General features: G+C 63.4%; 90 protein-coding genes (2 of these 90 only partly in view). 53 read left to right on the top strand and 37 right to left on the bottom strand.

Annotated features, from left to right (window positions below; translation table 11 throughout):
• Both J8I26_RS12945 and J8I26_RS12940 read right to left on the bottom strand, forming a co-directional pair.
• Positions 1-631, bottom strand: the start of a protein-coding gene (locus J8I26_RS12945) for an FUSC family protein (RefSeq protein ID WP_245200305.1). Its footprint begins 1,430 nt before the window's first position; 631 of the gene's 2,061 nt are visible here — the first part of the coding sequence; the start codon lies at positions 629-631; its stop codon lies beyond the left edge, outside the window.
• 1,474 nt (positions 632-2,105) lie between these two features.
• On the bottom strand, positions 2,106-2,996 hold the full coding sequence (locus tag J8I26_RS12940; protein ID WP_209607522.1) for a LysR substrate-binding domain-containing protein: 891 nt from the start codon (positions 2,994-2,996) through the stop codon (positions 2,106-2,108).
• Positions 2,997-3,203: 207 nt separating this feature from the next.
• Here J8I26_RS12940 and J8I26_RS12935 point away from each other — a divergent pair, with 207 nt between their 5' ends.
• On the top strand, positions 3,204-4,694 hold the full coding sequence (locus J8I26_RS12935) for an acetyl-CoA hydrolase/transferase family protein (RefSeq protein ID WP_209607521.1): 1,491 nt from the start codon (positions 3,204-3,206) through the stop codon (positions 4,692-4,694).
• Positions 4,695-4,928: 234 nt separating this feature from the next.
• On the opposite strand, the gene J8I26_RS12930 is transcribed toward J8I26_RS12935, so the two are convergent.
• On the bottom strand, positions 4,929-5,933 hold the full coding sequence (locus J8I26_RS12930) for a LysR family transcriptional regulator (RefSeq protein WP_209607520.1): 1,005 nt from the start codon (positions 5,931-5,933) through the stop codon (positions 4,929-4,931).
• A 134-nt stretch (positions 5,934-6,067) separates the two neighbouring features.
• Between J8I26_RS12930 and J8I26_RS12925 the strand changes: the two genes are divergently transcribed.
• From J8I26_RS12925 to J8I26_RS12880, 10 genes are all read left to right on the top strand, one after another.
• Positions 6,068-7,336 carry an MFS transporter gene (locus tag J8I26_RS12925; protein ID WP_209607519.1) on the top strand — a complete coding sequence of 423 codons (1,269 nt, stop codon included), beginning with the start codon at positions 6,068-6,070 and terminating at the stop codon, positions 7,334-7,336.
• 157 nt (positions 7,337-7,493) lie between these two features.
• The gene (locus J8I26_RS12920) at positions 7,494-8,660 is read left to right on the top strand and encodes a PepSY-associated TM helix domain-containing protein (RefSeq protein WP_209607518.1); all 1,167 of its coding nucleotides are present in this window, start codon (positions 7,494-7,496) and stop codon (positions 8,658-8,660) included.
• Positions 8,657-8,839, top strand: a complete 183-nt coding sequence (locus J8I26_RS12915) for a hypothetical protein (protein WP_209607517.1) — start codon at positions 8,657-8,659, stop codon at positions 8,837-8,839. Before J8I26_RS12920 ends, J8I26_RS12915 begins: the two co-directional genes overlap by 4 nt.
• Positions 8,840-8,962: 123 nt before the next feature.
• Positions 8,963-9,505 (top strand): sigma-70 family RNA polymerase sigma factor, encoded by a 543-nt coding sequence (locus J8I26_RS12910; protein ID WP_209607516.1) that lies wholly within the window; start codon positions 8,963-8,965, stop codon positions 9,503-9,505.
• Positions 9,502-10,521 carry a FecR family protein gene (locus J8I26_RS12905; protein WP_209607515.1) on the top strand — a complete coding sequence of 340 codons (1,020 nt, stop codon included), beginning with the start codon at positions 9,502-9,504 and terminating at the stop codon, positions 10,519-10,521. Before J8I26_RS12910 ends, J8I26_RS12905 begins: the two co-directional genes overlap by 4 nt.
• Positions 10,522-10,622: 101 nt before the next feature.
• Positions 10,623-13,184, top strand: a complete 2,562-nt coding sequence (locus tag J8I26_RS12900; RefSeq protein WP_209607514.1) for a TonB-dependent receptor — start codon at positions 10,623-10,625, stop codon at positions 13,182-13,184.
• 178 nt (positions 13,185-13,362) lie between these two features.
• Positions 13,363-14,019, top strand: a complete 657-nt coding sequence (locus J8I26_RS12895) for a DUF2325 domain-containing protein (RefSeq protein WP_245200304.1) — start codon at positions 13,363-13,365, stop codon at positions 14,017-14,019.
• A gap of 252 nt (positions 14,020-14,271) precedes the next feature.
• Positions 14,272-14,766, top strand: coding sequence for a sigma-70 family RNA polymerase sigma factor (locus J8I26_RS12890; protein WP_209607513.1), 495 nt, complete (start codon positions 14,272-14,274; stop codon positions 14,764-14,766).
• Between the two features lie 20 nt (positions 14,767-14,786).
• On the top strand, positions 14,787-15,818 hold the full coding sequence (locus tag J8I26_RS12885; RefSeq protein ID WP_209607512.1) for a FecR domain-containing protein: 1,032 nt from the start codon (positions 14,787-14,789) through the stop codon (positions 15,816-15,818).
• 132 nt (positions 15,819-15,950) lie between these two features.
• Positions 15,951-18,407: a TonB-dependent receptor gene (locus tag J8I26_RS12880; protein ID WP_209607511.1), complete on the top strand. Its 2,457-nt coding sequence runs from the start codon at positions 15,951-15,953 to the stop codon at positions 18,405-18,407.
• Between the two features lie 206 nt (positions 18,408-18,613).
• Here the strand turns inward: J8I26_RS12880 and gstA are convergent, their stop codons facing one another.
• On the bottom strand, positions 18,614-19,219 hold the full coding sequence (gstA, locus tag J8I26_RS12875) for a glutathione transferase GstA (protein ID WP_209607641.1): 606 nt from the start codon (positions 19,217-19,219) through the stop codon (positions 18,614-18,616).
• 128 nt (positions 19,220-19,347) lie between these two features.
• Here gstA and J8I26_RS12870 point away from each other — a divergent pair, with 128 nt between their 5' ends.
• Positions 19,348-19,686, top strand: a complete 339-nt coding sequence (locus J8I26_RS12870) for a helix-turn-helix domain-containing protein (protein ID WP_209607510.1) — start codon at positions 19,348-19,350, stop codon at positions 19,684-19,686.
• 6 nt (positions 19,687-19,692) lie between these two features.
• Here J8I26_RS12870 and J8I26_RS12865 read toward each other — a convergent pair whose 3' ends face one another.
• The 5 genes from J8I26_RS12865 to wecB all read right to left on the bottom strand — a co-directional run bounded on the left by J8I26_RS12865 (position 19,693) and on the right by wecB (position 29,466).
• Positions 19,693-20,571: a hypothetical protein gene (locus J8I26_RS12865; protein ID WP_209607509.1), complete on the bottom strand. Its 879-nt coding sequence runs from the start codon at positions 20,569-20,571 to the stop codon at positions 19,693-19,695.
• Between the two features lie 23 nt (positions 20,572-20,594).
• Positions 20,595-23,198 carry a bacteriophage N4 adsorption protein A gene (locus J8I26_RS12860; protein ID WP_209607508.1) on the bottom strand — a complete coding sequence of 868 codons (2,604 nt, stop codon included), beginning with the start codon at positions 23,196-23,198 and terminating at the stop codon, positions 20,595-20,597.
• Between the two features lie 34 nt (positions 23,199-23,232).
• Positions 23,233-25,401, bottom strand: coding sequence for a glycosyl transferase family protein (locus J8I26_RS12855; protein ID WP_209607507.1), 2,169 nt, complete (start codon positions 25,399-25,401; stop codon positions 23,233-23,235).
• A 17-nt stretch (positions 25,402-25,418) separates the two neighbouring features.
• A complete protein-coding gene (locus J8I26_RS12850) occupies positions 25,419-27,713 on the bottom strand; it encodes a cellulose biosynthesis cyclic di-GMP-binding regulatory protein BcsB (RefSeq protein WP_209607506.1) in 2,295 nt (764 codons plus the stop codon).
• A gap of 601 nt (positions 27,714-28,314) precedes the next feature.
• The gene (gene wecB / locus J8I26_RS12845; protein ID WP_209607505.1) at positions 28,315-29,466 is read right to left on the bottom strand and encodes a UDP-N-acetylglucosamine 2-epimerase (non-hydrolyzing); all 1,152 of its coding nucleotides are present in this window, start codon (positions 29,464-29,466) and stop codon (positions 28,315-28,317) included.
• A gap of 125 nt (positions 29,467-29,591) precedes the next feature.
• On the opposite strand from wecB, the gene J8I26_RS22680 reads away from it, so the two are divergent.
• The 4 genes from J8I26_RS22680 to J8I26_RS12825 all read left to right on the top strand — a co-directional run bounded on the left by J8I26_RS22680 (position 29,592) and on the right by J8I26_RS12825 (position 33,601).
• A complete protein-coding gene (locus J8I26_RS22680) occupies positions 29,592-30,044 on the top strand; it encodes a hypothetical protein (RefSeq protein WP_245200303.1) in 453 nt (150 codons plus the stop codon).
• On the top strand, positions 30,041-30,688 hold the full coding sequence (locus J8I26_RS12835; protein ID WP_209607504.1) for an ATP-binding cassette domain-containing protein: 648 nt from the start codon (positions 30,041-30,043) through the stop codon (positions 30,686-30,688). The genes J8I26_RS22680 and J8I26_RS12835 overlap by 4 nt, the downstream gene beginning before the upstream one ends.
• Positions 30,689-30,929: 241 nt before the next feature.
• The gene (locus tag J8I26_RS12830) at positions 30,930-32,531 is read left to right on the top strand and encodes a methyl-accepting chemotaxis protein (protein ID WP_209607503.1); all 1,602 of its coding nucleotides are present in this window, start codon (positions 30,930-30,932) and stop codon (positions 32,529-32,531) included.
• 143 nt (positions 32,532-32,674) lie between these two features.
• Complete coding sequence (locus tag J8I26_RS12825) at positions 32,675-33,601, top strand: glutaminase (protein WP_209607502.1); 927 nt, start codon at positions 32,675-32,677, stop codon at positions 33,599-33,601.
• Between the two features lie 490 nt (positions 33,602-34,091).
• Here the strand turns inward: J8I26_RS12825 and J8I26_RS12820 are convergent, their stop codons facing one another.
• Both J8I26_RS12820 and J8I26_RS12815 read right to left on the bottom strand, forming a co-directional pair.
• Complete coding sequence (locus J8I26_RS12820) at positions 34,092-35,363, bottom strand: DUF445 family protein (RefSeq protein ID WP_209607501.1); 1,272 nt, start codon at positions 35,361-35,363, stop codon at positions 34,092-34,094.
• 57 nt (positions 35,364-35,420) lie between these two features.
• Positions 35,421-36,149, bottom strand: a complete 729-nt coding sequence (locus J8I26_RS12815; protein ID WP_245200302.1) for a Sir2 family NAD-dependent protein deacetylase — start codon at positions 36,147-36,149, stop codon at positions 35,421-35,423.
• A gap of 279 nt (positions 36,150-36,428) precedes the next feature.
• Here J8I26_RS12815 and J8I26_RS12810 point away from each other — a divergent pair, with 279 nt between their 5' ends.
• Together J8I26_RS12810 and J8I26_RS12805 are read left to right on the top strand one after the other, a co-directional pair.
• Positions 36,429-36,692, top strand: coding sequence for a helix-turn-helix transcriptional regulator (locus tag J8I26_RS12810; RefSeq protein WP_209607499.1), 264 nt, complete (start codon positions 36,429-36,431; stop codon positions 36,690-36,692).
• Between the two features lie 97 nt (positions 36,693-36,789).
• Positions 36,790-37,869, top strand: a complete 1,080-nt coding sequence (locus tag J8I26_RS12805) for a hypothetical protein (protein WP_209607498.1) — start codon at positions 36,790-36,792, stop codon at positions 37,867-37,869.
• A 77-nt stretch (positions 37,870-37,946) separates the two neighbouring features.
• Here J8I26_RS12805 and vsr read toward each other — a convergent pair whose 3' ends face one another.
• Entirely contained in the window at positions 37,947-38,429 is a 483-nt protein-coding gene (vsr, locus tag J8I26_RS12800; protein WP_209607497.1) for a DNA mismatch endonuclease Vsr, read from the bottom strand.
• Between the two features lie 3 nt (positions 38,430-38,432).
• Entirely contained in the window at positions 38,433-39,785 is a 1,353-nt protein-coding gene (gene dcm / locus J8I26_RS12795) for a DNA (cytosine-5-)-methyltransferase (protein WP_348635319.1), read from the bottom strand.
• A gap of 189 nt (positions 39,786-39,974) precedes the next feature.
• On the opposite strand from dcm, the gene J8I26_RS12790 reads away from it, so the two are divergent.
• From J8I26_RS12790 to J8I26_RS12780, 3 genes are read left to right on the top strand one after another with little or no spacing between them, the layout of a single operon-like run.
• Entirely contained in the window at positions 39,975-41,219 is a 1,245-nt protein-coding gene (locus J8I26_RS12790) for a type II restriction endonuclease (RefSeq protein ID WP_209607495.1), read from the top strand.
• A 43-nt stretch (positions 41,220-41,262) separates the two neighbouring features.
• Entirely contained in the window at positions 41,263-43,428 is a 2,166-nt protein-coding gene (locus J8I26_RS12785) for an ATP-binding protein (protein ID WP_348635318.1), read from the top strand.
• 5 nt (positions 43,429-43,433) lie between these two features.
• Positions 43,434-44,558: a hypothetical protein gene (locus J8I26_RS12780; protein ID WP_209607493.1), complete on the top strand. Its 1,125-nt coding sequence runs from the start codon at positions 43,434-43,436 to the stop codon at positions 44,556-44,558.
• A gap of 73 nt (positions 44,559-44,631) precedes the next feature.
• On the opposite strand, the gene gyrB is transcribed toward J8I26_RS12780, so the two are convergent.
• From gyrB to J8I26_RS12750, 6 genes are all read right to left on the bottom strand, one after another.
• Entirely contained in the window at positions 44,632-47,130 is a 2,499-nt protein-coding gene (gyrB, locus tag J8I26_RS12775; protein WP_209607492.1) for a DNA topoisomerase (ATP-hydrolyzing) subunit B, read from the bottom strand.
• Between the two features lie 114 nt (positions 47,131-47,244).
• Positions 47,245-48,351 (bottom strand): DNA polymerase III subunit beta, encoded by a 1,107-nt coding sequence (dnaN, locus tag J8I26_RS12770; protein ID WP_209607491.1) that lies wholly within the window; start codon positions 48,349-48,351, stop codon positions 47,245-47,247.
• 1,589 nt (positions 48,352-49,940) lie between these two features.
• Positions 49,941-51,350, bottom strand: coding sequence for a chromosomal replication initiator protein DnaA (gene dnaA, locus J8I26_RS12765; RefSeq protein WP_209607490.1), 1,410 nt, complete (start codon positions 51,348-51,350; stop codon positions 49,941-49,943).
• Between the two features lie 465 nt (positions 51,351-51,815).
• Positions 51,816-52,583 (bottom strand): class II glutamine amidotransferase, encoded by a 768-nt coding sequence (locus J8I26_RS12760; RefSeq protein WP_209607489.1) that lies wholly within the window; start codon positions 52,581-52,583, stop codon positions 51,816-51,818.
• Between the two features lie 236 nt (positions 52,584-52,819).
• Positions 52,820-53,137: a hypothetical protein gene (locus J8I26_RS12755; RefSeq protein WP_209607488.1), complete on the bottom strand. Its 318-nt coding sequence runs from the start codon at positions 53,135-53,137 to the stop codon at positions 52,820-52,822.
• 703 nt (positions 53,138-53,840) lie between these two features.
• Positions 53,841-54,074 (bottom strand): hypothetical protein, encoded by a 234-nt coding sequence (locus tag J8I26_RS12750; RefSeq protein WP_209607487.1) that lies wholly within the window; start codon positions 54,072-54,074, stop codon positions 53,841-53,843.
• Between the two features lie 156 nt (positions 54,075-54,230).
• Between J8I26_RS12750 and J8I26_RS12745 the strand changes: the two genes are divergently transcribed.
• From J8I26_RS12745 to J8I26_RS12735, 3 genes are all read left to right on the top strand, one after another.
• Positions 54,231-55,190, top strand: coding sequence for a LysR family transcriptional regulator (locus J8I26_RS12745; protein ID WP_079217408.1), 960 nt, complete (start codon positions 54,231-54,233; stop codon positions 55,188-55,190).
• Between the two features lie 142 nt (positions 55,191-55,332).
• On the top strand, positions 55,333-57,381 hold the full coding sequence (locus J8I26_RS12740; protein WP_209607486.1) for an AsmA family protein: 2,049 nt from the start codon (positions 55,333-55,335) through the stop codon (positions 57,379-57,381).
• Between the two features lie 135 nt (positions 57,382-57,516).
• Positions 57,517-57,771 carry a hypothetical protein gene (locus J8I26_RS12735; RefSeq protein ID WP_209607485.1) on the top strand — a complete coding sequence of 85 codons (255 nt, stop codon included), beginning with the start codon at positions 57,517-57,519 and terminating at the stop codon, positions 57,769-57,771.
• Positions 57,772-58,012: 241 nt separating this feature from the next.
• On the opposite strand, the gene J8I26_RS12730 is transcribed toward J8I26_RS12735, so the two are convergent.
• A complete protein-coding gene (locus tag J8I26_RS12730) occupies positions 58,013-58,315 on the bottom strand; it encodes a 2Fe-2S iron-sulfur cluster-binding protein (protein WP_209607484.1) in 303 nt (100 codons plus the stop codon).
• A gap of 483 nt (positions 58,316-58,798) precedes the next feature.
• Positions 58,799-59,683 carry a LysR family transcriptional regulator gene (locus J8I26_RS12725; RefSeq protein ID WP_209607483.1) on the bottom strand — a complete coding sequence of 295 codons (885 nt, stop codon included), beginning with the start codon at positions 59,681-59,683 and terminating at the stop codon, positions 58,799-58,801.
• Between the two features lie 322 nt (positions 59,684-60,005).
• On the opposite strand from J8I26_RS12725, the gene J8I26_RS12720 reads away from it, so the two are divergent.
• The 14 genes from J8I26_RS12720 (at position 60,006) to J8I26_RS12655 (ending at position 75,613) form a co-directional block, all read left to right on the top strand.
• Positions 60,006-61,517, top strand: coding sequence for a CoA-acylating methylmalonate-semialdehyde dehydrogenase (locus J8I26_RS12720; RefSeq protein ID WP_209607482.1), 1,512 nt, complete (start codon positions 60,006-60,008; stop codon positions 61,515-61,517).
• Positions 61,518-61,679: 162 nt separating this feature from the next.
• On the top strand, positions 61,680-63,302 hold the full coding sequence (locus tag J8I26_RS12715; protein ID WP_209607481.1) for a GMC family oxidoreductase N-terminal domain-containing protein: 1,623 nt from the start codon (positions 61,680-61,682) through the stop codon (positions 63,300-63,302).
• 212 nt (positions 63,303-63,514) lie between these two features.
• A complete protein-coding gene (locus J8I26_RS12710; RefSeq protein ID WP_209607480.1) occupies positions 63,515-64,285 on the top strand; it encodes an ABC transporter ATP-binding protein in 771 nt (256 codons plus the stop codon).
• Between the two features lies 1 nt (position 64,286).
• The gene (locus J8I26_RS12705; RefSeq protein WP_209607479.1) at positions 64,287-65,042 is read left to right on the top strand and encodes an ABC transporter ATP-binding protein; all 756 of its coding nucleotides are present in this window, start codon (positions 64,287-64,289) and stop codon (positions 65,040-65,042) included.
• A gap of 232 nt (positions 65,043-65,274) precedes the next feature.
• A complete protein-coding gene (locus tag J8I26_RS12700) occupies positions 65,275-66,483 on the top strand; it encodes an ABC transporter substrate-binding protein (RefSeq protein ID WP_209607478.1) in 1,209 nt (402 codons plus the stop codon).
• Between the two features lie 149 nt (positions 66,484-66,632).
• On the top strand, positions 66,633-67,517 hold the full coding sequence (locus tag J8I26_RS12695) for a branched-chain amino acid ABC transporter permease (protein ID WP_209607477.1): 885 nt from the start codon (positions 66,633-66,635) through the stop codon (positions 67,515-67,517).
• A gap of 13 nt (positions 67,518-67,530) precedes the next feature.
• Positions 67,531-68,514, top strand: coding sequence for a branched-chain amino acid ABC transporter permease (locus J8I26_RS12690; RefSeq protein WP_209607476.1), 984 nt, complete (start codon positions 67,531-67,533; stop codon positions 68,512-68,514).
• A gap of 316 nt (positions 68,515-68,830) precedes the next feature.
• On the top strand, positions 68,831-69,592 hold the full coding sequence (locus J8I26_RS12685) for a TSUP family transporter (RefSeq protein ID WP_209607475.1): 762 nt from the start codon (positions 68,831-68,833) through the stop codon (positions 69,590-69,592).
• A 376-nt stretch (positions 69,593-69,968) separates the two neighbouring features.
• Positions 69,969-71,900 carry a tRNA uridine-5-carboxymethylaminomethyl(34) synthesis enzyme MnmG gene (mnmG, locus tag J8I26_RS12680; protein ID WP_209607474.1) on the top strand — a complete coding sequence of 644 codons (1,932 nt, stop codon included), beginning with the start codon at positions 69,969-69,971 and terminating at the stop codon, positions 71,898-71,900.
• A gap of 35 nt (positions 71,901-71,935) precedes the next feature.
• Positions 71,936-72,598 (top strand): 16S rRNA (guanine(527)-N(7))-methyltransferase RsmG, encoded by a 663-nt coding sequence (rsmG, locus tag J8I26_RS12675; RefSeq protein WP_209607473.1) that lies wholly within the window; start codon positions 71,936-71,938, stop codon positions 72,596-72,598.
• Positions 72,598-73,143: a lipocalin family protein gene (locus tag J8I26_RS12670; protein WP_209607472.1), complete on the top strand. Its 546-nt coding sequence runs from the start codon at positions 72,598-72,600 to the stop codon at positions 73,141-73,143. Before rsmG ends, J8I26_RS12670 begins: the two co-directional genes overlap by 1 nt.
• 98 nt (positions 73,144-73,241) lie before the next feature.
• On the top strand, positions 73,242-73,874 hold the full coding sequence (leuE, locus tag J8I26_RS12665; RefSeq protein ID WP_209607471.1) for a leucine efflux protein LeuE: 633 nt from the start codon (positions 73,242-73,244) through the stop codon (positions 73,872-73,874).
• Positions 73,875-73,892: 18 nt separating this feature from the next.
• Positions 73,893-74,663, top strand: a complete 771-nt coding sequence (locus J8I26_RS12660; protein WP_209607470.1) for a ParA family protein — start codon at positions 73,893-73,895, stop codon at positions 74,661-74,663.
• A 35-nt stretch (positions 74,664-74,698) separates the two neighbouring features.
• Complete coding sequence (locus J8I26_RS12655; protein ID WP_209607469.1) at positions 74,699-75,613, top strand: ParB/RepB/Spo0J family partition protein; 915 nt, start codon at positions 74,699-74,701, stop codon at positions 75,611-75,613.
• Positions 75,614-75,984: 371 nt separating this feature from the next.
• On the opposite strand, the gene J8I26_RS12650 is transcribed toward J8I26_RS12655, so the two are convergent.
• The gene (locus J8I26_RS12650) at positions 75,985-77,520 is read right to left on the bottom strand and encodes a glucan biosynthesis protein G (protein WP_209607639.1); all 1,536 of its coding nucleotides are present in this window, start codon (positions 77,518-77,520) and stop codon (positions 75,985-75,987) included.
• A gap of 270 nt (positions 77,521-77,790) precedes the next feature.
• Here J8I26_RS12650 and bglX point away from each other — a divergent pair, with 270 nt between their 5' ends.
• Complete coding sequence (gene bglX, locus J8I26_RS12645) at positions 77,791-80,148, top strand: beta-glucosidase BglX (protein WP_209607468.1); 2,358 nt, start codon at positions 77,791-77,793, stop codon at positions 80,146-80,148.
• 272 nt (positions 80,149-80,420) lie between these two features.
• Here bglX and J8I26_RS12640 read toward each other — a convergent pair whose 3' ends face one another.
• The 5 genes from J8I26_RS12640 to J8I26_RS12620 all read right to left on the bottom strand — a co-directional run bounded on the left by J8I26_RS12640 (position 80,421) and on the right by J8I26_RS12620 (position 86,112).
• A complete protein-coding gene (locus tag J8I26_RS12640) occupies positions 80,421-81,758 on the bottom strand; it encodes an MFS transporter (protein ID WP_245200300.1) in 1,338 nt (445 codons plus the stop codon).
• A 105-nt stretch (positions 81,759-81,863) separates the two neighbouring features.
• Positions 81,864-82,817, bottom strand: a complete 954-nt coding sequence (locus tag J8I26_RS12635) for a hydroxymethylglutaryl-CoA lyase (RefSeq protein WP_209607467.1) — start codon at positions 82,815-82,817, stop codon at positions 81,864-81,866.
• Positions 82,814-84,007 (bottom strand): CaiB/BaiF CoA-transferase family protein, encoded by a 1,194-nt coding sequence (locus tag J8I26_RS12630; RefSeq protein ID WP_209607466.1) that lies wholly within the window; start codon positions 84,005-84,007, stop codon positions 82,814-82,816. The genes J8I26_RS12635 and J8I26_RS12630 overlap by 4 nt, the downstream gene beginning before the upstream one ends.
• A 111-nt stretch (positions 84,008-84,118) precedes the next feature.
• A complete protein-coding gene (locus J8I26_RS12625) occupies positions 84,119-85,087 on the bottom strand; it encodes a LysR substrate-binding domain-containing protein (RefSeq protein ID WP_209607465.1) in 969 nt (322 codons plus the stop codon).
• A gap of 44 nt (positions 85,088-85,131) precedes the next feature.
• On the bottom strand, positions 85,132-86,112 hold the full coding sequence (locus tag J8I26_RS12620) for a GlxA family transcriptional regulator (RefSeq protein WP_209607464.1): 981 nt from the start codon (positions 86,110-86,112) through the stop codon (positions 85,132-85,134).
• Between the two features lie 176 nt (positions 86,113-86,288).
• On the opposite strand from J8I26_RS12620, the gene J8I26_RS12615 reads away from it, so the two are divergent.
• The gene (locus J8I26_RS12615) at positions 86,289-86,993 is read left to right on the top strand and encodes a M24 family metallopeptidase (RefSeq protein WP_209607463.1); all 705 of its coding nucleotides are present in this window, start codon (positions 86,289-86,291) and stop codon (positions 86,991-86,993) included.
• Positions 86,994-87,214: 221 nt separating this feature from the next.
• Here J8I26_RS12615 and J8I26_RS12610 read toward each other — a convergent pair whose 3' ends face one another.
• Positions 87,215-89,074 (bottom strand): ABC transporter ATP-binding protein, encoded by a 1,860-nt coding sequence (locus J8I26_RS12610; protein ID WP_209607462.1) that lies wholly within the window; start codon positions 89,072-89,074, stop codon positions 87,215-87,217.
• 516 nt (positions 89,075-89,590) lie between these two features.
• Between J8I26_RS12610 and J8I26_RS12605 the strand changes: the two genes are divergently transcribed.
• Both J8I26_RS12605 and J8I26_RS12600 read left to right on the top strand, forming a co-directional pair.
• A complete protein-coding gene (locus J8I26_RS12605; RefSeq protein ID WP_209607461.1) occupies positions 89,591-90,289 on the top strand; it encodes an HD domain-containing protein in 699 nt (232 codons plus the stop codon).
• Positions 90,290-90,499: 210 nt separating this feature from the next.
• Positions 90,500-91,204: an outer membrane beta-barrel protein gene (locus J8I26_RS12600; RefSeq protein WP_209607460.1), complete on the top strand. Its 705-nt coding sequence runs from the start codon at positions 90,500-90,502 to the stop codon at positions 91,202-91,204.
• A gap of 6 nt (positions 91,205-91,210) precedes the next feature.
• Here J8I26_RS12600 and J8I26_RS12595 read toward each other — a convergent pair whose 3' ends face one another.
• On the bottom strand, positions 91,211-93,031 hold the full coding sequence (locus J8I26_RS12595) for a sensor domain-containing phosphodiesterase (RefSeq protein ID WP_209607459.1): 1,821 nt from the start codon (positions 93,029-93,031) through the stop codon (positions 91,211-91,213).
• Positions 93,024-94,727 carry a methyl-accepting chemotaxis protein gene (locus J8I26_RS12590; protein WP_209607458.1) on the bottom strand — a complete coding sequence of 568 codons (1,704 nt, stop codon included), beginning with the start codon at positions 94,725-94,727 and terminating at the stop codon, positions 93,024-93,026. Before J8I26_RS12590 ends, J8I26_RS12595 begins: the two co-directional genes overlap by 8 nt.
• A gap of 378 nt (positions 94,728-95,105) precedes the next feature.
• On the opposite strand from J8I26_RS12590, the gene J8I26_RS12585 reads away from it, so the two are divergent.
• The 3 genes from J8I26_RS12585 (at position 95,106) to J8I26_RS12575 (ending at position 98,322) form a co-directional block, all read left to right on the top strand.
• Entirely contained in the window at positions 95,106-96,854 is a 1,749-nt protein-coding gene (locus J8I26_RS12585) for an ABC transporter ATP-binding protein/permease (RefSeq protein ID WP_209607457.1), read from the top strand.
• A 146-nt stretch (positions 96,855-97,000) separates the two neighbouring features.
• Positions 97,001-97,849: a D-amino acid aminotransferase gene (locus J8I26_RS12580; protein ID WP_209607456.1), complete on the top strand. Its 849-nt coding sequence runs from the start codon at positions 97,001-97,003 to the stop codon at positions 97,847-97,849.
• 191 nt (positions 97,850-98,040) lie between these two features.
• The gene (locus J8I26_RS12575; RefSeq protein WP_209607455.1) at positions 98,041-98,322 is read left to right on the top strand and encodes a DUF493 family protein; all 282 of its coding nucleotides are present in this window, start codon (positions 98,041-98,043) and stop codon (positions 98,320-98,322) included.
• A gap of 87 nt (positions 98,323-98,409) precedes the next feature.
• Here J8I26_RS12575 and gcvA read toward each other — a convergent pair whose 3' ends face one another.
• Positions 98,410-99,330 carry a transcriptional regulator GcvA gene (gene gcvA, locus J8I26_RS12570; RefSeq protein WP_209607454.1) on the bottom strand — a complete coding sequence of 307 codons (921 nt, stop codon included), beginning with the start codon at positions 99,328-99,330 and terminating at the stop codon, positions 98,410-98,412.
• 181 nt (positions 99,331-99,511) lie between these two features.
• Here gcvA and J8I26_RS12565 point away from each other — a divergent pair, with 181 nt between their 5' ends.
• The 6 genes from J8I26_RS12565 to J8I26_RS12540 all read left to right on the top strand — a co-directional run bounded on the left by J8I26_RS12565 (position 99,512) and on the right by J8I26_RS12540 (position 106,977).
• Entirely contained in the window at positions 99,512-99,901 is a 390-nt protein-coding gene (locus J8I26_RS12565; protein ID WP_209607453.1) for a DUF2917 domain-containing protein, read from the top strand.
• 132 nt (positions 99,902-100,033) lie between these two features.
• Entirely contained in the window at positions 100,034-100,750 is a 717-nt protein-coding gene (gene lipB, locus J8I26_RS12560; protein WP_209607452.1) for a lipoyl(octanoyl) transferase LipB, read from the top strand.
• 36 nt (positions 100,751-100,786) lie between these two features.
• Entirely contained in the window at positions 100,787-101,782 is a 996-nt protein-coding gene (lipA, locus tag J8I26_RS12555; RefSeq protein WP_209607451.1) for a lipoyl synthase, read from the top strand.
• Positions 101,783-101,969: 187 nt separating this feature from the next.
• Positions 101,970-102,653: a GTP cyclohydrolase II gene (ribA, locus tag J8I26_RS12550; RefSeq protein ID WP_209607450.1), complete on the top strand. Its 684-nt coding sequence runs from the start codon at positions 101,970-101,972 to the stop codon at positions 102,651-102,653.
• Positions 102,654-102,787: 134 nt separating this feature from the next.
• On the top strand, positions 102,788-103,969 hold the full coding sequence (locus J8I26_RS12545; protein ID WP_209607449.1) for a GTP-binding protein: 1,182 nt from the start codon (positions 102,788-102,790) through the stop codon (positions 103,967-103,969).
• Between the two features lie 167 nt (positions 103,970-104,136).
• Positions 104,137-106,977, top strand: a complete 2,841-nt coding sequence (locus J8I26_RS12540) for an EAL domain-containing protein (RefSeq protein ID WP_209607448.1) — start codon at positions 104,137-104,139, stop codon at positions 106,975-106,977.
• A 76-nt stretch (positions 106,978-107,053) separates the two neighbouring features.
• Here J8I26_RS12540 and J8I26_RS12535 read toward each other — a convergent pair whose 3' ends face one another.
• Both J8I26_RS12535 and J8I26_RS12530 read right to left on the bottom strand, forming a co-directional pair.
• Positions 107,054-107,992: an AEC family transporter gene (locus tag J8I26_RS12535; RefSeq protein ID WP_209607447.1), complete on the bottom strand. Its 939-nt coding sequence runs from the start codon at positions 107,990-107,992 to the stop codon at positions 107,054-107,056.
• 84 nt (positions 107,993-108,076) lie between these two features.
• Positions 108,077-108,781, bottom strand: a complete 705-nt coding sequence (locus tag J8I26_RS12530) for a GntR family transcriptional regulator (protein ID WP_209607446.1) — start codon at positions 108,779-108,781, stop codon at positions 108,077-108,079.
• A 235-nt stretch (positions 108,782-109,016) separates the two neighbouring features.
• Here J8I26_RS12530 and mnmC point away from each other — a divergent pair, with 235 nt between their 5' ends.
• Positions 109,017-111,002, top strand: coding sequence for an FAD-dependent 5-carboxymethylaminomethyl-2-thiouridine(34) oxidoreductase MnmC (mnmC, locus tag J8I26_RS12525; RefSeq protein WP_209607445.1), 1,986 nt, complete (start codon positions 109,017-109,019; stop codon positions 111,000-111,002).
• A 220-nt stretch (positions 111,003-111,222) separates the two neighbouring features.
• Here the strand turns inward: mnmC and J8I26_RS12520 are convergent, their stop codons facing one another.
• A complete protein-coding gene (locus J8I26_RS12520; protein WP_209607444.1) occupies positions 111,223-111,564 on the bottom strand; it encodes a YXWGXW repeat-containing protein in 342 nt (113 codons plus the stop codon).
• 346 nt (positions 111,565-111,910) lie between these two features.
• Between J8I26_RS12520 and J8I26_RS12515 the strand changes: the two genes are divergently transcribed.
• Positions 111,911-113,140 carry a low temperature requirement protein A gene (locus J8I26_RS12515; protein WP_209607443.1) on the top strand — a complete coding sequence of 410 codons (1,230 nt, stop codon included), beginning with the start codon at positions 111,911-111,913 and terminating at the stop codon, positions 113,138-113,140.
• Between the two features lie 62 nt (positions 113,141-113,202).
• Here the strand turns inward: J8I26_RS12515 and J8I26_RS12510 are convergent, their stop codons facing one another.
• The 3 genes from J8I26_RS12510 to J8I26_RS12500 all read right to left on the bottom strand — a co-directional run.
• A complete protein-coding gene (locus J8I26_RS12510; RefSeq protein WP_209607442.1) occupies positions 113,203-113,862 on the bottom strand; it encodes a DUF1120 domain-containing protein in 660 nt (219 codons plus the stop codon).
• Positions 113,863-113,971: 109 nt separating this feature from the next.
• The gene (locus tag J8I26_RS12505; protein WP_209607441.1) at positions 113,972-114,628 is read right to left on the bottom strand and encodes a DUF1120 domain-containing protein; all 657 of its coding nucleotides are present in this window, start codon (positions 114,626-114,628) and stop codon (positions 113,972-113,974) included.
• A gap of 152 nt (positions 114,629-114,780) precedes the next feature.
• A protein-coding gene (locus tag J8I26_RS12500; protein ID WP_209607440.1) for a helix-turn-helix domain-containing GNAT family N-acetyltransferase crosses the window boundary here: on the bottom strand, positions 114,781-115,343 show its 3' portion. 424 nt of this gene lie beyond the right edge of the window; only the last 563 of its 987 coding nucleotides appear in the window; its start codon lies beyond the right edge, outside the window; the stop codon is at positions 114,781-114,783.

Genomic DNA, 115,343 nt, shown 5'->3' with positions numbered 1-115,343 from the left:
CAGCCAGTTCGGCCACGTGCGCCAGCTGCGCCTGGGGCCTGGGCTCGCCGTCTTCGCTGGAAGCCGCCACCGCCGCCAATTCGGCCAAGGTGCCATACACCCGCGCCACCGCTTTTCGCGCCGGCGCGAAGGGATGGATGCGCCATACCGTCAACCCCAGCAGCATGGCCCACAGGCAACCGGCGAAATAGATCAGCACATGGCTATGACCGAACGGCCACAACACCACCGGCGCATCGGCCATGATGGCCGACACCCCGGCTGCCAGCATCAGCACCAACCCGGCGGCGGCGCCGTACACCCGCGAGAACCCGGCCACGCCGGCGCAGGCGGTGATCGCCAGCAACCCCGTCTCGACACTCACGCCCGCGGCGCTTGCGGCCAGCATACCACCCAGCGTCGACGCCAACGCAAAGCCGCCCATCGACACCAGGCGCGCGCGGTTGGACCCGGCGCTGTCGGCCAGGCACGTCAGGAAGGCGCCGATCGCCGCCCAAGAAAACAAGGGATTGCCCAACCACTCGCCCAGCAACAACATCGCGCTGGCCCCGCACGCCGCACGCAGCCCTTCGGAGAGGTTGGCGTTGCGCAGCGGGAAATGCGCGCGCCAGCGCTCCAGCTGCAGGCGCAAGCGTCGCCAGGGAGCATGGAGGAAATGGAAAGGAAAACGGTCGACGGAGCGACCGGATGTCGATAGCGGCGACGGCATGCTATGGAGGGAGAGGGGCGTGTTGGGGAATTCGATGGAGCGCCGACGCCCGCGCGGCTTTATTCCCGCAGCAGCGTCATTCCGGTTCCGCCGCCGCGACCGGCGGACGCGACGGGTGTCGGCAAGGGGGAGTATAGGAAGAGGGGGGCATTCGCTGTATGACTTAAGTTCTTATGTTGCAGTCGGTTTGCGAATGATCTGCTTCGATCGTATGCATTGAGTAGTCTGGTCTTGCTGCATGCGGATGTACTGGCTTCATTCTTTCTCCGGTCGGAACGGAGCGCCGGGGGCATTGCGGGGCTTGCAATGGCCAAATGTCTTATCCACTGCACCTTGCCGCCTCGAAGGCGGAGCCGAGAGCCCGTGCGAAGCCGAAGGCGAGGATGAGCAGAAGCGATGCCGCAGGCGAGCCGGACGGTTTTCCCCTTGTGGGCCAGCCGTCGGAGTGCGGTGAAAAATGGATCAGCAAGGCAACCGGAGCGCAGCGACTTTGCCTTGTCCATTTTTCAGCGCGCTCCGACGGGAACCCCGCAGGGGCTGGCACTTAGGGGCCGCCTTCTTTTGCTTACTTTTCTTGCCGGAGCAAGAAAAGTGAGCGGCTGCCGGGCCGCCCCCGGCGCTCCGTTCTGACCGGAGAAAGAAAGAATGAAGCCAGTACATCCGCATGCAGCAAGACCAGACTACCCGCCCAGAACAACAATCGAGGAAGCACGACGAACGACACTGGGTCCCTGCTTTCGCAGGGACGACGGATTGCATGAGATAGCGAGCCAATACATCGATGTCGCAGGCGAGCAGCAAGCATGCGATGCCGCAGGCGAGCCGGCCGGGTTTCCCCTTGTGGGCCAGCCGGCGGAGTGCGGTGAAAAATGGATCAGCAAGGCAACCGGAGCGCAGCGACTTTGCCTTGCCCATTTTTCAGCGCGCTGCGACGGGTACCCCGAAGGGGCTGGCACTTAGGGGCCGCCTTCTTTTGCTTACTTTTCTTGGCGAAGCAAGAAAAGTGAGCGGCTGCCGGGCCGCCCCCGGCGCTCCGTTCCGACCGGAGAAAGAAAAGCACAGAGTCAGTACATCTGCACGCAGCAAGACCAGACTACCCAATGCGCCTCAACAAGCACCGGTGAAGCGCAACAAACGACGCTGGGTCCCTGCTTTTGCTGGGACGACGGGTTAAATTGAATGGGAGTCTGCGTGTTCTGCTACTGATGAAACTTGACGCAGCTTGAGTGATAGATGTTGGTGCCGCAAAAGCGCAACGAACGACACTGGATCCCGGCCTTCGCCAGGATGACGGGTTAAATCAGAAAGCTAGGCGGCATTAGCAAACATGAAGCATCAGACTGCAAACCAAACATAGTCAACAAGTCACCAAACCCACACACCCACAAACGCAAGCTCACCCCTTGCCCCCCGCAAACAAGCCCTCACTCACCGCCATCCAAGCCCGCGCAGCATGCGAAAGGTAGCCCCCACGCGTGACATACGCCACCTGCCACTGCACCTCCGGCTCCACCAGGCGCACCGCCTGCAGCTGGTCGGTTGCGATCCGGTGGATGAACGGTTCGGGCAAGAGGGCCGTCCCCATGCCGGCCAGCGCCATCGCCACCAGCCAATCCCATTGGCCGCTTTGCGCAACGATCTGCGGCGCGATGCCCAGCTCGCGGAAACTGCCGCGCAGGCTGCGGGTGAGCCCGAATTCGTTGTTCAGCATCACCAGCGGCATACCGTCCAGCTGCGCGCAACGCAGGGTACTGCGGTTCTTCTGGAAACTGCCTGCCTGCGCCACCGCCCAAATCGGGTAACGCGCCACCGGCATCACCTGCAGTGACAGCTCCGGATCGACCGGCAGCACCGTCATGCCGATCTCCAGCTCGCCGCTGGCCACTCGCTGCTCGATCTGCGGGCCGGTGTCTTCCTTGAGCACGATGGCGATGTCCGGATGACGTTCGCGAAATGCCTTCAGCACCGGCGTGCAGAGGATGTTGATCATCGGCGGGATGCCGATTTCCAGTCGGCCCTGGCGCAGGGCCTTGGTGTCGCGCACCTCGGCGTCGAGCCGCAGCATCGATGCCAGAATTTGCTGGCCCTGCTCGAACACCACGCGGCCGGTGTCGGTCAACTGCAGCTTGCGACCGTCGCGGATCAGCAGCGGCGCATCGACCTCATCCTCCAGCTGGCGCACCATCTTGCTGACGGTGGATTGCGTCACATGCAAGGCGTCGGCAGCGCGGCTGAAGCTGTTCAGACGCACCGTTTCGGTGAAATAGCGCAACGCGCGGATGTCCATGGCGACCGGGCTTTCTGGGTGAATTTGCGGGAGATCAAAGTATGCGCATTGCGACTGCAATGGCGGAATTTAAATCATACAGCGCATACGACACGACTCCTATACTGGATCAAAACAAGAATGCAAGAAGTCCGCTCCGGCCCCCACACCACGGCCCGCCCGGATGCACTTCGCCCTTTCCAAAAGAAACCGAGCAGGAGCAACAACATGGACAGCCAGCGTATCCGCCAGCCTGAATTGGCAGGCAAAGTCATGTCGGCCGAACAGGCCGCCTCTTTCTTCCACAACGGCATGACCATCGGCATGAGCGGCTTCACCCGCGCCGGCGATGCCAAGGCCATGCCGCGCGCGCTGGCCGAACGCGCCAAGCGCGAGGAACTGCGCTTCACCGTCATCACCGGCGCCTCGCTGGGCAACGGCAGCGATGGCCTGATGGCCGAGGCTGGTCTGCTGGCGCGACGCTTGCCATTCCAGGTGGACGCCACGCTACGCGGCAAGATCAACGCCGGCGAGGTGATGTTCATCGACCAGCATCTTTCCGAGACCGCCGAACAGCTGCGCAGCGGCACGCCGTCGCGCATCGACATCGCCGTGATCGAAGCGGCCGCCATCACCGAGGAAGGCATCGTGCCGACCATGTCGGTGGGCAACTCGGCCAGTTTCGTGGAGCAGGCCAAACACATTGTCATCGAGCTCAACACCAGCGTGCCGCTGGCGGTGGAAGGCCTGCACGATATCTACCTGCCGGCCGAACGTCCGGCGCGCGGAGCGATTCCGCTGACCGCATCGGATGAGCGCATCGGCCGCAGCACGATCGCCTTCGATCCGGCCAAGGTGGTCGCCATCGTCATGACCGAGACGCCGGACAGCCCGTCCTCGGTGCTGCCGCCGGATGAAGAAACCAACGCCATCGCGCGCCACGTGATCCGCTTCCTCGAATGCGAAGTGGAGGCGGGACGCCTGCCGCACACCTTGGCGCCGCTGCAGGCCGGCATCGGCACCATCGCCAACGCCGTGCTGCATGGCCTGGTGGAGTCTCCCTTCCGCGGCCTGGCGATGTATTCGGAGGTGTTGCAGGACAGCGCCATCGAGCTGCTGGACTCGGGCCAGCTGGCCTTTGCCTCGGCCTCGTCGATCACGCTGTCGCAGGCCAAGTACGAGCACTTCATCGCCAACATCGATCGCTATCGCGACAAGCTGGTGCTGCGCCCGCAGGAGATCAGCAACCACCCTGAGCTGGTGCGCCGGCTCGGTATCATCGGCCTGAACACGGCGTTGGAGTTCGACCTCTACGGCAACGTCAATTCCACCCACGTGGGCGGCACGCACATGATGAACGGCATCGGCGGCTCGGGCGATTTCGCGCGTAACGGACAGATCTCGATCTTCGTGTCGAAGTCGGTCGCCAAGGAAGGCAGGATCTCCAGCGTGGTGCCGATGGTCTCGCACGTGGATCACAGCGAGCACGACGTTGACGTGCTGGTCACCGAATGGGGCCTGGCCGACCTGCGCGGCCTGGCGCCGCGCGAGCGCGCGGTGCAGGTGATCGAGCATTGCTGCCATCCGGATTACCGCGCGCAGCTGCGGGACTACTTCGAGCGTGCCTGCCAGGCCGGCGGCCATACGCCGCATCTGCTGGGTGAGGCGTTTGCGTGGCATCAGCACTATGCGCAGCATCGGACGATGCGCTTGGGGTGAGGGTAACTACGCGCCGTGCTGCGCACCACTAATAAGCACGGCGCGTAGCTGCAGCTCGTCGCCGCATTTGATCGCGGCTTTCACGACACTGGGTTCCTGCCTTCGCAGGAACGACAGACTGGTTGCAGATTCGGGCGAAGCAAGGTTCGAGTAACCTCTTCTCGCCGTTCCTGCGAAGGCAGGAATCCAATGGCGTTCATCGTGTAGCAGTCACGTCGACAAGACCAAGCGACCTCAATCCTCCTTCTTCATGCGCATCAACGCCTCCCATCCCACCGCGCCGCTCACGGCAGCGGGCATCGCCTCCTTCATGGTGTCGATGAAATGCCGCAACCGCGCCGGATAGATGCGCGCGTACGGGTAGAGCAACGACACCGGCAGCGGCGCCGGCATCCATTCCGGCAACAGCTGCACCAGCCGCCCGGCGGCGACGTCCTCGGCCAGGATCCATGACGACCCCACCGCCACGCCCATGCCTTCGATGGCGGCGTTACGCAGCGCGTACAGGCTGTCGGTGACCAGCTGCGGGCGGAAACCGACGTGTTTCTGCTCGCCGCTGCCTGCATGGGTGAGCGTGATCTCGCGCCGGTAGAACGCCGGGATGGCGATCCACGGGAACGTCGCCAGGTCGGCCGGATGCCGCGGCAGCGCGCGGCCCTCCAGCAGGGCAGGGGAGGCCACCGTCATGCGCGGCACCTCGGCCAGGTGAATTGCCACCAGCGAGGTGTCGTGCACGTCGCCGACCTCGATGGCGCAATCGATGCCGTGCATGATGAAATCGGCGGCGCGGTCGTGCAGCAGCCATTCCACGGTGATGCGCGGGTGGCGCCGCATGAACTCGGCCAGCGGGCCGATCAGTTGCTTCTGGCCGAACGCGTGCGGCACCACCACCCGCAGCGAGCCCTCGGCATGCAGGCGCGCGCCGCGCAGCTCGTTCTCGAACTCGTCCCATCCGGCCAGCAGGTCCTTGGCGCGCTCGTAACAGCGCTCGCCGTCCTCGGTCAGCTTCATCGCATGGGTCGAGCGTTGCAACAAGCGTACGCCCAACGAGCGCTCCAGCGCCTGCAGGCGGCGGCTGACGGTGGGCTGGGTGGTGCCCAGCTGCGTCGCCGCGGCCGACAGGCTGCCGGCTTCGACGATGCGCACGAAGGTTTGCATCAGCTCGATGCGGTCGCTCAGGCCTGCGGCGGAAAGCGGCCCGGCAGCATTGGAGCCCGGGGGAGGGGAGGACTTGGTCATACGCTCAACGTATATCAATTCTGCCCTTTGCGCTACTACCGTATGCGAGCCGGGAAGCGGAAAATTCGCCTCAACGCTGGCATTCACAGGGCTTAAAGACCAGCAGCGACGCAAATTCACCGGAGTATCCAAGCATGAGCAGCATTCCCAGAACGCATACAGCCGCGGCGACAACAGCGGCAGCGACCGCCAAGGCGCCTTCGCACACCCATGTCCACCACGCCCCAGGCCTGTCGCCCGCGCTGATCGGCCTGCTGGCCACCGGCGCCGGCCTGTCGGTGGCCTCGCTGTATTACTCGCAACCCATGCTGGGCGTGCTGGCCGACGACATTGGCGCCTCCGAGCGCCTGGTGGGCATGGTGCCGATGTCGACCCAGCTCGGCTATGCGCTGGGCATTTTGCTGCTGGCGCCGCTGGGCGATCGCTACGACCGTCGCCGCATCATCCTGATCAAGGCGGCCATCCTGACCGTGGCCCTGCTGTTGGCCGGCGCTTCTTCCGGCGTGGGCATGCTGCTGGCGGCCAGCCTGGCGGTGGGCCTGACCGCCACCATGGCGCAGGACATCGTCCCCGCCGCCGCCACGCTGGCGCCGGAGCACAGCCGCGGACGCATCGTCGGCACCGTGATGACCGGCCTGCTGCTGGGCATCCTGCTCTCACGCGTGGTGAGCGGCTTCGTGGCCGAGCACTTCGGCTGGCGCGCCATGTTCGTCGGCGCCGCCGCCAGCATCGCGCTGATCGGCGTGGCCGCCTGGCGCGGTCTGCCGCGCTTCCATCCGACCACCCACCTGTCGTATGGCGCGCTGTTGGGTTCGCTGGCGACGTTGTTCAAGAAGCATGGCGCACTGCGCCGGGCCGCACTGGCGCAGGGCTTGTTGTCGATCGGCTTCTCGGCCTTCTGGTCGACGCTGGCGGTGATGCTGCACGGCGCGCCGTTCCACCTGGGCAGTGCCGCCGCCGGCGCCTTCGGCCTGGCCGGCGCGGCCGGCGCCCTGGCTGCGCCCCTGGCGGGCCGCATCTCGGACAAGAAGGGCCCTGAACTGGTGACCCGCCTGGGCGTCGGCCTGGCCACGGTGTCGTTCGCGGCGATGGCGCTGTCGCCCTGGTTCTCGACCGATGGCCAGCTGGCGCTGATCGCCCTGGCCGCGATCGGCTTCGACCTCGGCGTGCAGGCTACGCTGGTAGCGCACCAGACCATCGTCTACAGCATCGAGCCCGGCGCTCGCAGCCGCCTGAACGCGGTGCTGTTCGTGGGCATGTTCATCGGCATGGCCGGCGGCGCGGCGCTGGGCAGCCTGGCGCTGGCGCAGTGGGGCTGGATTGCGGTGATCGCGCTAGCCACCACGACCTCGATCCTGGCGCTGGTAGTGCGCCTGTGGCCGGGCGCTGCCAAGGCTCGCTGAGTTAGCTTCCGCTCCCACCCAACGGCCCCGGTGTTACCGGGGCCGTTTTTTTTGCGCGCCGAAAACAGAAATCGCAAGAATAATTCTCATTTATAATCGGCCCGTCTGAAAAACAGGGAACGGCCGTGCGCACACCCGGGCGGCCGGGGAGCCAATAATGAAGAGCAAGACCTTGCGCGGCTGGTACACGGTACACCGCTGGACCAGCCTGATCTGCACCATCAACCTGCTGCTGCTGTGCGTGACCGGGCTGCTGCTGATCTTCCACCACGAGATCGACGACCTGCTGGAGCAGGGGCATCATGTCGCCGCGGTCGCCGACGGCACGCCGCGACCGGCGCTGCAGCAACTGGTGAACCAAACCCTCGCCGCCAATCCCGGCACGGCGATGCAGTCGTTGTCCTTCTTCGAGGATGACGGCGCGCAGTTCGTCGGCGTGCGCGTCGGCCCGCCCGATGCGGCCAGCCTGCGCGAGGGCAAGTCCTTCTTCTACAACGCCGCCAGCGGTGAACCGCACAGCATTGGCACCGACGACAGCTTTACCGGCTTCCTCCTCAAGTTGCATGTGAACCTGTTCCTGGGCTTCCCGGGGCAGTTGTTCATCGGCGTGGTGGGCATCGTGTTCGTGCTCAGCATGGTCAGCGGCATCGTGCTGTACGGGCCGTTCATGCGCAAGCTGGCCTTCGGCCTGGTGCGCTTCGGACGCCAGGCGCGCATGGTGCAGGCCGACCTGCACAACCTGAGCGCCATCGCGGTGATGGTGTGGGCGCTGGTGGTGGGGCTGACCGGTACCTTCCTGTCGCTGTCGCCGCTGATCATCGGCATCTGGCAAAAGACCGAGCTGGCAGACCTGGTGCGCACGCTGCCGGCGACGACGCCCAAGTCATTGGTCGCGCCCGACCGCGCGGTGCAGGTCGCCAACGAGGCGGTGCCGGGCAAGGACCTGGCCTTCGTGTTCTACCCCGGCACGGAGTACGCCACCAAGCGACACTATATGGTGGTGTTGCGCGGCCATACCGAGCTGGAGAAGCGCGTCTACAACATCGCCGTGGTCGATGCCGAAACCGGTGCCCTGGCCGACCGGCGCGGCATGCCCTGGTACATGCAGGTGCTGTTGCTGTCCGGGCCGTTCCATTTCGGCGACTACGCCGGCATGCCGCTGAAGATCCTGTGGGCGCTGTTCACCGTGCTCACCACCGCGGCCACCGTGACCGGCTTCATCATCTGGATGAAACGCAGCAGGAACGCGGTGCGCCAGATCGACGCCCAGAATGACAAACAACACCCCGCCACGACCATCGCCGGCATGAAGGAGCAGGCATGAACGGAACCTGGAGCTGGCCGCTGCTGCTGGCCTCGCTGACCCTGGGCGGCCTGGCCGCCGGCATCTTCGGCGACGGCCTGTGGGACTGGCTGTGCTGGGCCGGGTTGGTGGCGCCGGTGTGGGTGGTGGCGCGCAAGCTGCGCCTGCACTGGAAGCTGCGCGCGCGGCCCGACGCTTGAGAACCACGCTCCCTCGCTCCCCGGACTCGGCCTGCGTGGGCCGATGCGCCTTGTCCTTAGCGTCGTTTTATTTAATAATAATTCTTATTTACATTTGACGCGCTTTGCATCCAGGGAGGGAGCATGACCGTCGGCGGCCTCGGCAAGAACGAATTCCTCAGCCTGCTGTTCCGCGAGCACCATGGGTGGCTCGCGGCATGGCTGCGCAAGAAGACCGGCTGCCCGCACCACGCCGCCGATCTCGCCCAGGAAGCCTTCGCCCGCATCCTCAGCCTGGCCGATCCGGCCTCGCTGCAGCAACCGCGCGCCTTCATGGTCACCACCGCCACGCGCCTGATCATCGACGAAGAGCGCCGCCGCAGGCTGGAGCGCGCTTATCTCGACGCGCTCGCGCTGATGCGCGACGCGCAGCAGGAATGCGCCGACAGCCCGGAGCAAATCCTGCTGGCGGTGGAGGCGCTCAACGCCATCGCCGCCATGCTGGAAGGACTGCCCGAGAAACCGCGCCGCGCCTTCCTGCTGAACCGGCTGGACGGCCTCTCGCACGCCGAAATCGCCGCCGAGCTCAAAGTCTCGACCAGCATGGTCAAGCAATACCTGGCCGCCGCCACCCTGCATTGCTATCGCGCGCTTTATCCGGGCGTCGCGTCTTCACGAGCCGCATGAACACCGCCTGCCCGCCCGATCGCCAGCCAACTCAGCATCCCATCATGGAACCCGACCAGCCGATGGTCGAGCAGGCCATCGACTGGCTCACGCGCCTGGGCGCCGGCGAGCTCGATGCGGAAGGGCTCCGGGCCTATCGCCGTTGGTGCGAACAGGATCCGCGTCACGCCCTGGCGGCGCAACGTCTGGAACAACTATTCGCGCGCTTCGACGGCCTGGTCGCCGGTCCCGCCGCCAAGGCGCTGGATGCGCTCACGCCGCCGCCGCGCAAGCGCGCGCCGTCCGCGCTGCGGCGTACGGTGGCGGCCGGCGTCGCGCTGGTCTTCGGCGCCGGACTGTGGGCAATGTTGCCGCAGGCGCGCTATTGGAGCGCCGACTATCGCACCGCCGCCGGCGAACGCCGCACGGTGGAGCTGCCGGACCACAGCCAACTGACGCTCAACAGCCGCAGCGCCGTCAACGTGCGCTACGAGGCCGGCCAGCGTCGCATCGAACTGCTGCAAGGCGAGATCCTGGTGGACGTGGCCCACATCGAACGGCCGCAGCAGCGACCGTTTGCGGTGCGCACTGAGGACGGCGAAGCGCGCGCGCTGGGCACGCGCTATCTGGTGCGCGACGACGGCCATGGCACCGTGGTGACGGTGCTGCAATCGCAGGTGCGCGCCACCAGCGCCGACGGCGCATCAAGCCGGGTGCTGGCGCCGGGCGAGCGCGTCACCGTCACCCCGCATGCAGTCGGCGCGCCCGAGCGCACCGATGCCGAACTGGCCGCCAGCTGGACCCGCGGCCGCCTGGTGGCGGACAACATGCCGCTGGCGGACGTGCTGGACGAACTGGCGCGCTATCGCGGCGGGATGCTGCGCTACGACCGCGCGCAACTGGCACAGCTGCGGGTGTCCGGCGTGTTCGCGCTGGACGATCCGGACCGCGTATTGCAGACGCTGCAGGCGGCGCTGCCGATCCGGGTGACGCACTATTCGCCGCTGCTGGCGGTAGTGAGCCCGGCGGTGAAATAGCGATCGAAAAATTTTTACCGCGGCACTGTCCCTTTGCATTTCTGCTTCGTCATGGTCTGTGAACGCCGCGAAATCGCGCGGCCACACAACCAGAGACCACCATGACCCACACCTTCCGACGTCGCCCCCTGCAACTGGCGCTGCAGCTGGCCTTGTGCAGCGCCGCGCTGGCCGCGGCGCTGCCCGCGCAGGCGCAAACCCCGGCCAATGCAGCCGCAGCAACGCAGCAGGACTACAGCATCCCGGCCGGCCCGCTGGCCGGCGTGCTCAACCGCTTCGCCGCGCAGGCCGGCGTGACGCTGGCCTTTGATCCCAGGCTGGCCGAAGGCCTGAGCTCGCCGGGCCTGAGCGGCCGCCATGGCGTGCAGTCCGGCTTTGACGCCATCCTGCGCGGCAGCGGCCTGAACGCGCAGGCGCAGGCCAACGGCGACTATCTGGTGCAACGCGCAGCCGCCGCCGGCAAGCCGCGCACCGCGGCGCAAGAGGGCGGGACGCCGATCCTGTCGGAGATCGTGGTGGTGGGCGCGCGCACGCCCACGCAGGTGACCGAACTGCCGGCCACCACCTGGGTGATCGAACAGGAGCAGATCGCCGCCCAGGCCAAAGCCGGCGTGCCGCTGAAGGAATTGCTGGGCAACCTGGTGCCGGGCCTGGACGTGGGGCCGCAAGGGCGCACCAACTACGGCCAGAACCTGCGCGGGCGCAGCGCGCTGGTGATGATCGACGGCATCTCGCTGAACGGCTCGCGCGCGCTGTCGCGCCAGTTCGACTCGATCGACCCGTTCAACATCGAGCGCATCGAAGTGTTGTCCGGCGCCAGCGCGCTGTATGGCGGCAATGCCACCGGCGGCATCATCAACATCGTCACCAAACGCGCCCAGTCGGGCGAGCTGCGCTTCACCAGCGAGGCAGGGTTCCGCACCGGCCTGCATGCCGGCGACGATCTCGACTGGCGCCTGGCGCAATCGGTCTCGGGCGGCAACGACCGCATCTACGGCCGCTTGGGCGTGGTGTACGGCAAGAACGGCGGCGCCTATGACGGCAACGGCAAGGCTGTCATTCCCGACATCACCCAGACCGACCTGCAATTCAACGAATCGATCGACCTGCTGGGCAACCTCGACATCGACTTCGGCGGCGGCCAAAGCCTGAAGCTGCTGGGCCAGCTGTACGACTCCGGCTACCAGCCCGGCAAGACGCTGTACATGGGCCCCAACCTGATCGGCGCCATGCGCCTGGGCGCAGCGCCCGTGGATTCGTCGCAGCTGGATGTGCGCGGCGGCTTCAGCTCGGACGTGAAGCCGCGCACGCGGCGCGAGATGGTCTCCTCCGACTATCACGCGCGCGACGTGCTGGGCGGCCAGGACTTCTACCTGCAGGCCTTCGCCCGCTCCGAGAAGCTGGACTTCTATCCCTTCCCCGGCACCGACACCTACACCGTGGGCGGCGTGCGCACCACCGTGCCTTACTACAGCACCTCGCGCCAGAATACCGACACCTATGGCGTCAAGGCGGTGCTGGCCAAACAGTTCGACGCGGTCAAGCTGACCTATGGCGTGGACTACGACCATGAGAAATTCACCGGCACCCAGGTGATGTTCAACACCGCGCAGGCCTTGTCCTCCGGCGGCCTGGTGTTCAACCGCGCGGCCGAGCTGGGCCGCTACCCGACCTTCAAGACCGATATCACCTCCTTCTACGGCCAGGCCGACTGGAAGCTGTCCGAGCGCCTCTCGCTATCGGGCGGGGTGCGCCACCAGCACGCCGACATCGAGGTCGGCGACTTCGTGCAGGTGGCCCAGCAGCGACTGGTGGCTTCCGGCGTGGGCCGCAGCGCGCAGGCCATCCCCGGCGGCAAGAACAGCTACGACGTCACGCTCTTCAATGGCGGGCTTCTGTACAAGCTGACGCCGCAGCAGCAGGTGTGGACCAATTATTCGGAGGGCTTCGAGCTGGCCGACCCGGCCAAGTATTACGGCCAGGGCAGCTACTCGCTGGTGGGCGGCACCGGCGGCACCTGGAACCTGATCAGCGGCACCAGCGTGGCCAATTCGCCGATGAGCGGCATCAAGACGCGTCAGGTCGAGCTGGGCTGGCGCCATCGCGGCGGCGGCTTGTCGACCCAGCTGGCGGCGTTCTACTCATGGTCGGACAAGGCGATCCAGATCAACCGCAGCACGCTCAACATCGACGTGGTCGACCAGAAGGTGCGCAACGTCGGCGTGGAAGGGCAGCTCAACTACACCTTCAGCGAACGCTGGGACGCCGGCCTGAACTGGCTGGCCATCATCACCCAGCAGCGCGGCACCAACGGCGACTGGGCCAAGCGCGACGTGACCACCTCCAGCCCGTCCAAGATGACGGCCTACACCGGCTGGAAGGACGGCAACCTGGCGCTGCGCCTGCAGGGCACGCAGGTGTTTGCAGTGGCCGACGGCGGCGGCAACCGCTTGTCCGGTTATGCGCTGTTCGACCTGCTGGGCGCCTACCAGCTGCCCAAAGGCACGCTCAGCTTCGGCATCCAGAACCTGCTGGACCGCGACTACACCACCACCTGGGGCCAGCGCGCCAAGATCCTGTACGGCAGCCTGGTGGCGCAACAGGCGCTGGACTACAAGGGCCGTGGACGCACCTTCGGCGTGAGCTATTCGATCGACTATTGATCGGCGCGACGCGTGTTGGCAAGCGAGGCAGGCCGTCCGAAGGACGGCCTTTTTTCATGTTTTCCACAGCAAATAACCCTGCCGCCGTCCTAGTTAAATAACAATTATTCTCATTTATAATCGAGTCCCTCCTGGCCGGTATGCGACACGCCCGCCAGGGCTGCCAGGGAGACTCAATATGAACAACACCATGCTTCGCCCGCCGTCCCCGACACCGGGCCAGTTGCAAGACGCGCCCGGCGCCGAACAGGCCATGCTGGTGCGCCACCTGGCGGCCGCCCAGCGCCGCTGCAGCGAGATCATCGCGCGCCAGGCTGAAGAGATTGCCGTCTTGCGCGCGCAGACGATGCGCATGCGAGCCATCATCGTTGCGCGCGAGAGCGAGCTGGCCTGGGCACGTGAAGACCGCGCCTCGCTGGAAGCCGCCATCCCCGACCTAGCGCCGCGCGCCACGCTGGCGCGCAAGGTCAGGGAACTCAGCCGCAAGCTGCAGGACCTGATGCGCGAAAAACTGCGTCCACCGATGGGCATGCCGTTCACCTCCGCCCCAGCAGTCGCCCCCGCCATGCCGGACGCCTCCGCTGCGCGCGCCGAAACTGAGCAACTGTGCGACCTCGACGCCAGCATGGCCGAGGCCGACCTGGTGATCTGCCAGACCGGTTGCCTCTCGCACGGCGACTATTGGCGCGTGCAGGATCACTGCAAGCGCACCGGCAAGACCTGCGTGATGGTCGAGCAGCCGGCCACCTTCCGCATCATGCGCATTCACCAGAACCTGCGCGCGCGCCTGGTGGCCGATGCCGACCTGGCTGAAACCTCCGACAGCACAGGCTGACCTGAGCGATTTCCGGCCTGTCTCTTCTTCAATTTTTGCGTCCTTTGCGTTCTTTCATGCCGGCCTCGCGCCGGCATTTTTTTCCGCACGCCAGTTTGGAGTGAAAACAACGCCGCGTTGATGCCGTCGACGCCATTCTGTTAATAGTAATCACTATCATTTATACTTGGAGCTTCCCCTCCGCGCGGACTTGCCTGAAAACAAGGTTTTCGCCCGCGCGGCCGGCCCATCTTTCAGGGATACGCTGCGCCCATGTCCATCGAAGCCCTCTACTGCGACCACCATTCCTGGCTCAAGGGATGGCTTGCGCGTCGCCTCGGCAACAGCGAGCAGGCGGCCGATCTGGCGCACGACACCTTCATGCGGCTGCTGGGCAGCGAGCGCGTCCCCTCGGTGCTCAACGAGCCGCGCGCCTACCTGACCACGGTGGCGCAGAACCTGCTGTCGAACCTGTGGCGCCGCGAAAAGCTGGAGAAGGCCTACCTGGAAGCCCTGGCCATGACGCCCGAAGCGCTGGCGCCGTCGCCCGAGGAACAAGCCATCCTGCTGGAAACCCTGCTGGAGCTGGACCAGCTGCTGGACGGCCTGCCCGCCGTGGTGCGCCGCGCCTTCCTGCTCTCGCAGCTGGAGGGCATGACCCACGCGCAGGTGGCCGAGGCGCTGGGCATCTCGATTCCCTCCGTCAAGCGCTACCTGGTGAAGGGGCTGCAGCGCTGCTACTTCGCCGACGTCTCCTTCCTGCGCTGATCTTCCGAAATAGGCAAGCCTTGTCCGCATCGACCTGGTACAAACACACGCCCGACGCCGCCGCCGTGCCGCCGCAGGTCGCCGAGCGCGCGCTGGAATGGCTGGTCGAGCTGCAGGCGCAGCCGGACGCCGAGACCGTGGCCGCCTGGCAGCGCTGGCGCGCTGCACATGCCGACCATGAGCGCGCCTGGCAACGCATCGAGTCGGTGCGCGGACGGCTGCAGCCACTGGCCTCGCCGGTCAGCTCGGCCATCGCCCAGGCCGCATTGGCGCCGCGCGGTTCGGCACGCCGCCGCCAGATCGTCAAGACGCTGGCGGTCACCCTCTTCGCCGGCGGCGCCGTCTGGGGCGCCGCCGAACTCACACCCTGGCGCGAGTGGAACGCCGACTACCGCACTGCCATCGGCGAGCGCCGCACGCTGGTGCTGGCCGACGGCACCCAGCTGATGCTCAACACCGCCAGCGCCGCCAACATCGCCTATGGCGCGGCCGAGCGCCGCATCCGCCTGCTCGGCGGCGAGCTCCTAGCCACCACCGCCAAAGACGCCGCAGCGCGCCCGTTCCTGATCGAAACCGCGCATGGCGCCGCCCATGCGCTGGGTACGCGCTACGCCGTCCGGCTGGCAGGGGACGCCACCGAGGTCCGCGTGTTTGAAGGCGCGGTGCGCCTGGAGCCACGCCACGGCGCCGCCGCAGTGGTACTGCCGGCGGGCCAGCAAGCGCGCTTCTCGGCCACCGACATCGGCACGGTCAGCGCCGCTGATCTCGCCGCCATCGGCTGGACCGACGGCTTCATCATCGCGCACGGCATGCGGCTGGACGACTTCCTGGCCGAGCTGGGCCGCTACAGCCGCGACCATCTCTCGTGCGATCCGGCCGTGGCCGCGCTACGGGTATCGGGTTCGTTTCCGGTGGCCGACGTCGGTCGTGTGCTCGACACCGTGGCCGGCACGCTGGCGCTGCGCGCCGAGGTCCGCGAGCGTTTCTGGGGAGCACGCCACGTCCGCCTGAGCCTGGCGGCAAACGCCACGGCGTCGGTACGCAGCAGCTGATTTCCCCTCAAAAAAAACTTTAAAAAACGGCCGCAGGCTGATCCGTTTTCACTTTTCGCGGGTCAAGCCATTTAGGGATCGTGTTTCTCGCATTTTCATATTGCTTATCTGGCAAGGAGAGGTCGTCACGACATGGGGCAAGGCAGGGCTTCCAAGCGCCGCGCACGGGCAGCATCCGGCTTTGCGGCCGGCCTGGCCGCGTCGGGCGCGCTGCGCTGGTACGCGCGCCTGGCACCGTGCCTCGCGCTGGGCGCCGCGCTGGGCGCCCCCGCCGCGGCATACGCCCAGGAGGCCGCACGCGCCTACGACATCCCCGCCGGCACGCTGGAAGAAGTGCTGGCCCGCTTCGGCCATGAGGCCGGCATCCTGCTCTCGTTCCGCCCCGAACTGACCACCGGCCTGCGCAGCGAAGGCCTGCACGGCAGCTACGGCGTCGACGACGGCCTGGCCGCGCTGCTGGGCGGCAGCGGCCTGCGCGCCACCCGCCAAGCCAACGGCAGCTACACGCTGGCGCGACCGGCACCGGCCACCGTCGGCCTTGCGGCCCCGCTGCCGCAGGTGACCGTCACCTCGCGCGCCGAGCAGGACAGCGCCCCCTACGCCGGCGGCCAGCTGGCGCGCGGCGGCAGCCTGGGCATTCTCGGCACCGACGGCGTGCTGGACGTGCCGTTCTCCACCACCAACTACACCAGCAAGTTGCTGCAGGACCAGCAGGCGCGCTCGCTGGCCGACGTGGTCATCAACGATGCCTCGGTGCGCATGCTGACCTCCACCGGCGGCTTCGGCGAGACCTACCAGATCCGCGGCTACAACCTCACCAGCGGCGACGTCGGCGTCAACGGCCTGTTCGGCCTGGCCTCGGGCAGTCGCATGCCGGCCGTCATCGTGGAGCGGGTTGAGGTGCTCAAGGGGCCGGGCACGCTGATGAACGGCATCAGCCCGGAAGGCAGCATCGGCGGCAGCATCAACATCGTCACCAAGCGCGCCGGCGACGAACCGCTCACGCGACTGACCACCACCTGGCAAAGCGACAACCAGCCCGGCATGCAGGCCGACCTCGGGCGCCGCTTCGGCGACGACCGCGCCTGGGGCATCCGCGTGAACACCGCCTACCGCGACGGCGAGGGCAGCATCGCCGGCGGGCATCAAAAGGTCGGCGCCGGCACGCTGGCGCTGGACTACCGCGGCGCGCAGCTGCGCTGGTCGCTGGATGCCTACGCCCAGCACGAGGACAGCCGCAACTTCCGCCCGCAGGTGGGCTTCCTGTCGACCGTCACGGCGATCCCGGCGGCGCCGGCGGCCGACTTCAACTTCTTCCCCGACAACCGCCTGCACCTGGACGACAAGGCCGCCGTCACGCGGCTGGAATACGATCTCGGCCAACGCATCACCGCATACGGCGCGATCGGCTACCGCGACAGCACAACCCGCCAGAACCTGCCGGTCGGCTCGGTCGACAACGCCGGCGCGGGCACCACCTACAACGGCTATTACGATACCTACAGCAAGACCGTCACCGCCGACACCGGCCTGCGCATGCAGCTCGACGGCGCCGGCGTGCAGCACACCATTTCGGTGGGCCTGACGCGCCTGCAGCAGGAGGCCGGCAACGGCTACACCGAGGCCGCGACCAGCAACGGCTACAGCATCTACACGCAAACCCCGCTCACCCCCATCACCGCCCAACGCGCCACGCCGCGCAAGGCCTCCGACATGACGCTCGACAGCGTCACGCTGACCGACGCCATGTCGATGCTGGACGGCCATCTGCGCCTGTTCCTCGGCGCGCGGCGCCAGGGCGTGCGCTACGACAGCTACGACACCGTCACCGGCGCGCTGCAATCCTCGTACGACGCCAGCGCCATCTCGCCGCTGTGGGGCGTGGTGATCAAGCCGGACGACAATTTCTCGCTGTACGCCAACTACACCGCCGGCCTGACGCGCGGCACCGTGGTGCCGACCGGCATGGTCAACGCCGGCCAGATCCTGGCGCCGTACCGCTCGCGCCAGATCGAGAGCGGGCTCAAGGTCGACTGGGGCAAGCTCAGCACCAATGTGTCGGTGTTCGAGATCCGCAATCCCAGCGCCGCCATCACGGTGTTGACCGACTCGCCGCAGACCACGTCCTACGGCTACGACGGCGAGCAACGCAACCGCGGGCTGGAGCTGTCGGCCTATGGCGAGCTGACCTCGCGCCTGCGCCTCATGGCCAGCGCCACCTTCTACGACGGCCGCCTCACGCGCACCGAAAACCACGCCAACGACGGCCGCAACGCCCCCGGCGTGCCCAAGCACACCTTCAACCTGGCCGCCGACTGGGACGCGCCGTGGCTGCCCGGTCTGGCTTTCAACGCGCGCATGGTGCACACCTCGGCGGTCTACTTCAACGCCGCCAACACGCTCAGCCTGCCGGGCTGGACGCGCTGGGACATCGGCGCGCGCTACACCAGCCGCATCTCGGGCAAGCCGCTGGTGCTGCGCCTGAACGTGGAGAACCTGTTCAACCGCAATTACTGGCTGCTGGACAATCCCTACGCCACGGTGGCGGCGCCGCGCACGGTGCTGCTGTCGGCGCAAGTGGATTTCTGAGCGGGCGAACGCGGGACGGGCGGGTGAAAGAAGTGCCCGCGCCTGATCCGTTTTTGACGTTGGCGGGTCAAGGTAGATGAGAAGCTGTTTTTCTTCGCACTGTTGCGGCGCCCCAAGCAAAGCAGCGGTGCGGCGGCCATGGTCTGGCCGCGGAACGAGAAGGGTTTTGCATGCCGTCCGGGGACCGGACGGCATTTTTTTATTTTTCAGGCCACGCCCTCGGCCGCCGACGCCGCCTGCACCGACGGCCGCTGCGCCACCGTCTGCATGAAGCGCGCCAGCGCCGGCCAGCGTTCCAGGCCGATATCGAAGAAGCGCAACCAGCCCAGCACCGTGAACAGGTAAGCATCGGCCACGCCGAAGCGCTCGCCCAGCAGCCAGGGCGAACCCTGCAGAACCTGCTCCACATGCGCCATCCGCTTGAACAGGCGTTCACGAAACACTTGCTTGACCTCCTCGCCGAAGGCGGCATTGAACAGCGGGCTCATGCCGGCATGCAGCTCGCTGGTGATGAAACTCAGCATCTCCTGCAACCGCGCGCGCTCCCAGCTGCCGGCCGGCGGCGCCATGCCCGCCTCGGGCTTGAGGTCGGCCAGGTATTGCAGGATCGCCGGCCCTTCGGTCAGCACGCGGCCGTCGGCCAGCTGCAGGGCCGCCACATAGCCCTTGGGATTGATGGCCAGGAAGTCCTCGCCATGCTCGGTGCGCTTGCTCCGGTTGTCGACCTTCACCAGCGTGAACGGCAGGTCCAGTTCGCGCAGCACGATGTGCGGCGACAGCGAACAGGTATGCGGGGCGTAATACAGCGTCAACAGCGTCGGGGCGGATGTCATGCCTTGCTCTCCTCGGTGGAAAAGCCGGTATTCTGTCGGCCGCCGCGCGCGCGCACAAGAACGCAAAAGTTTGTGCGCAAGGCACAAATTTGTTACCGGAGGACGAAGTGAAAGACAACGTGTCAGGCTGTCCCGTGGAAGAGGCGATGCGCGTACTGGGCGGGCGCTGGCGTCTGCTGCTGGTGTGGTTCCTGCTCGACGGCCCCAAACGCTTCAACGAACTGCGCCGCCACCTGCCGACCATCTCGCAGCGCATGCTGACGCTGGACCTGCGCGCGCTGGAGCAAAGCGGCCTCATCAGCCGCACCGTGCATCCCGAGGTGCCGCCGCGCGTCGAATATGCGCTCACCGAAGAAGGCGAACGGCTGCGCCCGGTGGTCGGCGCGTTTCAGGATTTTGGGGTGTGGCTCAAGCAGCGCGATGCCGATGTATCCAGCACTGACTGACGCCGTTCAATCGCGGCGCCGGCTCAGCGTCTCCACCAGTGCGTCCGGCAGGTAATGCGGGCCGTCGAAGATGGAAACGCGGTAGCCCTTGTAGAGGTTCACCTGCGGTCGGATCTCGTCGGCCGTGGCGCTGCGGAAACCGCCGCCCGGCATCGGCCGGAAGGCCTCGGCGATGATGCGCACGCGCTCGCGCCCCAGGCGTTTGGTCAGCACGTCGGCGTAGTGCAGGGCGATGCGCGGCTCGCGCGCGTAGACGCCCACGCCGTCCTGGAAGAACACGCCCACATCCGGCGGCAGCCATTTCATCAGGCCGTCGGCCAGCGCATCGGGGCCGACGTTGGCGCTGTCATACACCGTGATCCACAGCGGCCGCGGCAGCTTGGCCAGCAACGCGCCCAGACGCGGCGCCTCGGCCCAGGTGGGGTCGATCTCCACCGGGAAATACCAGCCCGTCACATGCAGCGGCGTGGGCAGCTTGGCCAGTTCGATGGAGTCAGCCACCAGCTGTTCGATGTCGGCGCGCGCGGCCTTTTCGTCGAAGCGGCCGGCCAGGCCGAGGATCACGTCCTGCGCCCAGGGTTCGCCGGCGATGCGGTGCCAGTCGGGCATCTGCGGCGCTTGCGGCATCTGGCTGCCGGGCACGAAGGCCATGCCGTCCACCGCGCTCCATTGCACCAGCAGCTCATGCGCGCCCAGCCGTTGCCAATTGCCGCGCGGCATGACGGTGGCATTGTCGGGCTGCCACACCACGCCCGCCACGCGCACCGGCGCATGATCCTCCGCATCGAAGGGATTGCAGCCGGCGCAGGCGGCCAGCAGCGACGCCGCCGCTGTGGCCAGCGCGGCGCCCCGCAAAGACCTGCCGAGTTGTCGGATCGACGCCAAGGCGCTCTCCAGAGTCTGTGGAATCAATAGGACAACGTGGTGGTCAGGAAGAATCCCTTGGCGCGATCGTCGCCGCCGATCTTGATGCGATATTGCAGCGACAGATCAAGGTAGGAGCGCGGCGCGTGGTAGCGGTCGGCGCGGAACCAGTAGCGCAAATTGACCCCGGGGCCGAAACCGAACGCGGTCTTGTTGCCGTTCAACGAGTTGTAGTCGCCGTTCAGGGTCAGGTGCGGGAACACCACCAGGTTCGGGCTCACGTTGTCCAACCGGAAACTGCGGCCGGCCTGCACCGACGCCAGGCCGTAGGTCTGCGGGTTACGCAAGTAGCGGCCGACTTCGCCATACCACTGGGTGGTCCACCACGACGCCCGATCCACGCGCAGGTCGGTGCCGATGCCGTCGGAATAGGCCAGCTGCGCCAGCCAGTCGGCGCTGGATTGCGCGCCGAGCGGAATCAGCCGTCCCAGCGAGAGCACGATGTTCTGGCTGGCGAAGGGCTTCCAGCGCGCGCCCACAGTGGCCTGCGCGGTCTGGGTGCCGGTCGCGCCGCCGGATTTGTCGTCCAGCGTCTGGAACACGCGGCCGAAGACTTCGACCGTGCGCCCATCCATGTAACCGAACGGACGCCAATAAGCCTCGGCGCCGGTCTGCCAGGTGCTGTCGCGGCTGGAGGCGCCGGGACGGCCGCCGTTGCCGGCGCTGGGCCCGCCGCCGCTGCGCGAAAGCGACGCGATGAAGCCGAACTCGCGGTCGATGGTGGAGATGCTGCGGCGGGTGTCGAAGCGCTGCTGCGCGGTCTTGTCGAGACGGCCCTCGTCGGCGGCATCGACGCTGCGCGCCAACCAGTCCAGCGCGCTGCGATCGTCGCGATTGTGGACGGCGGTGTAGGCGGCGTCTTCCAGTGCGGTATCGGGCAACTTTCCGGCAGCGTCGGCCTTGCTGAAGGATTGTTGAGCCACGCCGTTCTCGCCGGCGCGTGCGGCCAGGTAGCCCAGTTGCACATCATCCAGGTCGTCCAATGCGCCGGCGTCGCGCCCGGCCAGGAATTTCTCGCGCGCTTCGGCCTGGTGACCGGTGCGCGCCAGCAAGTCGATCTCGGTCTCCAATGGCAGGCCGCCTTGCGCCAAGGCATCGGCATAGTCCTGACGCGCGCCGGCGGCATTGCCGAGGCGCTCGCGGATGCCGCCGCGCTGGGCCAGCAAGCTGCCGTCTTGCGGCGTGCCTTGCCTGAGCGCGTCGGTGGCGGCCTGCTCAGCCTCGGACAGACGCTGTGCGGACTCCAGCGCATTGACCAGCAACAAGCAGTAGTCCATGTTCTGCGGCGACAGCGCGATCGCTTCACGCGATTCATCCGCAGCGGCGTCGTAATCCTTGCGCTCCATCGCCTGGTAGGCCAGTAACGCCTTGTCGTAACCGGCGTCGCGCGGCAATGCGCCGGGCGCCACGCGGCAACCGTTGGCGGCGTCGACGCCAGCCGGGTTGCAATCCAGCGCCGGCACCGGGAAGTCGCGCGCCGTCAGCGGCGTGGCCTCGTCGGCCGCCAGCGAGAGCGCGGCGCGGCGATAGCGCGCCAGATCCTGTTTGGCTTGCTGGCGCGTCTGTCGCAATTGCGCGGCACGCGCCGGGTCGGTGGCGGCGGCCTCATCAATGTCGGCCAACGCATCGAGCGCGCGTTGGGGACGATGCAGCGCGAGCTCGGCATCCGCCTGCAGCAGGCGCACGTTCAGCTGTTCATCAGGACGCGCCAGCGCGCGCGCACGGTCGAAGTCATTCTGCGCGTCGGCGCCGCGACCCAGGCGCAGGCGCGCATAGGCGCGCAGCAGCAGCGGGCCGGCCTGCCATTCGTCGCGCGCGCGCGCCTCATCGGCGGCGGCTTCGGCGTCCTGCAGGCGCTCGTTGCGCAGCAGGGCGATCACCAGCATCAGGCGATACGACATCTCCTGCGGCGCGTAGTCGACCGCGCGCTGCGCGGCGTCCAGCTCGGCGCCCGGATCGCTGTCGCGCTGCGCGCGGAACACGGCGGCAGCCTGCATCGCCGCCATTTCGCGACGCAACTCGACCTGCCGGCGACGCAGCGGCCCGGCGTCGCGCGCGCTGTCGACGCCTTGCGCCAGTGCCGCCTCGGCGTCGCCATAGGCATGGGTTTCGATCAGTGCATTGCCCAGCAACAGCCAGTAGGCGTTGTTGCGCGGCGACTTTTCCACGGCGCGGCGCGCCAGCGCGATGGCCTGCTCGTAGCGCCTGGCGTTGTAGGCGCGATAGGCGGCGGTGGCGTCGTTGTAGCCGGCATCACCCGCACCACGCACCGCGCTGCGCATGGCCGCGCCGTTGCGCTCAAGCTCGCGCGTCTCGCGCAGCTGGCGGCGCAACTCCATCGCATCCGGACGCAGGCGTATCGCCTCATGCAACTGCGCCTGCGCCCGGCGGAAGTCCCCGCGCGCGGCGGCTTGGTAGGCATCCTGCGCCAAACGATAGGCCGGACCGAACAAGGGCAGCGGGATCACTTGGGTCTGCGCCTGCGCTGCGCCTGCGACGAAGGCGGACGCCAGCAGCAGGGCCAGCGCGCAGCGGCGCGGCGCCGTGCAAGGACGACGATGGAGAGGGGACGGTCGGTGTGTTTTCATCTTCTTGTTCTCATGTTCTTGTTCCGGATCAGCGTCATGCAGATGGCCCGCCCTGCGCCAGCAGCTCGCGCTGGCGACTGACGGCCTGCTCGATGGCCTCGCGCGAGATCACCGATTCATTGACCAGGTAGTCGCCGATGCGCCCGTGGCGATCCGGACGGTAGCGCCGCATGGCGGCGTCGAAGGTCTCGCGCGACAGCAGCCCGCTGGCAATCAGCAGGTCGCCCAGGAGCGGCACGCGTGCCTCGGTTTGCGCCTTGTCGAAGGCGTTGCGCTGGCCGCGCAAGAGGCGCAGGCCGGCGGCGATCTCGGACTCGCGCGCGACCATGGCAAAGGGCACACGGCCGAGCGCGATCTCCAGCTCGGCGCGGCCTTCGTCGGTCAACGCGCTGGCCACTGCGACGCGCGCCAAACCCTCGTCGGGACGGCCATCGACGCCGGGGCCGATGTACAGCGCGCGCAGGCGGGCGCTGACTTCATGCGGCAGCAGGCCGGCATGCTGCTCGACCAGCTCGCGGGTCAGGTTCACGCGCGGCAGGCGCTCCTGATAGGCCAGCGCCTCGGCCAGGGTTTCCTCGTCCAGCCAGCCGTTGCTCACCATCACGGTGCCCAGCGGCAGGTGGGTGCGGCGCTGTTCTTCCAGCGCGCGCGCCAGCGTGACGTCGTCCACCGCCTGCCAGGTCTTGAGCAGGTCGCCCAGGCGCAGGCGCGGTCGGGCGGCGATGCCTTCGGTGGGGAAGTCGTGCATGGTCTTGTCCCACGCCAGCGTCTTGCCCGCGAACAGGTAGAGCAGGAACATGCGCCAGGCGCGCGCCACCGCCATGAAGTTGACGAAGTTGGACACCACCATGCGCGGCAGCGCCATCAGGCCGTGACGCCAGCCGTACAGCTCGGCGGTGAAGTAGAAGCGGTGCGCGGCGCGGTTGAGCATGGCCAGTGCGTTCAACAGCAATACCGTGCGCCACCAGCCGTCGCCGGCCAGGAGCGGCGGATAGAACACCTCCCACAGGTTGAAGGTGGTGGCCGCCGAGAACAGGATGAACTGCAGCGCCAGCACATAGCCCAGCATGCTGACGAAGGCGGTCACCACGCCCTTGCGGTCGTGCAGCAGCAGGTAGCGCTCGGCCAGCGAGCCCTTCCACCCCATCTGCTCCCAGCTCTGCAGACCGATGCCGATGACCCAGCGCGCCTTCTGGCGGTAGGCCTGTCGGAAGGTATCGGGGAAGTATTCGCGCACCGACAGCGGCATCTCCAGCGTGCTCTCCTTCACGCTGTCGCGGTCGCCAAAGAACCAGGGCTTGCGGCGCACTGTGAATTTCACGGGGAAGCGCGCGAAGATGGTTTGCATGCCCATCTGCGAGAGCTTGGTGCCGACCTCGTAGTCCTCGGTCAGGCTGGCGATGTTGAAGGGCTCGCCGCCGGATTCTTGCATCAGCCCCTTCAGGGCCTTGCGCGAAAAGCAGGTGCCCACGCCGGCCGAGGGCACCATGCCGGCCACGCTTTCGCGCACCATCATGTCCTTGGCATGGCTCTCGGCGAACTCGTCCATGTAGGTGCCGGCCACCAGCTCGAACCACTCGCGCTCCAGCGAGGCCACCGGCAGCTGGATCATGTCCTTGCGCGGCAGCAGGTAGTTGAAGAACTTCAGCTCCAGCGGGTGCAGCACGTCTTCGCTGTCGTGCAGGACCACGCCGGCGAACTTCATGCCCAGCTCCTGCTCGCCGGCGAAGATGGCCTTGACCACCCAGTTCAGGCAGTCGGCCTTGCAGGTCGGCCCGGCGTGCGGCACCTCGACGCGATGCAGCTGCTTGTAGCGCACCCGCATGCGCTCGACCTCGTCGATGGTGGCCTGGTCGTTGATGTAGGTGCCGACGAAGACGTGGTAGCGCTGGTAGTCCAGCACCGCCACCATGTCTTCGATCATCTGCGCGATGACGTCGGCCTCCAGCCAGGCCGGCACCATGATGGCGATGGGCTGCTCGTCGCGCTCGCGCAGTTGCTCCACCGTCAGCGGGGTGCGCGTGCGCTCGATGGTGAAGCGGCGCCAGATGCGGCGCGCCCAGTACCAGATGTCGAACAGCAGGTCGTCAAGCGCCGACAGCAGGATCAGGACGGCCACCACGGCGGCCGCAATTTCCAGCGCCGCATAGTAATTGGCGAACAGGAAATTGAGCTGGGCCGTGGCGTTGGCGGTGGAAAACATATCGCTGGCTCCGCCGCTTACTGCTCGGGTCCTTGCTGCTTCTTCAACTCTTGCTCGCGCTCCTGCTCACGCATGCGGCGGCGACGTGCGCGGCTTGCCAGCACCAGCAGCAGGATGAAGAGGCCGATGATGGTCAGAGGCACCACCCACCACAGGATGTCGGGGATGGTCAGCGAGGGCGCGTCCTGCACGTAGTCGCGGCCGGTGCTGTCGTTGGTGTCGATCTCGGATAGCAAACCCGAGGACGCCACCGCCGCCACATTGCCGGAGGACAGCGAGAACGGCTTGGCGATCACCGGCTTTTGCTCGCCCACGCTGCGCCACACCACGCCCTGCTTGCCGCCGGCCTGCGCCACTTCAAGAATGCCGAGGCGGTTGAAGCCGGTCACGTCCAGCATCGGCTTGGCCGAGCTGTCGTTCATCACCAGCGTGTTGCCCTTGACCTGCACCAAGCCCTTGTTGTCCTTGAAGGGAATGTCGAAGGCGAGGAAGTCGCCGGCCGGCGCGGCGTCCTTGCCGTCGTCGACGATGGTCAACTTGGTCTTGTCGGCCGGCAGGCCGGCGCTGGCCGCGACCATGATCACGCGCTGCAGGCTGGCCGGCACGTCATTGAGATACGCACGCGGCACCATCAGCTCGGCGCCGGCCGCAAAGCGGCGCACCATGCCGGTGAAGTTGGGCTCGTCCTTTGCCTTGTCCAGCTTCACGTGGCTGGAAGCCAGCACGCCCACCGGGAAGGCTTGCGGGGTTTCGCGGCAGTTGTCGCTGGAGGGCTGGCGCACGAAGGCCACGCGCAGCTGGTTCTGCGCCGCCAAGGCGTTGGGCGGAATGCGCGCGGTGATGCGCTCACGCTGGCCGTTGGCCTGCAGGCTCTTGGCGCCCAGCAGCACGTCGTTGAGGAACACCGACGCCACCGGCGGCGTGCGTCCCGCGCCCGGCGCGGCCGACACGTCCAGCACCAGTTCGGACGGCAGGCGGCCGTTGCTGGCGACCTCGGCGATGTCGAAGGAGGCGGTCCAGTCGGCGCGGCTCATCACGTCGAAGCTGCCGGGCGCGCCGCCCAGGTTCTTCAGCAGGATGAAGTCTTCACCGGTATTGGGCTTGTGCGCGGTGCGCGCGATCAGGGTCGGCGAGCCGCTAATGTTGCGCCAGTAGTTGTCGAACATGCTGGCAAACGCGGTGCCCGATTGCGGGCCGGCCAGGATCACCGGATGGCCGAAGGCCGACGCCAGCCGCAGCTCCTTGCCGTCCAGGCCGGCGCTCTGCGGCTGCACGCGGCGACGCCAGTCGGCGAAGGCCGCGGCGGCGTCCGGCGCGCTCGACTGCACCTGCTGTTGCAGGGCGTTCATGGCGGCGTCGATCGCGCCCAGCAGTTTCTGGTCACCCACGACGATGTCGCCGCGCAGCTCGCCGTCGGCGCCGTTCTGGCCGATCGCCATCAGCGCGCCGAGCTCGGCCTGATCCTTCAGTACGTGTTCGCCGCTGCCCGCGAGCGCGGCAAAGGCCGGCACCGACTTCAGGCCTTCCGGCACATTCAGGCGCGACAGCTCGATCTTGTCGCCTACCTGCGGCAATGCGGTCACGCGACTGTGCTTGCCGGCGCGCTCCAGCGCCACGCCGATGCGCCAGGCGGTGTCATAGGATTGCTGGTCCAGGTCCTTGCCGGCCACCATGATCGAGGCCACCGCCGGCAACGCGCCCCAGGCGGTGCGCAGGTCGCCGATGGCGCGGCTGTCGTAGCGATAGCTGAAGGACGAGCTCGGCGCCACGCGCAGCACGTTGCCGGGCGTGCGCGGATCGGAGCACATGGTCAGGCCGGAGAGCATGGTGGTCCAGTTCACCGACATGCGCACGAAGCCGTTGCTGCGCGGCGCGCCGTCGATGCCCAGCGTCAGGCTGGCGTCGCCCTGGTCGGCGGTCATGGCGCGCGCGGCGGCGGGGAAGGTGTCCACCGACAGCACCATGGTGGTCCGGCCGCCGTCGGCGCGCAGGTACTTGGCGTCCATCTTCAGCGTCGCATCCGACAGCGGCACGTTGGCCGGCACCGGCAGATAGATCTCGCGGCTGCTGTCGTTGGAGGCCAGCACCAGCGGCGTGGTGAAGCCCAGCGCGGAGAGCGTTTCGCGGCGCTGGATCCAAGTGTCGTCGGCCAGCTTGCGCAAGGCATCAGCCGCGCCGGTGGGCGCTGCCTGGGCCAACGAGGAAGCGATCAGCGCGGCCGTCGCGGAAATGAAGAGACTTGCGCGCAATGCGCGGCGGGAAGACGAAGTGGAGAGCGAAGCACGTGCATGAGACGGATGGCGGGCAATCATAAATTCCTGTCGCAAGAGAAATGCCTCTGCCCGCCTGCACATAGGTTCGCCGGGCTGCTATCCTGCCGCGCGCACTGGACGTGCGGCAGGGATGAGGCTGGTTGTTGTCTGGATTCGGCGGCGCCGGATCCTAGCTTCTTGTTACTGCTCGGTTGCGTGGATTTACGACGCGGTAGCTCAACATTTGGTTGCAGTTTCTATCTCAGTTTCTTGAGATTTCTGAATTTTCTGCAGCGCCTCGGCGGCGTGGAAGGAGGGGGATATGACGCGAGCGCAGCGCTGTGTCGCTGCCTAAATTTTGCGCAGCGCTGTCACGCTGGCGCGTCGACGGCTCAGTCGGGCTGCGGACATTTCGCGCATGCATCGCGGTGTTGCGGAACGGACTTTTTCGCGAATTCCGGCGTGCCATGCCCGACGTCCCGACCGACGGCGACGCCTGCACAAAAGTGTTTCAAAATGTTTTCAGGCGTAGGAAAAGATGACCGGCTTTCGTCGGAAAAATTCAAGAAAACTCACGCGCGCGATGCGTGCCCGGCAAGCCTGCGGCAGGCATCGCCCAACCCTTCGCAGCATCGCGTGCGGATGAGCTGTGCGACTTTCTTCAAGCGGCGAAGGGCTGCACCTCGCGACCGAGAATGGCATCCACGATGCGGCGGCAGGCATGGCCATCGCCGTACGGATTGTGCTTGCGCGCGAAGCTCTTCCACAGCGCCTGTTCGCTCTGCAGCGTGGCCACGGTGTCGACAATGCGGCCGACGTCGGTGCCCACCAGCTTGACCGTGCCGGCGGCCACCGCCTCGGGTCGCTCGGTGACGTCGCGCATCACCAGAACCGGCTTGCCCAGCGCCGGCGCCTCTTCCTGCACGCCGCCGGAATCGGTCAGGATCACGTGCGCCTGCTGCATCAACCGCACGAACTGGAAGTAGTCCAGCGGCTCGATCAGGTGTAGGTGCGGCAGGCCCGAGAGCTCCTGCATCACCGGCTCGCGCACGTTAGGATTAAGGTGCACCGGATAGACGATCTGCAGGTCGTCGCGCTGCGCCAGCTTGGCCAGCGCGCGGCAGATCTGGCGGAAGCCTTCGCCGAAATTCTCGCGCCGGTGGCCGGTCACCAGCAGCAGCTTGCGTTGCGGATCCAGCGCCGGCAGCGCGGCGTCCAGGTTGCCGCGCAGGGTCGCATCGGCGTCGATGCGCGTCACCGACATCTGCAGCGCGTCGATCACGGTGTTGCCGGTCACCAGCACGCGGCCCTGCAGGTTCTCCGCTTCCAGGTTGCGGCGCGACTGCTCGGTCGGGGCGAACATCAAATCGCTCACCACGTCGATGGTGCGGCGGTTCATCTCTTCCGGCCAGGGCTGGTTCAGGTCGTGCGTGCGCAGACCGGCCTCCACGTGGCCCACCGGAATGCGGCGATGGAAGGCGGCCAGCGCCGCCACCATCGCGGTGGTGGTGTCGCCGTGCACCAGCACGCGATCCGGCGCGGTCTCGGCCAGCAGTTTGTCGATCTCGCTGAAGAGCCGCGACGACAGGCCGTTCAAGGTCTGGTCCGGCACCATCACGTCGAGGTTGCGGTCGGCGCGGATGTCGAACAGGTCCAGCACCTGGTTCAGCATCTGACGATGCTGGCCGGTGGCGCAGACGATGGAATCGATCTCGGGTTCGGCATCGAGCGCCTTGACCAGCGGCGCCATCTTGATGGCTTCCGGGCGCGTGCCGAAAATCGACAGCACCTTCAGGGGAGTGGCCTTGTCCATGTTGCTCCGTTGCATGAGGTTGGCGTGGCCGGCTGCGGCAGGCGGTGTTGGCGTCGCGCTGCTCTTGTTTGTTGTTCGCATCAGCGTCGGCCCGGCGCAGCCGTCGGAAATAACGGCGGGGAGCGATGAGCTTCCCTGTCCGGTGTGATTGCGGCGACCGATTTTGGTTTCTGATTTGCCCTGCGGGAACATTGATCACCTGCCGCGCCGACGTCGCTGCGCCCGCCAACATCTTTTATAATCGTCGGCAGGAGACAACCCTTCGCTGCATTGTTGCCAGGCAGTCATCAGCATCGCTGTGCCGGCGCAATCCACGCGAACAATTGAAGCGGATAACAACAGTGGTGAATGGCATGCTGTACTTCAAGAACAAGAGACCGAAGACCTTCCTTGGCGCGCCTGTGGGCTGGCCATTGATGTTCCTGATGGCGATCGACCTGTGCATCGCCGGCCTGATGGTTCTGTCCGACCACGACTGGGCCGCCGTCATCCTGCTGTACCCGCCGCTGGCCTTCGCCATCGCAATGCTGGTCGACGCCCGCAAGGAAAAGCAGGCCGCGCGCGAGCCTCGCCGATGAACGCACCGCCGCCCTCCGATGCGGTGCTGCAAGTCTCCCGCCTCAACTTCAGCTATCCAGATCTGCCGCTGTTCCATGACCTGTCCGCCAAGATCGCGCCCGGCGTGACGCTGGTGCGCGGCGGCGACGGTCGCGGCAAGACCACGCTGCTGCAACTGCTGGCCGGCCAGATGCCGGTGAAAGACGGCGTGCTGCAACTGGACGGTATCCGCCTGGACGAAGACAGCGAGGCCTATCGCCGCCGCGTGTTCTACGTCGACCCGCGCACCGAAGCCTACGACCAGCAGACCCCGCCCGAATTCTTCGCCGCCATGCGCAAGCACTTCCCGGCCTTCGACGAGGCCCGCCTGCCGGCGCTGACCGAAGGACTCTCGCTCACGCCGCACCTGGAGAAAAAGCTCTTCATGCTCTCCACCGGCAGCAAGCGCAAGGTCTACCTGGCCGCCGCCTTCGCCGCCAACGCCACGCTGACGCTGCTGGACGATCCCTTCGCCGGCCTCGACCGCGCCTCCATCAACTTCTTCATCCAAACCCTGGACGCACAGGCCGCGCTGCCGCGCACCGGCCAGCAGGCCTGGGTGCTGGCAATGTACGAGCCGCCCGCCGGCATTGCGCTGGCCGCCACCATCGACCTGGGCGACTGACGCCGGGTCGCGCCGCCCCGGCGCGCCTTTCCATATCGAGAAATAGCCGAGCTTTGCCCGCGTAATCGGGCTTGGCGTCGGCGCGCTTTCTTTCCTATGCTGCAAGAGCAGCATCGACACAGCACCAACGCAGCACCAGCATCCGGCGGCCGCCAATCCTGCCCACGCTCATCCCTGGCGAATTGCCGCACACCATCATCGATAAGCAGTCCGGTTGTCTTGACGACAAGGGGGAATCAACGTGCATATTTCCAACGTAACAATCCGCGTGCGCCTGTGGCTCGGCTTCGGCCTCTTGATGGCGCTGATGCTGGTGATGGCCGCGTCGGGCATCACCCGGCTGGGGCAACTGAACCGGCAGATGAACGACGTCATCCACGACAAGTATCCGAAGACGGTGGTGGCCGGCGATATCGTCGACCAGCTGAACCTGGTGGCGCGCTCGGTGCGCAATATCCTGCTGCTCAAGGACGAGGCGCAGATCAAGAGCGAGTCGGACCGCATCGTCGGCGCCGACCGCGCCACGCGCGAAGATCTGGCGCAGCTCGACAAGCTGCTGGTGGATGACGCCAGCCGCGCCTCGCTGGCCGCCTTGCTCAAGGCGCAGGACGCTTACCTCGCCAAGCGCGACAAGGTGCTGACGATGGTGAAGGAAGGCACCAAGGACGGCGCCATCGATGTGCTGATCGGCGAGGTGCGACCGGTGCAGAGCGCCTACATGAACGCGGCCGACGCGCTGATCAGGCAGCAGCACCAGATGATGAAGACGGCCGGCGATGAAGTGGAGCAGAACTACGCCAACGCGCGCAACCTGCTGCTGGGCCTGGCCGGGGCCGGCTTGCTGGTGGCGGCCGCGATCGCGTGGATGATCACGCGCAGCATCACCCGGCCGCTGGACCGTGCGGTGCGCGTGGCCGAGACGGTGGCGGCGGGCGACCTCACCTCCGAGATCGACCACAGCGGTCGCGATGAAACCAGCAAGCTGCTGCGCGCCCTGAAGACCATGAACGACAACCTGCAAGACATCGTCAGCCAGGTGCGCGTGTCGACCGACACCATCGCCACGGCCAGCACAGAGATCGCACGCGGCAACCTCGATCTCTCCTCGCGCACCGAGGAGCAGGCGGCCTCGCTGGAAGAGACCGCCTCGTCGATGGAACAGCTGACCTCCACCGTCAAGCAGAACGCGCACAACGCCGGCCAGGCCAACCAGCTGGCCGACTCGGCGTCGTCGGTGGCGCAGCGCGGCGGCACAGTGGTGGGGCAGGTGGTGGACACCATGGGCGCGATCAACGAATCGTCGAAGAAGATCGTCGACATCATCGGCGTGATCGACGGCATCGCCTTCCAGACCAACATCCTCGCCCTGAACGCCGCAGTGGAAGCCGCGCGCGCCGGCGAGCAGGGCCGCGGCTTCGCAGTGGTGGCATCCGAAGTGCGCTCGCTGGCCCAGCGCAGCGCCACCGCCGCCAAGGAGATCAAGGAACTGATCGCCGACTCGGTCGAGCGCGTGGGCAACGGCAGCAAGCTGGTGGAACAGGCCGGCGCCACCATGCATGAAGTGGTGGCCAGCGTGCAGCGCGTGAGCACCGTGGTGACCGAGATCAGCGCCGCCGGCAACGAGCAAAGCGCCGGCATCGAACAGGTCAACCTGGCCATCGTGCAGATGGACCAGGTGACGCAGCAGAACGCCGCGCTGGTGGAGCAGGCCGCGGCCGCCGCGCAGTCGCTGCAGGACCAGGCGGCGCAGCTGACGCGGCTGGTGTCGGTGTTCAAGCTCAATCCCGCGCAAGGGCCGGCGCTGCGCACCATCGCGGTGCCCAATGCGCTGCGGCTGGCCTGACGGGGATTGGCGGGCATCAGAGGGGCGGGCGGCACGACACGCCGGCAGGCGACGTGAGGTGACGGCTTGGCGTGCGGACAAGGCGGATGGCATGATGCGCCTATCGCCTTGCTCCGATCACCACTCTTGCCGCCGACGACCGCATGGATACCGCCTTCAATTTCAGTCCCATCCTCGAACAGGTGTTGGAGGAAGTCCGCCCGCTGACGCTGCAGGGCAAGGTGGCCAACTACATCCCCGAGCTCGGCCACATCGACCGCAACAAGCTGGGCATCGCGCTCTACCTGCCGGACGGCGGCACCTTCACCGCCGGCGATGCGCATGAGCGCTTCTCGATCCAGAGCATCTCCAAGGTCTTCACCCTGATCATGGCGTATCGCAAGCTGGGCGATGCGCTGTGGCAGCGCGTGGGGCGCGAGCCCTCGGGCAATCCGTTCAACTCGCTGGTGCAGCTGGAGACCGACCAGGGCATTCCGCGCAATCCCTTCATCAACGCCGGCGCGCTGGTGGTGACCGACATCCTGTGCAGCCAGTACGTGAACCCGCACCTGGCGATCCTGGAATTCATCCGCCAGATCAGCGGCGTGGAAGACATCAACTTCAATCCGCGCGTAGCGCAATCGGAGGCCAGGCACGGCTTTCGCAACGCAGCCATGGCGAACTTCATCAAGAGCTTCGGCAACCTGAAGTCGCCGGTGGACGATGTGCTGCAGACCTACTTCCGCCAATGCTCGATCGAGATGAGCTGCGCCGAGCTGGTGAGCGCCGCGCAATTGCTGGTGCACTACGGCACGGCGCTCGGCGTCTCCGAGGCCTTGCTCACGCCCAGCGAAGTGCGGCGCGTGGCCTCCATCATGCTGACCTGCGGCACCTACGACGCCGCCGGCGACTTCGCCTTCCGCATCGGCCTGCCGGCCAAGAGCGGCGTCGGCGGCGGCATCCTGGCGGTGGTCCCGGGCCGCATGGCGCTGTGCGTGTGGTCGCCGGCGCTGGACGTGCACGGCAATTCGCTGGCGGGGGGCAGGGCGCTGGAGTTGTTCTCGGGGCGGTCCGGGTTTTCTATTTTTTGAGTTGTTTGGTTAGCGGAGAGGGCGGGTGATTGCGCGAGTGAAGGTGCGGATGGCTGCCTGACGCGTGTGACGGTTTCGATGCGATGAGGTTGGGCTCTTGCTGCTGTCTCACAGGTCAGGGATGCGCGACGAACGACGCTGGGTCCCTGCTTTCGCAGGGACGACAGACAGGTGGTTGTTGGAACGGCAGGAGGTTCAAGTTGCTGTCTCCCTGTCATCTCTGCGAAAACAGGCGCAACAGACACGCGGTTGCTGGAACAGCAGGAGATTCAAGTTCTTGTCTCCGTGTCGTCCCTGCGAGAGCAGGAACAACAGGCAGGCGGTTGCTGGAACTGCAGGAGGTTCAGGTTCTTGTCTCCATGTCGTCCCTGCGAAAGCAGGGACCCAGTGTCGTTAAACCACCGTCAAAGCACAGGCAATGTCAGCGTCACCCGCATGCGTTCGCACAAGCAATACAGATAAAGACAAAACCCCGCACCTGCAGCAAACGCTACAACGCAGGCCACCCCGCCAACCACTGCATCAATACCGACGCCCCAAACAACAGCGCCCCGATCAACCCACCGACAACCGTCCCGTTGATCCGGATGTACTGCAAATCGCGCCCGATGTTCAACTCGATCTGCCGCGACAGCTCCGCCGCATCCCAGTTCTTCACCGTGTCGCTGATGTGCTTGCTCAAGAAGCGCGCCACCTCGGGACTGAGCGTGCCGATCGCCTGCTCCAGGTGACGGTTGAAAGAGGCGCGCAGCTCCGCATCCTCCAGCAACGCGTGCCCCACCCACTGCGTGGCGCCGGCTGCCTTGGCGCGCAATGCTGAGTCCTCGCCCGCCAGATCCTGGCGTATCCATTCACGCAGCGTGTTCCACAACCCCGCCACGTAAGCGCTCACCGCCTCGCCCTCCAGCAACTCGCGCTTGATCTGCTCAGCACGCTCGCGCAGGCCCTCATCCTCCTTCAGACGCGTGACGAAGGCGGCCACTTGACGATCAAAAGCCTGGCGCAGCGAGTGCTGCGGATCCTCGGCGATGCCGGTCAGCAGCTTGTCGATAATGTCGGCCAAGGTCTCGGCGGATTTTTCGCCGATCCAGTTGGAGGGCAGCACCTTCTCGACCTTGGGATATTCGCGCTTCAGCCACTCGACCATGCTCTCGGCAATGAAGGCGCGCGTCTGCTCTCGGTTAAGCAACTCGACCACCTGCACAATGGCGCGATCCAACAGCTGCTGGTGACGACCGTCCTGCGTCAGCGTATCGAGGATCGTGGCCAGCGAGGAAGAGAGATCCACTTTGTGAAGCGCGGTGCGCAGCGCATCGCGCACAAAGCCCTGGATCTTGCGATCGTCGGTCAGCGTCAACACGCCGGCCACCGCCTGCGCCATGTAAGCGCCGAGGCGTTGCGCGGTCTCCGGCGCGGCCAGCCAACCGGCCAGACGCTGCGCCGGATCGTGTCGACGCACCAGCTCAACCAGCGATTGCGTACTCAGGAATTTCTCTTCGACGAACACCGCAAGATTGTCAGCGATGCGATCCTTGTTGCGCGGAATAATGGCCGTGTGCGGCAACAGCACGCGACGAAACAACGCCGTCACCGCAAACCAGTCCGCCAGCGCCCCAACCATCGCCGCCTCGGCCATGGCGCGCAGCAGATCGACCCACCACACGCGCGGCGAGAGCGAAGTGACGATAAACACCGCCACCGAGAACAGCAGGCAGAGGAGGGCCAGGCGTTTGGCCCGGCGCAGGGATTGTTGTTTGTCCATGGGGCTTGGAGGGCGCGTGACGCCATGAATTCCGAAGACTTTCCCATGATAGCGCCCTCACCCCAGCAAGAGCCGCAAGCCCTCCAGCGCCCCGCAAGCCAGGCCGACCTGATCGGCGCCATCCACCCGCCACTCGCGCGGATTGATGCGCACCAGCGGCGCGCCCAGGCTCTCACTCATGCGCCGCACCGACGGCACCGCCGTGCCGGCGCCCAACTCGATCACCACCGGACGCGTCACTGTGTCCAGCCAGGCGCGCATGCGCGCGTACTGCGCATCGGTGCGGCGTTCGTTCCAGCGATAGTCGTTGAACATCAGGATATTGGGCCGCGCTACCGCCCCGCATGAGGGACACAGCGGCAGGGGAGAGACCAGCCGGCAATGCGCCATGTCCACCTGCGGCGCCATCGCATCGGCCGGCCAGATTGCGCCGGCGCAATCGTCGCTGCATTGCAGGTGATGGATGCCGCCGTGGCACTCGACAATGCGCTCCTCATCCACGCCGGCTTTCTGGAACTGGCCGTCGACATTGCTGGTGAAGACGAACATCCCGTGCGGCTTGGTCACGGCCAACGCATTCAGCAAAGCAAACCCGGCATGCGGCACGGTCTCACGATACAGGTTCAGCCGATGACCGTAGAAGCCCCAAGACAGCACCGGATCCTCACCGAAGGCCTCGCCATTGGCGATCTCGGTGAAGGCGATACCGGCCCTCTGCAGCGGCGGATACGCCTTCCAGAAACCCTCGTTGCCCCGGAAGTCCGGCAAGCCGGAGTCGACGCCCATGCCGGCGCCTGCGGTGATGATGAGGCTGTCGGATTCTTGGAGCCATTGGCAGGCGCGAAGGAGGATGGCTGGGTCGAGGTCTGGAGAAGGAGGTGCAGAGGGCATGGGGCGCCGATGGTGAGTGGTAGGGTTGGGGCGGGAGGTGGGCAATGTCTATATAGATAACATGTGGGGCGGAGTTACAGAATCGGGATAATTTGATAAATTGTGACTTAAAGTTAACGCACAGTTTTATTTAGATAATAGACCGTCGCTCTTAGGCGTCTGATGCTCTGAGCGATGAAAAAGACTAAAACCTTGCCAAGTGCGCGCGAAATCTTTGGACTTAATGTTCGAAGAGCTCGCAGATTGAAGGAGATTTCTCAGGAAGAACTTGCTTTCCAGGCAGGTATGAGTCGGACCTATCTGAGCCAAGTAGAGGGAGGAGCGAGAAATATCTCGGTGGACCATATGGAGGCACTAGCCAACGCTTTGGAACTTGAATTGCCACGCCTACTTGATGCCAATCTTTTCTCTATTGATACTGCAGACACTGACCAATAGAAAATACCAAAATTTAGTCAATCGAAATATCGCCAGATATTTATTCAAAGTGCATCTTCCCGTGTATGCTATCCGAGCTTTATTGCTCGGGGACAATATGAAAACACCATGGGGAGAGCTTCGAGATTTAGACCTCGCGAATCATGCGACGGCTGCGGAGATTCTCAGTGCAGACAAGCACACATTGCTTGAAGGTCTTGTCGTAGAAAGCTTGTTTGATCAGATCGTCGCAAATGTGCCGTCTGTGTCTGGTGAAAAAATCACTGCGCTGGATGTCGAAAGTGTCGTGGTTGATACTCAGAGAAGTCAGGAACGTTGGATCGCGTTCGTCTGGGTTCGAAATAAATCAGCGGGTCTTGCAAGATACCTTGCCCGACTAAGCACTATCTTCACCACGTTTCTTGTCAACTATGAGGATGGTGAATTCTTCGCGGTAAGGATGAATGGAGCAGTTCGTGTTGGGGAACCCCAATTGCTTAGCGAGCTGATGACGGAGTTATCCGGAAAACCGTACTCCCCATTTAAGGTCAATACATCAGTAAGAGATTCGCTGCGGCAGCAGCAAGCTATCTGGGGGTTTCTGTTCACTCAGTACCGTGACCGCGTGGGAGAACGGGTGGTGCTCCCACGCTTATTCATCAACTGTGCGATCCAGCCATATTTTCAGTCCGTGTGGAATCTGGACAGAGTTTTTGTCATTGACAAAGAAGTTTGGATTTTTGAGATCAAACACAAATTCCCCATGTCCTCATGGAGAGGGCTTTCATTCGGAATTAATGATGGAGAGCTACAAGTTTTGAGTAAGCTCGCAGACGCTGGTATCAAATGTCTCCATACAATTCTGGTGAAGCCCTACTGGACGAAGAATGCCACCTCCATGTATTTGCTCACAGACCTTGAGATACGTGATCGTGCTGCGGTAATCGCAACCGTCCTTGATCGAAATACGCTCGATGAAATTGGAATAACGTCTTCATCCACTGCAGGTCGTCACACTTCGGTCAATGGTGAAAGCAGCGTTAAATTTAAGTCTATCGATCTCGGTAAATTCAGTAAGTTGGGGCAGTTCTCGGATCCGGCTCGTGAGATCGCGTCAAACATGTCTGCACTTATGGATGGCGGAAGTAGGACGATCGCGTCGGCCGACTGGTTGAAGAGCCTTAGGGCTGAGCTTTAGATTTGATGCAAAGCCGAACAAAAGGAAATGGAACTGCAGATTCGTTAAACCAATTCATGTTACTCACGGTGTTGCTCTCAGCTTGGGCAAAAAACAGGGTTGACACCGACCTCTGGAAACTCGATAGAAGACTTGGTGCCAGTGCTTATCCATTTCACTAAATTGGCAATCAGTGCTTCCGGATCTTCCTTGTAGGGGCCTTTGATTCTGCATTCCCATACGATGCTGACTCTCCATCCGCTTACTAATAATTTTTCAAAGTCGCGTGCGTCCCTGTTCACGTTCTGCTGAATTTTCGTCAGCCAGAAATCTGTCCTTGTTTTTGGAATTTTGAAAAGTGGACATGCGTGACCATGCCAAAAACAACCGTGCACAAAAATCGCAACGCGATATTTCGGCAGGACTATGTCCGGCGCGCCGGGAAGGTCCTTTACATGGAGACGATAACGGAAACCCTTTTGGTGAAGGGCCTTCCGTATCGCAAGTTCTGGCTTTGTATCGCGTCCTCGAATCGCACTCATATTACGAGAGCGGATTTCAGGCGAGTGAACGTCACTCAATGTTCAGGCAGCCTTTTCATTAGCCTGGAGGTTTCGCCTTTTGGCCTCAATAATGAGGGGCGCCATCAATTTTGCCACGGCGGCGAACACAGGAACGACTACTGAATTGCCAAATTGCCGGTATGCCTGTGTATCCGATACTGGAATACGGAAGTTCTTTTCATCGTGCCCGTCATATCCCATTAATCGAGCGCACTCTCTTGGTGTTAAACGACGTGGACGATTCTTCTGATTGTTCTTCTCTGACAGAGGCTTGTTGGGATTAAAGCCCCGATCCACAAGAATTTCCGACCCGTCTTTATGGTATCTGGCTGAAAGAGTTCGGGCTATATCGGTTTCCTTCACAAGTCCAAATCCGAAACCGTTACCTTTCTCTTTGTGCTTCGCTGAGTAGTTGAACAAGTACTCCCACAACTTAGGCGTCAGTATGTATTTATCATCGACATTCGGCTCAAGGATGTCGCCTAACACGGGCTTTTTTTCTGGGAAGAACTTAGATACGTTTTTCAGCGAAAAGTCTTTGTGAACGTTCAGATCCTTACGGAAGCCGACCAGAACAATTCGCTCACGATGCTGGGGCACAAAGTGTTTACCATCCAATATCTTTGGATCATTCGATCCTTCAAATTCTGAATCGGCGATCCAGTAACCCAGTTCCTCCAAGGTCTCTCGGATGACTTTGAATGTGCGCCCCTTGTCGTGGCTCTTCAGGTTCTTGACATTTTCCAAAACAAAAGCCACCGGCCTCTTTGCCGCGATGATCCGTGCCACGTCAAAAAACAAAGTGCCCTGCGTTTTGCACTCGAAGCCGTGTTTCATGCCAAGCGAGTTCTTTTTGGAAACGCCGGCGATAGAAAATGGCTGACAAGGAAAGCCGGCCAGAAGCACGTCGTGATCGGGAACGGCTTTGTCTATGTATTTATATGCTTCATCCTCACTGACGCGCTCGTTGTTCGAGAGTGTCAGTTCACGTATGTCCTCATTGAAGACATGTGACTCCGGATCAGAATGATGGTTTGCTTTATATGTTTGGACCGAATATTTATTCCATTCACTGGTCAGCACACACCGCCCGCCAATGTCTTCAAATCCTCGGCGGATGCCTCCAATACCAGCAAACAAATCAATGAAATCAAAATGGTGCTCGGTTGTTCTGGGCTTCGGAAGCAATGCCTCCAGTGCCTGGAATTCGTTATAGCTAAGCCGGGGCGAAGCCTTACCGTTGATCCAACGATTAACGGTCTCTCTGCACCAGTCGTCCGGCGAGACCGCGTTCAAATAGTTGGCAACATATTTCTGATCGTAGATTTCGAGCACTCTCTTCAGGAGAGACAAGTCGTCAGATTTTGGATCCACTGTTACCTCTAAATCATGTGTCAAATGAGTGACACTATATCACTCATTTGACCCAGAGGATTCCGATCAAATAAATTCTAGATACGGTTTAAAATGAATATAGATTGATCTCGCGAAGAGCGATGGGGCGCTCGCAGATCACGACGAAATGTAGCCGTTAACTAAAAATATTTATTGGGCTAAATCGGTATGTTCAATGATCGTATTGGTGACTACTTCGAAGGAGTGGCGGCCAAATACTTGAGCGCAGTTGATGCAGACAAAAGGCGCTCAAATCAGCACGAAATCGGCGGGCTTCCTGCAGCTGGTTTTAAGCAATGGCTAGGCGAACCTCGGGACAAACCTCACTATTTCCGCGCGCGACAAGTTTACATTCGCGACTACGACGAAGCTCCTCTCATTTGCGACAGTGAGGTGTCTTGGTATGACAGCAGGCGCAATAGTGAATCTCGTCTGCCGGAATATCGCCTTTACTATCCAGATAGCCCAGTAACAGAGCAAATAGCCCCGGGTGATTTTCTACTCGTTGCTAAATTGCGCGATGATTCATTACTAATGGTATTTACACCCGCTGGGGGGTCAGTAGAAAGTCAGCTTCGTGCGATCTTCGGTTTGGATAATATCCAAGAGCGTTTTTCCCCTGGAGTAATTGGAGCGATAGAGTTCCTCTTGCCTCTCAGGCTCATGCTGGAAGAGCTTGGTGTAGATATCGCTAGTTTCACTCGAGATGATGATGCGTGGTTGGGGTCTTTGCTGGAGAAATTTGGGGCAGAGGGATTTCCTAGTACGACATTATTTTCCGAGTTTGCACGCGACTCAATCCGCACAGATGTGAATCCCATTGGCGATCCCGATGAAGCGCTTATGGCCTGGATGAACCAAGAGGAGAAGCTGTTTCGAATATATGAACGGCATCTCCTTAAAATAAAACTCAACGAAGGTTTTGGGCAGGATGACAATGTAACTGAGTTTCTCAAATTCTCTCTAAGCGTTCAGAATCGCAGAAAATCTCGAGCCGGCCATGCCTTTGAAAATCATTTAGATGCGCTCTTCCGCGCGCATGGGCTCAAGTTTGAACAAGGCAAAGGACGAGAGAATTTCACCGAGAACCGCTCAAAACCCGATTTTATTTTCCCATCGTTTTCCGCCTATCGTAATTCCAATTTCCCGGCTGAAAAGTTGACTATGTTGGGCGCTAAAACAACATGTAAAGATCGGTGGCGACAAGTTCTAAGTGAGGCGATAAGAGTCAAGACCAAGTATTTAGTCACACTGGAGCCGGCAATCAGCGAACATCAGACCAATGAAATGAATTCGCATAATTTGTTTTTGGTGATTCCAACTCCACTGCATGTTACTTACACCATCAATCAACGAAAGCATCTGATCGGCGTCCAGCAATTCATATTGCGGGCCAGATTGTTGCAGAGCTGATTTGCTGAATATGACATTTAACCTGAATTCCTATTGAGAGACTATGACGACTAGTACGTTTAGACCCAGGGCCCGACTTATGAGGACTATTGGTGAAGAACTAATTAGCAGCGATAGTGTGGCGATAATCGAGCTCGTGAAAAACTCCTACGATGCTGATGCCCAGAACGTCGTTATCCGATTTCATGCTCCTGTAGAAAAAGGGATGGGGTCGATTGAGGTCATTGACGATGGAAACGGCATGAGCATTGAGACAGTGCAAACTGCTTGGCTAGAACTTGCCACCCCGACAAAAAGCGTAAGAAAGAGAAGTTTGAATTTAGGTCGAAGGGTACTGGGCGAAAAGGGAATTGGAAGATTTGCTGCAGCGAGACTCTCTGCGGAATCAGAGGTTTTTAGTCGACAACGCAATCAGGCAGATCAGGCCTACGTATATGTTGATTGGACACAATTTGATGATGATGAAAAGTTCTTAGATGAAGTGGAAGTTCTGTCAGAAAGCCAGGCAAGAACAAACAGTTCGCTGAACTCGCTTTTCTTGTCTCAAGATAATGGGACCATTCTGCGCTTGAATAAATTGAAGAGCGACTGGAATGACAGCAGCTTTACGCAGCTCCAGCAAGCATTGTCTAGGCTAATTTCCCCTTTTGCATCCATCGATAATTTTCACATACGAGTTGAAGCTCCAGACGGTTTTGAACGTTTTACTTCGACAATTTCGGCTCCCGATGTAGTAAACCATCCTCACTATCGGCTTAGAGGAAAGGTTAACGGCAACGGAGAATACGATATCGAATGCTTCGTGACCTCCACGGGAGACGTGAGCAAACATAAGGGAAAATTCCAGCTCAGTTCAAGTGGGTGGCAAATGATTGATAGCGACGGGGAAAGATTCGTTGAGGGCATGCGAATACCCGATTGTGGACCAATCGACGTAGAGCTGAGGATTTGGGATCGAGACGATCTTGGAGGAATTATTCAAGCCGCGCAAAGCACACTTCGCGATGTAAGAAGAGATTTAGATTCGCATGCCGGCATTAACATCTATCGAGATGGTTTCCGGGTTTTACCATATGGAGAGCCTCGCAACGACTGGCTACGGCTCGATTTGCGGCGAGTGCAAAATCCCTCCCTGCGGCTTTCTAATAACCAAATTCTCGGATATATCGCCCTTACGTCTGATGGGAATCCCAATCTTAAAGATCAATCCAATAGAGAAGGCTTGAGGGAGAATCAAGCATTACAGGATCTGAGCGACATCATGATTAATCTGATTTCGCGGATTGAGGTTACACGCCGAAAATCTCGGAGAGGAGATCGCAAGGCAGGAAATCCAAATGATCCTGACAAGCAGCAAGGTATCTTCACGCCCCCAGACTTTTCAAAACTAAACGAATATCTCAACAGCAGCCGCCCCGAGGACAAGATAGCGCAAGCTCTTCTCGGTGAAGTGGAACAAGGAATGGCAAAGCAACTCGATGTCATTAAAACCACCGTTTCTAGATACCAAGGCCTCGTCACACTCGGTCAGCTTGTTGATACGGTTCTACACAATGGTCGCCAGCCGCTTTCAAAAATCGCCGCAGAAGCGTTACTGGCAAAAGAAGACCTTGAGGAAATTTCTGGATTCTCAACGTCTCCAGTCCTAAAGCAAATACATACGCGAACCGTCAAGATTTCGGCGCAGGCAGAAGTCCTCCACGGCGTATTTAAAAGAGTTGAGCCCTTTGGCGGTCGCAAACGCGGCCGTCCTACCAAAATCACACTAGAAAGTGTCGTCAGGACATCTTTCGAGATTTTTTCTGCCGACATAAATAAACACCATATCCAAGTTCATGCACCCTCCACGGAAACATGGGTGACCGTTGACCCAGCAGAACTACAAGAAGTATTCGTCAACCTGATTCAGAACAGCATCTACTGGTTATCAACAGTTCCAGCAAAGTCCCGAGCAATAAGTACATTCGTAGAGAGGACCATTGAAGGTGCTGTAGAGATCATTTTTTCAGATACAGGGCCAGGCGTTTCTGAAAACATGAGAGAGGATATTTTTGAACCGTATTTTTCCACACGCTCCGATGGAACAGGTCTTGGATTGTCAGTCTCGGGGGAAATTATTCGTGACTACTACGAGGGAGCACTTGAATTGATAGATGATGGCCGCGAGACAGGTGCCACTTTTAAAATTACTTTAAGGAAGAGGGTCTAAGAAGAATGAAATGGAACGCGTTGGTGGTAGATGACGATGCAGAACAAGCATCGACTACGTCGGAACTGATTTCGAACCGTAAAAGCGGAATTGACGGAGAGATCGAATGCACCCAAATTGCTAGTTTCGATGTGGCTCTAAAGCAAATTGCGATATCTCGTTTTGACGTTTTGGTACTGGATCTTAAAGATGATGTCACGGACCTCGAAAATTCGGACACATCCTACGGTGGTGAACGTATCCTTCAGCAATTGCGACTAAGCCATTTCACACCGGTGGTGTTCTACACCGGATACGCACACAAGATTGCGCATCTCGAAAGTCCATTTGTGAAAGTTGTCTCAAAAGGAGATGCTCACGCTTTGCGACAAGCAGTTAAAGAAATATACGAAACAAAGTTGCCATCGCTTTTGCGCCATATCCAAGAACATCAAAGACAATATTTGTGGGATCACATTGAGAATGAGTCGACGCAGGTAAATCTTAACCAGGTACAACATGAATTTGCTTTTTTGCTAGCCCGACGACTTTCGAATGCTTTGGCCGGAGACACAATCAGAGAATTTTTCAATCCAGCTCACGATTCCCACCATGAAATTGCTCATCCGATCGAGCTTTATATTTGGCCTCCGATTGGCAACACTTTGACATTTTGCGATTTGGTCCAACATCAGTCCAATGGCAATGAGAAATTTTTTATTGTCTTGAATCCAGCGTGTGATTTTGCGCAAGATAAGGCTGAGAAGGCGCTTCTGGCGGAGTGCTTTCCGTTGTCTGATGCAACCGAACATCAAGAGTTTGTAGGAAACAAATTGGCCGAAAAGGAAAAGGCATTGAGAGCAAATCTACGCTCGTTGCTTGCGGACAGACGACAAGGAAAAGGAATACAACCAGATAGGTATAAATTCTTGCCGGGGACTAGCTTCTTGCCGGATTTGGTAATAGATTTTCAGAACCTGAGGCAAATCTCAGTCACTGAAATTCACGGGGACGTCCACTATAAGCGAGTTGCCACGTTAGACTCCCCGTTTGCGGAGTCGATACAAAGTCGATTCGTTCGATATTACGGTCGAGTTGGCACTCCTGATTTAGAGTTTGATTCTCTGCTAAATCAGATTGTGAAAGTATAAATTAGGCCTCCTCAATCGAGGAGGCCTGTACGTGAATCTTTGCGCTCAAGCCAAATCAGGTGACATTGAAGCATCAAACATCAATATTCCCCGCCTGCAGCGCATTAGATTCAATAAACGCCCGACGCGGCTCAACGTCATCGCCCATCAGCGTCATGAAGATCTGATCCGCGGCAATCGCATCTTCAATCTGCACCTTCAGCAAACGACGTACGGTGGGGTCCATGGTGGTTTCCCACAGCTGCTCGGGGTTCATCTCGCCCAGGCCTTTGTAGCGTTGCTTGTTGACGCCGCGTTCGGCTTCGTCGCGTAGCCAGGCCATGGCTTGGCGGAAGTCGACGATGGCGGATTCCTTGCGCTTTTCGCCGGTGCCGCGGGCGATGGTGGCGCCCTTGCGGATCAGGCCCTTGAAGGTCTGGGCTGCGGTGTTCAGGACCTGGTAGTCGGGGCCGGCGGCGAAGTCGGCGTCGATCACGGTGGCCTTGATGTTGCCGTGGTGGCGGCGCTGGATGTGCAGAGCGACCTTCTCGGAGAGTTCGTCCAGCTTGGCGACGACTTGCACGGTGGGATCGTTGATGGCCTTGGTCAGTTCGACCGCGCTGGCTTCGGCCTGGGCCAGGTTGTCCAGCTGCAGGTTGACGCCGCCGGTCATGATGGCGTCCAGCGCTGCCACGTCGATGGCGCGGGTGAGGCGCATGATGATGGCGTTGGCGGTGTTGTACTGGCGAGCCAGTTCGACCAGGGCGTCGCCGCTGATGCCGGCGGCGTCTTCGGCCGGCTTCAGTTCAGCGTCGTTCAGGGCGATCTGCATCATGTACTGCGCTTCTTCGACGTCGTCCTTCAGGTAGCGCTCGTCCTTGCCGGCCTTGACCTTGTACAGCGGCGGCTGGGCGATGTAGATGTGGCCGCGCTCGACCAGCGCCGGCATCTGGCGGTAGAAGAGGGTCAGCAGCAGGGTACGGATGTGGGCGCCGTCGACGTCCGCATCGGTCATGATGATGATGCGGTGGTAGCGCAGCTTGTCAGGGTTGAATTCGTCGGCGCCGATGCTGGTGCCCAGCGTGGCGATCAGCGTGGTGATCTGCTCGGAGGAGAGCATCTTCTCGAAGCGCGCCTTCTCCACGTTCAGCACCTTGCCGCGCAGCGGCAGGATGGCCTGGAACTTACGGTCGCGGCCTTGCTTGGCGGAGCCGCCTGCGGAGTCACCCTCGACGATGTAGAGCTCGCACAGGGCCGGGTCGCGTTCCTGGCAGTCGGCCAGCTTGGAGGACAAACCCAGGCCGTCCATCACGCCCTTGCGGCGCGTCAGTTCGCGCGCCTTGCGGGCGGCTTCGCGCGCACGCGCGGCTTCGACGATCTTGCCGCAGATGATCTTGGCGTCGTTGGGTTTTTCGGCGAGGAAATCGGTCAGGGTCTTGGCGACGATTTCTTCCACCGGGCCGCGCACTTCGCTTGATACCAGCTTGTCCTTGGTCTGCGAGGAGAACTTGGGCTCGGGCACCTTCACCGACAGCACGCAGGTCAGGCCTTCGCGCATGTCGTCGCCAGAGACTTCGACCTTGGCCTTCTTGGCCAGGTCGTTTTCTTCGATGTACTTGTTGATGACGCGGGTCATCGCCGCGCGCAGGCCGGTCAGGTGGGTGCCGCCGTCGCGCTGCGGGATGTTGTTGGTGAAACAGAGCACCTGCTCGTTGTAGGCGTCGTTCCATTGCATGGAGACGTCCACAGAGATGGTGGTGCCCTGATCCGACTGCTTCTCGCCGGTGGCCTGGAAGATGGTCGGGTTGAGCACGCTCTTGTTCTTGTTGATGTATTCAACGAAGCCGCGGGTGCCGCCTTCGAAGGCGAAGTTTTCTTCCTTGCCGGTGCGCTGGTCGGTCAGCTTGATGTGCACGCCGTTGTTCAGGAACGAGAGTTCGCGGATGCGCTTGGCGAGGATCTCGTAGTGGAACTCGACGTGGGTGAAGATTTCTTCGTCGGCCCAGAAGTGCACCTCGGTACCCTTCTTGTCGGACTCGCCGATGACCTTGATCGGGGAGACCTGGATGCCGTCGATGGTTTCCAGCTCACGGTTTTGCACCACGCCCTTGGCGAACTCCATGGAGTGCACCTTGCCGTCGCGGCGGATGGTCAGCAGCAGCTTCTTGGACAGTGCGTTCACGCAGGACACGCCCACGCCGTGCAGGCCGCCGGAGACCTTGTAGGAGTTCTGGTCGAACTTGCCGCCGGCGTGCAGCTCGGTCATCACGATCTCGGCGGCGGAGCGCTTGGGTTCGTGCTTGTCGTCCATCTTCAGGCCGGTGGGGATGCCGCGGCCGTTGTCGGTGATGGAGATCGAGTTGTCGGCGTGGATGGTGACGTGGATCTCGCTGCAATAGCCGGCGAGCGCTTCGTCGATGGAGTTGTCCAGCACTTCGAACACGAGGTGGTGCAGGCCGGTGCCGTCAGAGGTGTCGCCAATGTACATGCCGGGACGCTTGCGCACCGCTTCCAGGCCTTCCAGGATCTGGATGGAGGAGGCGCCGTAGCTTTGTTGCGCGGTATTGGTGTTGTCTGCGGGGCTGGAGGACATGGTTACCTTCTGAAAAAGCTAGCCTGACGACTAGTGAGCTGCAAAAAACGGAAATCTTAAAAGCGACTGAGGGGCCCTCGTGGAGGGCCCCTCGTTGGCTTGAAGCGCGACTGCTTAGATGCGCATCGGCATGACGACGTATTTGAAGTCGGCGTTGTCCGGGATGGTGACCAGGGCCGACGAGTTGGCATCGCCCAGGGCGATGTTGACGTAGTCGTTCTTCAGGTTGTTGAGCACGTCGAGCAGGTAGCTGACGTTGAAACCGATGTCGACGGTGTCGCCGCCGTAGTCGATTTCCAGTTCTTCAACCGCTTCTTCCTGGTCGGCGTTGGTGGAGCTGATCTTCAGGCTGCCCGGGGCGATCACCCAGCGCACGCCCTTGAACTTGTCGCTGGTCATGATCGCTGCGCGCTGCAGCGAACGCAGCAGCTGCTCGCGGCCGATGGTGAAGCCGTTCTTGTAACCCTTGGGCACCACGCGGGTGTAGTCGGGGAACTTGCCCTCCACCAGCTTGGAGATCAGCTCGATGTCGGCGAAGGTCAGCTTGACCTGGTTGTTGGCGATTTCGAGTTTGACTTCATCGTCGCTTTCATCGAGCAGGCGTTGCAGTTCGATGATGGTCTTGCGCGGGATGATGACTTCCTGGCGCGGGAAGTCCTGCTCGGTCTCGACCTGGCAGAAGGCCAGACGGTGGCCGTCGGTAGCGACCGCGATCACGTTCTTGCCCTCGACCACCAGCAGCAGGCCGTTCAGGTAGTAACGGATGTCCTGCTGGGCCATGGCGAAGTGGACCATGTTGAACAGGTGCTTCAGGGTCTTTTGCGGCAGGTTGACCTGGGCGTTGTATTGCTCGGCCTGGGCCACGGTCGGGAATTCCTCGGCGGCCAGGGTCTGCAGCGCGAAGCGCGACTTGCCGGACTGCACCGTCATGCGCTTGTTGGACAGGGAGATCGATACATCGCCGGAGTCAGGCAGGGCGCGCAGGATGTCGAGCAGCTTGCGCGCAGCCACGGTGGTGGCGACGGCTTCGCTGCCGGAACCGACTTCGGCGTGCGTGGTGATCTGCACTTCGATGTCGGTGGACAGGAAGGAGACCTTCTCGCCGTCCTTGCGGATGAGGATATTGGCCAGAATCGGCAACGTGTGCCGACGCTCGACAATACCGCTCACGATCTGCAGAGGACGCAGGAGCGTGTCTCGTTGGGTTTTAACCAATTGCATAGTCTGTTTGTCCTTGCTAGTTGTGGTCATTAAAGGAGCTCATGGGGATGCCATTGGCGGGCGTCCGGTCATGCGAATGTCGCGCGTGTTCCTCCTCAGTTGAAAAAACAGCTGCATGCAGCCGGAACCTGCCTGAATACGCAACGCTCCTGCATTCGCATGGCCGGCCATCGCCGGTCCGAAAACCCGTTCCGACGAAGCCGGCATGTTGATCGCGGTGGATTGTTGCTGGTTATTCAACGATCCGGTGCGAGACGCTGCACTGGCCACACCTTACGAACATTTGGAGGTAAATACTCGTTTTTAAAGAGATTTTCTCCGAAGTTTCCTTAATACCTCGCGGATTTTCTGCTCTGTGGGCGGCCCTTGCGTCCGCCGGCGAAATATCGTCTGACATTGTACCAATCATCCCCCTTTCCGAGTAGACCGCAGAGGCAGGAAGAGGGGGTTTTGGGCATGAAATTGATGGCGGGCGGATGCTGCTTTTACGAGCAATCTTCAGGTGGCGGCGGGACGCGCCCAGCGTGTGGATAAGGCGGCGGCCGGCATTGCCCGCTGCTGCTGCGCCGGGACCGTGGAGGCGGCGCAGGAATGACGATGTTGCCGGGCGATGCGTGCGGCGTTGGCGGGGGCATGTAGTCAGATTGACAATATCGGCTGGCGCAACAATTCTTGTACGGGTGTGAACAAGTTGCGCTGTTCAGCAAAGCGCCGGTTGTGCATCGTTGATGAGCCCGCCGCAGGCGCGGTTTACCGGAGGGCTTGTCCACAAGCGACGGCTTGGACGGGAAAGCGATGTGGATAAGGGAGTATCCGAGTATCGGCGGCGGTGCGTAGTGGATCCGTATGTAGCCGGCCGAAGGCCGGCGATTTTTCTTCACAAGATCCGCGCCATCGGTCGTCAGGCGTGCTTCCGCAAACAGCCTGTGAATAAGATGGCCGGCGCGCGCAACAATACTTGGCACACGGCGATGTTGAGCAGATGAAGAGTCCTGACCGGGATGTGTTTCGCCCGATTGCCTGCTTGTCAGGCAATCGCGAAAAATTTTTTTTGGGGTTTTCTGTGGATAAGATTTACGAATACTGTTCGGGCTCGCTGTGTGGATAAAAATCGGCTGTCGTAGGTCCGAATGTTGCGATTTGCACATGTGGATAGTATTTGCCTCGGCAGTCGCGCATGCCATTTCCACTTTTCCACAGGCGACAGTGAATCCGCGACTTCTTCATCCTTAAAGATCAGGTGTGGACAAGATGATTCCGGGCTGAAATTTGCTCCGCTTTGTACGTCTGGGGATAACTCTGTCCCCCTTGTCTGGCGCAGCTTTCCACGCGGTCGCTCATGCCTGAGGGAAGCCGCTTTTTTTTGCAATGTGGATAAATCTTTCCCACACCGCAGCCGCCACCCGGCGTGTTTCTAGGGGTTCACTTGTCCACAGCGAAAACCGACAATGCGTTCACATTCGCTGTGAATAAATCAGCCGGCCAAAGAAAATGCCGCCCCGTTTTCACGCGGGCGGCATTCGGTGCGACTGACGACGTTTGGTCGCTTGTGGAAAAGTTTGTTTTTATCCACAAGCGGGGCCCGGCGATCATCCTTTCAGGGTCTGCTCCAGCACGTGCAGCTCGTGGTTGCACTCCGGGCTCTTGGCGCGGTCGGCGGCGATCTTGCGCACCGCGTGCAGCACGGTGGTGTGGTCGCGCCCGCCGAACAGGTCGCCGATCTCCGGCAGGCTCTTCTGCGTCAGCTCCTTGGCCAGGTACATGGCGATCTGACGCGGGCGGGCAATGTTGGCCGGGCGCTTCTTGGAGTACATGTCGGCGACCTTGATGTTAAAGAAGTCGGCCACGGTCTTCTGGATGTTTTCCACCGAGATCTGGCGGTTCTGCACCGACAGCAGGTCCTTCAACGCTTCCTTGACGACGTCGATGGTGATGTCACGGTTGTGGAAGCGGGAGTACGCCAGAATCTTGCGCAGCGCGCCTTCCAGCTCGCGCACGTTGGAGCGCAAGTGCTTGCCGACGAAGAAGGCAACGTCGTCGGACAGCACCACGTCTTCGGCGGCGGCCTTCTTCATCAGGATGGCCACGCGCATTTCCAGTTCGGGCGGTTCGATGGCCACCGTCAGGCCGGAGTCGAAGCGGGAGATCAGGCGGTCGTCCATGCCGCTGATTTCCTTGGGGTAGGTATCACTGGTGATGATGATCTGTTTCTTGGCCGCGATCAGCGCTTCGAAGGCGTAGAAGAACTCTTCCTGGGTGCGGCTCTTGCCGCCGAAGAATTGAATATCGTCGATCAGCAGCAGGTCCAGCGAGTGGTAGTAACGCTTGAAGTCGTCGAAGCCCTTGCGCTGGTAGGCCGTCACCACGTCGCGCACGTATTGCTCGGCGTGAATGTAGCGAATCTTGGCGCCGGGGTTATCCACAAGCACCTGGTTGCCGATGGCGTGGATGATGTGGGTTTTACCCAGGCCGACGCCGCCGTACAGGAACAGCGGGTTGTACGAAGTGCCGGGGTTGTTGGCGACCTGCGTAGCGGCGGCGCGCGCCAGCTGGTTGGCCTTACCGGTGACCAGGTTGTCGAAGGTCAGCACCGGGTTGATGCGCGACTGTTCCTGGCGCGGCGCGACGGCGCGCACCGGGGTGGCGGCCGGCGCCGGGTCGAGGTGCAGCTGCTCGTGCGTGGGCAGGCCCAGGCCGGAAGCGCCGCCGCCGTCGGTGGCGGAGGGCTGGGCGCTGGCGGCGCGACGCGCCTGGCCGATGCGCGGGTCGAGCACGAACTGAACTTCGGTCGGCGCTTCCCAGTATTCGCTGGCCAGCACCGTGATGCGATTGGCGAACTGAGCCTTCACCCAATCCAGCTTGAAACGATTGGGCGCGGCGATGCGCAGCAGACCTTCTTCGTAGTCCAGCGGGATCAGCGGCTTGATCCAGGCGCTGTATTGCTGCGGCGTCAGTTCATGCTCGAGCGTGGTGGAGCAGCTCTGCCAGAAATTTTCCATGAAGCTTTCTTGTATGAATAAGGTGCGGTGCCGCCGGAACGGGCCCGGATCCGTAGCGGATATCCCGGGAAGCCAGGTCGTCGGGTAGCGGATCGGGCTTGGCGGGCACAAACGAGGGACGCATTTTACCTTGGTCGACGCAAGTTATCCACAGGCGGCGAAGCAAATTGCCAGAGTAAAAAATCATATCCACAGGCGGGAAACGCAACTTATGCACATTACCCCTCCGACAAGCGCTGCGGGGCGGGCATCACAGGGGGACAGAGTGTTTTGATTGCCTCAGGAGCAATATTTTTTATGGGGACAGTGTTTTTTGTAACTGTGGTGCCGATTCAGGGGACACCCCATGGCTATGTCCCCTTTATTTCTCTTTTAGGCGGTTTTTGCCTCACAAAACTTGTTGAAAATCTGGTTTGGACGTTGGCGCCGGACAATGGCCGGTGTTACTCCGGCGCAAATCTCTTCTTACTCGACCACCGCGCCGTCGACGAAGACCTTGAGCTCGCCCGGCTGGTATTGCGTCCACACCTCGTTATCGGTCAGCGGCTGGGTGACGATGACGGCCACGCGGTCATTGACGGTGGTGACCTCGGCGAAGTCGACCGAAAGGTCATCGTCGGACAGCTTGGCGGTCGCAAACGGGTGCTGGCGCACGATGTAATAGAGGTTGGTGGAACAGTGGGTGTAGAGCGCCGAACCGTCCGAGAGCAGCATGTTGAAGGTGCCGTGGCCGGCGATGAAGTCGGTTATCTCGCGCAGCGCCGCGCGCAGGTCGGCCAGGAGCGGCAACTGGTCGCCGAAGCGCTTGCGGATCTCCTGCAGGATGTAGCAGAAGGCCAGTTCGCTGTCGGTGGTGCCGACCGGGCGGAACGGGCCATCCAGCTCGGGCGTGAAATTCTTCAGGTCGCCGTTGTGAGCAAACACCCAGTAGCGGCCCCACAGCTCGCGCACAAAGGGATGGCAGTTGGCCAGCGTGACGCGGCCCTGGGTGGCCTTGCGGATATGGGCGATGACATGCTGCGACTTGATCGGATAGTGCTTGATCAGCTCGGCCACCGGCGACTCGACCGCGGCCTGGTGGTCAACGAAGGTACGCACCCCCGAGCCCTCGAAGAAGGCGATGCCCCAGCCGTCGCTGTGGTGGTCAGTGAGCCCTCCGCGCGTGGCGAAACCGGTAAAGCTGAAGACGATATCGGTCGGGGTGTTGCAGTTCATCCCAAGGAGCTGGCACATGATGGTCTTACGCGTGAGGCGTGGCGTGAATGTTGCGGGGAGGCCAACGTTATCACGATTGCCGGCGCGCGCAACGCCGGATCTTGCGCGCAGATAAAAAAAGCCCCGCGAGCTTGCGCTTGCGGGGCTAATCCTTCCTAAAGAGGGAGGAGGAGACACAGTACGTACTACAAAACTTTGCTACTCAAGACTACGACTAGAAGCCGGTCGGCCTCGCACTGCTCATGGGGCGACGTTCAGTCGCGGGCGGCCATGTTGCGCAGTTCGGCGGCGAAATTCGGTTGGGTCATGCTGTATTCGTTGGCCATGCGGTTGAGCATGCGCTTGCCGCTGAACTTGTGCGCCAGGATGCGTTGCTCCAGCGACTTGCGCGGCTTGACCAGCAATACGGCGGCTTGCGCCAGACCGCGCAGCAGCGGCTTGAACACCATCAGGAAGGTGACCAGCGCTCCCAGGCCCAGGGCCGGGCGCATGTAGGCGGCCAGCATGCCGATCAGCGTCTGCGCGAAAGGAATCGCGGTTTCTGCGGGAAAGGCCAAGTTCAGGAACGACATGATATTTCTACCTTTGATAAGTCTGCCGCGATCTCTTGCGCGGCGTTCAATGTCACTGTTGTTGCGTCGCAGTATGGGCCGATGAGGCTGGTATGACTACTTTAGAGTTGTCATATCAGATATACCGTTTGTGAATGAGTCTGTGAGAATTGAGGCGGCTGTCCCGCCGATGTCCGGAAAGTCTTGCCGGACGTGGCCTGGCGCGATGGTGCCCGCCGTCAGTTTTGCGAGGGCGGCGGGCCGGGCGCCTGGCCTGCCGTGAAAAAACAACGACATTTCGTCATTTCCCCATTGACCGGTGAATATCACCCACAATGCCGATGTAGCAGGCGTCCGCTCTCCGGCCCTGTTCGCAGGCCCGTCCTCGGCCGCGACAGGCCACTCGCAAGCGGGCGCCGGAACACATCGCGGGACGAAAAAAAACCCCGCAGGCTGAGCCTACGGGGTTAATCCTTCCTAAAGAGGGAGGAGGAGACAACGGATCGGTGTCCTGACGCGTTGATCGAATCAGCGTCAACACAAGCGCCGTACGCGCCGGAACAACCGAAATCCCTACTACCAGTGCGGCGGCCGGTTGGGCCTTCCGCGATGTTGCGCAGCGATGGCGCGCAACCGGTAAAACTTGAATCCTGTACTGCTTGCCTTCCTGCCAACTGCCGGCGCCTCAAGTCGCCGGCCGATCGCTGTCAGGCAGCGTCGCGAATTAACCGCGGGAAGCGATGAAACGCAGTTCGGCGGCCAGGTTCGGCTGGGTCGCTTCGAACTTGTCGGCCATGTTCTTCAGCTGGCGCGAACCGGCGACGCGATCCTGCTCGGCGGCGACCAGAGCAACGGCTTGCAGCTCGTGGGCCTTCACGAAGTGGATGAAGATGTTGCGCATCACGGCGGCGAACTTGCTCTTGAACGTGGTGTTGGTGCTTTGTGCGATGGTAGTCATGATTCGATCCTTGACGATGTGTGTTATGTTGCATTGCAGTGTAGTGAACTCACATTTGTTTGACCAATTTCCTTTTCGGATATCAGTTATATAATTCGTGAATAGCTATCTTGTGAATTTATTCGCGATCCACTTTCAGCCGCAAAGGCCCGCCCTATGAGCTTTCTCACCTTGGACCTGAACCTGCTGCGCGTATTCGACGCGGTGATGACCGAACAAAATCTGACGCGCGCGGCCAACTTGCTGGCGATGACCCAGCCGGCTGTCTCCAATGCGCTACGCCGCCTGCGCGACACGCTCAACGACGACCTGGTGATCCGCACCGCCCACGGCGTCAAGCCGACGCCGCGCGCCGAGGAGCTGTGGCCGACCGTGCGCCGCGCGCTGTCGGAACTGGAAGCGGTGATCGCGCCGGAAAGCTTCGACATCTCTCGCGCCCAGAACACCTTCCGCATGGCGATGGTGGACGCCACCGCGGCGCTGTGGCTGCCTTCGCTGGTGCGCACCATCATGCGCGACGCCCCACGCATCAAGATCCGCATGATGCCGCTGACCACCCGCGACCCGCGCGCCATGCTGCTGCGCGGCGACATCGACCTGGCGGTGGGATTTTTCCCGGGCGTGACCGCGCAACTGGCCGACGGCCAGGGCATGGCCAAGACCCAGATCAGCCACGCCCGCCTGTACACCGGCCAATACGTGTGCGTGATGAACAAGAACCACCCGCTGGCCGGACAACCGCTGACACTGGACACCTACTGCGCGGCCGACCACCTGCTGGTGAGTCTGTCTGGCAAACCACACGCGGTGATCGACGACGTGCTGGCGGGCATGAACCGCGAACGCAAGATCCTGCTGACGGTGAACCAGTTCTTCACGGCCGGGCGCATCGTCGCCAGCTCGGAACTGCTGACCGTGCTGCCGCGCCACCTGGTGGCGGCCACCGGCATGGCCGATGTGCTGGTGGTCAAGGAGCTGCCGTTCCAGACGCCGGAAGAGCATGTGGACATGCTGTGGCACGAGCGCGACGCCCGCAATCCGGCCCACAAATGGCTGCGCGCCCACCTTTCTGCAACAACTCACGACGAATTCGGTCGTATCAACATGAAGCGCTGATGCGGCGCACGCAGGCATAAACATCCGGCAGTAGTCCAACCGCCCCCGTGAGACAGGGGCGGCCGGCTGTGCCCGCACCGACACCAGTCGGCGGCCGCGGCATCGGCGCATGTTGATCAACCCTCACGGGAAGACCGAACCTATGCCGCGTCCACTAAAAATAAGCCTGTGGCTACTCGCCAGCCTCGTCCTCGTGATCGCCGCCGCGATCATCTTCATCCTCACCTTCGACTGGAACCGGGCCAAACCCTGGATCAACCATCGCGTTTCGGAATCGATCGGGCGCGAGTTCGCCATCAACGGCAACCTCTCCCTCAAATGGCAGCGCGCCGAGCCCACTACGCCGCCGGTGACCGGCTGGTCGCGCTGGGTGCCATGGCCGCGCCTGCAGGCTGAGGACATCACGCTGGCCAATCCTGAGGCGTTCCGCCAGTCGGGGCAGATGGCCACCATCAAGCAGATCACCTTCACGCTCAACCCGGTGCCCTTGCTGGTGCACGATATTTCGGTGCCGACGCTGGAGATCCGTAACCCCGACGTCTCCCTGCTGCGCAACAAGCAGCTTGTGAATAACTGGACCTTCAAGAGCAGCGACGACGGTCCCTCGACGTGGAACCTGAAGCTGGGCCGGCTGATCCTGCGCGAGGGCAAACTGGCGCTGAATGACGCCACGCAAAAGATCGATATCAAGGCCGAGATCGACACCCTCGATCCGGACAAGGAAAAGGTCTACGGCCTGGGCTGGAAGCTCAAGGGCAGCTTCAACGGCGCGCCGGTCGGCGGCGAGGGCAAGGCCGGCGGCGTGCTGTCGCTGCAGGACCAACAGCAGCCCTATCCGCTGCAGGCCAATGTGAAGGTCGGCAAGACTGCCATCGGCGTGCGCGGCACGCTGACCAAACCGGCCGAGCTGGCCGCGCTGGACCTGCGGCTGTCGGTCTCCGGCGCCAGCATGGGCAACCTGTATCCGCTGACCGGCGTGCTGCTGCCGGAAACGCCGCCGTTCGCCACCGAGGGGCACCTTGTGGGCAAGATCGACGCCCAGCACAGCGAATGGAGCTATGAAGAGTTCACCGGCAAGGTCGGCAGCAGCGACATCGGCGGCAGCCTGTTCTACAACACCGCCGGCACGCGGCCGCGGCTGGACGGCGCGATCACGTCCAACCTGCTGCGCTTCGACGACTTGGCGCCGCTGATCGGGGCCGACTCCAATGAAGAGAAAGCCAACCGCGGCGCCACCGAGCGCCAGCCGTCGGACAAGGTGTTACCGGTCAAACCCTTCAGCACCGATGCCTGGGGCGCGCTGGACGCCGACGTCAAGCTGGTGGCCAAGCGCATCCTGAAGCAGAAGGACTTGCCCATCAGCGACCTGCAGGCGCACCTGATCCTGAAGGACAAGGTGCTGACGCTGGATCCGCTGAACTTCGGCGTGGCCGGTGGCCAGCTGAACTCGTCCATCCGCTTGAACGGGCAGGATGCGCAGATGAAGTCCGACATCAAGATGTCGGCGCGGCGTCTGAAGATCCAGCAGCTGTACCCGGAACTGGCCTCGTCGCAGACCAGCTTCGGCGAGATCAACGGCGATGCCAAGCTCTCGGCCACCGGCAACTCGGTGGCGGCGATGCTGGGTTCGTCCAACGGCGAGGTGAAGACGCTGGTGAGCCAGGGGGCGATCAGCAAGTTCCTGCTGGAAGCGGCCGGATTGAATGTGGGTAACGTGGTGCTGAGCAAGATGTTCGGCGACCGTGAGGTCAAGCTCAATTGCCTGGCCGGCGACCTGCCTGTGAATAACGGGGTGATGCAGGCCAAGACCCTGCTGCTGGATACCGAAGACGCCTTGATCGTGGTGGACGGCACGGTGGACATGAAGCAGGAGAAGCTGGACCTGAACGTGCATCCCAAGAGCAAGGGTCTGCGCATCATCTCGCTGCGCTCGCCGCTGTACGTGAAGGGTAGCTTCAAGAACCCCGACGTGGGCGTCAACGCCGGCGTGCTGGCGCTGCGTGCGGGAGGAGCAGTGGCGCTGGGCCTGCTGGCGCCGGTGACGGCGATCCTGCCGCTGATCAATGTCGACGGCGAGCAAAAGGCCGATTGCGCCAATCTGCTGGAAGAAGTGAAGAAGCAACCGCAAGCGCCGCCGCCAGGAAAGCGGCCGGCGAAAAATGCCGGTGGAAAAGTTGCGCCTCAAAAATAGGCACGAAAGAAATTGGCGTTTTAACCATGCGAGGCCGGGGGATAACTCTCCCGGCCTTGTCATTTTTGGCCGCGGTTTTTTTATCGCATGCGATTGCGGTGCCGCCCCGTTCGGGTGGAAAACACGCGAAATTGCTTGTCCATCAGCCTGCAGGATGGGAAAAACAGAGAAAAAACGGGCGGGAACAGCCAAAAATTCGGTATTCCGGAAAATTGCCCGGCAGACCACGAAAAACCGTCTGCGCAGCTCAGCCTGTGGATAAAGGTCTGGATAACTTTTTCAGCGTTTGGGGACAAGTGGAAAAGTTATCCACCTTCGAATTTTTATTCAAAAACTGTTCTTGCCTCATACAAGCTTTGCCAAGCGCTTATCCTTTTCGCAAGCGACTGATTTTTTTTGGGTAAACCAAGTTATCCACAGAAACCCGGGGGTGTTAACCATTACCTACTATTTATATATATAACTTATTCTAAAAGACGAGAAACCCGAAACTTCAGGCGCAAACGGACGCTGCGCGTAGAAGCTTCGATAAAAAACTGTTCTGCAGCAAAGAAAAAGACGAACCACAGGACAAGTGTTCGCTTTATCAACAAGCAAAATCAAGTTCGCCGTCAAAACGGCTGTGCAGAACTTAAGTCTTGAGGTCCATCGCATCCGGCGCCTCGATCACGAGGTCCGAACGCGCCTCTGCCACGCAGGGCAGGATCCATCCTTCCTCCTTCTCCTCACGGGTCAGTCCCGGCCATTCGATCTGGTAGTCCACCGTACCGGCGCTGAGCTTGCACATGCAAGTGCGGCAGGTGCCGTTTCGGCAAGAATTGGGCAGGCGGACCATCTGGGCCAGCGCCGATTGCAGCAGGGAAAGCCCCGGACGTTGTTCAAAACGCAAACCCGATGGCTGAACCAGGATGGTGAAGGGGGGAGTAGCGCTCATGGGCAAGGGCGAAATGCCATTTTCATGCAGTTTTGGAAATAATTTTCAGCGGCTGTGGATAAGTCTTTGTATAGCGCGTGTGTGGATTGGGTATATCCGGGTCAACTTACCCACAGGCGAAAAATTGTCCCCGATTTGTTCTTCAGGAATCCAGAAGCTTACCAAGCGTTTGTTCTGAACGTAAATGACTGATTCTTTTTGGGTTAACTGACTTATCCACAGAAGTTTGCGACGTTAACCATTACTACTATCTTTATATATATCTCTTTAACTTAAAGAACAGAAACCGCGGAACAGCGTGGACAACTCAAAAAAGCGGACAAACAGAAAACCCGGCATCGAAAAACACCGAAGGCAAAGGAAAACGGACTTGACCGGCAACAGCGCTGGTACCCAAGTCCTTTAAGGTTCGGCAACAAGGACGGTGAAACTTGAAACGCCTGGCTGTTCAAGCAGCAACTGCTGATCCTGAAACACCGCGCTTCAATTTATCCACACCTCTTGCAGGACCTGGAACACTGCCTTGACGGCGTCTTCGTTCTGACGTTTCTCCAGGGTAATGAAACTGAGTTCGGTGGACAGCGACACTGCATCGGCAATGACCAGCCCGTGGGCGTGCGCCTGGCTCAACGCGATAGATTCGCGCGCCAGCGACAGGCCGACGCCGGATTTCACCAGGTCCAGCATGGAGGATTCCTGGTCGACCAGGGCCACGGTGTCCGGCTGCACCTTGTGTTCGGCAAATACCTTGGACAGCAGGCGGTGGTGGGCGGATTCCGGCGGGGTCCAGATCCAGGGCAGGCGCGAGAGCTCTTTCCAGCCTTTGCCTGAGACCCGGTTCTTCCAGCCGGCCGGGGCGATCACGTTGTAGGTGAAGGGCGTCAGGCTCAATGCATGAAAGCCCTTGCCGGGATCGCCCAAGAAAAAGCCGACATCCAGCCGGCCTTCGCGGATCTCGTTGAGCACCGAGCCGGACATGTGATGCGAGAGTTTGGTCGACAGCCTGGGATGGCGTTCGACCAGCAGCTTGAGGAAGGCGCCCAGGCGGATGAATTCCGGATCGAGGATGGTGCCGATGCCCAGCGAGCCCGACAGGTGGGTTGCGCTGGCCTGCAGGGCGGCGGCATGGCGCCGCAGCTCTTGGACGTCTCCCAGCACCCTTTCCGCCAGCGGCAGCAGCTTGTTGCCCCGTACGGTCAGCACCATGCCGCCGGCCACGCGTGTGAATAACTGCAAGTCCAGGCTCTCCTGCAGGGCCTTGATCTGCAGGCTGACTGCAGGTTGACTGACGTGCAGCTTCTCGGCTGCCCGAGTCAGGTTGCCTTCACGGGCGACGGTGACAAAAGCGCGTAATTGGGTAATATCCATCGTCAACGGTCGTTAAATTCTTTTATTTATTCCAATCCTAGGCTGTGAATAAGCACTGGATATCTCGTGTATATCTGGGTGGATAAGCTGTGGGTTGATTGTGGAGAACCTGGTCCATTCAATGAATTATAAGCAACTCTTATGTTGCTGTTGATGAAAACTCATTGGATGGCGAACCGGCAGAGGGCTATTCTTGGCGGGTCCGGTTTGACCTGCATTCATGTGATGCAGCTTCGGCATCGCCCCGCATCTCCATCGCCGGGCCCCCAGGATCAGGAGACGGATCCGGCCCGGTCTTACAGAAATAACCAAAGGAATACTTATGAGCCTTCCGCACATCGACCATTTCATCAACGGCAAGCTGTCGCGTTCCGAGAGCGGCCGCAGCCAGGACGTGTTCAATCCCGCCACCGGCAGCCCGACCGCCAAGGTCTCGCTGGCCTCGGTCGATGAGGTCAACGCTGCTGTTGCCGCCGCGGCCGCCGCTGCGCCGGCCTGGGCCGAGACTGCGCCGTTGAAGCGCGCGCGCGTGCTGTTCAAGTTCAAGGAGCTGATCGAGCAGAACCACGACGCCTTGGCCAAGGCCATCACGCTGGAGCACGGCAAGGTGTTTTCGGATGCGAAAGGGGAGGTCACGCGCGGCCTGGAGATCGTCGAGTTCGCCACCGGCATTCCGCAGCTGCTGAAGACGCAGTTCACCGACAACATCGGCGGCGGTATCGACAACTGGAACCTGCGCCAGCCGCTGGGCGTGACCGCCGGCATCACCCCGTTCAACTTCCCGGTGATGGTGCCGCTGTGGATGGCGCCCATTGCGATCGCCACCGGCAACAGTTTCGTGCTCAAGCCGTCCGAGCGCGATCCCTCGCCCTCGCTGATGCTGGCCGAGCTGTTCAAGCGCGCCGGCCTGCCTGACGGCGTGTTCAACGTGGTGCAAGGCGACAAGGTGGCGGTCGACGCGCTGCTGGAGCATCCCGAGGTGCAGGCGGTGTCCTTCGTCGGCTCTACCCCGATTGCCGAATACATCTACCGCAAGGCCACCGAGCGGGCCGGTACTTACCCGCTGCGCGCGCAGGCCCTGGGCGGCGCCAAGAACCATCTGGTGGTGATGCCGGACGCCAACCTGGACCAGGCGGTGGATGCCCTGATCGGCGCCGCCTATGGCTCCGCCGGCGAGCGCTGCATGGCGATCTCGGTGGCGGTGGCGGTAGGCAGCGTGGCTGACAAGCTGGTCGAAGCGCTGATTCCGCGCGTCAAGGCGCTGAAGGTGAAAAACGGCATGGAGGACGACGCCGAGATGGGCCCGCTGGTGACCGCCGCGCACAAGGCCAAGGTCGAGGGCTACATCCAGAGCGGCGTCGATGCCGGCGCAAAATTGCTGGTCGACGGCCGCGGCCTGAAGGTGTCGGGTCATGAGAACGGTTTCTTCATCGGCGGCACGCTGTTCGATAACGTCACCACCGACATGAAGATCTACCAGGAAGAAATCTTCGGTCCGGTGCTGTGCGTGGTACGCGTGCCCGACTTCGCCTCGGCGGTGCAACTGATCAACGCGCACGAGTACGGCAACGGCGTATCGCTGTTCACCGCCGACGGTAATACCGCGCATGAATTCTCGCGTCGCATCCAGGTCGGCATGGTGGGCATCAACGTACCGATTCCGGTGCCCATGGCCTGGCATTCCTTCGGCGGCTGGAAGCGTTCGCTGTTCGGCGATACGCATGCCTACGGCGAAGAAGGCATCCGCTTCTATACGCGCTACAAGTCCATCATGCAGCGCTGGTCGGCGACCATCGGCAAGGGGGCGGAATTCACCATGCCGGTGGCGAAGTAAATCTACAGCGGCAACGTGACATCGCGCCGTCGTCTCGGGAAATTTGCGACGGCGGCCGATGTTGCGCGCCTGTGTTTTTCATCGTCGATCACGCATTGATGACGGCGCGGGTTTGGCTAGCAGCGCAGCCTACAAGAACGACAAATAAAAAACGGAGACACCATGCAATCGGCAGGGCAATACGACTACATCATCATCGGCGCCGGCACCGCCGGCTGCGTGCTGGCCAACCGTCTTTCCCAACAGCGCGGCGTGAAGGTGCTGCTGCTGGAGGCCGGCGCTAAGGACGACTACATCTGGATTCACATTCCGGTCGGCTATCTCTACTGCATCAACAATCCGCGCACCGACTGGATGTTTCGCACCGAGGCCGATCCCGGCCTGAACGGACGCAGCCTGATTTACCCGCGCGGCAAGGTGTTGGGCGGTTGCTCGTCGATCAACGGCATGATCTACATGCGCGGTCAGGCGCGCGATTACGATGAGTGGGCGCAGGTCACCGGCGACGACAGCTGGCGCTGGAACAACGTGCTGCCCTTGTTCAGGAAGAGCGAGGACTATCATCTCGGCAGCGACGAATTCCATGGTGCCGGCGGCGAGTGGCGCGTGGAAAAACAACGCCTGCGCTGGGACATCCTGGATGCCTTCCGCGAGGCGGCGGCGCAGAACGGCATTCCCAAGGTCGACGATTTCAATCGCGGCGACAACGAAGGCTGTGGTTACTTCGACGTCAACCAGAAGCGCGGCATTCGCTGGAATGCATCCAAGGCCTTCCTGCGGCCGGCGATGAAGAACGGCAACCTGGAGATCATGACCGGCGCGCACGTGAAGAAGCTGCGCTTTAGCGAGGGCGCCGACGGCCCGGTGTGCACCGGCGTCGAGTTCACCGGCGGCGGCAGCGAATGGTTTGCCGAATCGAAGCACGAGACTATTCTGGCGGCCGGTGCGATCGGCTCGCCGCACATCCTGCAGTTGTCGGGCGTGGGCGCGCCGTCGTTGCTGCAGCAGCACCAGATCCCGCTGCAGCATGCGCTGGACGGGGTCGGTGAAAACCTGCAGGATCACCTGCAGATCCGCACCGCGTTCAAGGTCACCGGCGCCAAGACGCTCAATGCCATGGCGTCGACTTTGCTGGGCAAGGCGATGATCGGGCTGGAATACATGTTCCGGCAGAGCGGGCCGATGTCGATGGCGCCGTCGCAGCTGGGCGCGTTTGCCAAGTCCGATCCGTCGCAGGCCAGCGCCAACCTGGAGTATCACGTGCAGCCGCTGTCGCTGGAGAAATTCGGCGATCCGCTGCATGCCTTCCCGGCCTTCACCGCCAGCGTATGCAACCTGCGGCCGACCTCGCGCGGGCACGTGCGGCTCGCATCCGTGGATCACGCGCTGGCACCGAAGATCACGACCAATTATCTCGCCACGCAAGAAGATCTGAGGGTGGCGGCCGACTCGCTGCGGCTGACGCGACGCATCGCCGCCGCGCCTGCGCTGGCCAAATATCGACCGGAAGAATTCAAGCCGGGCCTGCATTACGAGACCGAGGAAGACCTGCACCGCGCCGCCGGCGAAGTGGGGACGACGATTTTCCATCCTGTGGGCACTTGCCGCATGGGGCGGGACGACGACGCGCTGGCCGTGGTGGACTCGCAATGCCGCGTGCGCGGGATCCGGGGACTGCGGGTGGCGGACGCCTCGGTGATGCCGTCCATCACCTCGGGCAACACCAATTCGCCGACCGTCATGATCGCCGAGAAAGTCGCTTCCCACGTGCTTTCCGGGCGCTGAAACTAAATTTTCAGGGCGCTGACCAATACGGTACTTATACGTATTGTAGGAATGGTACGACTCGGCTACTATGCGCCAAATATTAAAACGAGCTTCTCGATTCGCCATATAAAACGACGGTCCCTTTTGCTACCCGCATGAGGAGATTCGCAGTAGGGCAGGCCTTGACGACCGGATCAACCGGCGCGGGCATAAAAGGGAAAGAAGAGACCATGACAGACGTCATTCTGGAGACAAAGAACCTGACGAAGGAATTCAAAGGGTTCACGGCGGTAAGCGCGGTCAATCTGCAAATTGAGCGCGGCCACATTCATGCATTGATCGGCCCCAACGGCGCCGGTAAAACCACCTGCTTCAACCTGCTGACCAAGTTCCTGGTGCCGACCTCGGGCCAGATCCTGTTCAACGGGAAAGACATCACCATGGATGCGCCTGCGCAGATCGCGCGCCAGGGCATCATCCGTTCGTTCCAGATCTCGGCGGTGTTCCCGCACATGAGCGTGCTGGAGAACGTGCGCATCGGCCTGCAGCGCAAGCTCGGCACGTCCTTCCATTTCTGGAAGAACGGCGAGAGCCTGAAGCAGCTCGACCAACGCGCCATGGAGCTGCTGGAAGAGGTCGACCTGACCAGCTTCGCCCACACCACCACGGTAGACCTTCCCTACGGCCGCAAGCGCGCCCTGGAGATTGCCACCACGCTGGCGATGGAACCCGAGCTGATGCTGCTGGACGAACCGACCCAGGGCATGGGCCATGAGGACGTGGATCGCGTTACCGCGCTGATCAAGAAGGTTTCAGCCGGTCGCACCATCCTGATGGTGGAGCACAACATGAGCGTGATCTCCGGCATCTGCGACCGCATCAGCGTACTGCAGCGCGGCGCGCTGCTGGCTGAAGGCACGTACGCGGAAGTCTCGCGCAATGCGCAGGTGATGGAGGCCTACATGGGCACCGCCGCCGGCGAACTGCAGGGAGCGCACTGATATGTCGACCGCAACCATGAACAGCCCCGTGAGCCAATCCACTTCCAACGCGCCGCTGGCGCTGCAAATCAGCGACCTGCAATCCTGGTACGGCGAATCGCACATCCTGCACAACGTCAACCTGAACGTGCACCAGGGCGAGGTCGTGACGCTCCTGGGCCGCAACGGCGCCGGTCGCACTACCACGCTGCGTTCCATCATGGGCTTAGTCGGCACCCGCAAGGGCTCGATCAAGATCAACGGCCAGGAAACCATCAACCTGGCCACCCACAAGATCGCCCACCACGGCGTGGGTTATTGCCCGGAAGAGCGCGGCATTTTCTCCTCGTTGTCGGCGGAAGAAAACCTGCTGCTGCCGCCCTTCGTGTCGAAGACCGACCGCGGCATGTCGATCGAAGAGATCTACGAGATGTTCCCCAACCTGAAGGAGCGTCGCAACAGCCAGGGCACTCGCCTGTCGGGCGGTGAACAGCAGATGCTGGCGGTGGCGCGCATCCTGCGCACCGGCGCGCGCCTGCTGCTGCTCGACGAGATCTCCGAAGGCCTGGCGCCGGTCATCGTGCAGGCGCTGGCGCGCATGATCACGACGCTCAAAGCCAAGGGCTACACCATCGTGATGGTCGAGCAGAACTTCCGCTTCGCTGCGCCCCTGGCTGACCGCTTCTACGTGATGGAGCACGGTCAGATCGTCGAGTCGTTCGAGTCCTCGCAGCTGGAAGCGAAGATGCAGACGCTGAACGAGCTGCTGGGCGTTTAAGTTCCACCGCGGCAGCGCCTGTGTCTTGTCGCACAGGCGCGCTTACTCCGCACTCGGCGCGTAGCAGCGGTCGCACGCAGCAGATCCACACCACAAGAACACTACTGCATCACCATAAGAAGAAGTACTGCCAATAAGTACGCTCGCGGGGGAAGCGATCCTTTCTCCGCTCCATAAAAAGTTGTCTCGCATCACAACCCATTTAGCGGGCTTCATAACTGAGGAGATGAAAATGAAACTTAAGGCAATGGCACTCGCCGTCACCGCTGCTGCGGCGGCATTCTCGATGGCGCCGGCATCGGCCCAGATTTCGGGTGACGTGATCAAGATCGGTTTCATCACCGACATTTCCGGCGTCTATTCCGACATCGACGGTCAGGGCGGCGCTGAAGCGATCAAGATGGCGATCGCCGACATGGGCGGCGCCATCAACGGCAAGAAGATCGAACTGGTGGTCGCCGACCACCAGAACAAGGCCGACGTCGCCGCCAGCAAGGCGCGCGAATGGTTCGACCAGCAGGGCGTGGACATGCTGATCGGCGGCACCAACTCGGGCACCGCGCTGGCTTCGGCCAAGGTCGCGGCCGAGAAGAAGAAGGTCTACATGCAGATCGGCGCCGGTTCGGCCCGCCTGACCAACGAAGAGTGCTCGCCGTACACCGTGCACTATGCCTACGACACCGTGGCGCTGGCCAAGGGCACCGGTTCGGCAGTGGTGAAGCAGGGCGGCAAGAGCTGGTTCTTCCTGACCGCCGACTACGCCTTCGGCCACTCGCTGGAATCTGACACCGCCGCCGTCGTGAAGGCCTCGGGCGGTACCGTGGTCGGTTCCGTGAAGCACCCGCTGGGCGCGTCCGACTTCTCCTCCTTCCTGCTGCAGGCGCAAAGCTCCAAGGCCCAGATCGTCGGCCTGGCCAACGCCGGCGGCGACTTCATCAACTCGGTGAAGGCAGCCAATGAATTCGGCATCACCAAGACCGCCAAGCTGGCCGGCCTGCTGGTGTTCATCAACGACGTCCACTCGCTGACCCTGAAGACCACCGAAGGCCTGTACCTGACCGACAGCTGGTACTGGGACGCCAACGACGAGACCCGCGCCTTCGCCAAGCGTTACTTCGCCGTGCGCAAGAAAATGCCGTCCTCGCTGCAAGCCGCCGATTACTCGGCAGCGCTGCAGTACCTGAAGGTGGTCAAGGAAATCGGCACCGACGATTCCGAGAAGGTCATGGCGGCACTGCGCAAGGCCAAGTTCAACGACGTGTACCAGAAGAACGGTTACCTGCGCGCCGACGGCCGCGTGATGCACGACATGTACCTGTACCAGGTCAAGGCGCAGTCGGAATCGAAGTATCCGTGGGACTACTACAAGCTGGTGCAAACCATTCCTGCCGAGCAGGCATGGACCACCAAGGCTGAGTCCAAGTGCGCGCTGTGGAAGTAAAGAAGAGGTTCTGAGCAGTAAAGGCAATTCGCAAAATCTGTCATTTCTGCGCAATCGGGAATGGCAGATTTTTGCTGTAGGAAGCGGCCCTCGGAGGAGGGCGGTTTTCGGCAATTGCGTTCTTCACCCATCTGGATGAACGGGTTTTTATGGATATATTCGGCATTCCCCTGCAAGCCTTGTTGAGCCAGCTGCTGCTGGGCCTGGTCAACGGCTCCTTCTACGCCATGCTGTCGCTGGGCCTGGCGGTGATCTTCGGCTTGCTCAACGTGATCAACTTCGCGCACGGCACGCTTTACATGCTGGGCGCCTTCCTCGCCTGGATGGGGTTGAGCTATTTCGATCTCAACTACTGGGTCATGCTGGCGCTGGCGCCGGTCATCGTGGGCATCTTCGGCATCATCATCGAGAAGACCATGCTGCGCTGGCTCTACAAGCTGGACCACCTGTATGGCCTGCTGCTGACCTTCGGCATCACGCTGATGATCGAGGGCATCTTCCGCTCCATCTATGGCGTGTCCGGCCAGCCGTATTCGGTGCCCGACCTGCTGCAGGGCGCGACCAACCTCGGTTTCATGGTGCTGCCGAACTACCGCGCATGGGTGGTGGTGGCCTCGCTGGTGGTGTGCTTCGCCACCTGGTTCGTGATCGAGAAGACGCGCTTGGGCGCCTACCTGCGCGCCGGCACCGAGAACCCGAAACTGGTGGAAGCCTTCGGCATCAACGTGCCGCTGATGGTGACCCTGACCTACGGCTTCGGCGTGGCGCTGGCGGCCTTTGCCGGCGTGCTGGCGGCGCCGGTGATCCAGGTTTCGCCGCTGATGGGCTCCAACCTGATCATTACCGTGTTTGCTGTGGTGGTGATCGGCGGCATGGGCTCCATCCTCGGCTCCATCGTCACCGGCCTGGGCCTGGGATTGGTGGAGGGCCTGACGCGCGTGTTTTATCCGGAGCTGTCGGCCACCGTGGTCTTCATCATCATGGGCATCGTGCTGATGGTGCGTCCGGCCGGCCTGTTCGGCAAAGAGAAATGAGAGTGAGACCGGCATGAACAAGAAACTGATTATTGTCATTTTGTTAATACTTGCGCTGGCCGCACCCTTCGGCGTCTATCCGGTGTTCCTGATGAAGATGCTGTGCTTCGCGCTGTTCGCGTGCGCCTTCAATCTGCTGATCGGCTACACCGGCCTGCTGTCCTTCGGCCACGCTGCCTTCCTGGGTTGGGCCGGCTACATGTGCGGCCAGGCGCTGAAGGTGTGGGGTCTGCCGACCGAGCTGGGCCTGGTGGTGGGCACGGCGACCGCGGCGTTGATCGGTCTGGTGATGGGCTTGCTGGCGATCCGCCGGCAGGGCATCTACTTCACCATGATCACGCTGGCGCTGGCGCAGATGCTGTTCTTCGTGGCCCTGCAGGCGCCGTTCACCGGTGGCGAGGACGGCCTGCAAGGCGTACCGCGCGGCAAGTTGCTCGGCTTCATCGACCTGGGCAACGACCTGACGCTGTACTACGTGGTGCTGGCCATCGCCGTGTTCGGCTTCGCGCTGATCGTGCGCACCATCAACTCGCCGTTCGGGCAGGTCCTGAAAGCGATCAAGGAGAACGAGCCGCGCGCCATCTCGCTGGGTTATGACGTGGCGCGTTACAAGCTGCTGGCTTTCGTGCTGTCGGCTGCTCTGTCGGGGTTGGCCGGTTCCACCAAGACCCTGGTGCTGGGCTTCGAAACCCTGACCGACGTGCACTGGAGCATGTCCGGCCTGGTGGTGCTGATGACGCTGGTCGGCGGCCTGGGCACCATCGTCGGTCCGATCGTCGGCGCGGTGATCATCATCATGCTGGAGAACAAGCTGGGCGATATCGGCAACTGGCTGGCCAGCGTGACCCACATCGACTGGTTCAACACTCTGGGCGACTCGGTCACCATTGTCACCGGTTTCATCTTCATCGTCTGCGTGCTGCTGTTCCGTAAGGGCATCGTCGGCGAGATCCTGGCGTTGACCAAGAAAGGGCAGACCGCAAGCCAGGGTCACTGATCCTCAGATCAACAGAGCGGATGCCATCGGCGACGATGGCATCCTTGCCGCCGGCAAGTCACCGCAGGGTGATTTCCCGGCGGTAATTTTTTGTCCAAAGGGTTTGCGATAGCCGGCGCCGCTCTGGCGCAAAGAGGACCGTAACAGTTCGTTCTGTTGCGCAACAGCTGATTGCAGCGGGCTTGATCTGTTGCCAATACGGCGGAGCAGGGCGGGGTAGAATAGCGCTCCGCAGCCGGGGAGGCTGCGGCCCCGCTTATCCCTTCCTTCGAAAGTCTTGTAATGCAATCTCGTATTTCCAGTCAGGTGGTCTTCCATGCTTGACTACGTGATCCTGTGTGCCGCCGCCTTCGTTGCCGGATTGATCGACGCCGTGGTCGGCGGTGGCGGGCTGGTGCTGGTGCCCACGCTGTTCTCGGTATTCCCCAACACCGCCCCGGCGACCTTGCTCGGCACCAACAAGGTGGCCGGGGTGATGGGCACCAGCGCCGCGGCCATCAACTTCGCGCGCAAGGTGGCGGTTCGCTGGAGCACCGCCACGCCGGCGGCGATCGCGGCTTTTGCCTTGTCCTTTTTCGGCGCCTATGTGGTGACGCACGTGCCAACCGACCTGATCCGCAAGGCCTTGCCCTTCGTGTTGATCGCGGTCGCGCTGTACACCTTGAAGAAAAAGGACTTCGGCACCACCCACGCGCCCACGCTGACCGGCGCCAGGGAGATGATCTACGCCGCGCTGATCGGCGCCGCCGTCGGGTTCTACGATGGCGTGTTCGGCCCGGGCACCGGCAGCTTCCTGGTGTTCCTGTTTGTGCGGGTGTTCAGCTACGACTTCCTGTCGGCGTCGGCGGTCTCCAAGTTCGTCAACATCGCCACCAACCTGGCGGCGCTGTGCTGGTTCGGTTACAGCGGTCACGTGATCTGGCAGTTGGGTTTGCTGATGGCGGTGTTCAATATCGGTGGTTCTCTTGTGGGTACGCGCTTGGCCATGAAACATGGCAGTGTGTTCGTGCGCAAGCTGTTCCTGGTGGTGGTCGGGGTATTGATTGTGAAGAGCGCGTATGACGCCTTCCTCAAATAAGGCGACTTTCACCGGCCACTGTTTCACGTGAAACAGTGGCAAGAAAACGTGATGCGAAGAACGGAGCTACGGCTCCGTTTTTCATTTGTACAAAAATGACGATGTTTTCAGGTGTATCCTGACCCACCCCCAAAACAATGCAAATTTTCTGCAATGTTTCACGTGAAACAGCGCGGCAGATGTTTCATTGATCAGCTACGGCTATGGCTGAACGAAACCGATAGCGTCCAACAAGAGAAGGGGAGTGAGGTAAACCAACATCATCCGGGGCGATATTCGGCCTAATCCGACCCACCTCCCGACCCCGCCCGGGAAAAGACTTTATAATCTCGCCTCTGCTCTCACCTCTGTCTTTTACCTCTCCAAGAGGCGCTCCATGCTATATCCCACACAATTTGACGTCATCGTCGTTGGCGGCGGACACGCCGGCACCGAAGCCGCACTGGCCGCGGCACGCATGGGCCAGAAGACCCTGCTGCTGACGCACAACATCGAAACCCTGGGCCAGATGTCTTGCAATCCGTCCATCGGCGGCATCGGCAAGGGCCACTTGGTCAAGGAAGTCGATGCCATGGGTGGGGCAATGGCGATCGCCACCGACGAGGCGGGCATCCAGTTCCGCATCCTGAACTCGTCCAAAGGCCCGGCCGTGCGCGCCACCCGTGCCCAGGCTGACCGCGTTCTGTACAAGGCGGCGATCCGTTCGCGCCTGGAAAATCAGCCCAACCTGTGGCTGTTCCAGCAGGCGGTGGACGACCTGATGATCGAAGGCGACCGTGTGGTCGGCGCCGTGACCCAGGCTGGAATCCGTTTCCAGGGCAGGGCAGTGGTGCTGACCGCAGGGACTTTCCTGGACGGGAAGATCCACGTCGGCCTCAATAACTACTCCGGCGGCCGCGCCGGCGACCCGCCAGCGGTGTCGCTATCGGCCCGCCTGAAGGAGCTGAAGCTGCCCCAAGGCCGCCTGAAGACCGGCACGCCGCCGCGTATTGACGGCCGCAGCATCAACCTGGCGATCCTCGAAGAGCAGCCGGGCGACCTGGATCCGGTGCCGGTGTTCTCGGTCATGGGTAATGCAGAGATGCATCCACGCCAGATGCCGTGCTGGATTACCCACACCAACAGCCGCACCCACGACATCATCCGCGGCGGCCTGGACCGCAGCCCGATGTACACCGGTGTGATCGAAGGCGTGGGCCCGCGCTATTGCCCGTCCATCGAAGACAAGATCCACCGCTTCGCCGGCAAGGATTCGCACCAGATTTACCTGGAGCCCGAGGGCCTGACCACCCACGAGTTCTATCCCAACGGCATCTCCACCAGCCTGCCGTTCGACGTGCAGCTGGAGCTGGTGCGCTCGATGAAGGGCATGGAAAACGCCCATATCCTGCGTCCCGGCTATGCCATCGAATACGATTACTACGACCCGCGCGGCCTGAAGTCCTCGCTGGAAACCCGCCAGATCGGCGGCCTGTTCTTCGCCGGCCAGATCAACGGCACCACCGGCTACGAAGAAGCCGCGGCTCAGGGCATGCTGGCCGGCATCAACGCTGCGCTGCAGACCCAGGGCCGTGACGCCTGGACTCCGCGCCGCGATGAGGCCTACCTCGGCGTGCTGGTCGACGACCTGGTCACGCAAGGCGTGCAGGAGCCGTACCGCATGTTCACCAGCCGTGCCGAGTACCGTCTCTCGCTACGCGAAGACAACGCCGACCTGCGCCTGACCGAAATCGGCCGCGAACTCGGCTGCGTCGGCGACGCCCAGTGGGCCGCCTTCGACAAGAAGCGCGAAGCGGTTGCACGTGAAATGGAACGCCTCAAGTCGACCTGGGTGAACCCGCGCATCCTGCAGGCCGCCGAAGCCGAGCGCGTGCTGGGCAAAGCCATCGAGCGCGAGTACAACCTGCTGGAGCTGCTGCGCCGTCCCAACGTGAACTACGACAGCCTGATGAGCCTGACCGGCGCCGAAGGCCAAGCCCTGGCCGGCCCCGGCATCGAGGACGGCCCGGTGCGCGAGCAGGTCGAGATCCAGGTCAAGTACGCCGGCTACATCGCCCGCCAGGCCCACGAGATCAGCCGCCAGGATCACAATGAAAACCTGAAGCTGCCGGCCGACCTCGACTACATGGACGTCAAAGCGCTGTCCATCGAAGTGCGCCAGAAGCTCAACAAGCACAAGCCCGAAACCCTGGGCCAGGCCTCGCGCATTTCCGGCGTGACCCCGGCGGCGTTGTCGCTGCTGCTGGTGCACCTGAAGAAGGGCGGCCTGAAGGTGGCCGTACAGGCTGACGACAACCAGGCGGCCTGACTTTCAGTTACCCACAAGAACAAGACGGACCACGGATGAGCACCAAGGCAGACCAGAACACCCTGACCCAAACGCTGAAGGACGGCGCCGCCGCGCTTGGCCTGGCATTGAATGAGCGCCAGCTGTCGCGACTGATGGCCTACCAGGCGTTGATGCTGAAGTGGAACAAGGTCTACAACCTGACGGCGCTGCGCGATCCGGCCCAGGTGATCAGCCATCATCTGCTGGACTCGCTGGCCGCGGTGCCGGCCTTCGCCGGCGCGCAGCGCGTGCTGGATGTGGGCGCCGGCGGCGGCCTTCCGGGCATCGTGCTGGCCATCTGGGCCGCCGATGCCGAGCCGCAGATGTCCATCACCCTGGTCGACACGGTGCAGAAGAAAACGGCCTTCCTGACCCAGGTGAAGGCAGAGTTGCAGTTAAGCAATGTCACGGTGTTCCATGCGCGCGTGGAAGAGTTGCCCACAGAGCAACAGTACGACGTCATCACCTCGCGCGCCTTCGCGGAACTCAACGACTTCATCGACTGGTCGAACCACCTGTTGCAGCAGGGCGGCAAGTACATTGCCCTGAAAGGCGTCATGCCGCAACAGGAAATCGACCGGCTCCCGGCCGCCTGGAAAGTGGAGAAGGTACAGCCCTTGCATGTGCCGGGACTGGATGCCGAGCGGCATCTCATCTTCATCGAAAGAATGTCCTGATGACCAACTTATCCAAGGCCGTTGCCGCGCTGTCCTTGTCGCTTGCCGCGATGAGCGTCTGTGCGCTGACTTATGCACAGGAAGTGAAGACCGTTCCCGCAGTCGACCTCAAGCGCTACGCCGGCACCTGGTACGAGATCGCCAAATTCCCCAACGGCTTCCAGAAGAAGTGCATCTCTAACACCACCGCCCAATACAGTGCGCGCGAAGACGGCGAGATCAACGTCGTCAACCGCTGCAAGACCGCTGACGGCAACGACGAAGCGCAAGGCGTGGCGCGCGTGGTCCCGGGCAGCAACAACAGCAAGCTGCAGGTGCGTTTTGCGCCGGCCTGGCTGGGCTGGCTGCCGATGGTCTGGGGCGACTACTGGATCATGGAGCTGGATGCGCAATACACGCTGGTCACGGTGGGCAGCCCGTCGCGCGAATATCTCTGGATCTTGTCGCGCACGCCCACCATCACCGAAGAGCAGTACGAAAACGCCGTGAACAACGCCACCAAGCAGGGCTTCGATACCTCGCGCCTGGTGAAGAGCAAACAATAAGGACCGGCGCCGAACGGCAGCAGCAAGGCCGCGATGACATCGGCAAGGCGGGCGCCACGATGCGGCGCAGAGATCAACAAGGCAAGGGAGACGACCACATGCAGGCAGTGTTTCATTCCATCGGCATTACCGACGTCTGGCAGCTGATCGCCGCCACCATGGTGTTCCTGCTGTTGCCCGGCCCCGGTACCTTCTGCGTGCTGACCTGCTCGGCCAAGCACGGTGTGCGCGGCGGCTTCTCCGCCATCGCCGGGCTGATGCTGGGCGACATCGTGCTGATGTTCCTGGCGGCGGTCGGCGTGGCCGCGCTGCTGCATGCCAATCCGCTGCTGTTTCGCGGGCTGCAGTACCTGGGCGCAGCCTACCTGGCCTACCTCGGATTGCGCCTGCTGTTTGCAAGAGGCGAGGGCGGTGGTACAGTCGTACCCTTTTCCAACGCCGCTGATTTCCGGCGCGGCTTTCTGGTGACGCTGATCAACCCGAAAGCCATCGTGTTTTACATGGCGTTCTTCCCTTTGTTCCTGGATCCCGCCACGCAACAGGGCGCGCTCACTTTCGTCACGATGGGCGCGGTGATCTGCTGCTGCACCGCCTTCTACGGCAGCCTGCTGGTCCTGGTGGGCAACATGGCGGCACGGCGCCTGGCGCGCAATCGCACCATCGCCACGCTGGCTTCACGCGCCGCAGGAGTGTTCCTGATCGGCTTCGGCATCAAGTTGACGACACAATAAGCGAGTAATCAAAACAACATGGCTAAAATTTTTTGCGTCGCCAACCAGAAGGGCGGCGTCGGTAAGACCACTACCGCAGTCAACCTGGCCGCCGGCCTGGCGCAGCACAACCAGCGCGTGCTGCTGGCCGACCTCGACCCGCAAGGCAACGCCACCATGGGCGCCGGCATCAACAAGGCCACGCTGGAGGCGTCGATCTACGAAGTGTTGCTGGGCATGTCCGACATCCGCAGCGTGCGCAAGACCTCGGAAGCCGGCAAGTTCGACGTGCTGCCGGCCAACCGCGAGCTGGCCGGCGCCGAAGTCGAGATGGTCGAACTGGAGCAGCGTGAAGCGCGCCTGAAAAACGCCTTCGCCGAGGTCGCCGACGACTACGACTTCATCCTGATCGACTGCCCGCCGGCGCTGTCCATGCTGACCTTGAACGGCCTGTGCTCGGCGCACGGCGTGATCATCCCGATGCAGTGCGAGTACTACGCGCTGGAAGGCCTGTCCGACCTGGTCAACACCATCAAGAAGGTGCACGCCAAGCTGAACCCGGAGCTGAAGGTGATCGGCCTCCTGCGCGTGATGTTCGACCCGCGCATGACGCTCTCGCAGCAGGTCTCCGACCAGCTCGAGCAGCACTTCGGCGACAAGGTCTTCAAGACCGTCATTCCGCGCAACGTGCGTCTGGCCGAGGCTCCTTCGTATGGCGTGCCGGGCGTGAATTTCGATCCCAATTCCAAGGGTGCGCAAGCCTATATCGCGTTCGGCGCGGAAATGGTCGAGCGCATCAAGACGCTGTAATTTATCCACAGCGTCGCTTTTCATCAGGCAATCCAATGGCAACATCTCTGAAAAAATCCAAGGGTCTCGGACGCGGTCTGGAAGCGCTCCTGGGCGGCTCCTCCGACATCACCGAAGAGGCGCAAGCCCAGGCCGCGCAGGCCGGCCTGCCCAGCGTGATGCCCGTCACCGAACTGCAGGCCGGCAAGTACCAGCCACGCAGCCGCATGGACGAGGGCGCGCTCAACGAACTGGCGGCATCGATCAAGGAACAGGGCCTGCTGCAGCCCATCCTGATTCGCGCCATCGGCCAGAAGAACGGTAAGGACATCTACGAGATCATCGCCGGCGAGCGCCGCTTCCGCGCGGCCAAGATCGCCGGCCTGACCGAGGTGCCGGTGCTGGTCAAGAACGTCGACGACCAGACCACCGCCGCCATGGCGCTGATCGAGAACATGCAGCGCGAGGACCTGAACCCGCTGGAAGAAGCGCAGGGCATCCATCGCCTGATCACCGACTTCGCGTTCACCCACGAGCAGGCCGCGGTCGCGGTCGGTCGTTCGCGCAGCGCGGTGTCCAACCTGCTGCGTCTGCTGAACCTGGCCAAGCCGGTGCAGACCATGCTGATGGCCGGCGACATCGACATGGGGCACGCCCGCGCGCTGCTGGTGGTCGATTCCGCCACCCAGATCCAGCTGGCCAACCAGATCGTCGCCAAGCGCATGTCGGTGCGCGACGCTGAAAAGCTGGTCACGCGCGCCTCCGCCGAGCAGGCCGCCAAGCCGCGCGAAGGTAAGGAAAAGTCGCGCGACATCACGCGCTTGGAAGAAGAGCTGTCCGACCTGCTGGCCACCCAGGTCAACATCAAGACCGGCGCCCGCAACAAGGGCCAGCTGATCATCAATTTCAGCGACCTCGATGCGCTGGATGGCGTGATCACGCGCTTGCGTGGGGAGTCGGTTGAGTCCTGATCCGGATTAGCCATCAAATTAAAACGCCGTCGGGTGCGAACCGGACGGCGTTTTGTTTTATGCACAGGCGGCGCGCAACAAACGACACTGGGTCCCGGCCTGCGCCGGGACGACAACAGGTGACTCGACTAATTGAGGTCAGGTTTCTTCCCTCAATCGTGCGCAAGTGGCATGCGGCGAACGATACTGGGTCCCCGCTTTCGCAGGGACGACGCAGAGGAGAATAAATGAACCCTCGTCTGTTCGAGTCCATCAACGACCTGTCGTCCCTGCGAAAGCAGGGACCCAGCGTCGTTGACCGGCCGTAAAAACAAAAAGGGCCGCCCCAACCGGAGCAGCCCTCAATAAATGATATAAATAATTTAACGAAATCAGAACGTCCGCTGCACATCCGAGCGCGGCGGCAGCTGGTAGCTCCAGGTTTCAGTCAGCACCTTAGGCCCGGCGATCAGCGCCGCGCGCAGCTCGGTGGCCTGCGCCACGTTGCGGATCTTCACCCGCAGCGTCAGGCGCCAGCCGTTGATGGCAGGGTTGGGCTGCAGCTGCGCGTCGATCAGCTCACCGTTGTTGGACACGCTCACCTGCGGCTGCACCTGCGTGCCGGCCGGCAGCTTGGCCAGCGCGTCGCCGGTGAAGTCCACCAGCAGCGCGGTGGTGCCGTCGAAGGCGCGGATCAGGTTGGCCTGCGTCAGCTCGCCGTCGGTGTGGAAGGTCTGCTTGACCCAGCCGACTTCGTTCTTCAGGATCGCCGGCTCATCCATGGTCCAGTGGATGCGATAGTCGAAGGCCAGCGGCGTGCCCTTGGCCGGTCGCTGTTCCGGCAGCCAATAGGCCACGATGTTGTCATTGGTCTCGTCGGCGGTGGGGATCTCCACCAGCTGCACAGCGCCACGGCCCCAATCGCCCTTGGGCTCGATCCACGCGCTCGGGCGCAGGTCGTAACGGTCCTTCAGGTCTTCGAAATTGGAGAACTCGCGGCCGCGCTGCAACAGGCCGAAGCCCCGCGGATTGGTGACCTCGAACGAACTCACCTCCACGTTCTGCGGATCGTTCAGCGGACGCCACAGCCACTCGCCGCTGCCGGTGTGGATCGCCAGGCCGTTGGAGTCGTGGATGGCCGGGCGGAAGTTGCGGCGCGAGGATTGCTGGTTGGGGCCGAACAGGAACATGCTGGTCAGCGGCGCCACGCCCAGGCGGCCCACTTCGCCGCGCAGGAACACGCGCGCCTGCACGTCCAGCAGCGAATCCTGGCCGGGCGTGAGCGTGAACTTGTAGGCGCCGGTGGCGCGCGGCGAGTCGAGCAGGGCGTAGAAGTTCAGCTGCTTGTCGCCGGGTTTGGGGCGCTCGATCCAGAACTCGCGGAAGTTGGGAAACTCCTCGCCGCTCATCATCGCCGTGTCGATCGCCAGGCCGCGCGCCGACAAGCCATAGATCTGCCCCTTGCCGATCACGCGGAAGTAGCTCGCGCCCAGCACGCTCATGACTTCGTCTTCCTTGTCGGCGCGATTGACCGGATAGACCACGCGAAAGCCCGCGTAACCCAGGCGCGAAGTGCTCTCGCGGTCGAAGTGCAGGTCGCCGAAGTTGAAGCGGTCGGTGCTGTAGCCGATCTCCTGCACGCGGCCGTCGATGATCTCGTGGATCAGCACCGGCGAATTGAACTGCATGCCCTGGTGATAGAAGGCCAGCTTGAACGGCGTCTTCTGGTCGCGCCATTCGAACTTCTCGCTCTTGGGCTGGATCTTCATGTAGTCGGCGAACTGCATCCCCGAGAACACCGGCGGCAGGTTGCTCACCGGCTTCTGGTAAGGCTGGTCGGCCAGCGCCTTGGCGCGGGCCGTGGCTTGTTCCAGCGAGAAACCTTGCGCCTGGGAAGCGCTTGCCAGCAGGGCCGCAGACAGCAGCATCGCGCATTGCGCCAGCAGGCGCGGCGGGGAAATTTTCAGCACGTTTGCAATCACTCGTCTCTCCACAAAGGCGCGGCGCCCACCGGCGCCGCAAGCCGCTTGCCATGCCGGCAAGCATCAAAACAGAATAATATAGCGAACCGTCACGGCACTGGCGCGTCATAGAGAACAAGCACACACCGCGCCACGCCTGCCAAGCAGTCTTCAGGCCGCTGCCTGATCGTATGAAAGCAGCGCGTCGCCAAAGTTTAGAAAAAAGAGAGGAAACCAGTGTCCATCAAGCTTTCCAAGAGCCTGGCCGCCCACGCGCGCCGCTCACGTCCGCGCCGCGCCATGGCATTGAGCGCGCTGGCCCTGGCCTGTACCGCCGCCTTGCTGGCGCCGCCGGCCTGGTCGCAGGCCAACATGGCCTTGCTGGGCGACAAGACCGCCTTCATCGACGACCTGATGCGCCAGATGACGATGGACGAAAAGATCGGCCAGCTGCGCCTGGTCAGCATCGGTCCCGACATGCCGGCCAAGAAACTGGCCGAGGAGTTCGCCGCCGGCCGCGTCGGCGGCACCTTCAACTCCGTCACCCGCAAGGACAACCGCCCGCTGCAGGACGGCGCCATGCGCTCGCGCCTGAAGATCCCGATGTTCTTCGCCTATGACGTGATCCACGGCCACCGCACCACCTTCCCGATCGGCCTGGGCCTGGCCTCCAGCTGGGATCTCGACGTCGTCGCCACGGCCATGCGCGTGTCGGCGCAGGAGGCCGCCGCCGATGGCATCGACATGACCTTCGCGCCGATGGTCGACATCAGCCGCGACCCGCGCTGGGGCCGCACCTCGGAAGGCTTCGGTGAAGACCCTCACTTGGTCTCGCGCATCGCCGAGGTCTCGGTGCGTGCGCTGCAGGGCGAGAGTAAGCCGATCGCCGCCGACCGCGTGATGGCCAGCGTCAAGCACTTCGCGCTGTACGGCGCGGTTGAGGGCGGACGCGACTACAACGTCGTCAACATGGACCCGCAACGCATGTACAACGACTACCTGCCGCCGTATCGCGCCGCCATCGACGCCGGCGCCGGCGCGGTGATGGTGGCGCTGAACTCGATCAACGGCGCGCCCGCCACCTCCAACACCTGGCTGCTGCAGGATCTGCTGAGAAAGGAATGGGGCTTCAAGGGCCTGACAGTCAGCGACCACGGCGCCATCACCGAGCTGGTCAACCATGGCGTGGCGCAAAACGAGAGCGAGGCCGCGCGCTTGTCGATGAAGGCCGGCACCGACATGAGCATGGCCGATCAGGTCTACATCAGCCAGCTGCCGGCGCTGCTCAAATCGGGCAAGGTCTCGCAGCAGGAACTGGACAACGCCGTGCGTGAAATCCTCGGCGCCAAGTACGACCTCGGCCTGTTCAAGGATCCGTATGTGCGCATCGGCCGCGCCGCCGACGATCCGGCCGACGTCAACGCCGAGAGCCGCCTGCACCGCAGCGACGCGCGCGCGGTGGCGCAGCAGTCCATGGTGCTGCTGGAGAACCGCAACGGCGCGCTGCCGCTGAAGAAGAACGCGCGCATCGCGCTGGTCGGCCCGCTGGCCGATTCGCACCTCGACATGCTGGGCAGCTGGTCCGGCGCCGGCGTGGACAAGCAGACCGTGACCGTGAGGCAAGGCCTGGAGCAGGCGCTGCAAGGCGGCAAGCTGAGCTACGCGCGCGGCGCCAACATCACCGAAGACAAGCACATCGTCGACTACCTCAACTTCCTCAACTGGGATGACCCGGAAGTGGTGCAGGACAAGCGCAGCCCGCAAGCCATGATCGACGAGGCGGTCAAGGCGGCGCGCAACGCCGACGTGGTGGTAGCGGTCGTGGGTGAGTCGCGCGGCATGTCGCACGAGTCTTCCAGCCGCACGCAGCTGACCCTGCCGGAGAGCCAGCAGGCGCTGCTGAAGGCCCTCAAGGCCACCGGCAAGCCGCTGGTGCTGGTGCTGATGAACGGCCGCCCGCTGGACCTGAACTGGGCGCGCGAGAACGCCTCGGCGATCCTGGAAACCTGGTACACCGGCACCGAGGGCGGCCATGCGATCGCCGACATCCTGTTCGGCGACGTCAATCCTTCCGGCAAGCTGCCCATCACTTTCCCGCGCTCGGTCGGCCAGATCCCGACCTATTACAACCACGCGCGCCTGGGCCGTCCGTTCACCGAGGGCAAGCCGGGCAATTACACCTCGCAGTACTTTGAAGAGCCCAACGGTCCGCTGTATCCGTTCGGTTATGGTCTGAGCTACACCGAGTTCAGCCTGTCGGGCGTGACGGTGTCGCAGCCCGTCATGCAGGCCGACGGCCGCGTCGACGCCACGGTCACCGTGAAGAACACCGGCCGCCGCGCCGGCGCCACCGTGGTGCAGCTCTACATCCGCGACCAGGCCGCGTCCGTGGTGCGTCCGGTCAAGGAGCTCAAGGACTTCCGCAAGGTGATGCTGCAGCCGGGCGAGCAGAAGGAAGTGCGCTTCACCATCGACCGCAAGGCGCTCAGCTTCTACAACGCCAAGCTGGAATACGTGGCCGAGCCGGGCGAGTTCCAGGTGCAGGTGGGGCTGGATTCCAAGGACGTGAAGACGGCGTCGTTCACGTTGGAGTGAGCGCGTAGTTCGGCGGTGAGGGGCGTGACAGGAGTACGTTAACGCCGCTGGGTTCCTGCGTTCGCAGGGACGACACTGAGGAAAAAACTTGAACCCTCGGCTGTGCGAGTCCATTCATGGCTCGTCGTTCCTGCGAAAGCAGGAACCCAGTGTCGTTCATCGCGAACCGGCAGAATAAAAAAGGGCGCACCACACGGTGCGCCCTTTGTGTTTTTTACAGATTGCTCAATAAATTATATAAATAATTATTCGAGCGTCATCTCCCTTTCCCATCACTCCTTCTCACGCAAACTCGCCGGCATCGCAAACATCAGCAACAGCATGCAAAGGATGGTCATGCCGCCGATCGTGTACAGCGCCGGCGTGGTGCTGCCGGTGAGGTCGCGGATGCGGCCCACCATCACCGGGCTGACGATGCCGCCCAGCTGGCCCAGCGTATTGATCAGCGCGATGCCCGCGGCTGCGCCGGCGCCGGTCACCAGCTTGGGCGGCAGCGCCCAGAAGGCCGGGATCGAGGCCACCACGCCGGCGCCCATCACGCCCAGCGCGGCGATCAGCAGCACGGTCTGCTTCTCGAACAGGCCGGCGGCGAAGAAGCCGATGGCCGCCAGCGCCAGCAAACCGATCACGAAGCGACGGCGTTCGCCGCGCGCATCCGACAGGCGCCCGACGATGATCATCGCCGCCGCCCCGCACAGGTAGGGCACGGCGGTGAGCAGGCCGATCACGGTCGGGTTCTGCGTGCCGGCGGTGCGGATCAGGTGCGGCGCCCAGAAATTCAGGCCGTAGGAAGCCACCTGGATCAGGAAGTACACCAGCCCCAGCATCAGGAAGCCCGGGGTCCTGATCGCGGAGAGCAGCGAGTGGCCGCGCTCATGGCGCGCCGGCGTCGACACATGGGCGGCCAGGGTTTGCTGCTCCGCGGGCGACAGCCAGTGCGCATCTTCGATGCGATCCTTGAGTCGGCGCAGCACCACCAGACCCAGCAGGATGCAGGGCAGGCCGCCCAGCATGAACAGCCAGTGCCAGCCGCGAATGCCCATCACGCCTTCCAGGTGGCCCAGAATCATGCCCGAGACCGGCGCGCCGATCAGGCCGGCGAAGGCCGACGCCAGGAACAGCATGGAGGTGATGCGGCCGCGATGGCTGTTGGGGAACCACAGCGTCAGGTAGTACAGCACGCCCGGCGCGAAGCCGGCTTCCATCGCGCCGATGATGAAGCGCAGCGCATAGAACTGCCACTCGCTGCTGACGAACACCATGGCCGCCGTCGCCAGCCCCCAGGAGATCATGATGCGCGCGATCCAGCGCCGCGCGCCGACCTTGTAGAGGAACATGTTGCTGGGTACCTCGAACAGCACGTAGCCCACCACGAACAGGCTGGCGCCCAGGCCATAGGCGGTATCCGACAGGCCGAGGTCGCCCTGCAGCTGGAACTTGGCGAAGCTGATGTTGATGCGGTCGAAGAAGGCGAACAGATAGCAGATCATGATCAGCGGCATGATGTGCCAGGTGGCCTTGCGCACGATGGCGCCGATGGCGGCTGACGCGGCGTGCACGTTGTCAGTGGTGGGTTGGCGCGGCAGATCCGCGGCGGCGTGAGTGCTCATGGTGCTTGTCTCCTGTTGGATTGGATGGCGTAAGGACGGCTTGCCGGCGCCTGCGACAGGCGCAGGGCCGGTGACTTCTCTTCTTGTTGTGTCGCCGGGTTGGGGTCAGGCGGCCTGCTGCAGCGCCGGCGGTATCGGATGCAGATCGCAGTTGCGTCCGGCCTTGGCGACTTGTCCGGGCACCTCATGCCCCAGCAATGCCGGCAGCCGGCGCGACATGGCGATCAGGTGCGGCAGGTCGATGCCGGTCTCGATGCCGATCTCGTCGCACAGATTCACCAGGTCCTCGGTGCAGATGTTGCCGGAGGCGCCGGGCGCGAACGGGCAGCCGCCCAGTCCGCCGAGCGCGGCGTCGAAGCGGCGCGCGCCGGCTTCATAGGCGGCCAGCACATTGGCCAGGCCCAGCCCGCGCGTATTGTGGAAATGCAGCGTCAGCGCAGCCGCCGGCAGCAGCGTCAGCACGCGGCCGACGAGGCGCTTCACCTGGCGCGGATTGGCCATGCCGGTGGTGTCGGCCAGGGTCACATTGGCAATGCCGAGCGACAGATAGTGCTGCACGATCTGCAGCACGCGATCCTCGTCGATCTTGCCCTCGAACGGGCAACCGAAGGTGGTGGCCACGGTGGCGTTGAGCGACACCGGGTGTTCCTTCGCGAACGCCACGATCTCGCCGAAGCCCGCCAGCGACGCCTCGCAGCTCATGCGCATGTTGGCGCGATTGTGCGTCTGGCTGGCCGACATCACCAGGTTCAGTTCGTCGGCGCCGGCGTCGATGGCGCGCTGCGCACCCTTGAGGTTGGGGATGAGGGCGACGTAGATCACGCCGTCGCGACGCGCGATGCCGCGAAAGACGTCGTCGCCATCGCGCAATGCCGGGATGGCCTTGGGCGAGACGAAGGAGCCGGCTTCGATGCGCGTGAAGCCGGCGGCGGACAGGCCGTCGATCAGCGCGATCTTGTCCGCCGTTTCGACCCAGGTCGGTTCGATCTGTAAGCCGTCGCGCGGAGCGACTTCCTGCACGATCAGGCGCTCGCCGGTAGGGGTATTCATCTCGTTCATTGCACCACTCCTTGTTCGCGCAGGCGCGCGATTGCCGCGTCGTCCAGTCCGAGGCCGGCCAGGATCTCGCCGGTGTGCTGGCCCAGCGAGGGCCCTTGCCAGCGGACGCCGCCGGGCGTGTCGGAGAGCTTGGGCACGATGCCGGGCATCTTCACCGCGGTGCCGTCGGGCAGGCGCGACGGCAGGATCATGTCGCGCGCCTGGTAGTGCGGATCGGCCACGATGTCGGCTACCGAGTAGATGCGCCCGGACGGCACGCCGGCCTCTTCCAGCGTCGCCAGCACGTCGTCGATGCTGTGTGCCGACGTCCAGCCTGCGATCGCCGCATCCAGCAGCGCCACTTGGCGCACGCGGCCGTCGTTGTGCTCCAGCGCCGGATCGTCGGCGAGGTCGGCGCGGCCGATGGCTTGCATCAGTCGCTTGAAGATGGGATTGCTGTTGCCGGCAATGACCACATAACTGCCGTCGCGCGTGGGGTAAGTGTTGGAGGGTGCGATGCCGGGCAGGGCGCCGCCGCTGCGTTCGCGCACATGGCCCAGCAGGTCGTATTCAGGCACCGTGCTTTCCATCAGGTTGAATACGCTTTCCACCAGCGAGACGTCGACCACCTGGCCTTCGCCCTGGCCGGTCTTCACGCGCAAGAGCGACATCAGCGCGCCGATCACGCCGTGCAGCGATGCCAGCGAATCGCCCAGGCTCACGCCGGCGCGCGCCGGTACGCCGTCGGGCTCGCCGGTGGTGTGGCGGATGCCGCCCATGGCCTCGCCGATGGCGCCGAAGCCGGGCCTGTCCTTGTACGGGCCGGTCTGGCCGTAGCCCGAGATGCGCACCAGCGTCAGCTTGGGATTCAGGGCGTGCAGCACGTCCCAGCCCAGGCCCAGGGCCTCCAGCGCGCCGGGTTTCATGTTCTCGATCAGCACGTCGGCGTCGCGCGCCAGCTGGCCGATCAGGGCGATGCCTTCGGCCGACTTCAGGTTCACCGAGAGGGATTTCTTGTTGCGCGACTGCAGGTACCACCACAGCGAGGTGCCTTCGTGCAGCTTGCGCCATTTGCGGATGGGATCCCCGTGCACCGGGGCTTCGATCTTGATCACTTCCGCGCCGAACTCGGCCATCATGCGCGCCGCGAACGGGGCGGCGATGAGCGTGCCGATTTCGATGACGCGGATGCCGTTGAGCGGTCCACTCATCTTTGTCTCCTTCTTCCTGTAGCGGCAGGATAGGAAAAGACGGTGGAGAACGTCCAACCGCATTTGGGCAAGCAGCGTTCGCGGATGGCGAACGCTCGGCCGCGCCGGCCTTTATTTGCGCGTGCGCGTCTTGCGGGCGGAGGCAGCGGTGGATGAAACGGTGGATGCAGCGCGTTGTTCAGCGCCGCGCAGGAAATCGAACAACGCGCGCGACACCGGCGACAGCGCATCGGCGTTGCGCACCACGATGCGCAGCTCGCGGCTGGCCCAGGGCTCGTCGATATCGACGGCGGCCAGTCCCAGCGGGCGACCGATGGCTTCGAACACGCCCGACGGTATCACCCCCAGCCCCATGCCGGCCTGCGCCATGCGACACACCGCATCGAAGCCGGGCACGTGGATGCGCATCTTCAGCGGCTTGCCGGCGGTGCGCGCGGCGAGGTGGGTGCGCTGGTTGATGGAGCTGTCGGCATGCAGGCCGACGTGGTCGTAATCGAGGGTGTCTTCAAAGCGCACGCGCGCCTTGCGCGCCAGCGGATGGCGTGCGCCCATCACCAGCACCACGCGGTCGCGGCGATACAGCTCGGCGTGCAGGTCGCCGGTGTCGGCCTCGCCGGAGCAGATGCCAAGGTCGGCCCAGCCGTCGGCCACGCCCTTGACCACGCTGCCGCTGGGACGCTCCTCCAGGTCGATCTTGACCTGCGCGTGCAGCTGCGTGAACAGCATCAGGTCTTCCGGCAGGAACTCCACGATGCCCGACAGATTGGCCACCATCCGCACATAACCGCGCACGCCTTGCGCATGCTCGGCCAGCTCGTGGCCGATGGCATCCACCGACAGCAGCATGCGTCGCGCGTGCGCAAACAGCGTCTCGCCGGCGGCGGTCAACTCCATGCCGCGCGCATGACGCACGAACAGCGGCATGCCGATGGCGTCCTCCAGCTCCACCAGGCGCTTGCTGGCGGCCGACACTGCAATCGCCTCGCGCGCGGCGGCGCGGGTGAGCGTGCCTTCCTCGCGCACGGCGAGGAACAGGCGCAGCGTGATCAGGTCGAGTTTGCGAGCGAGGTTGTTGAGCATCGTCGTGGGCGCGTGGGGTGGCGATGGCGGCAAGCTTAACAGGCTCAGGCGGCCGGCGGCGCGGGCGAGAAGCTGTCGCGGTATTGCTGGGCGCTGGTGCCCAGGCGCTTCTGGAACACGCGCCGCAGATGACCGGCGTCGCGAAAGCCGCAACCGATGGCGACGCTCTTGAGCGGCAAAGCCGAGCGCTCCAGCATGGCGCGCGCCGCATCGACGCGGGCGCGCTCGATGAATTCAGCCGGCGTCATGCGGGCATCGCGCGCGAACATGCGGGCAAAGTTGCGTGGGCTGGCGGCGACCAGGTCGGCCAGTTTTTCTACCGTCAATTTCTGGTCGAGGTGGGCCAGCACGTATTGCTGCACGCGGCCCACCAGCGATCCCTCTTCCGCATACGGCGTGAGGTAGGGGCTGAACTGCGACTGGCCGCCGCTGCGCTGCATGAACACCACCAGGCGCTTGGCCACGTTCAGCGCCACCTCGGCGCCGGCTTCCTCGGCCAGCAATGCCAGCGACAGGTCGATGCCGGCGGTGACGCCGGCCGAGGTCACCAGCCGGCCGTCACGCAGCCAGATGCGGTCGGGTTCCAGGCGGATCTGCGGAAACTGGCGGGCAAGCGCGGCCGCGTCATCCCAGTGCGTGGTGGCGCGCTTGCCGTCGAGCAGGCCCGCGCGCGCCAGCAGGAAGGCGCCGTTGCAGATCGAGCCGTAACACGGCGTCGCCTGCGCCTGGCGCTGCAGCCAGGCGTTGAGCGCAGCGTCGGGCGCCTGCTTCACCAGCACCGGACCGCCCGCGACGAGCAGCAGGTCGGCAGTCTCGTCGGTCTGGCTGAAATGCCGGTGCGCGCCCAGCAGCATGCCGTTGGAGCAAGCAATTGATGCGCCGGGTTCCGGCCCGGCGCCGATCACCTGCAGCCGATAATGCGCCTGCGGCAGCAGGAAGCGGTTGGCTTCGGCGAACACGTCGAGCGGGCCGGACACGTCCAGCGATTGCACGCCGGGAAAGGCCAGCAGGTAGACCGAAGGCATAGTGTGCTCGGGCAGGGAAGGTTGGCGATGAGCCCGATCATACGCCTGCCGCGCGCGCGTGCCGCGGCCGGCAGGATTTGCCGCCAGCCTGTCCGTATTCGCCTCCATGCGGCGGTGGCCGCGCGGCGGGGCGCTCCCGATAATGGCAGCACCAGCAACCGCTACAGGAGCCAGTCATGCAGCAAGCAGCATCTACCGATTCATCCACATTGGAACAGGCCGAACGCGTCGGCCCCGCCTTCTCGGTGGACGGCATGCTTGCCGCCCGCCACTCCACCCGCCGCGCGATCTCGCAGATCGCCGCGCAGGTGCGTCCGGGCATGGTCGAGGAAGACGCGGTGGAGATGGCCAAGGGCGTGCTGCGCGAGGCCGGCCTGGCGTTGTCCTGGCACCCGACCCGGGTGCGTTTCGGCGGCAACACCACCAAGCCCATGCGCCTGGCTTCCGAGCCCGGCATCGTGCTGGGCGAGAACGATATCTTCTTCATCGACATCGCGCCGCGCATGGACGCCTTCGAAGGCGACGGGGGCGCCTCCTTCGTGGTCGGCAAGCATGACGCCTATGAACGCTGCGCGGCCGATGCCGAGGCGCTGTTTCACGAATTGCGCGGCCTGTGGCTGCGTGAAAGGCTGACCGGCCGCCAGCTCTACGAACACGGTCGCCAGTGGGCGCTGGCGCGCGGCTGGGTGCTCAATTTCGACCTGCCGGGACATCGCGTGTCGGACTTCCCGCATGCCGCCATCCATACCGGTTCGCTGGCCGAGTTTGACGGTGCGCCGCTGCCGGTGCGCTGGATCCTGGAGATCCATCTGCGCCATCCGTCGGAGCCGTTCGGGGCGTTCTTCGAGGATATGTTGCTGGAGGATGCGTTCTTTGCCTGAGTGGCGCAGGAGCCGGTTTGCATTCGTTGAACGACGCTGGGTTCCGGCCTTCGCCGGAACGACACGGGGAGAGATGTCAGCACCTTCGCCGGTTCAAGTCTCCATGCCCTGTCGTCCCGGCGAAGGCCGGGACCCAGTGTCGTTTGTCGCGCCTCACCAGCCATGAAAAAAGCCCCGTCATCGCTGACAGGGCTTTTCCGTTCACAACGCTTCACATCACATCAAGCGACGGCCGCAGCCGGCTCATCCTCTTCTTCGCCCAGGAAGCCGCCGCTCTGGTGCGCCCACAGGCGCGCGTACAGGCCGTTGGCGGCCAGCAGCTCGCTGTGCGAACCCTGCTCGACGATGCGGCCCTGGTCCAACACGATCAGGCGATCCATCGCCGCGATGGTCGACAGGCGGTGCGCAATGGCGACCACGGTCTTGCCTTCCATCAGCTTGTACAGGCTGGTCTGGATCGCCGCTTCCACTTCCGAATCCAGCGCGCTGGTGGCTTCGTCCAGCAGCAGGATGGGCGCGTCCTTCAACATCACGCGCGCGATCGCGATGCGCTGGCGCTGGCCGCCGGAAAGCTTCACGCCGCGCTCGCCCACGTGGGCGTCGTAGCCGGTGCGGCCCTTGGCGTCGGCCAGCGTGCCGATGAAGTCGTGCGCCTCGGCCCGGTCGGCGGCGTGGATCATGTCGATGTCGCCGGCATCGGGACGGCCGTAGAGGATGTTGTCGCGCACCGAGCGATGCAGCAGCGAGGTGTCCTGCGTGACCATGCCGATTTGCGCGCGCAGGCTGTCCTGGGTCACGTGGGCGATGTCCTGGCCGTCGATCATGATGCGTCCGCCCTCGATGTCGTAGAAGCGCAGCAGCAGGTTGACGATGGTCGACTTGCCGGCGCCGGAGCGACCCACCAGGCCGATCTTTTCACCCGGGCGGATCACAAGGTCCAGCTTGTCCACCACCGGGCGCGGCGCGGCGCCGCCGTAGCTGAAGGACACGCCTTCGAAGCGCAGTTCGCCCTGCTGCACGCGCAGTGGCTTGGCGTCCGGCAGGTCCTTCACGTCGTGCGCGCGCGCCAGCGTGTTGATGCCGTCCTGCACCGTGCCGACGTGCTCGAACAGCGCCGACATCTCCCACATCACCCAGTGCGCGATGCCGTTCAGGCGCAGCGCCATGGCGGTGCCGGCGGCAACCGCGCCGACGCCCACGCGGCCCTCGGTCCACAGATACAGCGACACGCCGGTGGTGCCGATGATCAGGATCATGTTCAGCGCATGGTTGACGATCTCGAAGCCCGAGACCAGACGCATCTGGCTATTCACCGTCACCAGGAATTCGCGCATGGCGCTGCGCGCGTAATCGGCCTCGCGGCCGGCATGCGAGAACAGTTTTACCGTGGCGATGTTGGTGTATGCGTCGGTGATGCGGCCGGTCATCAGCGAGCGCGCGTCCGCCTGGCTGCGCGCCACCTTGGACAGGCGCGGCACAAAGTAGCGCATGGCCACCGCGAAGGCGCCCAGCCAGACGAAGAAGGGCACCAGCATCAGCACGTCGAAGCCACCCACCACGCCGATCAGCGTGACGAAATAGATGCCGATGAATACCAGGATGTCGCCCACGATCATGCAGAAGTCGCGCACCGCCAGCGCGGTCTGCATCACCTTGGTGGCGACGCGTCCGGCGAACTCGTTCTGGTAGAAGCTCATGCTCTGGCTGAGCATCAGGCGGTGGAAATTCCAGCGCAGCAGCATGGGGAAGTTGCCGGCCAGGGTCTGGTGCTTGTACATCGTCTGCAGCGCAATCAGCAGCGGGCTGGCCGCCAGCACGGCCACCAGCCACAGCAGCGTGTGCTTTTCCTGCGCCCACAATTGTGAGGGCGCGACCTTGGAGAGCCAGTCCACGATGCGGCCCATCATGGCGAACAGCAGCGCCTCGAATACGCCGATGATGGCGGTCATCAAGGTCATGGCGGCGATATAGGGGCGCACGCCCCGGGTACAGAACCAGATGAAGCGCATGAAGCCGCGCGGCGGCGGCAACGGATGGGAATCGGGATAAGGGTGAACCAGTTTTTCGAACCAGCTGAACATGCAAGCTCCACAAGAACCCGTCGGCGACGGCGACGCCGATGCGGCCGCGCTGGATGCGCGGGCGCTCGGCGGTCGGGCCGCGTCGAGGCGTTAATTTCTATCGTGCGCGCCGGAGAAAACAGGCCGGCAGGGATGACCGGTGCGCGAATCAGGAGTCGCTGTGCGACTCGGTGTTGCAGCGGCCCGCAGGTGCGGCTGCGTTGCCGCTATCGTTGTGGGTGGGCCGGGCCGGCTGCGAGCAAAGCTCTTTGCGCGTCACAGGCCGGGGTTGTTGGTCTGAGGATTCGCGCCAGAGAAGGTGAAGCCGAATGATCTCACATCGGGCGCAGCTGCGCGCGGCGCCTTGCCGAAAAACACTTGTCGGCAAATCCGAACGGTCGGCCTGCAAGCCTTTCCTGACGCGCCTGCGCGGGGCATTGTCAGCATCGTCGGGGCGATCGTATCCAATCCGCGCCGGCGCGATCAGGCATACTGCCGGTCCGCCTTTTACTCTTGCTGCGACACATGTTGTCATCCATGAATGCTTCCGAGATTTCCACCGCGTCCGCTCACTCGGAACTGAACCGTATTGCCGCTGCCTTCGCGCCTTTTGCGTCGCTGGCCGGGACCTTGTTGCCGCATGTGGTTGACGACGCCGGCGACGGCTCGCATGACCTGAGCCATCTGGTGCGCGTGTGGAACAACGCGCGCCGCATCCATGCGCAGGAGGGCGGCGACCTGCGCGTCCTGCTGGCGGCGGTGCTGCTGCACGACTGCGTGCGGGTGGAAAAGAATTCGCCGCTGCGCAGCCAGGCCTCGCGACTGTCGGCGCAGCGGACGCAGCAGATTCTGCAGGCGCAGGGCTGGAGCGATGACGAGTGCGCGCGCGTGGCGCACGCGGTGGAGGCGCACAGCTTTTCCGCCGGCATCGCACCCTTGTCGCTGGAGGCGAAGATCATCCAGGACGCCGACCGCCTGGATGCGATCGGCGCCATCGGCGTGGCGCGTTGCTTCTACGTGGCCGGACGCATGGGCTCGGGTTTGTACGACGCCGCCGATCCCCTGGCGCAGGATCGCGCGCTGGATGACAAGCGTTACGCGCTTGATCATTTCCCGGCGAAATTGCTGCGATTGGCATCCGGTTTCCAGACCGTGGCCGGCGCCGCCATGGCCGCGCGCAGGCAATCGGCGATGGAGCAGTTCATGGCCGTGCTGAGTGAGGAGATTGTCGGCTGAGCCCGGTCGGATCCTGAGCAATTGGCCTGCATGCAAAGGAGGGGCGCCGTGGCGCCGATGACACGAATAGCGAAATCTATTTCAAATGAACATCGTGTTCATTCGAAGTTTATTGGTTTATTTGAAGGACTTGCTTGCCTGCCATATTCTTTCAAAAAGCCGTCTTGAATAATCCCGCCTTTCGACACCACGACACAGAAAGGCAAAACAATGAACAAGTATGGATTCACCGCTGCTGCGGTATTGGTCGCCGGTTTCGCCGGTGCGGTACAGGCGGCGGACGCGAACAAGGACTTCTACGCATCCGTGCGCTTGCAGAATGCGCATCAGGAAGTCGCCGGCCAGCAGGCTTACAGCCCGCGCGCGCTCAACATTACCCGCGATCCTTCCGCAACCGACAAGCTCGCCGGCAGCCTCGCGGTAGGCCGCCATCTGCCCGGCGACTGGCGGCTCGAGGCTGAATACGCGCTGCCGACCAGCTCGACCTTCGATACGCAGTGGCGCTTCGTCAATCCCAACAATGGCTCCATCAACCCCAGCCGCAACGTGGTCGAAACCCGCGCGCAACGCCTGATGCTCAACGCCTACAAGGACTTTCCACTGAATCAGTTCTTCAGCCTGTACGCCGGCCTGGGCCTGGGTTTATCGCGTATCTCCGCCAATGGCTATCAGGGCACGACGGCGCGCCGCTTCGCGCAAAGCACCAGCAACAACCTGGCGTGGAGCGCGACCCTGGGCATGGACTGGCGCCTGAATCAAACCTACACATTGGGCGCCGGCTACCGCTACGTCGACCTGGGTAAATACCAGACGGGCTCCAACCTTTTCTCGAACGTCGTCGGCCGGCGTGACGAGCAACATCGCGGTCGCCTCAATGAGCAGAACCTGTTCGCCGAGCTGCGCATCGGCTTCTGATCCGCGTTACTGCAGTATCGTGGTTGCCGCGCTGCGCACGTGGCTGGCAAAGGCGTCCGGCGCCAGCGGACGCGCCAGGTAATAGCCCTGCGCTTCGTCGACGCCCCAGTCGCGGATCAGCTGCAGCGTCTGTGCGGTTTCCACCCCTTCGGCCACTATGCGGTAATCCAGCTCCTTGGCCAGCGCGATCAGCGATTGCACGATGCGGCGGTCGCGCGCGCTGGCGTCGAGGTTGCGGATCAGCGACTGGTCGATCTTCACGACCGACGCCGGCACCTGCTGCAAATACGCGAAGTTGCTGTAACCGGTGCCGAAGTCGTCCAGCGCCAGGCCCATACCCAGCGCGCGGATCGCGTGCAGCATCTTCAGCACGGACGGGCTCTGCATCCACAAGCCCTCGGTGCACTCGATCTCCACCATGGCGGGATCGATGTCGGCCTCGCGGCAGGCGTGCTCCAGGCGCTGCACGATGTCGCCTTCATCGAAGTTGGGCGCTGACAGGTTGATGGCCAGCTTCAGATGCATGCCTTCCTTGCGCCATGCGGCCATCTGCTTCAAGGCCGCGGTGATCACCCAGTCCGACACCGGGCGGATCAGCGCGGTGCGTTCCACCAGCGGGATGAATTCGGCCGGCGAGATGGCGCCCAGCTCGCGGTGTTGCCAGCGCAGCAGTGCTTCGCCGCCGTGGTAGGCGCCGCGCTTGAGATCGAGCTTGGGCTGGTAGGCCAGCTGGAACCCCTGGCCGGCGCCGATTGCATCCGGGATGTCGTTCAACAGGCGGAAGCTGCGTTGATGACGCACGTCGGCTTCGGCGTCGTAGTCGGCCCAGCGGCGCTGGTGCGTGAAGGCCTCATGCAGCGCCGCCACCGCCTTGCGCGGCGCATCCAGCAAGGCCTCTCGTTGCGGCGCCACGCGCACGATGCCGCCATAGCTGGGCAGGTTCAGCGGCAGCGTCATGCTGTGCACCGGTTGCTCCAGTGCCGGCGTCATGGCGCGCAGCGTCTGGGCGAAGTCAGCCTCTTGCCCCGCATGCGAGAGCAGCGCAAAGCGCGCATCGGTGACGTGATAGACATCGGCGCTACCGGCGCTCATCTGCTGCAGCCGAGCGCCGACATTGCGCACCAGGTCGTCGTACACGCGCGTGCCCAGCACGCTGGCGATCTCGAAGGCGGTGTGGGCGTCCGGCATGTCGATGTAGGCCAGCGTGCGCGCCTCGTCGGATGCCTCCTCTCCGTCCGCACGCGGGCGCGCCAGGGCTTCCAGATCTTCCTGCAATTGATATTTGTTGGGCATCCCGGTCAGCACATCCACGCGCCCCACCGCGCGCCGCAGCAGCATCTGCGACATCGCCAGCGCGGCCAGCTGCTGCAACTGCTTGCGCTGTGCCGGGGCGAAACTGCGCGGCTGCGTAGCGGTAATGCACAGTGCGCCGATGGCGTGCCCGTCCGGCGTGAGCAGCGGCGCGCCGGCATAGAAGCGGATGTACGGCGCACCGGTCACCATCGGGTTGGCGGCGAAGCGCGGATCGGCGGCCGCATCTTCTACCACCATCACCGCGCGCCGGGCGACCGTGTAATGGCAGAACGACTGCTCGCGCGTGGGCGCGCACATGTTGGGGCCGTGCTGCGATTTGAGCCACTGGCGGTCGGCGTCGATCAGCGACACATAAGCGCCGCTGACGTCGAAGATACCGCCGCACAGGCGCGTAATGTTATCCAGGTCTTCCGAGGCGCCGGTGTCGAGCAGATGCAGCGAATGCAGCGCCGCCAGGCGCTGCAATTCGTCTTGCACGGTCTGGTCGATGGCGCCGGCTTGCGCCTCAGCCATATGCGCGCTCCCTGGTCGCCGGCGGCAGCGCGGGCGCGGGATTGATATCGACTGCGCGCAGCGGCGTCACATTGGAGGGCGCCACGGCCAGCGCCGACGGCGACTCCAGCTGGAACACGCCGACTGCGTGATTCAGGTTGACCGCCTGGTCCTGCAGCGTGGCCACGGCGGCGCTGGCCTGCTCCACCAATGCGGCGTTGTGTTGCGTGACCTGGTCCATCAGCGCGATGGCCTTATGCACTTCCTCGATGCCCAGGCTCTGCTCGTGGCTGGCGGCGGAGATCTCGCCCATCACATCGGTCACGTGCTGCACGCTGGTGACGATCTGCTCCATGGTGTTGCCGGCACGCTCCACCAGCTTGGTGCCGTTCTCGACGTTGTCCACCGATGTGTCGATCAGCTGTTTGACTTCCTTGGCCGCGGCCGAGCTGCGCTGCGCGAGGTTGCGCACTTCGGTGGCGACCACCGCGAAGCCGCGACCCTGTTCGCCGGCGCGCGCCGCTTCCACCGCCGCGTTGAGCGCCAGGATGTTGGTCTGGAAGGCGATGCCGTCGATCACGCTGATGATGTCCACGATCTTGCGCGAGGAGTCGTTGATGGCGGCCATGGTGTCGACCACTTCGCTGACGATGGCGCCGCCTTGCTTGGCGATGTCGGAGGCATTGTGGGCCAGCTGGTTGGCCTGGCGCGCATTGGCGTCGTTCTGCTTGACGGTGGCGGTCAGCTGTTCCATGGCCGAGGCGGTTTCTTCCAGCGACGCCGCCTGGTCTTCGGTGCGTGCCGAGAGGTCGGTGTTGCCGGCGGCGATCTGGGCGCTGATGGTGGCCACGCCGGCGGCGGCGTCGCGCACTTCGGTCACGGTGGCGCGCAGGTTGCCGCTCATCTCCGAGAGCGCGGCCATGATGCTCAGGCGGTTGCCGCCGTCGTTCTTGCGCAGCGCCACCTCGTGATACAGCTCGCCGCGGTCGACCGCCAATGCCAGTTCCTTGACCTCGTCAGGTTCGGCGCCCAGCGCGCGGCGGATCGAGCGGGTAATCAGCGTGGCCAGCACTGCGCCGGCTACCAGCGCCGCTGCCAGCAGCGCCAGCATGAAGGCCTGGAAGTCGTGCGCCACGGCGCGCGCCTTGGCGGACTCGGCCTGGCTCATGCTCTCCTGCAGGTCGATGAACTTGTTGATGGCGGCGAGCCATTCGGTGAAGGCCGGCTTGGCTTGCGTGAGCATCATCTGGCGCGCGGCGTCGATGTCGCCGGCGTTGCGGGCGGCGATGATCTTGCCGGCCAACGGCAAGGCGCGCGCTTCGATGGCCTTGATCCGGTCCAGGTCCGCGCGCTCTTCGGCGCGGACTTGCTTGCCACGCTCGCCGGCGAAGATCGCATCCAGCGGCTTGGCCGATTGCTGGTAGTCGTTATCCAGCTTGTTGATCAGGGCCAGCACGTCCTTCACCTCGGCGTCGCCCACCAGGGTCAGGTCGCGCAGGGCGATGGCGCGGTCGTGTACGCTGCCGCGGAAATTGATGGCGTAGCGCTGCTTGACGTTGTTGTCTTCGCTGACGGTGGTCAGGCTGCCTTCGATCGCGTTGACCCTAGAGATGCTGACGGCGGTCAGCACCAGCATCATCGCCAGCACCAGCGCGAAGCTCAAGGCCAGTCTGTAGGCCACGCTCAGCGAGGCGCGTTGTTCGGTTGCGGCATTCATGTTCTTGTCTTCCCTGAGGTGAGTGTGTGCCGTTGCCGGCGGTGTGGCGATGAAGTGGCCAGATTGCGCAGCCGATTATTGCCTCGCCCACCGGGGCCGCCAACTATACGAAGGTATGAGGGCCGGTTCGTCTTTGTGCGAACCGATGAGCTGAGGTCAAGCCGAGATGAGGCGCGGCTCGCCCAAAGGCAATGGCCGGCGGCGATTGATTGTTTTGATCGGCGCGATAGGCGAGGGCGGTACAGGAACTCGTTTCTTCCCGCGGGACGGGGCGGCGCGCCCGTTAAGTCTGCCTTAAGTCTGCGGCGGCAAGCTGGGCGGCAAACAACATCGCAGGACTACGCCATGCGCAACGTTAGCAACTCGTCAGCCTCCGCAATGCCAGCCGCTCACGCCCTGCAAGCCGGGCGAGGCGACATCTGGCGCCTGATCAAGCCGTTCTGGAGTTCCGAGCAGAAGTGGAAGGCGTTCGCGCTCCTGGGCGCGATCATCGCGCTCAATCTCGGCATGGTGTACATCAACGTGCGCCTGAACTCCTGGAACCGCGATCTCTACGACGTGCTCCAGGCGCACAACTATCCGAAGTTCAAGTCCCTGCTGTGGCAGTTCTCCGGGCTGGCGTTCGTCTTCATCGCGGTGGCGATCTACCGCGTCTACCTGACGCAGGCGCTGCAGATCCGCTGGCGTTACTGGATGAGCGAGCGCTACATGGACAAGTGGCTGGCGCATCGCGCCTACTACCGCATCGAGCAGGGCCAGCAGGGACGCCTGTCCGACAACCCCGACCAGCGCATCGCCGAGGACCTGCATTCGCTCACCTCCGATACCCTGTCGCTGGTGCTGGGCTTCATCTCCAGCAGCGTCACGCTGTTTTCCTTCGTGCACATCCTGTGGGCCGTCAGCGGCCCGGTGTCGTTCGCGGTGCTGGGGCAGACCTGGACCATCCCGGGTTACATGGTGTGGTTCGCGGTGGTGTACGCGGCCGTCGGCTCGGGCATCGTGTGGTGGATCGGCAAGCCATTGGTGGGCCTGAACTTCAACCAGGAGCGCTTCGAGGCGAACTATCGTTTCGGCCTGATCCGCGTGCGCGAGCATTCGGAAGCAGTGGCGCTGTACCGCGGCGAGGCGCAGGAGCGCGCCCAGCTGGTGGCGCGCCTGGACGACATCCGCGCCAACTGGTGGGACATCATGCGGCTGACCAAGAAGTTGAACGTCGCCGTCAATTTCTACGGCCAGTTCGCGATCATCTTTCCGATGCTGGTGTCGGCGCCGCGTTACTTCTCCGGCGCCATCACGCTGGGCGTGATGATGCAGATCGCAGACGCCTTCGGCCAGGTGCAGGATTCGCTGTCGTGGTTCATCAACGCGTTCTCCACGCTGGCCAGCTGGAAGGCCAGCATTAACCGCCTGGCCGGGTTCAACGCCGACGTCGAGCGAGCGGCCGGCATGGCCCGCACGATCGAGGTCGAGCGTCATGCCGGCAGCGCCCTGACCATTGACGGCTTGCAGCTGTCGCTGCCGGAGGGCGCTTTGCTGCTGCGCGACCTGGATGCCCGTGTGGAGTCCGGCGAGCATGTGCTGATCAGCGGCCCCTCCGGTTGCGGCAAGTCCACGCTGATCCGCGCCGTGGCCGATATCTGGCCGTATGGACGCGGGCGCATCGGCGTGCCCGCCGATGCCGTAGTGATGTTCCTGCCGCAGCGCAGTTACTTGCCCATCGGCACGCTGCGCGCGGCGCTGTCGTATCCGGCCGCCGAGGGCAGTTTCGAGGATGCGGTGATCGCCCGCTATCTCGCGCTGTGTCGCCTGCCGCATCTGGCGGACCGGCTCGACCAGGCGGCCAACTGGAGCCAGGCGCTGTCGCCGGGCGAGCAGCAGCGCCTGGCGTTCGTGCGGGTGTTCCTGAACCGGCCGCAGCTGCTGTTCCTGGACGAGGCCAGCAGCGCCATGGACGGCGAGGCCGAGGAGGCGCTCTACGCCGCCTTGCCGCGCGAGCTGCCGGGCCTGACGGTGGTCAGCATCGCGCACCGCGAGACGCTGGCGCGCTTTCACGCCACGCGCTGGAAATTCGTGCCGCAGGGGGAAGGCGAGGGATGCCGGGTGGAGGTCATGGCGCTTGCGCAGTGAGCGCTGCGCAGGCCGGAAAAAGGGAAACTTCATACCGTTTTTGCATAAGCCCGTACACTTGCGCATGTGAAAATCTTTGAGTCGCGGGCACCGGCCTGCTCCGTTTTTCCCTTTTTCTCTCTTTCCCGCACACTGGAAAAATCACCATGAACGATCCCATCGTCTACCTCAACGGCGAACTCACGCCCCTCTCCGAAGCCCGCGTGCCGGTGCTGGACCGGGGTTTCATCTTCGGCGACGGCATCTATGAAGTGATCCCGATGTATCGCCGCAAGGCCTTCCGCGGCGCCCAGCACCTGGCGCGCCTGTTCCGCAGCCTCAACAGCATCGGTATTCCAAATCCGCATAACGAGACCGAGTGGCTGGCCCTGATCGACCGCGTGGTGCAGGCCAATGGGTTGGACGACCAGATGATCTATCTGCAGGTCACCCGCGGCGTGGCCAAGCGCGCCCACGCCTTCCCCAAAGAAGTGGTGCCGACCGTGCTGATCATGACCAACCCGATGGTGCTGCCGTCGGCTGCCGCCATCGAGAACGGCGTGCCCTGCGTGACGCTGGAAGACCGCCGCTGGCTGAACTGCCAGATCAAGTCGACCTCGCTCTTGGGCAATGTGCTGGCGGCGCAATTCGCGGCCGAGAACAACGTCACCGAGGCCATCCAGTTCCGCGATGGCCTGCTGTCGGAGGCCTCGTCCTCCAACGTGTGGGTGGTGAAGGACGGCAAGATCTCGGCGCCGCCCAAGGACAACCTGATCCTGGAAGGCATCCGCTACGGCCTGATGGAAGAGCTGTGCGCCGAGCAGGGCATCGCGCTGGAAGCGCGCCGCATCACCCGCGAGGAGGTGTTTGCCGCCGACGAGCTGATCATCTCCTCGGCCAGCAAGGAAGTGCTGCCGGTGGTGACGCTGGACGGCAAACCGGTCGGCGCCGGCAAGCCGGGCCCGGTGTTCGCCAAGGTGTACGCCGCCTACCAGGCTGCCAAGGCGCGCCTGTAAGCATTGCGGGACTGTTGCATGCATGGGCCGCGCGTTGCGGCTCATGCGCGTTTTCGGCAATGGCGATGCAGCCTGGCGTACAATGCGGCTATCCCCCGACCGCACAACCCATCCGCTTGAAGCCGGCCGTTTCATCCCCACCTGGGCACATTGAAACCGGAGCCTGGCGGACAACGCCATCGCCTATCGCCATGAACATGCCTACTATTCCCGCTGAAGAATCCCTCATTGAATATCCGAGCGACTTCCCGATCAAGGTGGTCGGGATCATGCAGGATGAATTCGCCCAGACCATCGTCGAGCTGGTGGTCGAGCACGACCCCGAGTTTCACGCCGGCAAGATCGAGATGCGTCCGTCCTCGCAGGGCAAGTATCTGTCGCTGACGCTGACCATCCGCGCCACCAGCCGCGCGCAGCTGGACAACCTGTACCGCGCCTTGTCTTCGCATGAACTGGTGAAGTTCGTGCTGTAAGCACGCGCCGCCCACAAGACAAAACCCGGCGCAGCCATCGCGGCGCGCCGGGTTTTTGTTTGGTCGCGAGCCCTGCTCGCAGCGGACTCAGCCGGGCCAGCCGGACTGCTCGCGAAACGCCTTCATCTCCTTGAAGATCCACTTCCTGAACGCGGCCACGGCCGGCTTTTCCGCTCCCTCGGGCAGGTGCACGAAGTAGTAGGCCTCGTCGGCCTTCAGCGCCACGTCGAACAGGCGCACCAGCTCGCCGGCGGCGATCTCCTGCGAGGCGATGATGTGCCGCGACAGCGCCACGCCGCCGCCGTCGGCAGCCTGGCGCAGGGTCAGCGAGGAATCTTCGATCACCAGGCCGCCGCTGGGCTCGGCCAGTTCCAGCCCGGCCAGCTTCAGCCAAGGCTGCCAAGTCTCGCGCTGGTCCATGCGCAGCAGCGTGCAGTGCGCGAGGTCGGCGGGCTTGGCAGGTTTCTTGCCGCGCTTGCTGCGATAAGCGGGCGCGGCCACGGGATAGTAGTAGTCGTCCGTCAGTTTCTCCGTCACCACGCCGCTGTAGTGCCCGCGCCCGAAGCGCAGGCCGACGTCGACGCCGTCCAGCCGCAGATCCGACAGGTGACTGCCGGATTGCAGCACCACCTCGACGTCGGGATGAGCGTCGATGAACTTCCACAGGCGCGGCGCCAGCCAGCGCGAGGCGAAGGAGGGCGTGGAGGAAATCACCAGCCGTTGCTGGCGGTTCAAGCTGCGCAGGTGCTCGGCGGCCAGCGCGATCTCGGAGAGCGACTTGCGGATGGTGGCGGCGAAGCGCTGGCCGGTCTCGGTCACCGAGATGCGCTTGCCGTGTCGGATGAACAGCTGCAGGCCCAGCTCCTCCTCCAGCGCGCGCACCTGGTGGCTGATGGCGCCGGGGGTGACGTGGATCTCCTCGGCCGCGCGCGAGAAGCATTCGTAGCGCGCGGCGGCGTCAAAGGCGCGCAGGGCGGCGAGGTTGGGCAGTTTCCTGAGGTCGGCCATGGCGCTCCTTGTGAATTCCATTCGCAAAGAAGCCGAATATATATCGTTTTGTGGCAGGCGTGGCGCTGCCTACAATGAAGTCCAATCCAGACAAATCCGGTCACTCTCCCTTGAGAGTCGCGCCCACAGGGCATGGCGGCAGGGGAGCGGCTTGCCCGGAGCAACAGCGAAAGGACGCGCCATGCAAATTCCATTATCAAGCGAACCAGGCTCGCTCAGCCTGCAGGAGGGCGCCACCCACGCCCTGCGGCTGCAATCACCGGTGCGCGTGCGGGTGCGCACCGGCCTGGTGTGGCTGACGGTGGAGGAGGGCGGCGCCGACGTCTGGCTGAGCCCGGGCCGCGATTTCGATTTCCACGGGCGCGGGCTGGCGGTGTTCGAGGCCGTCAAGGGCGATGCCGAGTTCGAGGTGTTGCCGCTGCCGGGCTTGTGTTCGCGCCTGGCGCACCGCTTGCTGCGGTTGTTGCGGCCGTTGCGCCCGGCGCCGGCCGATGGCTGTTCCAGGACGGGCGCCGACGGCGCGGTGCGCATCACCCGCCTGCTGCCGCGCGGCCTGATCCGCTGGTTCTGAGGACAATTTCTGATGCCAATCGGCCACAGGCCGCACGCACAGGCGGCCCGAACATTTGCGCCATGACAAGTTTTTGCCGCCAAACCGCTTGCCCGGCCACGGCCGGCGCCGAACTTCGCTACACTGGCGGGCATGCAGACAGCAACACACATCGCCAGCGAGCAGGCCGCGCCAGCCACGGCTGCCGTGCTGCCCGGCCCGGGCCTGCCCCAGATCGTGCAGCGCGGCGTCGAGCCCTACGAGGCCAGCTTCGCCGCCATGCGCGCCTACACCGACGCGCGCACCGCCGAGACGCCCGACCAGCTGTGGATCGTCGAACACCCGCCGGTCTACACCCTGGGCCTGGGCGCCGATCGCAGCCACGTCCTCAATCCCCATGACATTCCCGTGGTGCAGACCGACCGCGGCGGCGAAGTCACCTTCCACGGCCCCGGCCAGGTGGTGATCTACCTGCTGATGGACCTGCGCCGCCACCGCAGCGGGGCGCGCCTGTTCGCGCGCGAATTCGTGCACAACATCGAGCAGGCGGTGATCGACGTGCTGGCGGCGTATAATCTCGCCGGTGAACGCAAGCAGGGCGCGCCGGGCATTTATGCCGCCGACGGGCCGTGGCAGGGCGCCAAGGTAGCCGCGCTGGGCTTGAAAATCCGCGGCAACGGGTGCACTTACCATGGGGTGTCGCTCAACGTCGACATGGACCTGACGCCGTTTTCGGGGATCAATCCCTGCGGCTACGAAGGTCTGGCCACCGTCGACATGAAGACCCTGGGGGCCCGCGACGCCCGCCTGGCCGATGTCCAGGCCTTGCTTGCCGAGAAACTGATCGCCCGCTTCGCGGGCATGGCTTGAGCCCGCAGGCATAGCGCCGGGGCCGGAAATACCGACATGACTACCGATATCACTCCAGCAGCAGATTCCTCCAGCAACGCCGCCGGCAATGCCGCCCGCGTCAATCCGCTGGACAAGCAGAAGGGCGCCGGCAAGACCGCCTGGATCCCCATCAAGATCGTCGCCGCCGAGAAGCTGAAGAAGCCGGACTGGATCCGCGTCAAGGCCGGCTCGCCGACCACCCGCTTCTACGAGATCAAGGACATCCTGCGCGCCAACAACCTGGTGACGGTGTGCGAGGAAGCCTCCTGCCCCAACATCGGCGAATGCTTCGGCAAGGGCACCGCGACCTTCATGATCATGGGCGACAAGTGCACCCGCCGTTGCCCGTTCTGCGACGTCGGCCACGGCCGTCCCGATCCGCTGGACGTCAATGAGCCGGAAAACCTGGCCAAGACCATCGCCCAGCTGAAGCTGTCCTACGTGGTCATCACCAGCGTCGACCGCGACGATCTGCGCGACGGCGGCGCCGCCCACTTCGCCGAGTGCATCCGCCGCGTGCGCGAGCTCTCGCCCGAGACCCGCATCGAGATCCTGACCCCGGACTTCCGCGGCCGCATGGACCGCGCGCTGGAAATCCTGAAGATGGCTCCGCCGGACGTGATGAACCACAACCTGGAAACCGCGCCGCGCCTGTACAAGGAAGCCCGCCCGGGTTCGGACTACGAGTACTCGCTGAACCTGCTGAAGCGCTTCAAGGAACTGCATCCGGAGACCCCGACCAAGTCCGGCATCATGGTCGGCCTGGGCGAGACCGACGAGGAAGTGCTGCAAGTCATGCGCGACATGCGCGCCCACAACGTCGACATGCTCACCATCGGCCAGTACCTGATGCCCAGCGGCGACCACCTGCCGGTGCGCCGCTACGTGCACCCCGACACCTTCAAGATGTACGAGGAAGAGGCCTACAAGATGGGCTTCGTGCACGCCGCCGTGGGCGCCATGGTGCGTTCCAGCTACCACGCCGACCAGCAGGCGCATGGACTGGTGTAATCCGGTTTTGCACTGAATCAGCCGCTCAGCCCCGCCCATGGCGGGGCTGAGTCGTTTCTGGAGCGGCTCGCCGGGCCCGGCGCGGGCTTGCAAAGTGCATGATCGCCATCATCTGCAGGTTCTGAAATAAACCCGGCCGCAAGGTAAGATACGCGGTTCACCGCATCTGTATTGAAAGCAGGTTGTCATGTCGTCACCGATCCAGCCCGGCGCCGCGCCGGAAGAAAAACTCGAATTCATCAGCTCGTGCAAGTTGCCCATGCCCTGGGCGACCTTCGAGCTACATGCCTTTTACGATGAAATTTCCGGTAAGGAACACCTGGCCCTGACGCTGGGCGACGTCGGCGACGGCCAGCCCGTGCTGGGTCGCGTGCATTCGGAATGCCTGACCGGCGACGCGCTGTTCTCCCAGCGCTGCGACTGCGGCGCCCAGCTGGAAGCGGCGCTGAAGAAGATCGCCAAGGAAGGCCGCGGCGTGCTGTTCTACCTGCGCCAGGAAGGCCGCGGCATCGGTCTGTTGAACAAGATCCGCGCCTACCATCTGCAGGACCAGGGCGCCGACACCGTAGAAGCCAATGAACGCCTGGGCTTCCCGGCCGACATGCGCCGCTACACTATCGTGCTGCCGATGCTGGCGCACCTGAAGATCACCGGCCTGCGCCTGATGACCAACAACCCGCGCAAGGTGAAGGCGCTGGAAGACAACGGCATCCCGGTGGCCGAGCGCATCCCGCTGATCGCCAACCACAATCCGTTCAACATCGGCTACCTCGGCACCAAGGCGCGCAAGCTGGGCCATCTGCTGCCGGGCGTGGGCAAGGCCGACGAGTCGCCGGCCAAGGTGCCGCTGGACGCGCACGACAACGAATGAACTGATCCCAGGACGGACCCGCGCGGTCCGTTTTTTGCGCGTCGGCCTGTATCCGGCCTCGCTTCACGCCCCCGCTTGACGCATGCGGTAGCATGAAGCTTCACGCGCTACATCCCTCACTGAATTTGTCCATCATGAACTCATCCGCACCTGCATCCACACCGGCGGCCGCCGCGCCGATCCCCGTTTCCCTGCTGACCGGCTTTCTCGGCAGCGGCAAGACCACCTTGCTCAACTACCTGATCGCCCAGCCCGAGATGAAGGACACGCTGGTCATCATCAACGAGTTCGGCGAGATCGGCCTGGATCACCTGCTGGTGGCGCACAGCCAGGAAGACACCATCGTCGAGATGAGCAGCGGCTGCCTGTGCTGCACCATCCGCGGCGACCTCAAGAAGACGTTGAAGGACATCATCTGGCGCTTTGCCGAAGGCGGCCAGCGCAAGTTCAATCGGGTAGTGATCGAGACCACTGGCCTGGCCTCGCCGGTGCCCATCCTGCATACCCTGATGACCGACGCTTTCATCGCCGAGCGCTATCGCCTGGATGGCGTGATCGTCACGGTCGATGCGGTCAACGGCATGTCCACGCTGGACAACCATGTTGAAGCCGTACAGCAGGCCGCGGTGGCGGACCGCCTGCTGCTGACCAAGACCGACCTGGCCGACGCCGCCGGCATCGAGGCGCTGCAGCAGCGCCTGCGTACGCTCAATCCGAGCGCGCGCCAGCTGCAGCCAGCACACGGCAAGATTTCGCCGGCCGAGCTGCTGGATGCGGGTTTGTTCAAGCCGGGCGAGAAAATGCCCGACGTGGCGCGTTGGCTGAACGAAGAAGCCTTCCCCGAGAAAGAGGCGCACGCGCACCATCACCATGGGCACGACCACGGCCACCATCATGGTCATGATCATCACGGCCACCACCATCACCATGATGACCACGCGCACGACGTCAACCGCCATGACGACCACATCCGCGCCTTCTGCTTCAGCTTCGATGAGCCGATCGACCCGGTGCTGTTTGATGAATGGCTGAGCCTGCTGGTGGGCTTCAAGGGCCCCAACATCCTGCGCATCAAGGGCATCCTGAACCTCAAGGGCGAGGACAAGCCGACCGTGATCCACGGCGTGCAGCACATCTTCCACCCGACCGTGACGCTGCCCGAATGGCCCTCCGAGGATCGCCGCAGCCGCATCGTCTTCATCACCCGCGACATCGAGCGCGCCACCATCGAACGCTCCTTCGACGCCTTCATGCAAACCCAGGCGATCGAACGCGAAGCGCGTGAAAAGCAGCAATCGTCGCCCTACCGTTATTGAACTGGTGAGACCAGATGCTGTGCGGCAAGAAGATTGCCGATAAGGCATGAAAAGGCAGCTTGAGGCTGCCTTTTTTGTTGCTTGTTGACTAAAAATAAATCGAACTCGTTCGATAAAGTGGGGTGTAGCAGCTTATTATCGGTGTCATATCAGATAGCGATTCATTTATGCAGCGTGTGATTAACAAGCTGGGGGCAACGTTGTCGGCATCGCTCACGCTGGTGTTGGGCCTGTGCGCAACCTCGGCGGTTTTCGTCGCCACGAGTCACCTGGAAGATGATGCAGTCAAACTGGACTTCGAGCGCCGGGCGTCCCTGCGCGCCTACACCATCCAGCGCGGCCTGGAAGAGGCGGTCCAGGTGTTGTCGGTCATTAATCATTTTCACGCCACCGTGGGCGACCCCTCGCGCGAGCAGTTCCGCGCCTTCACCCGCCCGCTGCTGGAGCGCTACCCCTATGTGCGCGCCTTCGGCATGCAGCGCTTCGTCTCCGACCAGGACCGCCTGGTGTTCGAGGCCCTGCGCCAGGGAGCGGTGCCCGGTTTCCAGATCACCACGCTGGTCGACGGTAAGCCGGAGCGTGCGCCGCAACGCACGTCCTATCTGGTGGTCGACTATGTCGAGCCGGTGGCTACCAATGAGTCGGCGCTGGGGCTGGACCTAAGCGGCAATCCGGTAGTCATGCAGACGCTGGAGGCGGCGCTGGCCACCGGCCGTCCAGCTTCCACGCTGCCGATACGGCTGGCGCAAAGCGGCTCCGACCAGCGCGGCCTGCTGGTGCTGCAACCGGTCTATCGCGGCGGCGTCCAGCCCAACGGCGCCGAGGCGCGCCGCGCGGCCTTGCTGGGCGACACCTCGGCCGTGCTGCAAGCCACCGAGCTGGTCAAGAAGATCCTCGACGGCGCCGGCCTGATGGAAGACAGCGAGATCGGCCTGCGCATCTTCATCGGTCCCAAGGCCGACGACACCACCCTGGTGTTCCGCCACGACAGCGTGGCGCGGCAAGGCAGCTGGGCGGATTCGCTGCTGGCGCTGGGCCGGCTGTTCAGCCAACCTTCGGCGACCATGAGCAGCTTCGACATCGCCGGCCAGACCTGGCATGTGGAGATCAGCATGCCGCCGCGCTCGGTATTCGTGGATCATTACGGCTCGCTGCTGATCTTGCTGGCCGGCGTGATCGCCTCGCTGCTGGGGGCCGCCTACATGCGCGCGCTGTCGATGCGCTCGCACCGCGTGCAGCAGCTGGTGGAAGACAAGACCGCCGAGCTGCGTCACACCAACGCGCTGCTGTCGGACGACATCAAGGCGCGCCGCACGGCCGAGAGCGCGCTGCTGCTGCGCCACCAGGCCATCGAGGCCAGCGCCAATGCGATCCTGATCCTGTCGGCGCAGGCGCCCGACTATGCCATCGAATACGCCAACCCCGCCTTCGGCCGCATCACCGGCTACAGCCAGGCCGAGACGGTGGGCAAGAGCATCCGTTTCCTGGAGGGGCGCGACAGCGACCCGGAAGGTTTCGAAACCGTGTGGATCGCCATGCGCGAGCAGCGCGAGCACAACGTCGTACTGCGCAACTATCACAAGGACGGCTCGGAGCTGTGGAACGACTTCTACATCGCGCCGGTGAAGGATGAGAACGGCGCCGTGACCCACTTCGTGGCAGCGCTGTACGACATCACCTCGATGAAGCGTTACGAGGCCGAGCTGGAGTTCCAGGCCAGCCGCGACACCCTGACAGGCCTGATCAACCGCCACATGCTGCGCCATCATCTGGAGCAGGCCATCGGCGTGGCCGAGCGCCAGAAGCAGGCGTTGTGGCTGGTCTTCGTCGACCTGGACCGCTTCAAGTTCGTCAACGACACGCTGGGTCACAAGGCCGGCGACACGCTGCTGCGCACCGTGGCCGGCCGCCTGCGCGCGGCGGTGCGCGAGGCCGACACCGTGGCGCGCCTGGGCGGCGACGAATTCATCATGATCCTGCCCGAGCAGGACGAGCTCACGCTCGACACCCGCAGCCTGCAGCGCATCATGGACGCAGTGGCCGCGCCCATCACGCTGGGCGGTCACACCCTGTTCATGACCTGCAGCATCGGCGTGGCCTGCTACCCGGCCGACGGCACCGACGGCGAGACGCTGATCAAGCACGCCGACATCGCCATGTACCGCGGCAAGCAGACCGGCCGCAACAACTTCCAGTTCTATACGCCGGCCATGAACGAGCAGGCGTTGGAACGCCTGCGCATCGAAGGCGACCTGCGCAGCGCGCTCGACAATGGCGAGTTCCTGCTGCACTACCAGCCCAAGGTGGATCTGGCCAGCGGCCAGGTGATCGGCAGCGAGGCGCTGATCCGCTGGCAGCATCCGCAGCTGGGCATGGTGTCGCCGGCGCGCTTCATCGGCCTGGCCGAAGAGACCGGGCTGATCCTGCCCATCGGCGCCTGGGTGCTGCGCACCGCCTGCACGCAGTGCCGGGCTTGGCAGCTGGCCGGGCATGACGACATCAGCGTCTCGGTCAACCTGTCGGTGGGACAGTTCCTGCAGAAGGACCTGGTGTCGTCGATCGCCGAGGCGCTGGAAGACACCGGCTTGCCGCCGGCCTCGCTGGAGCTGGAGCTGACCGAGAGCCTGATGATGACCGACGTCGAGCACGCCATCGGCATCCTGAACGGCCTGAAGGAACTGGGTGTGCGCCTGTCCATCGACGACTTCGGCACCGGTTATTCGTCGCTGGCCTACCTGAAGCGCTTCCCCATCGACGTGCTCAAGATCGACCGCTCCTTCGTGCGCGACATCACCATCGACGCCGACGACGCCGCCATCACCGCCTCCATCATCTCGCTGGCGCGCCACCTGAAGCTGCGCGTGATCGCCGAGGGCGTGGAGACCGACGAGCAGCTGGACTACCTGCGCCACTATGGCTGCGACGAGATCCAGGGCTACCTGTTCAGCCCGCCGGTGCCGGCCGAGAAGTTCGAACAGATCCTGCGCCAGGAACGCGTGATGATCTGAGGCGGACCGCCAAAGCAATTAAAAAAAAGGCCGGACGGGTTTGCCCCTCCGGCCTGTTGATTTGGCGCGCTCCGATTCAGTGGTGCGCGATCCACGCCAGGATCAGCGCAATGGTCGGCAGCGACAAGGTGGTCGAGATCAGGATCGCGCGCGACATGCCGGCCACCTCGCGCTGGTACAGCTCGGCCAGCATGAAGGGGCCGGTGCCGATCGGCATGGCCGCCAGCAGCACCGCGCTGTCGGCCCACATGCGCGGCAGCGGGAACACCCAGTAAGCCAGCACCGCGGTGACGGCCGGCTGCAGCAGCAGCTTGAAGGCCACCAGCAGCGACACCGGCGCGCTGTCTTCGCTGTGCTTGACCGGCTGCGCCAGGAACAGTCCCAGCGACACCAGCGCGCAGGGGCTGGCGGCGCCGCCCAGAATCTTGAACAGCTGCTGCACGCCGGACGGGATGTGCAGGCCCGTCAACGCCACCGCGATGCCGGCCACCGGCGCGATCATGATGGGGTTGCGCAGCAGTGAGCGGCCCACCTTCGAGATCGTCTGGCCCAGGCCGGCCTGGGCGTGGATGCAGGTCTCCAGCAGCACGATGGCCACCGCGAACAGCAAACAGGCCGTCATCACCATCGCGATCACCGACGGCGGCAGGCCGTCATGGCCGAAGGCCAGGTAGCACAGCGGAATGCCGATGAAGCCGACGTTGGCGTAGGAGGTGCCCAGGCTGTCGATGATCACGTCCGGCGCCGCCGCCTTCTGGCGCATGCGGATCCAGCTGGTGAGCAGGAACACGATCGCCACGCCGGCGGCGAACACGCCGATGAAGCGCACGTTGGCGAAGTCGGCCGGCGTCAAGCGCGACATCGAGTCGAACAGCAGCGCCGGCAGGCCCAGCCAGATCACGAAGCGGTTCAGCTCGCTGGCCGCGCCGGCCGAGAGGATGCTGCGTTTGCGGCAGATCCAGCCGAGGAAGATCAGCGAGAAGATCGGGAAGACGATATTGAAGATGGCGAGCATGGCGGCGCGCAGCCATGCTGCGCCCTGGGTGTGTGACGGAAAGGGAAGCACGCCGGCAGGCCGGCGCAAGAAGGTCTTGCGAAGTCAGGCCTGCTTTCTCTTGTCGGCGTAGTCCTCGCCGGTCAGCACCCGCGCCAGGTGTTCGGCAGCGCTTTCGGCGTGCTGGCGAGCCAGCTTGTCGGCCACGGCGGCTTTGCCGTCGATGACGGCTTGCAGGATCGCCTCGTGCTCGTCCCACACCGCGATGTGCGAGCGCACGTCGGAAGACAGGATCGCGCCCATGGCGCGGCGGATGTGGTGCCAGTGCAAGGCGGTGGTCTCGCCCACCATGGGGTTGCCGCAGCTGCGGTAGATGAACTGGTGGAAGTTCATGTCGGCCACGATGCGCGCCGACAGGTCGGTCATGTCGGTGGTGTTGCGGCCGGCCTCGATCAAGGCGCGTCCCTCGCGCACGCCTTCGGCGCGCAGGTCGGCGTCGCCCTTCCAGCGCTCGGCGGTCTCGCGCGCGGCCAGGCCGTCCAGCACCGAGCGCACCTGGTAGAGCTGCATCAGCTTGCGCGGATCCAGCGCCGTCACCATCACGCCCTTGCGCCCGGCATCCTCGATGAAGCCCTGGCGCTTGAGCAGCTGGAAGGCCTGCAGGATGGGCTGGCGCGACACGCCCAGCTGCTCGGCCAGGCCTTCCTGGGTGATCTTTTCATTGGGGGCCAGCGTGCCCGAGCAGATCGCATCCAAGATGGCGTGATAGACCTGCTCGATCAGCTGCGCCGGGGCATCGATTTTGTACATGGCACTGCCGTCGAAAAAGAGATGAGGGCCTCTGGGGCCGGGCAAGGAAAACGATATCGCAAAGACGCCCGCATGGCAGCATGTTCCCCGGATGTCGTTTTTCGTGTTCTGTATGCAGATTATTGCTGCAGCGCAGCTTTGTCAAGCCGCAAGGTTGGCCAGCGAGGCCGGGCGTAGAATGGCGGCCTTCGTTTCCGCTTTGTTTGTTCCCGCTTTCCATCCTTGATTGCAGCCAATGCCCGCTCGTCCCATCCGTCCCGCCTCCGAAGAATTGCTTGCCGCCTGGCGCGCCGATCCGGCCGCGGGCGACGCCGCCTTCATGGAGGCGCTGCTGGCCACGCCTGCCGCCGGCTTGCAGGCCTGCCTGGCCGAGCAGGAGAGCGCAACGATCCTGGACCTGCACTTCGGCGCCGGCCTGGCCTTCCTGCAGACCTGGCGCCGGTTTGCCAGGCAAGCCGGGCAGGGCGGCGCGCGCCGCTTGCACTATGCGGCGATCCAGCCGCATCCCTGCACCGTGGAACAGTTGGCGCAGGCGCACGGCGACTGGCCCGGATTGGAAGAGTATGCCGCCCAGTTGCGCGCCGTCTGGCCACTGCTGCTGCCGGGCACGCACCGCTTGTTGCTGGATCACGGTCGCGTCACGCTGACGCTGGTGTTCGGCGGCGCCGATGAGGAGCTGGCGCGGCTTGAGGTGCCGGCCGATCTGTTCTACCTGCACGGCCGCCGGCAGGATTTCGACGCATCCGCCACCGACTGGAACGCGCATGCCTGCAAGCGCCTGGCGCGCCTGGCGTGGACCGGCGCGCGCGCGCTGGTCTATCAGGGCGCGGACAGCGCCGCCGCCATGCGCCAGGTCGGGTTTGCCGGCGAGAGGGTGGTGGATGCGCCGGCGTTGAACGATGTACTGGCACTGCGCTATGCCCCCGCCTGGGGACGTCCGCCGTCACACGTAGCCGCGGCCGATACGCCGCTGTTGCGCCGTCCGCCGCATGCGCGCCATGCGCTGGTGATCGGCGCCGGCCTGGCCGGCACCGCTGCCGCCGAGCGCCTGGCCGCACGCGGCTGGCGCATCGATCTGATCGACGCCGGTAGCGATGTCGCCACCCACGCCTCGGGCAACCACGGCGGCTTGTTCATGCCGGCGCTGGCGCGCGACGACAGCCCGCTGGCGCGCCTGACGCGCGCCGCCTTCCTGTTCGCTGCGCGCCACCTGCAACGGCTGGGCGGCGTCGGCACGCACGAGGGGACGGCGATTATCGGCGAGGCCTGCGGCATCCTGCAGTTCGGGCGTGACGCCAAGCAGGCGCTGTCGTTCGAGCAAGGCGCGGCGCAGTGGAATTATCCCGCCCGCTACGCGCGCTGGATGAGCGCGCAGGACACTCAGGCGCTGCTGGGCATGCCGACCATGGGCGGCGGCTATTTCTTTCCCGAGGCCGGCTGGCTCAATCCGCCCTCGGTGTGCCGACGCCTGCTGGCGGCGGCGCGCGAACAGAGCGAGGTCGTCACGCACTTCCAGCGCACGGTCGCCGCGCTGCGTCGCATCGGTGAGGACTGGCAGGCCCTGGACGCGCAGGGCGCGGTGATCGCGCAGGCGCCGGTGGTCATCCTCGCCGCCGGCGCCCAGGCGCGCAGTTTGGCGCAGAGCGCGCCGCTGCCGCTGAACGCCGTGCGCGGCCAGGTCACGCACCTGCCGGCGCAGGGCTTTCCCGAGGTGCCGGTGGCCCTGTGCGGCGACGGTTACCTGACCCGGCCCTATGCCGGCCGCATCTGCATGGGCGCCAGCTACGACCGCGACGACGACACCGCGCTGCGTAGCGCCAGCCATGCAGAGAACCTCGAACGGCTGCAGCACATGCTGCCGGAGATCGGCGCGCACTACGCGATGCCTGAGGCCGCCGATGCCGATCTGCAAGGTCGCGTGGGCTTTCGCTGCATCGCCCCCGATCGCCTGCCGCTGGTGGGCGCATTGCCCGACATGGAAGCGGCGGCAGCCGCGACGCCGATGCGGCTGGAAGGCGTGGCGCGCCAACCCGGCCTGTACGGCCTGCTGGGCTACGCGTCACGCGGCCTGATCTGGGCGCCGCTGATGGCCGAACTGCTGGCCGCTACGCTGGAGCGTGAGCCGGCGCCGCTGCCGCGCGACTTGCTGGCCGTCATCGATCCGGGGCGTTTTGCGGTCAAGGGGGCTGCCGGCCAGGTTTCCTCGGACGACGACGGTTAAACGACACTGGGTCCCGGCCTGCGCCGGGACGACACGCAGAAGATAATCGACACCTCTTGAGGTTCGAGCAACTCACTACCTGTCGTCCCCGCGCAGGCGGGGACCCAGCGTCGTTCGCAGCGCATCACGGGCGGTGTCGAAGCGCCCTGAACGTCATCGATGAACTGGGCCATGTCCACGCCGCACCAACGCGAGGCAGACGACTCAAGCGTCATCTCATTCAACGCATCCAATGCCCCGGCACGAAGTGCCAGCCGCCGCGCGGGCCTTGCTGCCAATGCGCCGGTTCATAGCGCGCATAGCCGCGGCGTACCTGTTCCCAATGGCCGCCGACCCAGACGTGGCGATGGCCGTCCCAGGCCCAGTAGCCGGGCGCCCAGGCGTAACCGCGACGCGGCGGCGGGGCTGCTTCGTAGCGCGGAGCGGGAGGCGGCGTGCCGATGCGCACATTGACCGAGCCGACCACCTGGGCCTGGGCCGCAGGCGCGGCGGCCAGGGTGGCGCCGACGGCGGTCAGCGCGGTCAGCAAAGCGAAGGAGAGACGGGTTGTTGTGGTTTTCATGATGGCTCCTGCTGGTCGATATTCATGGATGAATTGCTGCGGTTCAATGCCGGGATCAAGCCCCTGTTTCGCATGACCATGAAATCACTCTAGAAGCCGGCCGAAACTTGCGCTGTAATTTTGTGTTTCCAGTTGTGTCGCTTTTTCCCGTCGCCGCGCCCGCCGCCGGCGTTGCCGATTTGCCGCATCCTGCGACAAAAATCCGGCAAACACGGGCCGCCGATATTGTTCGCACGCCGCCGCGCGTGCGAGGATATTCGTCAGGCAGCAACCTCATCCACAGTCTTTCGTAACAAGCTCCGGCGTACTGTTACTTGGCGCCGGGCGCTTTTGCCGGAATCGCGCCATGAACAACGCCAGCCAACGCCCCTCCGCCCACGCTCATCATCACCGGACCGCTTCGCTGCTGCGCGTACGCGACGGCCATGAAGCGCGCGTCTCCTTCGTCGAGCTGTTCTTCGACCTGATCTACGTCTTCGCCGTTACCCAGCTTTCGCACAATTTGCTGGAGAAGCTGACGCCCGAGGGCGCGCTCCAGACCCTGGTGCTGTGGTTCGCGGTCTGGCTGGCGTGGCAATACACCGCCTGGGTCACCAACTGGTTCGATCCGGAAGCGTTGCCGATCCGCACCATGCTGTTTGGCATCATGCTGGTCGGGCTGGTGATGGCGGCGGCGTTGCCGCAGGCCTTCGGCGAGCGCGGCCTGGTGTTCGCCGTCACCTATGCCGCCATCCAGGTCGGCCGCACCGCCATCGTGCTGGCCAGCCTGGCGCGCGGCCACGCGCTGGCGCCCAACTTCCGCCGCATGCTGGGCTGGCTGTCGATCTCGGCGGTGCTGTGGCTCGCCGGCGGCCTGTTGCCGCAGTACCGGCTGGGTTTGTGGATCGCTGCGGTGGCGTGCGAATACGTCTCGCCGATGACCGGCTTCTGGCTGCCCGGTCTGGGCCGCTCGCGCACCGACGACTGGACCATCGAAGGCGGCCATCTGGCCGAGCGCTGCCAGCTGTTCGTGATCGTCGCGCTGGGCGAGACCCTGCTGATGACCGGCGCCACGCTGGCGCACGCGCACGACTGGGAGACCCCGGTGCTGATCGCCTTCGTGGTCACCTTCCTCGGTGCGGTGGCGATGTGGTGGATGTACTTCGACACCAGCAGCAAGGACGGCAGCGAAGCCATCGTCGAGTCCGACGACCCTGGCCGCATCGGCGCCTGGTTCCACTATGTGCATGTGGTCATCGTGGCCGGCGTGATCCTATCGGCGGTGGGCAATGAACTGGTGATCGCCCATCCCGACCAGCGCATCGACGCGCTGCACGCGGCCGTGCTGATCCTGGGCCCGGCGCTCTACGTGCTGGGCAACGGCGTCTACAAGCAGATCGTCTACCGCCGCTTTCCGCTTTCGCACGTGGCCGGCCTGGTGTTGCTGGCCGCGCTGGCGCCGCTGTCCTTCCTGACCGACCTGCTGATGGTCAGCGGCTTGTCGACCGCCGTGCTGGTGCTGGTGGCCGGCTGGGAAGCCTGCTCGCGCCGCGCCGTGCACATCGCCTATCTGGACGAGCACGCCGCCGATTTCTGATGGCGGCGCGGAAGAAAAAAGCCCGGCGCGATGCCGGGCTTTTTCATGTCGCCGCATGGTGATTACAGGTACATCACCTCGATCGTGCCGCTGCCGTCGATCTTCACATCCGACGACAGCGGCAGGTTGTCCGACTTGTCGATCACCGGCGTCAGCGACAGCACGCCGCTGACGGTTTTCACCGCGACGGGGATTTTTGTCCCGGTCGCGCCCCAGGTCAGCCAGGCGTCCGTGTGGAAGTGACCCTTGACGCCCTTCTTCCACGTCTTGCCCTGGTCGGGCGAATTGAGCGTGTCGACGGCGACGCCGTCGGCGGTGAACGAGCCTTGCTTCAGCGCCACCGCATAGGCGCCGATGTTCTTGCCGTCGACGTTGCCCGATCCCATCATCGTGCTCTCGGACGTGTTGGCGTCGAGGACGCTGGCCAGGCCGCTCACCTTGGTGGCGGCGCGATTGTCGGTGAACCGCAGCGCGACCTTGACCGCCGCCTCGCAGGAGAACGAAAACGGCACTTCCTTGGGCGCAAGCTGGGTCGGCTCTTTCTTTTTCAGCAAGGCGGTCGGGATGTTGCCGTAGTCCAGCGTGCCGCCGCCGGCAATGGTTGGCGCACAGGCAGCCGGCTTGATGACGCCGCTGACTTTCAATTCGGTGGTGGCGGCGGCGAACGAAGTGCCGGTAACCAGCGCCGTGGCAAGCGTACCCAGGGTGATGACTTGTTTCACGAATTTCCTCTATCTGAGATTGACGGGATAGACATCGCCGTTCGGTGGCCCGGCTTGGCTTGATGGTCCGGTGCGCTGCCGGACTTTTTATACTTCCGCTTGAGCCGGATTACAGGTACACCACCTCGATCGTGCCGCTGCCGTCGAGCGGCACGTCCGAGATCAGAACCAGGTTATCGGTCTTGTCGATCACGGCAGTCACGGACAAGGTACCGCTGACGGTTTTCACTGAGACGGGAGTCGTGGTGCCAGTTTTACCCCAACTCAGCCAGCGATCCGTGTAAAAGGTGCCGAGGTCGCCCTTGTACCAAGAAGCGCCTTGATCCGGGCTATTGAGCGTGTCAACAACGGCACCATCAGCAGTAAAGGAACCTTGCTTCAGGGTAACCTGATATGCGCCGATATTCTTGCCGCTGGCGGCGCCCAATCCCATCATGGTGGTTTCGAAGATAGCGCCAACCGGGCCGCCAAGACCGGTCACCTTGGTCGAGGCCTTGTTGTCGGTGAACTTCAGCGCGATTTTGGTGGATGCGTCGCAGGAAAACGAAAACGGCACTTCCTTGGTAGCGAGCTTGGTCGGACTAGTCTTGTTCAGCGAGGTCACCGGGATGGTGCCGTAGTCCACGGTGCCGCCGCCGGCAATCGTCGCCGCGCACGCAGGCGGCTTGATCACACCGGTGACCTTCAGTTCGGTGGTGCTGGCGGCGATAGCAGCGCCGGAGATCAGGCTTGCAGCAAGTGCGGTAAAGGCGATGACGTTTTTCATGATATTTCCTCCCAAAATGTTGAACTGGATTCATGTGCATCGCGCTGTTTGCTTGCCTGGTTTGCTTGATGCAGTGACCTCAGTATGTCGTTCCGCGCATCTCAATTAAATGAGAAAAGTCTCAAAATAATTCCGTCATTCGGTCGAGGCCCTTACCCGGGCCGGCGCGCCGCCCGCACGAAGCGTTGCTCCACCACCCGGCTGCCCCATTGTTCGCCGGGGGCTTCCTCGGCCAGTGCGAAGCCGGCTGACTCATACAGGTGACGCGCCGCATGCAGGCCCTGGAAGGTCCACAGGTAGGTTTCAAAGCCGTGCGCATCGACGAAATCCATGGCCTTTTGCAGCAACACGCGCCCCACGCCCGTGCCGCGCAGGCTGTCGTCGACGATGAACCAGCGCAGGTGGGCCACGCCGGCGGCAACGTCGCCATCGATGGCAATGGACGCCAGCGCGCGATCCTGCTCCATGCAGAGCCAGATTTCCTTGCCCGGCGCCGGCAGGGTCTGGACAAACGCCCCCAGGCCGCCGGCCACCTTGTCCTCGAAATACGCGCCGAAGCCCGCCGTTGCCGCGTAGTAGCGTGCGTGCAGCCCGGCGATGTCACCGATGCAGCCGGGCCGGTAGCCCTGGACGAAGGCATCGGCGCCGCCGGCGGCCACGGCGGGGCGGGGCGTCATATTGGGGTTGTCGCGCGACAAGGCATCCGCGTACAGCG

Source organism: Herbaspirillum sp. LeCh32-8, assembly GCF_017814915.1.
Lineage (GTDB): Bacteria > Pseudomonadota > Gammaproteobacteria > Burkholderiales > Burkholderiaceae_D > Herbaspirillum.
This window is presented reverse-complemented; position numbering and strand designations above follow the sequence as displayed.

Excerpts from the sequence above, each read along its gene's own strand:
- J8I26_RS12940 (WP_209607522.1), bottom strand. The coding sequence starts at position 2,996 with ATGGACATCCGCGCGTTGCGCTATTTCACCGAAACGGTGCGTCTGAAC.
- J8I26_RS12935 (WP_209607521.1), top strand. The coding sequence starts at position 3,204 with ATGGACAGCCAGCGTATCCGCCAGCCTGAATTGGCAGGCAAAGTCATG.
- J8I26_RS12930 (WP_209607520.1), bottom strand. The coding sequence starts at position 5,933 with ATGACCAAGTCCTCCCCTCCCCCGGGCTCCAATGCTGCCGGGCCGCTT.
- J8I26_RS12925 (WP_209607519.1), top strand. The coding sequence starts at position 6,068 with ATGAGCAGCATTCCCAGAACGCATACAGCCGCGGCGACAACAGCGGCA.
- J8I26_RS12920 (WP_209607518.1), top strand. The coding sequence starts at position 7,494 with ATGAAGAGCAAGACCTTGCGCGGCTGGTACACGGTACACCGCTGGACC.
- J8I26_RS12915 (WP_209607517.1), top strand. The coding sequence starts at position 8,657 with ATGAACGGAACCTGGAGCTGGCCGCTGCTGCTGGCCTCGCTGACCCTG.
- J8I26_RS12910 (WP_209607516.1), top strand. The coding sequence starts at position 8,963 with ATGACCGTCGGCGGCCTCGGCAAGAACGAATTCCTCAGCCTGCTGTTC.
- J8I26_RS12905 (WP_209607515.1), top strand. The coding sequence starts at position 9,502 with ATGAACACCGCCTGCCCGCCCGATCGCCAGCCAACTCAGCATCCCATC.
- J8I26_RS12900 (WP_209607514.1), top strand. The coding sequence starts at position 10,623 with ATGACCCACACCTTCCGACGTCGCCCCCTGCAACTGGCGCTGCAGCTG.
- J8I26_RS12895 (WP_245200304.1), top strand. The coding sequence starts at position 13,363 with ATGAACAACACCATGCTTCGCCCGCCGTCCCCGACACCGGGCCAGTTG.
- J8I26_RS12890 (WP_209607513.1), top strand. The coding sequence starts at position 14,272 with ATGTCCATCGAAGCCCTCTACTGCGACCACCATTCCTGGCTCAAGGGA.
- J8I26_RS12880 (WP_209607511.1), top strand. The coding sequence starts at position 15,951 with ATGGGGCAAGGCAGGGCTTCCAAGCGCCGCGCACGGGCAGCATCCGGC.
- J8I26_RS12860 (WP_209607508.1), bottom strand. The coding sequence starts at position 23,198 with ATGAAAACACACCGACCGTCCCCTCTCCATCGTCGTCCTTGCACGGCG.
- J8I26_RS12855 (WP_209607507.1), bottom strand. The coding sequence starts at position 25,401 with ATGTTTTCCACCGCCAACGCCACGGCCCAGCTCAATTTCCTGTTCGCC.
- J8I26_RS12850 (WP_209607506.1), bottom strand. The coding sequence starts at position 27,713 with ATGATTGCCCGCCATCCGTCTCATGCACGTGCTTCGCTCTCCACTTCG.
- wecB (WP_209607505.1), bottom strand. The coding sequence starts at position 29,466 with ATGGACAAGGCCACTCCCCTGAAGGTGCTGTCGATTTTCGGCACGCGC.
- J8I26_RS22680 (WP_245200303.1), top strand. The coding sequence starts at position 29,592 with ATGAGCTTCCCTGTCCGGTGTGATTGCGGCGACCGATTTTGGTTTCTG.
- J8I26_RS12835 (WP_209607504.1), top strand. The coding sequence starts at position 30,041 with ATGAACGCACCGCCGCCCTCCGATGCGGTGCTGCAAGTCTCCCGCCTC.
- J8I26_RS12825 (WP_209607502.1), top strand. The coding sequence starts at position 32,675 with ATGGATACCGCCTTCAATTTCAGTCCCATCCTCGAACAGGTGTTGGAG.
- J8I26_RS12820 (WP_209607501.1), bottom strand. The coding sequence starts at position 35,363 with ATGGACAAACAACAATCCCTGCGCCGGGCCAAACGCCTGGCCCTCCTC.
- J8I26_RS12815 (WP_245200302.1), bottom strand. The coding sequence starts at position 36,149 with ATGGGCGTCGACTCCGGCTTGCCGGACTTCCGGGGCAACGAGGGTTTC.
- J8I26_RS12810 (WP_209607499.1), top strand. The coding sequence starts at position 36,429 with ATGAAAAAGACTAAAACCTTGCCAAGTGCGCGCGAAATCTTTGGACTT.
- J8I26_RS12805 (WP_209607498.1), top strand. The coding sequence starts at position 36,790 with ATGAAAACACCATGGGGAGAGCTTCGAGATTTAGACCTCGCGAATCAT.
- J8I26_RS12790 (WP_209607495.1), top strand. The coding sequence starts at position 39,975 with ATGTTCAATGATCGTATTGGTGACTACTTCGAAGGAGTGGCGGCCAAA.
- J8I26_RS12785 (WP_348635318.1), top strand. The coding sequence starts at position 41,263 with ATGACGACTAGTACGTTTAGACCCAGGGCCCGACTTATGAGGACTATT.
- J8I26_RS12780 (WP_209607493.1), top strand. The coding sequence starts at position 43,434 with ATGAAATGGAACGCGTTGGTGGTAGATGACGATGCAGAACAAGCATCG.
- gyrB (WP_209607492.1), bottom strand. The coding sequence starts at position 47,130 with ATGTCCTCCAGCCCCGCAGACAACACCAATACCGCGCAACAAAGCTAC.
- dnaN (WP_209607491.1), bottom strand. The coding sequence starts at position 48,351 with ATGCAATTGGTTAAAACCCAACGAGACACGCTCCTGCGTCCTCTGCAG.
- dnaA (WP_209607490.1), bottom strand. The coding sequence starts at position 51,350 with ATGGAAAATTTCTGGCAGAGCTGCTCCACCACGCTCGAGCATGAACTG.
- J8I26_RS12760 (WP_209607489.1), bottom strand. The coding sequence starts at position 52,583 with ATGTGCCAGCTCCTTGGGATGAACTGCAACACCCCGACCGATATCGTC.
- J8I26_RS12755 (WP_209607488.1), bottom strand. The coding sequence starts at position 53,137 with ATGTCGTTCCTGAACTTGGCCTTTCCCGCAGAAACCGCGATTCCTTTC.
- J8I26_RS12750 (WP_209607487.1), bottom strand. The coding sequence starts at position 54,074 with ATGACTACCATCGCACAAAGCACCAACACCACGTTCAAGAGCAAGTTC.
- J8I26_RS12745 (WP_079217408.1), top strand. The coding sequence starts at position 54,231 with ATGAGCTTTCTCACCTTGGACCTGAACCTGCTGCGCGTATTCGACGCG.
- J8I26_RS12740 (WP_209607486.1), top strand. The coding sequence starts at position 55,333 with ATGCCGCGTCCACTAAAAATAAGCCTGTGGCTACTCGCCAGCCTCGTC.
- J8I26_RS12730 (WP_209607484.1), bottom strand. The coding sequence starts at position 58,315 with ATGAGCGCTACTCCCCCCTTCACCATCCTGGTTCAGCCATCGGGTTTG.
- J8I26_RS12725 (WP_209607483.1), bottom strand. The coding sequence starts at position 59,683 with ATGGATATTACCCAATTACGCGCTTTTGTCACCGTCGCCCGTGAAGGC.
- J8I26_RS12720 (WP_209607482.1), top strand. The coding sequence starts at position 60,006 with ATGAGCCTTCCGCACATCGACCATTTCATCAACGGCAAGCTGTCGCGT.
- J8I26_RS12715 (WP_209607481.1), top strand. The coding sequence starts at position 61,680 with ATGCAATCGGCAGGGCAATACGACTACATCATCATCGGCGCCGGCACC.
- J8I26_RS12710 (WP_209607480.1), top strand. The coding sequence starts at position 63,515 with ATGACAGACGTCATTCTGGAGACAAAGAACCTGACGAAGGAATTCAAA.
- J8I26_RS12705 (WP_209607479.1), top strand. The coding sequence starts at position 64,287 with ATGTCGACCGCAACCATGAACAGCCCCGTGAGCCAATCCACTTCCAAC.
- J8I26_RS12700 (WP_209607478.1), top strand. The coding sequence starts at position 65,275 with ATGAAACTTAAGGCAATGGCACTCGCCGTCACCGCTGCTGCGGCGGCA.
- J8I26_RS12695 (WP_209607477.1), top strand. The coding sequence starts at position 66,633 with ATGGATATATTCGGCATTCCCCTGCAAGCCTTGTTGAGCCAGCTGCTG.
- J8I26_RS12690 (WP_209607476.1), top strand. The coding sequence starts at position 67,531 with ATGAACAAGAAACTGATTATTGTCATTTTGTTAATACTTGCGCTGGCC.
- J8I26_RS12685 (WP_209607475.1), top strand. The coding sequence starts at position 68,831 with ATGCTTGACTACGTGATCCTGTGTGCCGCCGCCTTCGTTGCCGGATTG.
- mnmG (WP_209607474.1), top strand. The coding sequence starts at position 69,969 with ATGCTATATCCCACACAATTTGACGTCATCGTCGTTGGCGGCGGACAC.
- rsmG (WP_209607473.1), top strand. The coding sequence starts at position 71,936 with ATGAGCACCAAGGCAGACCAGAACACCCTGACCCAAACGCTGAAGGAC.
- J8I26_RS12670 (WP_209607472.1), top strand. The coding sequence starts at position 72,598 with ATGACCAACTTATCCAAGGCCGTTGCCGCGCTGTCCTTGTCGCTTGCC.
- leuE (WP_209607471.1), top strand. The coding sequence starts at position 73,242 with ATGCAGGCAGTGTTTCATTCCATCGGCATTACCGACGTCTGGCAGCTG.
- J8I26_RS12660 (WP_209607470.1), top strand. The coding sequence starts at position 73,893 with ATGGCTAAAATTTTTTGCGTCGCCAACCAGAAGGGCGGCGTCGGTAAG.
- J8I26_RS12655 (WP_209607469.1), top strand. The coding sequence starts at position 74,699 with ATGGCAACATCTCTGAAAAAATCCAAGGGTCTCGGACGCGGTCTGGAA.
- J8I26_RS12650 (WP_209607639.1), bottom strand. The coding sequence starts at position 77,520 with ATGCTGCTGTCTGCGGCCCTGCTGGCAAGCGCTTCCCAGGCGCAAGGT.
- J8I26_RS12640 (WP_245200300.1), bottom strand. The coding sequence starts at position 81,758 with ATGAGCACTCACGCCGCCGCGGATCTGCCGCGCCAACCCACCACTGAC.
- J8I26_RS12635 (WP_209607467.1), bottom strand. The coding sequence starts at position 82,817 with ATGAACGAGATGAATACCCCTACCGGCGAGCGCCTGATCGTGCAGGAA.
- J8I26_RS12630 (WP_209607466.1), bottom strand. The coding sequence starts at position 84,007 with ATGAGTGGACCGCTCAACGGCATCCGCGTCATCGAAATCGGCACGCTC.
- J8I26_RS12625 (WP_209607465.1), bottom strand. The coding sequence starts at position 85,087 with ATGCTCAACAACCTCGCTCGCAAACTCGACCTGATCACGCTGCGCCTG.
- J8I26_RS12620 (WP_209607464.1), bottom strand. The coding sequence starts at position 86,112 with ATGCCTTCGGTCTACCTGCTGGCCTTTCCCGGCGTGCAATCGCTGGAC.
- J8I26_RS12615 (WP_209607463.1), top strand. The coding sequence starts at position 86,289 with ATGCAGCAAGCAGCATCTACCGATTCATCCACATTGGAACAGGCCGAA.
- J8I26_RS12610 (WP_209607462.1), bottom strand. The coding sequence starts at position 89,074 with ATGTTCAGCTGGTTCGAAAAACTGGTTCACCCTTATCCCGATTCCCAT.
- J8I26_RS12605 (WP_209607461.1), top strand. The coding sequence starts at position 89,591 with ATGAATGCTTCCGAGATTTCCACCGCGTCCGCTCACTCGGAACTGAAC.
- J8I26_RS12600 (WP_209607460.1), top strand. The coding sequence starts at position 90,500 with ATGAACAAGTATGGATTCACCGCTGCTGCGGTATTGGTCGCCGGTTTC.
- J8I26_RS12595 (WP_209607459.1), bottom strand. The coding sequence starts at position 93,031 with ATGGCTGAGGCGCAAGCCGGCGCCATCGACCAGACCGTGCAAGACGAA.
- J8I26_RS12590 (WP_209607458.1), bottom strand. The coding sequence starts at position 94,727 with ATGAATGCCGCAACCGAACAACGCGCCTCGCTGAGCGTGGCCTACAGA.
- J8I26_RS12585 (WP_209607457.1), top strand. The coding sequence starts at position 95,106 with ATGCCAGCCGCTCACGCCCTGCAAGCCGGGCGAGGCGACATCTGGCGC.
- J8I26_RS12580 (WP_209607456.1), top strand. The coding sequence starts at position 97,001 with ATGAACGATCCCATCGTCTACCTCAACGGCGAACTCACGCCCCTCTCC.
- J8I26_RS12575 (WP_209607455.1), top strand. The coding sequence starts at position 98,041 with ATGAACATGCCTACTATTCCCGCTGAAGAATCCCTCATTGAATATCCG.
- gcvA (WP_209607454.1), bottom strand. The coding sequence starts at position 99,330 with ATGGCCGACCTCAGGAAACTGCCCAACCTCGCCGCCCTGCGCGCCTTT.
- J8I26_RS12565 (WP_209607453.1), top strand. The coding sequence starts at position 99,512 with ATGCAAATTCCATTATCAAGCGAACCAGGCTCGCTCAGCCTGCAGGAG.
- lipB (WP_209607452.1), top strand. The coding sequence starts at position 100,034 with ATGCAGACAGCAACACACATCGCCAGCGAGCAGGCCGCGCCAGCCACG.
- lipA (WP_209607451.1), top strand. The coding sequence starts at position 100,787 with ATGACTACCGATATCACTCCAGCAGCAGATTCCTCCAGCAACGCCGCC.
- ribA (WP_209607450.1), top strand. The coding sequence starts at position 101,970 with ATGTCGTCACCGATCCAGCCCGGCGCCGCGCCGGAAGAAAAACTCGAA.
- J8I26_RS12545 (WP_209607449.1), top strand. The coding sequence starts at position 102,788 with ATGAACTCATCCGCACCTGCATCCACACCGGCGGCCGCCGCGCCGATC.
- J8I26_RS12540 (WP_209607448.1), top strand. The coding sequence starts at position 104,137 with ATGCAGCGTGTGATTAACAAGCTGGGGGCAACGTTGTCGGCATCGCTC.
- J8I26_RS12535 (WP_209607447.1), bottom strand. The coding sequence starts at position 107,992 with ATGCTCGCCATCTTCAATATCGTCTTCCCGATCTTCTCGCTGATCTTC.
- J8I26_RS12530 (WP_209607446.1), bottom strand. The coding sequence starts at position 108,781 with ATGTACAAAATCGATGCCCCGGCGCAGCTGATCGAGCAGGTCTATCAC.
- mnmC (WP_209607445.1), top strand. The coding sequence starts at position 109,017 with ATGCCCGCTCGTCCCATCCGTCCCGCCTCCGAAGAATTGCTTGCCGCC.
- J8I26_RS12520 (WP_209607444.1), bottom strand. The coding sequence starts at position 111,564 with ATGAAAACCACAACAACCCGTCTCTCCTTCGCTTTGCTGACCGCGCTG.
- J8I26_RS12515 (WP_209607443.1), top strand. The coding sequence starts at position 111,911 with ATGAACAACGCCAGCCAACGCCCCTCCGCCCACGCTCATCATCACCGG.
- J8I26_RS12505 (WP_209607441.1), bottom strand. The coding sequence starts at position 114,628 with ATGAAAAACGTCATCGCCTTTACCGCACTTGCTGCAAGCCTGATCTCC.